The organism is Marinobacter sp. C1S70 (genome assembly GCF_000475355.1).
Lineage (GTDB): Bacteria > Pseudomonadota > Gammaproteobacteria > Pseudomonadales > Oleiphilaceae > Marinobacter > Marinobacter nauticus.
On sequence record NZ_AXBW01000011.1, the window covers coordinates 56,999 to 171,327 of the forward strand.

Here is a 114,329-nt window from a genome sequence, read left to right on the forward strand (position 1 = left end):
TACTTGCGATTGGGCACCAATGTGGGTTGTAGACTTCCCGATGTTCGAGGAGCTGCCGGATGGCAATCTGACCGCCATTCACCACCCGTTCACGGCGCCGTCCTGCAGCCCGGAAGATCTGGCAGCAGACCCGGCGAACGCCTTGTCCCGTGCCTATGACATGGTGCTCAATGGTACCGAGCTGGGCGGTGGATCTATCCGTATCCACGACGAGAAAATGCAGGAAACGGTGTTCCGTATCCTGGGTATCGGAGAGGAAGAGGCCCGCGCCAAGTTTGGCTTCCTGCTGGATGCCCTGAAGTTTGGTTGCCCGCCTCACGGTGGTCTGGCCTTTGGCCTGGATCGTCTGGTGATGCTGATGACCGGCTCTTCGTCGATCCGCGACGTCATCGCTTTCCCGAAAACCCAGAGCGCGACCTGTCTGATGACTCAGGCGCCGGGCGAGGTAGACGAGAAGCAGCTGAAGGAGCTGCATATTCGTCTGCGCCGTTCTGCTAAAGCCGTTGAAGGCAACAAGGCAGAAGATAAAGAGTAAAGGCACGATGCCGGAGGTGGCGCGCCATCTCCGGCACGGCCAGACTCTCTCACTTCCGAGGGCAGGCGGATGGCAATCATCCTGGGGGTAGACCCCGGCTCCCGCATCACCGGTTACGGTCTTATTCGTTCTGAAGGCCGGCTTCTTGAGTACCTCGACAGTGGCTGCATTCGCGTAGGTGAAAAGCCAATGGCGGAGAGGCTGCAGACTATTTTCCACAGTCTCGCCGTGCTGATTGGCGAATATCGCCCGGAGGAGTTCGCTATTGAGCAGGTGTTCATGGCGCGCAACCCGGACTCGGCCCTGAAGCTCGGTCAGGCAAGGGGAGCTGCAATCGTCAGTGCCGCCAACAGCGGCCTGGCAGTCCATGAGTATTCTGCCCGGCAGGTGAAGCAGGCGGTGGTGGGTACTGGTGGAGCGGATAAATCCCAGGTGCAGCACATGGTGCAGGCGCTTCTGGGGCTGTCCCGAAAGCCACAGGCGGATGCCGCCGATGCCCTGGCCATAGCCCTGTGCCATGCCCATATGAACCAGAGTGTATTACGTATGGCCAGGACCGGAGGTAAGGTCAGAAGCGGCCGCGTACGCCAACCATAAGCGGCGGTTTGCCGCGACAGGAGAGCCCGTTTGATTGGTCGAATCCGAGGAATGCTGATTGAAAAGTCTCCCGGGCAGGCGCTGGTGGAATGTTCCGGCCTGGGTTACGAAATTGACATTCCCTACACCACGTTTTTTCATCTGCCCGAGACCGGGCAGGAAGTGACCCTTCATACCCATTTCGCCGTTCGTGAAGACGCCCAGAGCCTTTATGGTTTTGCCTCCCGTCTGGATCGAAATCTGTTCCGGCTGCTGATCAAGGTTAACGGTGTTGGCCCCAAACTTGCGGTGGGCATTCTGTCGGGCCTGGATGCACAGCAATTCATCCGCTGTGTCGAGGCTCGGGACGCGAATTCGCTGGTGAAACTGCCCGGTGTCGGCAAAAAAACGGCCGAGAGGCTGTTGATTGAAATGGCCGACAGGATAGGGCAGCTGGAAGGGCAGTTTGTCCCGTCTCAGCTCGATGTGCCGACTGGAGCCGGGGCGGCTACCGCGAATCAGGCTGGGCCTGACCCTCGGGAGGAGGCTGAGGCCGCATTGATTGCCCTTGGCTACAAGCCCCAGGAGGCGGCCAAGGCGATCAGCAAGGTGGCCGGCCCGGATATGAACAGCGAAACGCTGATACGTCTGGCCCTGAAGAATATGATTCCCGCCGGGTAACAACCCGGCGTTTTTGTGTCGGCTATGGCCACAGAACCATGACACCAATGTGTATAGAGCGTAACGTGACTCACAAGCGCCCCTTTGTACAATTGGTGCAACCTGACTTACAGGGTGAGCCAGCGGGCATGTTGTTTATTCCCAGCAAGCGGATAATGCCATGATTGAATCGGACCGATTGATATCGGCCAAGGCCGGAGAATATGAGGAAGTGCATGATCGGGCCATCCGTCCGACGTTGCTTTCCGAGTATGTGGGCCAGCCTACGGTACGCGAACAGATGGAGATTTTTATCTCCGCTGCCCGGGGCCGCCAGGAAGCGCTGGATCATGTGCTGATTTTCGGCCCTCCCGGGCTTGGTAAAACCACTCTGGCCAACATCATTGCCAACGAGATGGGTGTCTCGATCAAGACGACCTCCGGCCCGGTACTGGAAAAGGCCGGAGATCTGGCTGCCATGCTCACCAACCTCGAGGAAGGTGACGTCCTGTTTATCGACGAGATCCATCGCCTGAGTGCGGCGGTGGAGGAAGTGCTCTATCCGGCCATGGAAGACTATCAGCTGGATATCATGATTGGTGAAGGGCCGGCTGCACGGTCTATCAAGCTGGATCTGCCGCCGTTTACGCTGGTGGGGGCAACCACCCGTGCCGGTCTGCTGACGTCGCCGCTGAGAGACCGGTTCGGCATTGTCCAGCGCCTGGAGTTCTACAATCACCAGGACCTCACCCATATTATTACCCGTTCGGCGCGGCTGTCGTCGGTGGAAATCGACGAGGCAGGAGCGTTCGAGATTGCCCGTCGGTCCCGGGGAACGCCAAGGATTGCCAACCGGTTGTTGCGGCGAGTCAGGGATTTTGCCGAAGTGCGCTCCAACGGCCATATCACTTCGGATATTGCTGACCAGGCACTCAACATGTTGAAAGTGGACAGCCAGGGGTTCGACCACATGGACCGTCGCCTGTTGCTGGCCATGATCGAGAAGTTTGATGGCGGCCCGGTAGGCGTGGAGAGTCTGGCGGCCGCAATCAGTGAGGAGCGGGGCACCATTGAGGATGTACTGGAGCCGTTCCTGATTCAGCAGGGGTACATGGTGCGGACACCAAGAGGGCGTATGGTGACATCGAACGCCTACCAGCATTTCGGGGTGGTGCCGCCAAAGTCCGGCCGGGAGGACGACCTTTTTGAGTGATCCCTCTGCCAGCTTTGAGTTGCCGGTTCGGGTCTACATAGAAGATACGGATGCCGGTGGCATTGTTTTTCATGCCAAATACCTGCACTACATGGAGCGTGCCAGAACGGAGTGGGTCCGTAGCCAGGGTGTCGGGCTTCGTGCGGGGCTGGAGCACAACATCAGTTACGTGGTGCAAAAGATGAATCTGCACTTCCGGATGCCCGCGAAGCTGGATGATCAGTTGCTGGTTACGGCTGAGCTGAAAGCGGCATCCCGGGTCTGGATGGGCTTTCGGCAATGCGTGTATCGGGCGGATGATCGGCAGTTACTGTGTGATGCAGACGTCCGTGTGGCCTGTGTTGCACTGGATACCGGCAAACCCCGGCGTCTTCCGGAAAATATGCAGGAAATTCTTAAGAATTTCGTATAATTTGTTGAAAGATTTACAAAACTACTTGGGAGTGAACAGTGGAAACGGAACTGTCAGTCTGGCATCTGATTGCGAATGCAGGGATTTTGGTGCAGTTGGTCATGCTGTTGCTGATGCTGGCATCGGTCGTCTCCTGGGCACTGATTTTCCAGCGCCTGCAGGTCTTCCGGAAAGCCCGTCAGGCTCAGCTGGAATTTGAGGACCGGTTCTGGTCCGGCATGGATCTGGGCCAGCTTTACAAAGAAGTGAGTGCAGAGCCAACGCCGTTTTCCGGTATGGAGTCTGTGTTCCGGGCAGGGTTCAAGGAGTTCTCCCGCCTTCGTCAGCAGAGCAGGGATGCCGACGCCGTGATGGAAGGTACCCAAAGGGCCATGCGCGTGGCTTTTTCCCGGGAGCAGGAGCGCCTGGAAACCCATCTGCCGTTCCTGGCGACGGTCGGTTCCACCAGTCCCTACGTTGGCCTGTTCGGTACCGTGTGGGGCATCATGAACTCCTTCCGCGGGCTGGCCCAGGTGCAGCAAGCCACGCTGGCCACGGTGGCGCCGGGTATCTCTGAGGCGTTGATTGCCACGGCGATGGGCCTGTTCGCGGCCATCCCTGCGGTCATTGCCTATAACCGGTTCTCGGCCATGTCAGACGCCTTGCTCAAGAACTACGAAACCTTTGCGGAAGAGTTTTCCAGCATTCTGCATCGCCGGGTCCACAACAGCGATCAGGCCGCAGCATAAGGTGCCATCTGGCGGTAACAGGAGTGTAGCGAGATGAAAGGTATGGGAATGATGCCTCAGCAACGGCGCAAGCCGATGTCTGAGATCAACGTAGTCCCCTACATCGATGTGATGCTGGTGCTTCTGGTGATCTTCATGGTGACGGCACCGATGCTCACCCAGGGCGTGAAGGTGGATCTGCCGGAGACAACCTCCGACCCGATTCAGCAGGACAAAGACGTGGAGTCCATCACCGTGTCTGTCGATAGCAATGGCGCCTACTACCTGGAAGTGGGTGACGACGCCAGCGAGCCGATGGCGCTGGACGAGGTGCGCAACCAGGTGGCAAAGATTCTGTCCCAACGGAGCAACGGTGAAGTGCTCGTCCGGGGCGATGAGTACGTGGACTACGGTGTGGTGGTGCGCCTGATGGCTGAGCTTCAGGCTGCCGGGGCCACCGGGATTGGCCTGATTACCGACGCGCCCAATGATAATCAGTAATTGGATGATGGTGACATTTTGAAGGGCCACAAGCGGGACATCGTCAGTACCGGAAAAGCACCTCTGAAATCGCCGGTGGCGGTCTCGGTAGGGCTGCACCTGCTGTTGTTCGGTATTGCTCTGGCCGGGTGGTCGTGGAATACGCCACCAGAACCGGAGCCCAGGAGTATTTCGGCCCGGCTGATCAGTCCTGAACCAAGGCCGACACCGGTGGTGGAAGAGCAGGACGAGGCGGATAAAGAGCAGGAGCGCAAGCAGGCACAGGCGCGCGAGCGGGAAGAAGCCGAACGCCAGCGCCAGGCTGAAGAAAAAGCCCGGCAGGAGGCGGAACGGAAGGCTCAGGAAGAGGCTCGCAGGCGCGAAGAAGAGCGTCTTCAGCAAGAGGCGCAGGCTAAGGAGCTGGCAGAGAAGCAAGCCAGAGAGCGTGAAGCGGCGCGCCAGAAAGCGGAAGCCGAAGCCAAAGAGCGGGAACGGCAGAAAGCTGAGGAAGAGCGCAAGCGGCAAGAAGAAGCTAAACGTCGGGCCGAGGAAGAAAAGCGCCGCCAGGAAGAGCAGCGAAAGAAAGAAGAGGCTGAACGCCAGCGCCGCGAAGAGGAAGCTCGCAAAGAGGCAGAGCGGAAACGTCTTGAGGCTGAGAGGCGCCTGCGCGAACAGCAGCTGGAAGCGCTGGCGGATCAGGCCAGGCAAGAGCGTGAAGCGGAAGCCCGCCGCCAGCAGGAAGCCGCGGCAGCACGTGCCAGAGAAGCACAGATGCTGAGCGAGAGTGAGAAATACCAGGCGTTGATTCGCGAGCGGTTAAGCCAGGCGTGGTACCCGCCGTCCTCAGCGACTGAAAACATGACGGCGAGGTTGCAGATCACACTGTTGCCCACCGGTGAACTGGCCAGTGTGAAGTTGGTCGGTAGCAGTGGCAACACTGCGTTTGATAACTCGGCCCTGAGTGCGGTCCGATCATTGAACCGCTATCCCATTCCGGATAATCGTGACACGTTTGAGCGTTATTTCCGCCAGTTCACGATTGAATTCAACCCGCAAAGACTGCGGTGAGGTTGATAATGTTTATGAAAAGCAGATCCCGTTGCTCTGGTAGCTTTCTGAAGACACCGGTTATTGCCTGCCTGGTGCTGTTTTTGACGGCATCCCTGGGCGCCCGGGCGGAACTGTTGATCCGCATTACCGAAGGTGCGGGATCGGCCATTCCGATTGCCGTTGTACCGTTCGCAGAGAGTGGCAGTATGCCCGCCGGGGACAAGGTGGGCAGTATCGTGCAGGCAGATCTGACCATGAGTGGTGAGTTTCGTCCGCTAGAACCATCAAAAATGCTGAGCCTTCCCTCTGAGCGCTCCGAGGTGTATTTCCGGGACTGGCGCATGCTGGGGCAGCGCTATGTGCTGGTTGGGCAGCTGACCCGCAATGGTGATCGGATTCAGGCCCGCTACGAGTTGTTTGATGTTAACCAGGAGAAGCGGATTCTTGGTGAAACGGCGGCAGTTCCTGCCTCTAACCTTCGATCGCTGGGCCACCACATCAGTGACCGGGTGTATGAGGCTATTACCGGAGCTCCCGGTGTATTCTCCACCAAGCTGGCTTACATCACCGTGTCTGGTGAGGGCGAGCAGACCCGTTACCGGCTTCAGGTCAGCGATGTGGATGGTAAGCGCTCCAAAGTCCGGTTGGAAAGCCGGGAGCCGATTCTGTCACCGGCCTGGTCGCCGGATGGAAAGAAACTGGCCTATGTTTCCTTTGAGACGGGCAAGCCGGTTATTTTTGTCCACGAACTGGCTACCGGTGAGCGCCAGAAGGTCGCAGACTTCCCGGGGCTGAACTCGGCACCGGCCTGGTCGGCCGATGGCCGTTCCCTGTTGATGACGCTTTCCCGTGACGGTAACGCCGAGATATACCGAATGGACCTTGCCAGCCGCAATCTGACGCGTTTGACCGACCATTGGGCGATTGATACCGAAGCCGCATGGGACCATGCCGACCGGGGTATCTACTTTACCTCTGATCGCTCCGGTGGTCCGCAGCTCTATCACATGGAACGCCCGGGGGCTGAGCCGCGTCGAATTACCTTTGGCAGTCGCTACAACGCAAGGCCGCGACCGAGCCCCACGGGTGACTATGTCTATTACGTTCATCAGCGCGACAGTGCCTTCCATATTGCCAGAACGAACCTGGAGACCGGCGAAGAGACGGTTATTACCCGCACCGGCTCCGATGAATCACCCAGTGTGGCTCCCAATGGCAGGTTGCTGATCTACGCAACCCGTCAGAACGGGGAAGGCGTACTGACCGTGGTATCCGCAGACGGAGGTGCGGCGTATAGCCTGCCGGCCTCCGAGGGCGAAGTGCGGGAGCCGGCCTGGGGGCCGGTTACCCGCTGAAAATGTACTGAACTGAATTAATTCAACGAAGACCTGAAAAGAGGAAATAACGTGATGAAGATGTCTTTCTCTACAAAAGCGTTTGCCATGCTCCTGTCCGCCGGCCTGGTTGCTGGTTGTAGCTCCACCGGTGAGAACATGGAAGAGGGTGCTTACGGTTCTGACGTGGCCGCGATTGATCAGGATGGCGGTTCTACCGTTTACGGTGGTGCGGATGGCTCCGGCGTTTCCGCCTCCGAGCTGACTGATGACGAGCGCCGGGCCGCTCAGGAGCAAGCCGAGCAGGAAGCCCTGCGTGACATCACCACCTTCTACTTCGATTTCGATACGTCCGAAATCAAGCCGGACGCCCGTGACGTACTGGTTGCCCACGCCCGCTACCTGGCGGACAACCCGCGTCAGCAGGTACGCCTGGAAGGTCATGCGGATGAGCGTGGCACCAAGGAATACAACCTGGCTCTGGGTGAGCGCCGCGCGAATGCCGTACAGCGCTTCCTGATCGTAAACGGCGCTTCCCGTGGCCAGATTGAAACCGTAAGCTATGGTGAAGAAAAGCCGGCCGTGCGTGGTTCCACTGAAAGTGCCTGGGCACAGAACCGTCGCGTAGAGCTGGTATTCCAGTAAAACCGACCTAGACGGACGTATCCATGAGAAAACAGCTCATGGCGGCCGTGCTGATCCCGCTGGGCCTTGGCCTGGCGGGAGTCGCCCATGCACAGTCGTCCACACCCGCATTCCAGAACAACAGCTCCGAGGCCCAGCGTAAGGCTGGCAACAACCAGGCCACGGCAGAGCTGTTCTACATGATTCAGCAACTGCAGCGCGAAGTGCGAGACCTGCGTGGCCAGGTTGAAGAACAGCAGCACCAGATTGGTCGCCTGCAACAGCAGGGCAGGGACCGCTATGTGGATCTGGATCAGCGGATACTGGAGCTGTCCAAGGCCGTCGAGTCCGGGGCCAGTGCTGCACAGCAGCCGGCTGCAGCGGGAGCTTCAGCAGACAGTGGAAGACTGAAGCCGACCCGGGTGTATCGTTCGCCGGAACCGGAAGAGCAGAAAACCTATAACGACATTATCGACCTTATCCGCAACAAGAAAGACTACGACACGGCGATAACCCGCCTGTACGAGTTTGTGGATACCTATCCCGAGGGCGACCTCACCGTTAATGCCTATTACTGGCTTGGTGAAGTCTATCTGGCGAAACCCCAGTTGGAGCAGGCCCGTCAGGCTTTTACCATCGTTGCGACGCGCTATAGTGATCATCGCAAGGCGCCGGACGCTGTGTACAAGCTGGGGGTGACTCTGGATCGCCTGGGCGAAAAAGACGAGGCACGGCGTCGGATGACCTCCGTTGTCGAACAGTACCCCGATTCAGGGGCGGCAGAGTTGGCGAAGAAGTATCTTGATTCCGCCCAGGGTTGATCGGTATCTGGTCAACTTGCACGGATCTTGATCGGTCATTGAAAAAAGTTGGTCGACCATGAAAAAAAGGGGTTGATCACCAAAAAAATATCAGTAATATGTGCGCCTCGTTTGGGTCGTTAGCTCAGTTGGTAGAGCAGTTGGCTTTTAACCAATTGGTCGAAGGTTCGAATCCTTCACGACCCACCAAATTCAGAGTGCGAGGTTTTGGCCGCGCGTTCGCTGGATGAAAAGCCAGCACAGCCAGTTAGGGGTCGTTAGCTCAGTTGGTAGAGCAGTTGGCTTTTAACCAATTGGTCGAAGGTTCGAATCCTTCACGACCCACCAACAAGGCAAGCCGTCACCACGGGGTTTGCGGAAAAAAGAGCCGAAAGGCTCTTTTTTTTTGCCCGCAAGAACCCACCTATACCCACAGGACGGACGCTATCCTGCAACCTGGCATACCCACATTGCAGGATCATGAAACCAAAGGCAGAAGTGATATACTCTGGCCGTTAACGTCAATCAGAGAATAAGTGATGACTAAAGCGCAAGACCGCATTCTGGTTCAGGAACATCTCGCCCATCAGGCGGAGCCCAAGCCCCTGAGCGCCTCAGAGAAAGCTGATCTCGAGGCCAGGATCAAGGTGGCTCTGAAGGAGAAGGATGCCGTTCTGGTAGCGCATTATTACACCGACCCGGACATCCAGCGGCTGGCAGAAGAGACCGGTGGTTGTGTGGCGGATTCCCTGGAAATGGCGCGCTTCGGTAACCAACACCCGGCCTCCACCGTTGTCGTTGCCGGCGTTCGTTTCATGGGAGAGACGGCAAAGATTCTGAATCCGGAGAAAAAGGTTCTGATGCCGACTTTGGAGGCAACTTGCTCGCTTGATGTTGGTTGCCCGGCAGACGAGTTCTCCGAGTTCTGTGATCAGCACCCGGATCGCACCGTCGTGGTTTATGCCAACACCTCGGCTGCGGTGAAAGCCCGGGCCGATTGGGTGGTCACCTCCAGTTGCGCCCAGGCCATTGTTGAGCATCTGGACGCCAAAGGTGAAAAAATCCTGTGGGCGCCAGACAAACACCTGGGCGGCTATGTACAGAAAACCACAGGCGCAGACGTTCTGCTGTGGGACGGCTCCTGCATCGTGCACGAGGAATTCAAGTACCGTGGCCTGGAAGACCTCAAGGCTCTGTACCCGGATGCAGCAATCCTGGTGCACCCGGAGTCACCCGATGCGGTGGTACAGATGGCGGATGTGGTCGGTTCAACCTCGCAACTGATTCATGCGGTGCAAACGCTTCCGAACGAAGAGTTTATCGTTGCAACCGACAACGGCATTTTCTACAAGATGCAACAGCTGGCGCCCAACAAAACGTTGATTGAAGCGCCCACCGCGGGCAACGGCGCAACCTGCCGAAGCTGTGCCCATTGTCCCTGGATGGCCATGAACGGTCTGGAGAATCTGCTGCACGTGCTTGAGCATGGCGACCAGGAAGTGCATGTGGATGACGAGCTGCGAGAAGACGCGCTGCGCCCGCTGCGCCGGATGCTGGACTTCACCGCCAACATGAACCTCAAGGCTGCCGGCAACGCCTGAAGGCTTCGGGGTTATTCCTAACCGGCTTCGCGCGCCTGAAGCCGGTTAGTCAGCTCACCAAGGCGCTCACTCACCACCTGGCGTTCGGCGGAGCCGGCCGGCAGTTTCTCCTGGGCTTGGCGCAATTGCCGCTGTGCTGATTTCAGATCGCCCATCAGTACATCGTATTCCGCTCTCGCCCGGTGTACGCCGACAATATTTCGCGCCATACCTTCGGCTTCGGCCAGTCTCAGCCACAGTTGCTCCTGGCTGGGCAGGCGGCGAGTCAGCTCCCTCAGGTAGTCGGCAGCGGCGGCGCCGTTACCATCGGCAATCTCGATGGCCGCCAGCGTGGATGTTATTGGATAGTTGCCGGGATTGCGCGCCAGGGCCTCCTGCATAAGCGCTCTGGCGTCGGCAAAACGTTTCTGGCTGAGCAGAACTTCCGCCAGTGATACCTGGAACGTGATGCGCCCGGGGTTGGCTTTCAATAATTCCCGCATTAGCTGCTCCGCCTTCTCATAGCGCCGGCTTTCCTGATAAGCCACCGCCAGGCCGTAGCGAATGGCATCGTTGCGCTGGGCGTCTTCCCGGGCCAGGTAAGCCTCGAACGTTTCTATCGCCGTTTCCGGGGATTCGCTGTAATGCACCTGCAGGCGGCTGCGAACCAGGTGATATTCCTGTCCGTCCTGCACCCGGGTATCAGGGTATTGTTCGGCCCGGTTGCGGGTGTCGGCAACCCGGTTCTGGGTCAGCGGGTGAGTGGAAAGGTATTCCGGCAGGCGATTTCCCTGCAGGCGGTTCTGTCTCATCATGATTTCGAACATCTCGGGCATACCTCTCGGGTCCATGCCGGCACTGGCCAGGATGTCCATGCCAACCCGGTCGGCTTCCTGTTCGTGGGAGCGGCTGTAGGCCAGCATGTTCTGCACAGCCATGGCCTGGGTGCCGGCGATGGCGGCAATGCCAATGTCTGACTGGGTAACCGCAGAAAGCACGATACCGGCGATCATGCCGGCCAGGGTTAACGGAGCGCTGGTTTCCTGTTGCTGCATTCGGCGAGCAAAATGGCGCTGGCTGAGGTGGGCCAGTTCGTGGGCCAGGACCGAGGCAAACTGTTGTTCGGTGGCGGCGTTCAGAAACAGGCCCCCATTTACGCCTACCACGCCGCCGGGCACGGCGAAAGCGTTGATGGCCGGGCTGTCAATCAGCACCAGTTTCAGGTCGCGATTATCCAGCGGTGCGGACGGCACCAGACGATAAATGATCGCGCTCAGGTAGTCGTAGACCAGTGGGTCCTGAAGTTGCGGGGCTGAACGGCGAATGGAGGCCATAACCTGTTGGCCAATATCGGCTTCCATCTGTCCGGAAATCAGGCCACCGCTACCGCCGATGCTTGGCAGGTCTGACGACTGCGCGCGTGTGGCCGGGCTGGTGACCGCCATGGTGAGGGCCAGAAAAACGATCAGGGCCCAGGGTGAGCGGTGTTGGCCTTCGTTCTGGTACTTCATATGTCTGAGGATGCCTCGAATTCGTGTTGCCCGTTTGACAAGGCGGCAGCCGGCAAGTTCTCCGGAGTATTACCAACTCTTGTGATGCAATAGAGTAACACCAGCGGCATAATGCCTGCCTGATTACTGTATGAAACGTAATGGTAAATGCTGATTATGGCTGACAGAACCCTGGATGCCAGCGGCCTGCGTTGTCCCATGCCGCTGCTGAAAACCAAGCTGGAACTCAACTCCATGACGCCCGGGGAGGAATTGGTGGTTCTCGCCACGGATACCGGCTCACTGAGGGACATACCCGCCTGGCTTGCGTTGTCGGCCCATACCCTTGTCAGCCAATCGGAGAGTAATGGGGAATACCGTTTCGTGATAAAGTGCGGCGGTTAATTTCCGGAGTCATTCATGGTCAGAATTCTACGCGGTCTAGCCCACAAATATTTTTCAGACGAAGAAGCCGTCATCCTGTTTTTGCTGCTGGTGACTGGCACCGTCTTTATTATCTGGTTCGGGGCCATGCTGGCGCCGGCCATCGCTTCCCTGATTGTCGCGTTCATTCTGCAGGGCCTGGTGTCGAAACTGAACCGGATGGGTGTGCCTGAGCTGATCGCCGTGATAGGTGTGTTTGTGGTGTTCCTGGGCGTGCTGGTGGGTTTTATCTTCGGCCTGTTGCCTTTGATCTGGACTCAGCTGAGTACCCTTGCCGGCGAAGCGCCCCGGATTATCAGGGAGCTCCAGTCCTATCTTGAAGTCCTGCCCGAGCAATACCCCCATCTGGTCTCAGTCGAATCTGTGAACACCATGTATCAGCAGATATCGGCGGAAGTAGGGCACCTGACTCAATGGCTGGTGTCCTTCTCACTGTCCAGCATTCCGGACCTTGTGGCCTTGCTGATCTACATGGTTCTGGTGCCTATCCTTGTGTTTTTCTTCCTGAAAGACCGCCGGGTTCTGGTGAACTCTTTCGCCCGTCTGCTGCCTCCGCAGCGGCCGATGATGGTTCGCATCTGGCATGAAGTAAACCTGCAGTGCGCCAATTATGTCCGCGGCAAGGCGGTGGAAATTCTGATTGTCGGTGGCGTCACCTATGTCGCCTTCAAGTTTCTCGGTATGCCCTATGCGGCATTGCTTTCCCTGTTGGTGGGGCTGAGCGTGGTGATTCCCTACATTGGCGCTGCGGTGGTCACCATTCCAGTGGCAGTGATCGGCCTGTTTGCGTTCGGCTGGGGCAGCCATTTTATCTGGGTCATGGTCATCTACGGCATTATTCAGGCGCTTGATGGCAATGTCCTGGTGCCGATTTTGTTCTCGGAAGTGAACAACTTGCACCCGGTGGCGATTATTGTTGCCGTGTTGTTCTTTGGCGGAATCTGGGGCTTGTGGGGCGTGTTTTTTGCGATTCCACTGGCGACGATGCTGAAAGCGGTTTTCGCGGCCTGGCCGGTGAAGGAGTCGCCTCCGCCACCAGCCATTGCGGAATAGGGCGTTAAAGGGCCTTGACGGCTTCCAGCACCTCGTCGGCGTGCCCTTTTACCTTGACGCCGCGCCATTCCCTGCGCAGCACGCCTTCCTTGTCGATCAGAAAGGTGCTGCGTTCAATGCCAAGGTGCTCCTTGCCATAAAGCTTCTTGAGCTTGATGACGTCGAACAGCTTGCACAGGGATTCGTCCTTGTCGGAAATCAGGTGGAACGGAAAGCTGTATTTCGCCCGGAAGTTATCATGGGCTTTCAGGCCATCCCGCGAGACGCCGAAAATCTCGGTGTCCTCGGCAGCAAAGGCTTCCATTCTGTCCCGGAAGTCCTGGCCCTCGGTGGTGCAGCCCGGTGTATTGTCTTTCGGATAGAAATAAATAACGATGTTCCGGCCTTTCAGGTCGCTCAGGCGAACGGTCTGGTCGCCAGTGGCCTCAGCCTGAAATTCTGGCACGGGTTGATTCAATGCTACGGATGACATGACATCTCCTTTAATTCCCTTGTGTCAGTTCGAGCCCAACATTACCATATCGGTTTTATTCGGACGGAGCTTTTATGATTACGGGTAGCCTTGTCGCACTGGTCACGCCCATGTATCCAAACGGTGATATTCACTGGGAGGATCTGGACAAGCTGGTGGACTTTCATATCGAAAACGGCACCCATGGCATTGTTGCTGTGGGCACCACTGGCGAATCCGCAACCCTGGATCCGGAGGAACACATCCGGACGATCGGGCACATCATAAAACGTGTAAACGGCCGGATTCCCGTTATTGCCGGTACCGGTGGTAACAGTACGCGCGAAGCCATTGAATTGACCACCGAAGCCCACAAACTCGGTGCCGATGCCTGTCTGCTCGTGGTGCCTTACTACAATAAGCCGACCCAGGAAGGCCTGTATCAGCACTTCAAGGCCATCGCGGAAGCGGTACCGGGCATGAACCAGATTCTCTACAACGTACCGGGCCGCACTGCCTGCGATATGTTGAACGAGACGGTGGTTCGCCTGGCCGATATCCCCAATATCGTTGGTATCAAGGACGCGACCGGGAACATTCCCCGTGGCGCCGAGCTGATCGAAGCCCTGGGTGGCCGCCTTGCGGTGTATTCCGGTGACGACGCCACAGCGGCGGATCTGATGCTGGCGGGCGCGAAAGGTAATGTTTCGGTAACGGCCAACGTTGCTCCGAAAGCCATGGCTGAGCTCTGTGAAGCGGCCATTGCGGGCAACGAAGACGAAACCCGCCGCTTGAATGAGCTTTTGATGCCGCTTAATCGCAAGCTGTTCCTGGAAGCCAACCCGATTCCGGTAAAATGGGCGCTGTACCGCATGGGCATGATCGGTGAGGGCATCCGTCTGCCACTGACGCCGCTCAGTGAAAAGTTCCACGGCGAGGTGGAAGACGCGCTCAAGGCCTCAGGTGTTCTCTGAGGCCACCGTTACCGTTAACCGGAGTAACCCGATGCAGGTTCCTGCAAGAGCCCGTAAGAAAACCGTTTTGTTCGTTAGACCTGTTTCGGCGCTGGTACTTGCCAGTGCCCTGGCCGGTTGCAGTTTCATAAATGATCGTTCCGAAGGCTATGTCAACGCGCCGGAAGGCGAGCCGATTCAGGTGCCTGAAGGTCTCGACAGCTCCCGACTGAGCGAGACCATGCCGATACGGTCGATCAACACGGCCGATTCCCGCAATCTTTACCCGTCGTCGATTCCCCGTCCGCCAGATATGACATCCGAGATTCTGGATGAAAACTATGTGATTGAAGAGCTGGACGGCCGTATCTGGTTGCTGGTCAATGAGGTGCCGGGCCGACTCTGGCCCGTGGTTAGTGCCTGGATGAATGAAAGCGGCCTGGGCATTGCCCATGACAGCCCGCAACTGGGGATTCTCCAGAGTGAACTGGCAAACTTCAGCAAGCGCAGCCGAACGCTGCTGGGGCTCGCCGATAATCCGACCGCAACAGAACCCAAGGTGGTGATGCAGGCCCGCCTGGCCCCTGGCATCCGGCGTAAAACCACCGAAATCCGCGTCCGTATTCTGGAGCTGGAGCAAGCTCCGGAAGAGCTTCTGCCCTGGGACAGTGGCACCGGTGCCGATGCAACCTCCGAGCAACACCAGCGGGTACTGCTGGCCGAGCTGGGGGATTTCCTCAAACAGCGTGAGGACAACAAATCCTTCTCGCGGGCGGCCTCGGGCATGGTCTCCAAGCCATTGGTACGCTTGCAGTCTGAACAGGAAGAAGCGGTTGCCATTCGGGTAGAGCTGGACTTCGGCCGCACCTGGGCAGAGGTCAATCGTTCCCTGGAGGAAATGGGGCTGCCGGTACTGGATCTGAACCGGAGCGAAGGCTGGTTGCAGGTGGATTTCCGCACGGAAGACGAACGCAGCCCGGGCTGGTTCTCGTGGTTCAGTGATGCTGAAAAGCCGGTCCACACCCACACAATCCGGATTCAGCAGGGTGCCGACGCCATGAGCGTTACTGCCGAGCAGCACGCCAGCTACGAGGGTGAGCGCAGTTCAGCAGATCTGCTCACCCAACTTTTTGAACATCTGTATTGATTAACGGGGTGGCCGTGGCCACCGGCCGTTTGGAGAAAGTAATGGAAAAGCGCGAAGAGCTTTATGCCGGCAAGGCAAAATCGGTTTACCGCACGGACGATCCTGAGCGGTTTGTTCTGGTGTTCCGGGACGATACCTCTGCTTTTGACGGAGAGAAAAAAGAACAGCTGAACCGCAAGGGCATGGTGAACAACAAGTTCAATGCTTTCATCATGGAAAAGCTGGAAGCGGCCGGAGTGCCTACCCATTTCGAAGGATTGCTGTCTGATACCGAGTCCCTGGTCAAGAAGCTTGAGATGATCCCGGTTGAGTGTGTGGTGCGCAACGTGTCTGCGGGCAGCCTGTGCCGTCGCCTTGGCGTGGAAGAGGGTCTGGAGCTGAACCCGCCCACCTTTGAGCTCTTTCTGAAAAACGACGCGCTGCACGATCCGATGGTGAACGAATCCCTGGCGGTCAGCTTCGGCTGGGCCAAGGCCGATGAGCTGGCCCGGATGAAAGAGCTGACCTATAAGGTCAACGACGTACTGAAAAAACTGTTTGACGACGCCGGCATGCTGCTGGTGGACTATAAGCTGGAATTTGGCCGCAGTGGTGGCCAGATCGTTCTGGGTGACGAATTCAGTCCCGATGGCTGTCGTATCTGGGACAAGGAAACCCGCAAGAAGATGGACAAGGATCGCTTCCGCCAGGGCCTTGGCGAAGTGATCGAAACCTATGAAGAAGTCGGTCGTCGTCTCGGCATAAAGTTTGACTGACCGGGCAATACAACCACAAAAAACGGGTGCGTTATGCGTAAACTGATGATTGTTGTAGGTGGCTCACTGGCTTTGGCCGCGCCGCTGGCCAATGCTGATGTACTGGGCGTTGGCGCCAACGTTAGCTACTGGGACTCCGATTTCTCCGGCGAAGTGGTCAACAAGGACTCGGCCGTTGATATCGAAAAGGATCTCAACCTCGACAGCGACAGCAACGCGAACTTCACGGCGTTTTTCGAGCATCCGATCCCGGTGCTGCCGAACGTACGGTTGAATTACACCAGTATTTCCCAGAGTGGGCGTGGTGAGATTGGGCCGGAAGAATTCGACGGTATTGTTAACACGGATGTTAAATCTGATCTCGATATTGATCAGTTCGATGTCACCCTGTACTACGAAGTGCTTGATAACTGGGTGAATCTCGATCTGGGCCTGACCGCCAGAAATTTTGATGGTGAGCTGGTTCTGCGGGACGTGAATGATATTGCCAATGTCAGTAAAACCTCCGTCGACGCCGTCGTCCCTATGGGCTACCTCGCCGCCCGTTTTGACCTGCCGTTAACTGGCGTGTCCGTAGGTGCCGAGGGCAATTTCATCAGCTACAGCGGCGACTCCCTGCACGACTTCAATGCTTATGGCCAGTACGAATTTGCCATGCTGCAGCTGCGGGCCGGCTACCGCCAGATGGCCATAGACTATGAAGACGATGATGACAAACTGGATGTGGAAATGTCCGGACCCTTCGCCAGTGTCGGCGTGGCGTTCTGACCAGGACTGCTAAAAGGCGCCTTCGGGCGCCATTTTTCATGGAGAACAGATCTTGAAAATCCTCGTTACGGGAACCGCCGGCTTTATCGGCTCACATCTTGCCCACCGTTTGCTCGATCGTGGCGATGAAGTGATCGGCGTGGACAACGTCAACGACTATTACGACGTCAACCTCAAGGAAGCGCGCCTGGCCCGGCTGCTGAACAAGCCCGGTTTCACCGAAGTACGCCAGGACGTGGCCGACCGCGAGGCCATGGAAGCGGTTTTCCGTGAGCATAAGCCCGAACGGGTAGTGCACCTGGCAGCCCAGGCCGGAGTCCGGTATTCCCTGGAAAACCCTCATGCCTATGTGGATGCCAATCTGGTCGGGTTCATGAACATCCTTGAGGGTTGCCGTCATAACGAGGTCAAGCACCTGGTGTATGCCTCCAGCAGCTCCGTGTATGGGGCTAATGAGACCATGCCATTCTCCGTGCATGATAACGTGGATCACCCGCTGAGCCTGTACGCGGCGTCCAAGAAAGCCAACGAGCTGATGGCCCATACTTACAGTCATCTGTACAACCTGCCCACCACTGGGCTGCGCTTCTTTACCGTTTACGGCCCCTGGGGCCGGCCGGATATGGCGCTGTTTATCTTTACCAAAAAGATCCTGGCCGGTGAGCCCATCGACGTGTTCAATCACGGCCATCACAAGCGGGACTTCACCTACATCGACGACATCGTCGAAGGCGTTATCCGCACTCTGGACAACGTAGCCCAGCCGAACCAGGACTGGAGCGGTGCCCAGCCGGATCCGGGCACCAGCAAGGGGCCTTACCGCATCTACAACATAGGCAGCAATAACCCGGTGGAGCTGTCCCGTTTTATCGAGATTATTGAGGAGCGGGTGGGCAAAAAAGCTGAGAAGAATCTGCTGCCGTTGCAGCCGGGCGATGTGCCGGCAACCTACGCTAATGTCGATGACCTGATCAACGATGTGGGGTACAAGCCGTCTACCACGGTGGAAGAGGGCATTGCCAACTTCGTGGACTGGTATCGGGATTTTTACAACGTCTGAGCGTCCATCATCGCTTGGAAAAAGGCCAGCCGTGACGCTGGCCTTTCTTGTTTATGGCAGCTGTTCCGGAAGTCTGAATACCTGGGGTTTACGGGTGAGGGGGCACTGGAAGGCCAGCTCAACAGCGGTAAGCTGCAGGCCGGCCGGATTGGCCGTGCCATATAGCCGATCCCCGACAATCGGGTGACCAATGCCGGCCAGGTGCCGTCGGATCTGATGTTTACGGCCGGTTTCGATTCGTACCTGCACGTCCGTTGTGTCTGATTCCTCATCCCGGCTCAGTGTCGTCACGCGGCTGATTGAGTCCTTGCCATCCAGTGGCGTGTCGAGGCGAAGATCATCCGCCATCAGGTTGCCGGCGACCCGCGCCCGGTAGATCTTGGTCATGGCGCGCCCGGCAAACAATTCTGAAAGGGCCGCCGCAGCCTTGCCGTCATGGGCAATCAGCATCAGACCTGCAGCGTCGGCGTCCAGGCGGTGTACCAGAAAGCAGGGTGTGTTCAGTTCGATTTCCGCCAGGCGCAGCAGGCTGCAGTGGTCGCCCCATTGAGACCCTTGTGATAACAGCCCGTGGGGCTTAAACCAGACACTGTAACGTCCTTTGTTCTCCAGCAGCGTCGGTGTTTCCGGCTTGCGCGCCAACACCTGATCATCGTAGAACAGCTGAATACGGGTGCCGGGTTTCAGTTCCCGTTTGGCCTTGCGTAAACGTACCTGCTTTCCCTTCTGTGTCCACCAGCACGCGCCCTTGGCCATGGCATCCTTGATGCGCTGCTTGGGCAGGCCCGAGGCGCCTGCAAGCGCATCCACAGCCGTCATGCTCTGGTCTACGGTGACATCAAACTGTTTGCGCATCGGCGTTTTTATCCGGAAGGAGAAGATCCAAGATGATTGCCGGCAATGATACGGAGCGGGGAAAGTATCGACAAGGCGCTTGTACCTCAAGGCACATTGATGACAGTGAGCGCTGAGGGTGTACACTGATGAAAAGCCACCTCAAGGAGATATCAACATGCCAATGATTGGCTGGCTGTTTATACTCGCCGCATTCGCGATGATTGTGGGAAGCCTGCTGCTACTCAGAGATGGGGCGAATATGAAAATCCCCAAAGAAAAGCTTGAGAAGATTCGTCAGCGCAAAGCAGAACAGGACGCGAAAGATAAAAAAGAGGGTGATAGCTGGTAGCGCCAGAACCATGAACCAGTCCACGACTTTTGAGTCTGCCCCCGCCTGAACCTTTCGCGACCTAACGATATGTCGCATGATTAGACATCACTGCCCGGATATGGACTAGACGACACCGGATGTCGCCGCTACGAGTGCGCAATTCCTGCAAGAGTTATCCCGTCTTTTTCATCAATGCCGCAACCAGAAGCGCACAGACTGTATCGCCTCGGGAATGGCAGTGATCGCGCCTGAAGAATAAGCCTGAAATCATAAGAAAAAAGGAAAGAACATGATCCAGTTGAGCCGTATTGGATGGGGGCCCGTGTTGCCCATGGTGCTTTTATTATCTGCCTGAGGTGCAGACTGGACCTCAGTTGAGCTACGACAACAAGAACTTTGCCCAAAAATCCGTATCGATAACCAGCGATAGCGGTACCGAAGGGCTGATAAGCCTCCGTGACGATCTTGCGTTGGGGTGGTCAATTATTGGTGAGTACACGTCGGCAATTCAAGAGATGTCGATCTTGGATCAGGGCGCCTACCCATGCGCGGGTGGTGGTAACCTGGAAATCCGCTGGACAGAAACCGAGAACTCCCTGGAGGAGACCACTCGATTCTACAGATGCGTACTGGATACCCCGACCCATGGCCCTGTTGTAATCAGTGGCAGCACCTTCTACGAAAGCGCCCTGATCGATGAAACCGAAACAGCTGCCAGTTGGAAGAGTTCCTACAGGGACGATCTGTCCGGAACAATCCAGCGCACAGGTGAGTCGCTTCGTTTCAGTGGCGCACTTCGTTTGAGCGATTATCTGAATGAAAATGGTGGAGTCACGAGCTGGCGCTACGTTCGGGATATCAAACGATATGAGATGATGCTGGGTAACCGGTACGTCGCCATTGCCGACGCTCAGAATCGGGACTCGGGAACGGACGTAGACTCAGAATACGCGGTTCGCGCCACCATTGTCGGCTCGGCGATTGGTGGTTACATGAAGCTGGAGACTCCGGATCCGGTGGAGTTTTCCTCCAACCTGGAGTGCCCGGTGTCCGGAATCGTAAAACTGTCCAGCAACGGTGAGGCCGAGGTTCGCTTTGGTAGCAGCGCCGGAGGTACCGCAAAGGCAGTTGCGGTCTGGGTTGATGGTGCAGTTGTCGAGAGTTATGAGGACTGTATAAAGGTGGGTCTTGTTTTGTATTTCTAAGGTAGGTTAACTATTTGGTCAACGTATTTGCTGGCGCTAACTGTTTATTAAATTAAGTGTGTAGAGAGTTCGGCGTGATAGCCTCAACGCATAGCCACACAAGATTATGCGTCAATAATATTTACAGGTTTGATTCGGTAGCAAGGATAATATTTTCTATCATTATATTTTTGAAATAGATGACTGGAAATGGCTTGATTTATGCTTTCAGTAGTGTCGATTAATGGATGTCTTGAGTGGTTTATAGCCTAAATTAGTGTATCGATTCTCAGAACATGCATACAATACGGAGGTTTTAGTGAAGACGGGCCGTTTATATCAGTTAGATGCGCTTCGAGGGATAGCGGCCGTGATGGTCGTGCTGTTCCACTTCCTCTACAACTACGAAGCGAAATACGGCCACACCTTTGCGATACCGGAATGGCTGCACCTGGGAGAAACCGGCGTGCATCTATTTTTCATCATTTCCGGGTTTGTTATTTTCTGGACACTTACCCGATCCGAGCGCCCGATGGATTTCGTGTTCAGTCGATTTTCCCGGCTATACCCGCCGTTCTGGGTGGCCATGATTGCAACCTTCGCGTTTGTGTCCCTGGCCGGACCGGCAGACCGAGCGGTGTCCTGGGAGACGCTTCTGGTCAATGCCACCATGTTTCATGAGTTCGTCGGGTATGCTCACGTGGATGGCGTCTACTGGACGTTGAGCATCGAACTGGCGTTCTACATTCTGGCGTTCGCGGCGATGGTGTGCGGCCTGCTGAGATTCACGGACTATATCTGCATTGGATGGCTGGCAGCGTCCTACGCGCACGCGCTGACTGGTGTTGATGTGGGAATTCTGGAGCAGGCGCTGTTGCTGCAGTACAACCTGCTGTTCGTGGCCGGGATTTCCTTCTATCGGTTCTGGTCTGGTCAGGCGCGGATATTCCCGGTTGTGTGCGTAGCGGCTGCCGTGATCCTTGCGTATCTCCGCTTTCCGGTGGATACCGCTGTCGCCATCACTATCTGGATCGGCCTGTTCGCCCTGGTGATCGTTGGTCGCTTGCAATGGCTGAACCAGCGGGCCCTGGTCTGGCTGGGCTCGATCAGTTACTCGCTGTACCTGATTCACCAGAACATCGGGTATGGAATCATTGAATGGGGCTATGCCATTGGCTTGTCGCCGCTGTTCAGCATTGGCCTGGCGTTGGCTGTCAGCTTTGCCGGAGCTCAGGCCATCACTTCGTTTGTCGAGAAACCTGCACTGTCCACACTGCGAGGATGGTACAAGGCTCGCAAGGCACGTAATGACTTCACTCCCGCACCTGAGTTAGAACGGAGTTGACAGATTTCCGATTAGGCGATATCTTTCAAGCTAATACGTAGAAATTCCCCCAGAGAAACCGCCCTCGCAAGAGTTGGCGGTTTTTTTGTGCCTGCTCATCTCATCTGCCAGTCCGTAAGTGCAGACAGAGTTACGGCCCCGTTCAGCGCGGCCAGTCCGAATATCCCCGGGAACAGAACAGAGAGTGCTTGATCAATCTGGCCAACAAGGGGTTCGGGCCGGCAATCATTGATGAGACCCTCGTTTTCTACAACGGTCGTAGAGTAGAAGGGTTCCAGTTCACTGAAATCGAGGACGCTATCCGATGCGCCTTTTCAGATGAAATCGACCATGTGCACGAGGCGGCGGAGGCAGGGGTAGGCCATGCGATTGGCGTGAATGAAGAAGTCACTCTGGTTGGGTTCACGATAAAGAACGAAGTGACGGATGCGAACGTGGAAGACTTTGGTGCCAGGCTGCAAACGCTTTCTTTCAGGCTCAAGTACCGCGATATCTACCAACGCAGTTGGCAGTTCTACGTGCACAATTCGATTGGCCGCACATTACGAGTGAACAGCCCTAGCTTTATTCTTGCTCTAATCACGAAATGGAAGTTCCCGAGGCGGTGAACGGACTACTGTATAAGCGCTTCGTTTCGGGAAAATATTGGGAAAGTTTCGGGAAATAAAAAAAGCCAGTTCTCACGAGGCCCGTAAGTAACTGACTTTCTTGGCAGGATTGGTAGGACCACGCGGATTCGAACCGCGGACCTCTACCATGTCAAGGTAGCGCTCTAACCAACTGAGCTATGGTCCTGTCCTGCAACGGGGTGGAAATATACGGATTTCGGGTGCCCTGGTCAACCTCTTTGCGGGGGATTTTTCGCTTTCATCAGGGCCTTGATGGCGCGGCTCAGGGCGTTCCAGCGATTGACCAGAAGCGCGGCAAAAATCAGCGCGCAGCCGGCTATTTGCAGCAGGGTCATGGTTTCGCCGAACCAGGCAACCGCGAAGACAGCAACCCACACCGGTTCCAGTACCAGTATCACTACACCGTGGCTGTTCACCGACAGGCTCTGGGCATAGGTCTGCAACAGGAAACGTCCCGCTGTGGCAATCAAGGCACTGGCCAGTACCCAGACATAGAGCATGGGTTCGGGGTTGGTCAGGGTGTGAGTCCAACGCTCACTGATAGCGGACTCCGCTAACGTCACAGTCCCCACGGTGAGCAGGGCGATGGCGGTCAGGGGCAGTGCCGGCACTTTCTTTTTCTCCACCGTTTTGCCTCGCTTGTCGACCACGATGCGTTGGTTGGCGGCGCGGGTATTGAGGGTGAAGTAAAGGGCAAAGATAGTGGCAGCGAGTACGAAATAGAGCTGGCCTGGATCCGGTCTGAAACCGTTTTCGAGGGACAAAAGCGCCAGACCGGCCACCGCAATCGGTATCGCCAGCCAGGTGCTCAAAGGTTGCTGTTCGCCAAATACTGTACGGGCAATGATCGGGACAATCACCACGCCCAGGCTGGTCAGAAACGCGCCTTCGCCCATGCTGTCGGTGTGATACAGCCCCATGATCCAGCAGGTCATGGCAATGCCGAACACAAAGCCCACCCCCAGGCTTCGGAGTATCTGGTCCCGGGTAAGCCTTAACAGTGAGGGCAGGGCCAGCAGAGCGAGAAAGGCGCCGGCAATCAGAAAGCGAGCCGCCATGAACATCAGGGGCGGCATCATTAAAACCGCCTCTTTAGACAGCATCCAGCCAATCGCCGCCAGCAGGGTAACGAGTACCAGGTAAAGATCGGATTTGTGGGCGTCAGACATGATTGAACCGGCATCAATAAAAATCAGAGGGCTCAATCTATAGTTTGCGAATTAAAAAAGATAGCAGCGAAAACCGAGGGAGTGGCTCATCCCTGAGCCTTTGCAACAACGATCGATCAGTTGTTGAGTGTGGTGTATACAAGATTGGACAGACTGGTCTGGCTGGAGTTTGGCACTTCAATGTACTGGTCGCCAGAGCCCCAGAACTGCCACCACGCACGCTGATTGTAGGTGCGGCTGGCAAAGTCCACACGCAGGCCGTTCAGAGTGGTGTTGTTCACCACGGGGACAGTGGTGTTGCCGGTCTGGGTATTGATCACGTCGCCATGGTTGGCGCCCTCGCTCATCAGCACCGGGTAGTGGTTGTAATACAACCCGGACGGGCCGTTCTGTCCGCTGACTTTACCGGCCAGGCTGATGCTGTTGGAGCAGGAATCAATACCGCTGGCACTGGTTGCTCCGCAGGCTGAATGGGTGGGAACAACGCCATCGTCGGTGCCATCAATAAAGGGTTTGGTGATACCTCCGTAGGATGAGCCACCGCCAACGAACCGCAGGCGCGGAATGCTGTTGGGGCTGACGGCCAGGTTGCGGGCAACGTTGGTCTGCAAGTCGTTGACCACACCCAGATTATCCGGCTCCGGGTCAATGCCGGTAAAGGCTTTGACCGCCTGTTTCACCGGCCAGTTGTACCAGCTGTCGTTGTAGGCAATGCTCACGGCCAGGTCGGCCAGTTCCGTGCCACCACCGGCACCGGCCATGTCCAGTACTGCCAGGATTTTCAGCGGTTGCAGGCCTTCCGATTGCAGCCAGCGCGCCTGGTTTTCCAGCAGATGGCGGGTTACCAGATCGCCGGTGGAATGGGTAACAACAACGCAGTAGTCATTACACAGCCCTTGCTGACTGATCTGCCGCAGTTGCTGAAAAGCCTGCTGGGCGATCTGGCCTTCTACCCGGCCATTGCTGGCCCAGTCGATACGGGCTTCGGCCCGGTTCAGCCAGTATTCCCGCCAGTTATCTTCGCCGGCCTGCTGGACTTCCTGGAAGTTGGCCGGTGGATTGGAAAGATCATCCATCATGAAGCCGTGAACCAGAATCACATTGTGGCCGGCCAACTGCGCACTTGCGCCAGTGGCAAACAGGCCGCCAGCCAGCGCTGTCGCGAGGGCGGTTTTCGTCAGGCATCCTCTTCTTTTCATTGTCATTGGTTGCTCCGTTTCTTTCCGATTTATTGTTGTGGTGTTATCAGAACTTGTCCGCCAGCTGCCGTAGCAGGGCAGCCCGTTGTTCTGATTCGGGATTCATCGCCGGCTGGTTTTGGAGGCCGTCCAGATCCGGCGGTGAAAATTCATAGCCTTCCTCGGGACCGAAGGCGTAGTCGGTGCGGTCGCCCGGGGCGGCGGGTAACCGGCGTATCTGCAAATGCCTAAGTTGCAGGGTGCCCTGAATGTCGCGATTGGCTAACACGCTGCCATGGGCTTTCAGGCGAATGACGGCCGAGCTGCTGCCCAGAGACGTTTCCTGTTGCAATTGGGCCAGCGGGGTTTCGCCGCTGTAGAGCTGTGCAGAGAGGGCGTAATAGCCAGACTGTTCCGGGTCGAAGCGCACAGGGATGACGAGGTCGTTCCCAGACACATAGGCGGTTTCCAGACCCTCGAAGCTGCCCAGATCGGGTTCGATGGTCAGTGAAGACACATGTCGAACGGGCTTGCCGTCTACCCGGGCCTCCACAATCAACCGGTACTCGCCGGGGGGATGATCGGAACTGACGGTGCCCTGGTAATAACCGGGGTCTGCATTCTCCAGCTCGGCAGAGGCTACCCGGCCCCGCTCTCCGGCCGTCTCCAGGGTGGCGGACAGAGACTGGCCGAACACCTGACGACCATTCAGTGACGCCACCACCAGAATCGGCTCACCCTGGCTGAAGCGGAATTTGTCCAGCGTCACCACAAAGCGGCCATCACCCTCGAGCGGGAGCACGACCGGGTGGTAGCGGTTGCCCTGGTAAGCCTCTGCCTGAGCTTTGGTCAGCGGCACCGAATAATCCGGGTACCGAATGGTCTGTTGGTATTCCTCTGCAACACTTGCCAGCATGAAGCCCAGCGCATTTTCAGAGGGTGGCTCGGGAACAGGCCCGGCAGGTGTGGCCGGAGCCACGGTGTCCTGGTTAGTAACCATTTGGGGCGCGGAAGTGTTGGTGTCTTGCAGCAGGCCCCGGAAACTGCCCTCGTTCTCGGCAGAGAGCAGCCACACGGTGCCGGCCACACCGGCGGTGATGGCCAGGCTTAGGCTTAACGCCCGGTACGGCATTGTCAGACCCCGTTATTGTTATTGATGGTTTGGTTAACTTTTAACCATAGGGTCGAATTGTCCTAAACGGCAAAAATTTAGGCCGGAATAGCGGAGGTTTTGTGTCGTTTTGAGAGGCGGTTCTCAAAGTCAGAACCAGCCACTGTCTTTGATGGCCTCAAAGCCGAAGCGCAGCCGCACCTCATCTCCCACCAGCCCGTTTTCCAGGCCGTAGGTCATGCCCCAATCGCTGCGGTTGATGACAGCCTCCGCGCTTATGCCCAGGGTGTAGTCTTCATGGCCGATGGGATACTCCGCGGCTTTGTTCAGGGTGACATTCACATCGACCGGCCGGGTCTGCCCCAGCAAGGTCAGGTCGCCGGTCACTACGCCAGTATTGTCACCGGTTTTTTCAAAATCACTCACCACAAAGGTAATCTCCGGGTATTTGCTGGCGTCCAGAAAATCGGGCTTGCGGAGGTGATCGTCCCGTTTATCGTGGTTGGTAAAGACACTGCTGGCTTTGAAAACCAGCTTCCCGGAATTCAGTTCTCCGGTTTCTTCGTTGTATTCAAACTGGCCTTCAATATCCCGGAACATGCCCATCACCGGGGCATAACCGATATGCATGATTTCAAAGCTCATGGAAAAGTGCTCTTCGTCCACTTCGAACTTAGCCGGCTCTGCAGATACACTGGTAGCGGTGGCCAGCAGGATTGAGGTTGTCAGAGCTTCAGGAAATGACAGTTTCATGATTTTGTCTCCTTTGGTAGAGCCAGCGCACGTCCAGATAAAAGGACCAGGCAAGCAATGCCAGAGCGAGCCCGAGCGTCAGGCTGGCGAACAATGCAGGGGTAATGGGCACAACGGCGACCATCAGTGTGACCACCTGCCAGACACAGATGGTCTTCCGTCGGAAGCTGTCTGGCAGCGGGTTATTCAGCCAGGGCAGCGGCCAACTGGCCAACATGAACAGATAGCGCATCAGGCCCAGGGCAAGTACCCAGCTACCGGCTTTCTCCAGGGCCAGTGTGGCAACGCACAGCCCGAGGATAAAGAGCGCGTCCAGCTCCATATCGAAACGGGCGCCGAAGGCGCTATGGCTTCCTGTTGCCCGGGCGATTTTTCCGTCGACACCGTCCAACAACAGGGCGATCAGGCTGATAACCGCATAACTCCAGAGCGCGGGTGAGGCTGCTGAAGAGGAGTGGTCACCGAGGAACGGAGCCCAGCCAACCAGTGCCAGCACCAGAACCGAGCGCAGCAGCGTGGCGCGGTTGGCCCAGCCGAAGTCGGCTCTCCAACGCCAGTGCCGGAGGACAAGGACACTTTGCCCGAGATAGAACGCAAAGGTGATTAGCCAGAAGCCGGTTGGCAGATCAAAGGCTTTGGCCAGAAAAAACGAAACGCCAGCCAGGCCCAGCATTCCCAGGATCAGATCACTGATGGGGCTGAAACTTCCTTTCATTGAGGTGCTGGTGGAATCCATACGCCATTGCGTCCGTATAGCCTGTGAGTGGCGTTAGCAAGCTCCCATTCTATGACTATAGTTTGGAGAGACTGCTTTTGCGTACGCGGCCATTCATCAAATGGACTATTCATGGACGTTGAGAACAACACTGCCTTTTGGATTACCGGGTATCAGGAGGCCAGGTTAGGGCCAGTGCCCGAGCCGACATTTCCCGCTTCTGAAACACCGTATGTGATCGTTCGTTCCCGCTATTCCGGCATCAGCCGGGGGACGGAATCCCTCGTCTACAACAACCAGGTTCCTGAAAACGAATACCAGAGAATGCGGGCACCGTTTCAGGAAGGCGAATTTCCGTTTCCGGTGAAATACGGCTATGCCAGTGTAGGAGAGGTTGTGGACGGGCCGGAAGCCCTCCTGGGGCGGAACGTATTCTGCCTCTATCCTCACCAGCAGCGATACGCGGTGCCAGCATCCGCGGTGCTGCCTTTGCCAGCCAAGGTTCCAGCCGAGCGAGCAGTGCTGGCGGCCAACATGGAGACCGCCGTTAATGGAGTCTGGGATGGGCAGCCTGCGGTTGGTGACCGGATTGCGGTGATTGGTCTTGGCGTGGTGGGCTTGTTGGTGGCCTGGCTGGTCAATCGCATTCCCGGCGTGGAATTGATCGGGGTTGATACCAATGAAGGGCGACGATCGGTGGCTCAAGCCCTTGGGGTGCGGTTCACTACCGAGCCGGACATCCAGAACTGTGACCTGGTATTTCATGCCTCCGGGCACCCCTCGGGGCTGGCCAAAGCCTTGTCGCTGGCGGGGACGGATGCCCGGGTGATTGAACTGAGCTGGTATGGAGACACGCCTGTTTCCGTGCCGCTGGGACACGCCTTTCACCCGAACCGGCTGACTCTGAAATCAAGCCAGGTGGGCCAGCTATCGCCGGAGCACAGACCGCGCTGGAATCATCGCCGCCGCCTGGAACTGGCGCTTTCCATGCTGTCAGAGCCGGCTCTGGATGCGTTGATCAGCGGAGAGTCACGCTTTGAACAGCTTCCGCAAGTCGCCAGAAATATTCTGATGCCGGGCGCCGATGCGCTCTGCCACCGAATTGTTTACTAACCAGGGAGAGACTATGTTCAGCCTGACCGTTCGTGATCACATGATGATCGCCCACAGCTTTAACAGTGAGATCTTCGGGCCTGCACAGGGCGTTCACGGCGCAACCTATGTGGTGGATGTTACTTTCGAACGCCACGTACTCGACAACAACGACCTGATTGTCGACATTGGGCAGGCTTCGGCGCTGCTCAAGGACGTGTTGTCGGAATTCAACATGAAGAACCTGGATGATATTCCCCAGTTTGCGGGACGAAACACCACCACAGAGTTCATGGCCAAGGTGGTGTTCGACCGCATGGCGGCGGCCATTCACGCCGGCCGGCTGGGTGAGGACGGTAAAGGCGTGGTCAGCTTGAAAGTGACCCTCAGCGAGTCGCACATCGCGTGGGCCAGCTACCATGCCGGCATCTGAACTCTGGTTCGTGGTGCCGGGAGACCCCGGCCAGAACACCGGCGGTTACCGTTATGTTCGGCGCCTGGTCGAGGCGTTGGTCAAGGCGGGCATTCCGGTAAAGCTGGCCGGGCTGGAGGGAACGTTTCCCAAACCGGATGACTTTGCCCGGCAGTCGCTGGATCGGTTCCTTGCGGGCTTGCCGGACGGAACCCGGGTCGTGCTGGATGGACTGGCGATGAGCGGCCTGCCTGAGGTTTTACAGCGGCACCAGAGCCGGTTGAACCTGATGGCGCTGGTACATCACCCGCTGGCGGATGAGAACGGCCTGAGTGAGCAGGAACAGGCGTGGTTCAAGCATTCGGAAACGACGGCATTGGCCTGTGTCGGCGCCGTTTTTACCACCAGTCACTACACGGCGGAACGGCTGCAGGCATTCGGAGTGACGCCGGCGCGGGTGACCACTGCCTTGCCCGCTGTCGACTACGCTTTTTTTCAGCAGTCGCCCCGGAACAACCGGCGTGATGCCACCAGGGCGATTCACCTGTTGTGTGTCGGTCATCTGTCGCCACGAAAAGCGCAACACCAGTTGATTCAGGCGCTTGCTCAACTCACACATCTGGACTGGCGCCTGAGACTGGTTGGCAGTGCCGGGCGAGCCACGGATTATGCCTCGGGGGTTCGTGCCCTGGTCCGTGAATCCGGGCTGGAAAGCCGTGTTGAGTTTGCTGGTGAGTTGGGAGAAGCAGATGTGCTGAAGGCTTATCAGCAAGCCGATCTGTTTGTGTTTCCCTCGCTCTACGAGGGCTATGGCATGGTCATCGATGAGGCCCTCGCCGCCGGTCTGCCGGTGTTGAGTTCCGACGGTGGCGCGCTGGCTTCGACTGGCGCCAAACCAGGGGTTGAGTTGTATGAGGCAGGCAATGTAGCGGCTCTGGCCACCAGATTGACCCGGCTGATTGCCGAACCGGATGCCGTTGAATCGCTGGTCGCTGGCGCTATGCAGGCCCGGTGCGAGATCCGTCGCTGGTCTGAAACCGCGCAAGATTTCATTGCCGGGTTGGAAAAGGGCAGGCCGCGTAACCCGGTTCAATTTCCCGCGGATTGGCTGGAAGCAAGGGAGCCCGCCGATCACCAGGCCCGTGATGAGGGGCTGACGGCCCGACTCACCGAATGGCTTACCGAACGATATGACTGTCGGGCGTCGGGTAGCAAACCGGGGGCGCCCCTTCATCTTGTGGATCTCGGTACCGGTCGGGGCTCCAATCCTGTCTACCTTTGCCCGAGACTACCGGTACCCCAGCGTTGGACGCTGGTTGAGCCGGACCAAACCCTGGCCGGGGTCGCCCTTCAGCGGGTTGAAAAGCTGGATGCACCGGCTGTGCTGGAAACAATAGTCTTGACGAAGGATAACCTCAGTACGGCGTTGCCCGAAAACGCGGACCTGGTGACGTCTTCGGCCTTGATCGACCTGGTTTCCGAACCCTGGTTGAGCGCCTTGTCTGCAGCGGTGGCCAAACGTCAGGCGGCATTGTTGGTCGTCATCACTTACAGCGGCTTTTTTACTCTGGAACCTGCTCATCCCTTCGATGACACACTGCGCGCTCTGGTCAATGCCCATCAACATCGGGAGAAGGGCAGTGGCGCTGCGCTCGGCCCGGACGCCACGGCCTGTTTGAGCCGTCTGATGTCTGACAAGGGCTATCACATCCAAACGGCAGATAGTCCCTGGGTATTGACGGGTGAGCAGGCCAGCCTCGCCGCTATGTTGCTTGAGGGCTGGGCGGAGGCTGCCACAGAACAGCAGCCGGAACAGGCGAACGATATCCAATCCTGGCTCGAAACCCGTCGGCAACAGCTGGATACCGGCGCCCTCGCCATTACCGTGAGCCATACGGATCTGCTGGCATGGCCGAAGCAGGTCTGAACCCGGAGAGGCCGGTCCCCGGCTTTGGGCGAGGGGTGTTTCGCTGGTGCGTCACCTTGCTGCTCCTGGGGATTGTTTTTGTATTCGTCGACATCGATAGGCTAGCCCAGAGGCTGGCGATGGTTCCGCCAACGATCGTCCTTGCGGTATTGGTGGTCTCGCTGATTCAGATCGCACTGTCGGCCTGGCGCTGGCGGTATACCGCGAACCGGCTCGGTGTAGCCATGGGTTTTGGCTTTGCCTTTCGGGAGTATTACCTGGCCGGGTTTCTGAATCAGGTGCTTCCCGGGGGCGTGATGGGGGACGTAAATCGAGCCTGGCGCCACAGCCGTTCGGCGAAGCGTTTGCAGCAACTGGCGATTGTCCATGCGGTTGTGCTGGAGCGCCTGTCAGGCCAATTGGTGCTGGTACCGGTTGTACTGATTGCGGTGTCCGGGCTTTGGTGGACCGGGCAGTTAAATAGCCAGTTCAGTGACGCAGGCGTATCCCTGAACCTGGTGGGCTATTGGCTGATTCTGCCCGCGTTGGCCGTGCTCGGGGTTTTGCTGGTCTCTATGACGGGGTTCGGGGCCCGGTTCAGGCGTTATGTCCGACGATTACGCGGGGATGTGCGTCGGGCTTTTCTGGGTTGGCGGAATGCCCTGGTGCAGGTTGGTACCTCGGTTCTGGTTTTCCTGACCTATATGGCGGTGTTCATGTTGATGGCCACGGGCATGGACTTGTTTGCCGACGGCACACCCTGGCTGTTGGTCGTGGCCCTGTGCCCGCTACTGTTACTGGCCATGGTGGTCCCGTTAACGGTGTCTGGTTGGGGCGTCAGAGAGGGCGTGGCGGCTATTCTGTGGCCATTGGTAGGGCTGCCGGCAGAGCAGGGCGTGGCGCTGAGTGTTGGCTATGGTGCGGCGGTGTTTCTGGTGAGTCTGCCGGGTGCCCTGGCGCTGTTGTTCCGCCGGTAATCAGGGTTTGGCGGTGTCGAATGCCAGATCAAAAAGCATATCGCTACCAAGATTCACCAACTGGGCTTTTGGGCGAAGCGCCTCATCCAGCTGGTCAATCTCCGGCAGGGAGAACGCAGGCCGGCCGCTGCCGATGATCATGGGGGCAACCATCACGTGTAAGCGGTCCAGTAATCCCGCCTTCAGGAAGGACGAGACGGTAACGCCACCGCCCTCGATAAAAATCTTGCGAAGTCCAAAATCCTGTAACACCTGCAGGATACGTTCGGGAGAAACAGGGGCTTTGTTTTCAACAGAGCCCAGGCAGGGCACGGTGGTAACCCCGGCCGGATCCAGCGATTTGCGGCCTGGCTGATAGTCACCTGCAATCAGATGCAGGGTAGGGGCTTCTCCGTCGGTGAACAGATGGTGGCTGGCCGGCACCCGCTGCCGACGGTCGATCACGACGCGCACCGGGTTGCGGCCAGAGGTTCTGCGCACGGTCAGGCGCGGATTGTCGGTGCTGGCCGTTCCGGCACCGACCACCACGGCGTCACACAGGGCACGGATTCGGTGCAGGTGGGTAATGCCGTCGTCACCGTTGATAAACCGGGAGCAGCCGGTAACCGTGGCGATCCGGCCATCCAGGCTCTGGCCAAGCTGGCCGATCACCCGGCTGTTCCTGCTGACGGGCTGACACAAGGGCAGAAACAGCGACAACAGGTTTCGTGCCTGCTCGGTGGCTGGCTGAATGAGTTCCCAGCTTTTGCCGTTGATCTTCACCGCGGGTTGATCAGAACCGGGCACGGGCAGGGTGATATTGCTCCGGTTGATCGCGCTGAGTACCAGATCCCAGGCGTTATCGGTGTCCAGTGCGTCATTTGCCATGTGGTACCTGCTCGTTCGTTGTTCGTTTCAGTATAGGCAGATTGTGTCCAAAGCTATATGTACGATACATTTCCGGTTTGATTCACTTTTTCGGCCAACTTTTCAGGGGCACGGAGCCATGCGGTACCTGCAATCTTTTAACCGTCGTCTGCGTCGTATTCGGGAGCAGGGCCAGTTGTCCCTGGGGGATGTGGCCGAAATGTGTGGCGTGGACGAGGCCCGTGTCCGCAGCTGGGAGGCGACGGACGCACGCCAGAGAGGGTACCCTGGGGTTAGTGAATTGCTGGATTTTTGCCTGAAAACCGAAACACCGCTGGAACGTCTGCTGGATATGGACGATGACGGTGAAGATGGGCAACTGGAACTGCCGGGGCTGGCGTTCAGCAACAGTGATGATCTGTCAGTGGCGCTGAAAGAGCTTGAGCAGGAGATCAATCGAATCCAGCTCAGTGATGACGAAACCGAGCTGCTGCGCCGGTTCCGCAAGGCAAGTGCAGATAACCAGCGCATGGTGTTGCAGCTATTGGGGCGCTAAAGGGCCCGGGTCGCCTCTATTTTCCCTTCTTGTAGATGTTCTCGTACACGAAGTTGGTGGCCTCCACGAAACCGTCAATGCTGCCGCAGTCAAAACGCTGACCTTTGAACTGGTAGGCCAGCACGCAACCATTCTTCGCCTGCTCCAGCAGGGCATCGGTAATCTGAACCTCACCATTCTTACCCGGCGGTGTACGCTCGATAATGTCGAAGATGTCCGGGGTCAGAATGTAGCGCCCGATAATCGCCAGGTTGCTGGGCGCGTCTTCCGGTGCCGGTTTCTCCACCATGTCGGTAATACGGTAAAGGCCATCCTTCATGGATTCACCCGCAATCACACCGTACTTGTGGGTTTCGTCTTCCGGTACTTCTTCGATGGCCACAATGGAGCAGCGGAACTGGTTATACAGTTTGACCATCTGGGTCAGAACGCCGTCACCATCTTCCGGGCCCACGCAGAAGTCATCCGCGAGCACAACCGCGAACGGGTTGTCGCCTACCAGGTTGCGGCCAGTCAGGATGGCGTGGCCCAGTCCCTTCATTTCATTCTGACGGGTGAAGGCAAAAGAGTTGTTGTTGATCAGATCCCGGATAGAGGTAAGCAGGCCTTCCTTGCCGGTACCGGCAATCTGGTGCTCGAGTTCGTAACTGATATCAAAATGATCTTCGATGGCGCGTTTGCCGCGGCCGGTGACAAAGCCGAATTCATGAATGCCGGCATCTGCGGCTTCCTCCACCCCGTACTGCACCAGTGGCTTGTTAACGATCGGCAGAATTTCCTTGGGCATGGCCTTGGTGGCCGGAAGGAAACGGGTGCCGTATCCGGCAACCGGGAAGAGGCACTTTTTGATCATGATTGTTCGTCCTTAATCAGGTGGTTTACCGCTTTGTTTACCCACAAAGCGTGCCAAGTGTAACCAAGTTGTATGCCGAGTTGGAGGGTTTCATTTCCGAGTGTTGATTTCTGGTAATTCTGTCGACTGGTTCCGATCTGTCCGGGGTGACTGAAATGCCTAGAAAATTGTTTCACTCCCGCTTTTAACTACATGATTTTACGTAACATTAAATTTGTAAATTTATGATGATAATGGTGGCCTGAGAGCGGCCTATCTTTTAAAGTTGCACCGAATTAATGGGTTTACATGAAATTGACATTGCTTCGGGTTTTCCAGAGTGCCGCCATTGATCTTCAAACTGCCTGTTCGTCACTTCTCATTGTCTGCACTGTTTTTGTGCGCGACAGCGAGCTGGTGTCTGCCAGCCTACGGTTCAGAGACGGCGCTCGATGGTGATACCCCGGAAACCAGCCGGCAGGCGTTGCTTCCCGAGAACAGTCTGAAGCTGACCCGTGAACACTGGCTGCGCTCCAAGATGAAGTTTTCCGGGCGCACCAACCGGGACACCGATCATCGGGATGGGGCGCTGAACGTGGGCCTGAATGGTCTTTTCTGGGCGAATCATCGTGCCGGCGTCCGCTACAGTGACGCCAAGACCTATCGGGTGGGCAATGAGCGCCGAGTACTCGGCTTCAGTTATGGCCTTCCGGTAGGGCGTAACCATCTGGATATTGAACTCCGGAATACCGCTTATGAAGAGGTGTCCAGGGCAGACGGTTCCCGTTTTCAGAAAGAAGGGCGCACCCGGGATCTCACTATCACCGGCAGGCGGGCCCTGTTCTCTACGTTCGGCTATCAGTTCCTCGGCCGTGCCGGATACTCTTCCGTAAACCAGTACTGGACCCGAAGAACGGATGAAGTGCATCGTTCCAGTTACCAGTTATCGACTGTGGGGTTTGAGGCGAACGGACATCACAATCTGTACGGTGGTTTTGACCTGAGCAGCGGACTGCGCGCGGTCACGGGTATTGAGGCCGAGATAGAGCGTGCGACCGATTCGGAACAGGGGCGGCGTGAAGAGCAGTTTGGGCGCATGGTTCTCAGTGCATCGCTTGACCGAGAGTTACTGGCCTGGCACTGGGGACTGGACGGGGAATACCAGTTGGCGTCTGCCGATATTCCGGGTTCTCAGCACCTGAGGGTCGCCGGGTCTGGACTGGTGGCGGGTTTCAATGGCCAGTCACTTAGCGTAGCCGAAGGTGGGTGGCTGCGCCTGGGTAGCCGTAGCCCGGAATTCGATGTTCCGTTCTTTCCCCGGTTTTCGTCGAGTGTTCGTCTTTCTGTTCTGCGCGGCTGGATTCCCGATGAGTCATTTCAGCAGCATCAGGCGGGGCATGTGACGTCGGGAGAGCTCTCATGGGGGCTATCTGCGCGGCAGTTCAGCGCCGATGTCAGCCTGGGGCGGGTGCTGAACACAACCACAGATGCCATAACCGTACCTGATCAACCGGATGTCCGCTTTACCATGAGCTTGCAGATCTGAAGCTGCTCTGTCTCACGTCGTTTCATTTGATTTCGATTCGCTTACGAACTTGTCACTTGTAGCAGCCCTCGGGCGCGGTGCTACATTGAATGGACAAACCGTGAACCGAGGAAGGAAACGATGCACGCAGGGAAAGTAGGTCTGGTGGTTCTGGGATTGTTCTTGTTTGCTCCCCTTTATGCCCAGGCGTTCCAGTTTCAGGATGTTGTGGAAAAAGCGAAATCGAAGGCGAGTGCGGCGTACGAGCCGGTCCCTGGAATTCCCGACTTCATGGCAGGCCTGAGCTACGACGAATACCAGTCTATCCGCTTTGATCCTTCAAAAAGCCTCTGGCGAGAAGGGAATTCCCGTTTCCAGGTAATGCTCATTCCCGCTGGTAAATTTTACACCCGTCCAGTAAGCATCCACGTAGTGGACAGCGAGGGCGTCCATCCACTGTCGTTCGATAAGAGTCTGTTCAATGTCGACGACGAGGCGCTCAGAAAACGGGTGCCGGCCGATCTCGGGTACGCCGGGCTCAAGTTGACGTTCCCTTTTGATGGTCCCGACGTAGCCAATCAGTTCCTGGTGTTCGCGGGCGCAAGCTATTTTCGCGGCGTCAGTAAGGAAACCTCCTTCGGGCTATCTGCGCGGGGTATCGCTGTAGACACGGGTTTGCCGACCGGTGAGGAGTTTCCTGATTTCACGGAGTTCTGGTTGGAGCGCCCCGCTCCCGACAGCGACCATGTTCGTGTCTACGCATTGTTGGATGGTCCAAGCCTGACCGGGGCCTATGAGTTCACGGTCTACCCCGGGGAGCAGACCCGGGTAGATGTGAAAGCCCGCCTGTTTATGCGGGAAGACATCGAGTTGCTGGGGCTCGCACCACTCACTTCGATGTTCTATTACGGGGAACATACTCCCAGGCCGCTTGGTGAGTGGCGCCCCCAGGTGCACGATTCGGACGGATTGTTAATCCATGATGATGCTACCGGCGAGTGGCTATGGCGCCCCCTGATGAACCCGGATCGACTTGCCGCAAGTTTCCACAGTGTCCGTCGTGTTGGCGGCTTTGGTCTGATTCAGCGTGATCGGGAGTTTCGTCACTACGAAGATCTGGAGGCCCGATATGAGCGCAGGCCCAGCGCCTGGGTGAGCGCCGAGGGGGACTGGGGGAAAGGAAATGTGGTTCTGGTGGAGATACCTACGGACGACGAGACCAATGACAATATTGTTGCGTTCTGGAGTCCGGGAGGTGAAGTGTCTGCAGGCACGTCACGGGATCTGAACTACTCGATTCAGTTCGGCGGTCCCGGCGTGGCGCCACATCCTGGCGGAAAAGTGGTAAACACCTTCGTCGGCGCAGGGGATCGTATAGGCGGCGGTGATCAGGCCGGTGCCTATCGGATCCTGGTGGATTTTGCTGGCGGTCCCTTGTCGGAGCTCAACGCGGAGTCTCCCGTAGTCAGCAAAGTGACCGGGGGCGAGGGTGTTGAGGTGCTTGAACACTTTGTCGAGTGGGTAGCGCCAGAGAATCATTGGCGATTGTCGATCCTGGCCAAGCCCGCGCCGGATCAGATACTTCAGCTGCGGGGTTTTCTGATGGTGGATGATGAGGTCGCCACGGAGACGTGGAGCTATTCCTTGCCGCCCGGGACAGGCCTGCGGGCAGAACCCTGATCCTGGAGGATCGTATGGACGCGCAAACCTCTTACCAGTTGCTGGGAAAGCTGTTGGTGTACCTTGAATTGAGTGGCGCCAGTAACGACCGAAAAACGTTCAATGGCGCACTGGCCTTACTCGCGGACGGCGTCGCTGGAAACGAACACAGCGTTCGGTTTGAGGACCTTTTGGCCCGCATTCCTGACTACTTCGAGTTGGATGAGCCAAGTCTTCCGCCGGTAGCACCGCCGATTCGCCGCAGCAGTATCGGGTATTTCACCGATGACTGAGTCAGCGACTGTGTCCCGCCCCTGGCACCTGCAGGCGACGATCCGACGCCTGGTGCTGACTGCGTTTGTGGCTGGCCAGACGGGGCTGGCATCCTGGTTTCTGCTCCAGGTGCTGCCTTATCACGGCGGCAACGTGGTGGAGTGGCTGATCGTTGCTGTTTTCGCGGTACTTTACCTTTGGATTGCCTTTGGCTTCTGGATCGCGGTATACGGTTTCCTGCTGCGCTTGCTGGGCGGAGATCGGGCATCGTTACTGAAGCGCCATACTCAGAATGAGCTGGCGGCAACGCCGCTGTCGAAAACCGCAATTGTCATGCCGTTGTATCACGAGCCGGTAAGCTGGACGCTGAAGGGGCTCAAAGCCATTTACCTCGATCTGGCGCGATCAGGCCGCCTGGATGATTTTGATTTTTATATTCTCTCAGACAGTCAGGATCCTGATGTCTGGCTGCAAGAACAGCAGGTCTGGTTGAAACTGGTGGAAGAGCTCGGCGCTCAGGGTCGACTCTTCTATCGCCGGCGTCGGGTTAATCTCAACTACAAAAGCGGCAACGTGGCTGATTTCTTGAGGCGCTGGGGAAGTCAGTATCAGTATATGGTCGTTCTGGATGCCGATAGCCTCCTCGCCGGTGAGACTATTCGGACCATGGTGCAGGTGATGAACCGGGAACCGCAGGTTGGTATCCTTCAGACTGCTCCTACCATTATTAACGCCCGCTCTGCGTTTGCTCGTATCCAACAGTTTGCCAATCGGCTTTACTCGCCGCTTTTCGCCACGGGCCTGGCTGCCATCCAGATGGGGGATGCTGCATTCTGGGGCCACAACGCTGTGATACGCGTTGCTCCATTTATGGCGCATTGTGGTTTGCCAAAGCTCAAAGGCGCTGGTATCTGGCAAGGGCCGATCATGAGCCATGATTTCGTAGAGGCGGCGTTTCTGGGGAGAGCAGGGTATGAAGTCTGGCTGGAACCGGCTTTGGGGGCCAGTTATGAAGAATCTCCGCCCACGCTTGATGACGAACTTGCCCGAGATCAGCGCTGGTCGAAAGGGAATCTGCAGCACGCAGCGCTGATGCTATTCTCGCCTCGATTGCGCCTGGCACATCGTTTTGCTTTTTTGAATGGCATCATGGCGTACGCGTCGTCACCGTTGTGGTTGTTGTTCCTGGTCCTGACAACGATTGCTGCTGTGCAACTGACCATCGCGCCTATCGATTATTTTCCGGACGGGCGTGAGAGCCCCTTTCCTTTATGGCCAGAATGGCGGCCGACATGGGCCATTACCCTGGTCGTCAGCACCATGGCGCTATTGTTTTTGCCGAAGTTTCTGGCAATTGTTGACGTCGTCGTCCATCGTGCTCTGAGTGGATTTGGCGGCTTTTTCAGGTTGTTGTCGAGCGTGTTGCTTGAAATCGTCGTCTCAGTGTTGCTTGCCCCCATCCGGATGCTTGCCCACAGTCATTCCGTTGTTTCGGCCCTGTTAAACGTTCGGCTGAGTTGGGCAGGCCAGAATCGTACCGAGGAGACCGGTTGGCGGGAGGCTGCTGTGCGACATCTGCCCGGACTTATCATCGGTAGTGCCTGGTCGGCCTTTGCCTGGACCCTGGACCCGATGTTCTTTTTATGGTCATTACCCGTGTCTGTCCCTCTGGCACTGGCAGCGCCAACAACGGTTTGGTTGAGCCGGTCAAGCAGCGGTGAGTCCCTGAGTCGCAGGGGCTTATTGTTAACACCTGAGGAGCGAACCCGTATGCCGATGCTTGATGATGCACGGGGCTTTCGAGAGGAGGCAGAGAGTGAGGTTGCTCTCACACCGGTGGAACAGGCGGTACTGATCCCTGCGGTCAATCGGCTGCACCGCCACCTTGCCGGGCGCAGCGCCAAGGGCCTGAAGAAAGAAGTCATTGAGGGTGAGCTGGATGTCTGTGTCAGCCGAGGCTACCGGGGAATCGAAAAGGGCCGGCTTTCGCTTTTGCTGGAAGACCCGCAGGCACTGATAGTCCTGCATCGGCGAGCCTGGAGTGCGCCCCCGAACACATTCTGGGGGCGACGTGTTCGCAATCTCGTACTGCACGCGCAAGGTTTGCAGGATCTGTAAACAATCATACTTAAGCCTAACTCACAATTGTTGACAATCAGGGGATGCAGGCGTAGTTTCACGATAAATATCCTCTGGATTGTTAACAAAGCATGATTCAGGCACAGCTGCAAACCCAAACCCGCGCCGATGAGGCCTTTGATTGTCTGCAAACGGCGATTGTTAAGGGCGATCTGGCGCCGGGCGAAAAAATCGGCGAAGTCGAGCTCTGTTCCCGCTTTAACCTTACCCGAGGCCCGCTGCGTGAAGCGTTGGGCCGCCTTGAATCCCGTGGATTATTGGTCAGGCGCCCTCACGCCGGCGTGAAGGTGGTTTCCGTTAGTGCCGCAGAGCTTCTGGAGTTGTACCGAATCCGTGAAGTCATGGAGGGGCTGGCAGCCCGGCAGGCAGCTGAACGCATGCCCGATGAAGAAATCCGTGATCTCCTGGCCACGCTCGATAGTCACGAAAAAATGATTGAGGAAGCTCAGGGCCAGGCCTACTACCAGGCCGAGGGTGACTACGATTTCCACCACCGAATTGCCACCGGCAGTCGCAATACCAAACTGGCCCAGATGCTCCTGGGCGATCTTTACTACATGGTGCGGATGTACCGTTACCGGTTAAGCACCTCGGCCGGGCGCCCCCATCTGGCGCTGGGTGAACACCGCCGTATCGTCGAGGCCATTGCCCAGCGCGATGGCGAACTCGCCGAATTCCTGATGAAACGACACATTAATGCAGCACGCCAGAACATCGAGAAGAAAATCGAAGAAGGCGTTCTCACCATCTGATAAGAGAGGAAATTCCCATGGCTAACAAACTCTCCCCGGGCGCCCGTTTTCGTAAGGCCCTGAAAGAAAACCAGCCACTGCAGATTGTTGGTACCATCAACGCCTACGCGGCCATGATGGCCGAGCGGGTAGGGCACCAGGCCATTTATCTGTCTGGTGGTGGTGTAGCGAACGCCTCCTATGGCCTGCCGGATCTGGGCATGACCACCATGAATGACGTGGTGGAAGACGTGCGCCGGATTACCGCCGCGGTTGATGTTCCGCTGCTGGTCGATATCGATACTGGTTGGGGCGGGGCGTTTAACATTGCCCGTACCATTCGGGAGATGGAGCGTGCCGGCGCCGCTGCCGTACACATTGAAGACCAGGTCGCCCAGAAGCGCTGCGGCCACCGCCCGAACAAGGAAATCGTTTCCAAAGAGGAAATGGTAGACCGCATTAAAGCCGCAGCCGATGCTCGTGAAGACAAAGACTTCTTCATCATGGCCCGTACCGATGCGTTTCAGAAGGAAGGTCTGGACGCGGCGATTGACCGTGCCAAAGCCTGTATCGAAGCCGGTGCCGATGGCATCTTTGCGGAAGCCGTGCACGAACTGAGCGATTACAAGGCGTTCGCCGAGGCGATCGATGCGCCGATTCTGGCCAACATTACGGAATTCGGGGCCACGCCGCTGTACAACCGTAAAGAACTGGCAGACGCTGGCGCCGCGATGGTGCTGTACCCGTTGAGCGCCTTCCGTGCCATGAACAAGGCAGCGTTGACGGTATACCAGAACATTCTGGAAAAAGGTGACCAGAAAGACGTGGTTGACCTGATGCAGACCCGTATGGAGCTGTACGATTTCCTCAACTACCACGATTTCGAGCAGAAGCTGGACCAGCTGTTCGCTCAGAAAAAAGACTGATTGCGTTAAACTGAACAAAATATAAACAGAGAATCTGGGAGACCAACATGGCTGAAGCAAAGAAACTCGGTGGCGCTGGCCTGCGTGGCCAGGTAGCTGGTGAAACCGCCCTGTGCACCGTTGGCAAAACCGGTACCGGCCTGACCTACCGCGGATACGACATTACTGATCTGGCTGACAACGCCCAGTTCGAAGAAGTGGCTTACCTGCTGCTGCGAGGCAAACTGCCGAACCAGGCTGAGCTGGATGCCTACAAAACCAAGCTCAAGAGCCTGCGCAGCCTGCCGGAAGCCCTGAAGCTGGTGCTGGAGCAGATCCCCAAGGACGCGCATCCGATGGATGTGATGCGTACCGGTTGCTCCATGCTCGGTAACCTGGAAACCGAACAGGATTTCAGCGAGCAGGACGACAAGATCGACCGCATGCTGGCGGTGTTCCCGGCCATCATCACTTACTGGTACCGCTTTGCCCACGAAGGCATTCGCATTGATACCGCCAATACCGAATGCGATTCCATTGGTGGCGTGTTCCTGGAGCTCCTGCATGGCAAGAAGCCCAGCGAGCTGCATGAGCGGGTGATGAACGTCTCCCTGATTCTGTACGCGGAGCACGAGTTCAACGCCTCCACCTTCACGGCCCGTGTATGCGCCTCCACGTTGTCTGACATCCACAGCTGCGTGACCGGTGCTATCGGCTCCCTGCGCGGCCCGCTGCACGGCGGCGCCAACGAAGCGGCGATGGAACTGATTCAGAAGTTCAAGACCCCGGAAGAGGCCGAAGCCGGCCTGATGGGCATGCTGGAACGAAAAGAGAAGATCATGGGCTTCGGACACGCCATCTACAGCGAATCCGACCCGCGCAATGCCATTATCAAAAAGTGGTCTGAAAAGCTGGCCAAAGAAGTCGGTGATACCGTGCTGTACCCGGTTTCCGTCCGCTGTGAAGAAGTCATGTGGCGCGAGAAGAAGCTGTTCTGTAACGCCGACTTCTTCCACGCCTCGGCCTATCACTTCATGGGCATTCCGACCGAGTTGTTCACGCCCATCTTCGTGATGTCCCGGGTATCCGGCTGGACCGCCCACGTGAAAGAGCAACGCGCCAACAACCGAATTATCCGCCCGAGCGCTGAGTACACAGGCCCTGAACACCAGGACTGGTTGCCCATCGACAAGCGGAGCTGAGAGAGACTATGAATACCCAATACCGTAAAGCCCTGCCGGGCACGGAACTGAAATACTACGATACGCGCCAGGCGGTGGAAGACATCCAGCCGGGCGCTTACGCCAAGCTGCCTTATACCTCCAAGATTCTGGCGGAGCAGCTGGTGCGCCGTTGTGATGCGGAATCGCTGACCGATTCCCTCAAGCAGCTGATTGAGCGTCGCCGCGACCTGGATTTCCCCTGGTACCCGGCGCGGGTGGTTTGCCATGACATCCTGGGCCAGACCGCCCTGGTGGACCTGGCCGGCCTGCGCGATGCTATTGCCGAGAAGGGCGGTGATCCCTCCAAGGTCAACCCGGTGGTTCAGACCCAGTTGATTGTTGACCATTCCCTGGCCGTGGAAGCCCCGGGTTTTGACCCGGATGCCTTCGAGAAGAACCGCGCCATTGAAGACCGTCGTAACGAAGACCGTTTTCACTTCATTAACTGGACCCGCACCGCGTTCAAGAATGTGGACGTGATTCCGGCTGGTAACGGCATCATGCACCAGATCAATCTGGAAAAGATGTCGCCAGTGATTCAGAACCGCCCGGATGAAGACGGTCACCCGATTGCCTTCCCGGATACCTGTGTGGGTACCGACAGCCATACGCCGCACATTGATGCGTTGGGTGTTATCGCCGTAGGCGTGGGTGGTCTGGAAGCGGAAACTGTGATGCTGGGCCGCCCGTCCATGATGCGTCTGCCGGATATCGTGGGTGTGAAGCTGACTGGCAAGCGCCAGCCGGGCATCACCGCCACCGATATTGTTCTGGCGATTACCGAGTTCCTGCGTAAGGAGCGTGTGGTCGGTGCCTACCTGGAATTCTTCGGCGAAGGTGCGTCGAGCCTGACCATCGGCGACCGGGCCACCATTTCCAACATGACCCCGGAATACGGTGCTACGGCCGCGATGTTCTACATCGACGAGCAGACCATTGATTACCTGAAGCTGACCGGCCGTGAGCCAGAGCAGGTAGACCTTGTTGAGAAGTACGCCAGGGAAACCGGCCTGTGGGCCAGCGAGATGACCGAGGCCCAGTACGAGCGCGTGCTGGAGTTCGATCTGTCTACCGTGGTTCGTAATGTGGCCGGCCCGTCCAACCCGCACCGCCGTGTCGCTACGTCCGATCTGCACGATCGTGGCATTGCCGTGAATCTGGACAAGGCACTGGAAGAAGAGAAAAAGGGCCTGATGCCCGATGGCGCGGTGATTATTGCTGCCATCACCTCCTGCACCAACACCTCGAACCCTCGCAACGTGGTGGCGGCTGGCCTGTTGGCCAAGAAAGCCAACGAGCTGGGGCTGGTGCGTAAGCCGTGGGTGAAATCTTCCTTTGCGCCGGGCTCCAAGGTTGCGCGCCTGTACCTGGAAGAAGCCGGCCTGCTGCCGGAACTGGAAAAGCTGGGCTTCGGTATCGTGGCCTATGCCTGCACCACCTGTAACGGCATGTCTGGCGCCCTGGACCCGAAAATCCAGCAGGAAATCATCGACCGGGACCTGTATTCCACCGCCGTTCTCTCCGGTAACCGGAACTTCGACGGCCGGATTCATCCGTACGCGAAACAGGCCTTCCTGGCGTCACCTCCGCTGGTCGTCGCCTATGCCATCGCCGGTACCGTTCGGTTCGATATCGAACAGGACGCCCTGGGTTACGACAAGGATGGCAATCCGGTCACCCTGAAAGACCTGTGGCCGTCCGATGAAGAAATCGACCGCATTGTCGGGGAATACGTGAAGCCGGAGCAGTTCAAGCAGGTGTACATCCCGATGTTCAACCTGGATGAAGCCGAGCAGGCCAAGAGCCCGCTGTACGAGTGGCGCCCGCAGTCCACATATATCCGTCGCCCGCCATACTGGGAAGGCACCATGGCCGCCGAGCGCGCGCTCAAGGGTATGCGCCCGCTGGCGATTCTGCCGGACAACATCACCACAGACCACCTGTCGCCGTCCAACGCCATCATGATGGACTCCGCAGCCGGTGAATACCTGCACAAGATGGGCCTGCCGGAGGAAGACTTCAACTCCTACGCCACCCACCGTGGCGACCACCTGACCGCCCAGCGCGCGACCCTCGCCAACCCGAAACTGTTTAACGAAATGGTTCGGGATGAAAACGGTGAAGTGGTGCAGGGTTCCCTGGCCCGGGTGGAGCCGGAAGGCAAAACCATGCGTATGTGGGAAGCCATTGAAACCTATATGGAGCGCAAGCAGCCGCTGATCATCATTGCCGGTGCAGACTACGGGCAGGGTTCTTCCCGTGACTGGGCTGCCAAGGGTGTTGCCCTTGCGGGTGTAGAGACCATCGTCGCTGAAGGCTTCGAGCGGATTCACCGCACCAACCTGATTGGTATGGGTGTGATGCCGCTGCAGTTTGAGGAAGGCACCACGCGCCACACACTTCAGCTGGACGGTACCGAAACCTACGACGTGGAAGGCAAACCCGCGCCGGGCGCCAAGCTCGAGCTGGTGATTCACCGCAAAACCGGTGAAGTAGACCGGGTGCCGGTGATCTGCCGCCTGGATACCGCGGAAGAAGTCACTGTGTACTCTGCCGGTGGCGTACTGCAGCGTTTCGCTCAGGATTTCCTGGCGTCTGAAAGCGCAGCCTGATCGCCTTGGCAAGGTCAGGCGGGAGCTGTTCCCGGCTCCCGCCTGAAACATTCATTCAAGTGAGGCTCGCTCAATGAGTTTTGCTCCCCAAGTTCGTATTCCTGCTACCTACATGCGTGGCGGTACCAGTAAAGGTGTGTTCTTCCGGCTGCAAGATCTGCCTGAAGCCTGCCAGGTACCCGGTGAGGCGCGAGACAAGCTTTTGCTGCGCGTAATTGGTAGCCCCGATCCCTACGAAAAGCAGATCGATGGCCTGGGCAATGCCACCTCCAGCACCAGTAAATCGGTGATCCTGGCAGCGCCCACGCAACCGGACCACGACGTCGATTATCTGTTTGGCCAGGTGTCCATCGACAAACCCTTTGTCGACTGGAGTGGCAACTGCGGCAATCTCACCGCCGCCGTAGGCGCGTTTGCCATCAACGGCGGCTTTGTTGCCAAAGAGCGTATTCCTGAAAACGGCATCTGTACCGTTCGTATCTGGCAGGCCAACATCCGCAAAACCATCGTGGCCCACGTGCCTATCACCAACGGTGAAGTGCAGGAAACCGGTGATTTTGAACTGGATGGCGTAACTTTCCCGGCTGCGGAAGTGCAGATCGAGTTTATGGACCCGGCCGATGGTGAAGGGGCCATGTTCCCCACCGGAAACCTGGTGGATGAGCTTGAAGTGCCGGGTGTCGGCACCCTGAAAGCCACCATGATCAATGCCGGTATCCCGACCATTTTCATCAATGCCGAAGACATCGGCTACAAGGGCACCGAGCTGCAGAACGACATCAACAGCGACCCCAAAGCCCTGGCCATGTTTGAAACCATTCGCGCCCATGGCGCGGTGAAAATGGGCCTGATCTCTGATATCGCGGAAGCTGCCAATCGCCAGCACACGCCGAAAGTGGCGTTTGTGGCCAAACCTTCGGATTATGTGTCTTCCAGCGGTAAGCAGATCAATGCGGCCGATATTGATGTACTGGTTCGGGCGCTGTCCATGGGCAAGCTGCACCACGCCATGATGGGTACGGCTGCGGTGGCTATTGCAACGGCCTCTGCTATTCCCGGCACGCTGGTTAATCTGGCGGCCGGCGGCGGCGATCGTACCCATGTAACCTTTGGTCATCCGTCCGGAACCCTTCGGGTAGGCGCCGAAGCGAAGGAAGTAAATGGTCAATGGACAGCCACCAAGGCCATCATGAGCCGCAGTGCGCGGATTATCATGGAAGGTTGGGTGAGGGTACCTGGCGACAGCTTCTGATGGCTCCTATAGTTGGGACAGGAGGGCCGGTATATGTCTGCCACTTACGATCTCAACGAACGCCCGGACTATGACGACGTACTGCAAAAAATCGCTGACTTTGCCCTGAATTACCGCATAGAAAGCGAAGAAGCCTGGGAAACGGCCCGTTATTGCCTGATGGACACCCTGGGCTGCGGTTTGCTGGCGTTGCGTTTTCCGGAATGCACCAAACACCTGGGCCCGCTGGTGGAAGGTACGATCGTTCCCCACGGTGCCCGGGTGCCTGGAACCCCATACCGCCTGGATCCGGTGAAAGCCGCCTGGGACATTGGCTGTATCGTCCGCTGGCTGGATTACAACGATACCTGGCTGGCGGCCGAATGGGGCCACCCCTCCGATAATCTCGGCGCCATTCTTGCGGTTGCCGACCATCTTTCGCAAAAACGCGTCGCCAACGGCCAGGCGCCACTGGCCATGAAAGCCGTTCTCGAGGCCATGATCCTGGCCCACGAAATTCAGGGTGTGCTTGCCCTTGAGAACTCCTTTAACCGGGTAGGGCTGGACCACGTTGTGCTGGTGAAGGTTGCGTCGACCGCCGTCAGTGCCAAACTGATGGGCGCCAACCGGGAACAGATGCTCTCCGCGCTGTCTCATGCCTGGGTCGATGGCCAGGCCCTGCGAACCTATCGCCACGCGCCAAACGCCGGTTCCCGCAAATCCTGGGCGGCAGGCGATGCCACTTCGCGGGGTGTTCGCCTGGCAGGCATTGCCATGCGCGGGGAAATGGGTATTCCCGGGGTGCTGACGGCGCCGCAATGGGGCTTCTACGACGTCCTGTTCAGCAAGACCAATCGCGATCAGGCCCTGAAACCTGAATCATCACGCCGTTTCACCTTGCCACAGCCTTTCGGCTCCTACGTGATGGAAAACATCCTGTTCAAGATCTCGTTCCCGGCAGAGTTTCATGCCCAGACCGCCGCCGAGGCCGCAGTAACACTGCACCCACAAGTGAAGGGCCGGCTGGAAGACATTGATCGCATAGAGATTACCACCCACGAGTCGGCTATTCGCATTATTTCCAAGCAGGGCAAACTCGCCAATCCGGCAGACCGGGATCACTGCCTGCAGTACATGACGGCGGTGCCACTGATCTTTGGCAACCTGACGGCAGAGCATTACGAAGACAGCTTTCACCAGGCCCATCCAGAAATCGACCGCCTGAGAGAAAAAATGCAGGTCATCGAGGATGAACGATATACCCGCGAATACCTCGAGGCCGATAAACGATCAATCGCCAATGCGATACAGGTTTTCTTCAAGGATGGCTCCAGTACCGACAAGATTGCAGTGGAATACCCGATAGGGCACCGACGCCGGCGCAAGGAAGGTATGCCGCTGCTGGTGGAGAAATTCCGGGCCAATCTTCAGACACGCTTTCCTGCCCAGCAATGCGACGCCATTATGGACAGTTGTGGTAGTCTGGGGCGGCTTGAGGTGATGCCGGTGCACGAGTTTGTGTCGCAACTATAAAATATTTGTAAAATTGAACGAAATGGGCGAGTGGCCCACATTGCAGTTTCAATGAATTGCCGTACAATCCCGTAACGGTTTGTTACAGTGTGTAGCAAAGGATGCTTGCAGTACAGGCAGTGTGAACCGCACAAGGAGTCGACGTGGCCCACGTCAGGTTGTTCAGACACTATATACACTTACCTTTTGTTATTCTCGGCCTGATCGATCTGATCGTCATGGGCCTTGCGTTCGCACTGGCGGTGTTTTTCCGCTTCTTCGGCGAGCTCGAATTCTTCCTCGATAATCTTGTTTTTGTCCTCCCTTCCATCACGATCTTTGCGTTGTTCAATCTGATCGTCATGATCGCGCTGGGCGTGCACCAGTCCCGTGTGGAAGAAGGCATGTCCGGCATGATGCTACGCACCATCATGGCCATGATTCTCGCCATACCGCTGCACGGCTTTGCCTATTTCGTGGCTGATGACTGGCTCTGGTATCTGGGCAGCTTCGGGTTACTGACATCGGCGACTGTGCTGGCGATATTTTCGCTGGGCATTGCCAGAGTGGTGTTCTTTGCTGTGGTCGGCAAGGACCGCTTCAAGCGCCGGGTTCTGGTGCTGGGTGCCGGCCGCCGGGCAAAACAGATGTTCGAGGACCTGACCACTCCCTTCAACCGCAAAGGTTTTTCACTGGACGGCTTCGTTCCCATGCCGGATGACACGGTGGAAGTGGATGAGCAGTACCTCATTAATCTTCCAACCTCCTTGCATGACTACGTACTTCGACACCCGGTGAGGGAGATCGTGGTTGCGGTGGACGACCGCCGTCGGGGCTTGCCGATGTAAGACCTTCTGGAATGCAAAATGGAAGGTGTGCACATTATCGACGGTGCCAACTTCTATGAGCGTGAATCCCGTAAGGTGGCTCTGGAAATGATCACCCGCGGCTGGCTGGTGTTCTCTGACGGATTCACGGTTTCTTCGGTGTATGGTGTTGGCAAGCGGGCGCTGGACGTTCTGGCCTCCGGTACGCTCCTGCTGGCCACGTTCCCGATCATGATTCTCACCGCCATCGCCATCAAACTGGAAGACGGACTGAAAGCACCGGTGATTTACAGCCAGGAACGGGTAGGCCTGAACAACCAGGTGTTCAAGGTGCACAAGTTCCGTTCCATGATTACCGACGCGGAAAAGAACGGCGCGGTCTGGGCCCGGAAGAACGATACCCGGGTGACACGCGTTGGCGAATTTATCCGTAAGGTGCGGATTGATGAACTGCCACAGATCTTTAATGTACTGAATGGCACCATGGCCTTTGTCGGGCCGAGGCCAGAACGGCCGGTGTTCGTTGAGCAGCTGTCTGAAAAGATTCCGTTTTATGCAGAAAGGCACCGGGTAAAGCCCGGGCTGACCGGTTGGGCTCAATTGTGTTTCGCCTATGCGGACAACGAAGAGGACACCCGGGAAAAGCTGCGCTACGACCTCTACTACATCAAGAACCAGAGTCTACTTCTTGATCTGTTGATTATAATTCAGACAGTAGAAGTGGTATTGTTCAAAAAAGGATCAAGGTAGTTTCGGGAGTCAGCTGTTCCCGGAACATGGAATAGAGCACGGACCTCACAAGAGAGGAATAAAGATGTCACGGAAGTATCTCATCCAAGGGCTTATTGTGTCCCTCATGGCGGTAGTTTTGGCAACGGGTTGTGCCGGCCCTTCCGCTTCCTCTTCAGAACAGATCCAGCGTGCATTGGCCGTTGATACCCGGGATAGCGTGGATCAGTACATACTGGGCGCAACCGATGTCGTACGGGTTTCTGTGTGGCGCAACGAGGATCTCAGTATCTCCGTTCCGGTTCGGCCTGACGGCAAGATCTCCGTACCGCTGGTAGGCGACGTACAGGCCAGTGGCCGCACGCCCGAAGAGTTGGCCAGCTCCATTCGTACTTCCCTGACTGAGTACATTCGTGAGCCACAGGTGAGTGTGGTTGTGACCTCCATGGGCAGCCATGAATTCACAGACCGGGTGCGGGTAACCGGTGCGGTTCGCCAGCCCATTTCAGTGCCTCACCAGAGCGGCATGACGGTTCTGGATATCTTCCTGAATGCCGGTGGTGCGAACGAGTTTGCCGCGCTGAACAACGCCATGCTGTATCGGAAGCTTGAGAGCGAGGTGGTTGCCATTCCCGTAAAACTGGACGACATCCTTAACAAAGGCCGGGTTGAAACCAACTACGGCATGCGGCCGGGTGACATTCTTACCATTCCAGAGCGCAGTTTCTGAGTGGTTGTAGAGCTAAAAGGTCTGAAGGCGGGTTAGGTTATGGCATTACCGTTATCCCAGTTACCGCAGGAGATCATTCGCGAGGTCCGGGGCCGGAAGGGCCTCGCGTTCCTTGCGTTTGTGATTGTCCGTTTTGCTGTGCTTGGAGCAGGCTTTGTATGGCCCTATAAGTATCAGTCTGAGACCATCATCTTCGTAGACGACCGCAACATCATTGCGCCTTTGATGGAAGGGCGCGCCGTGGCCACGGAGATTAACGACCGTACCTCGGCTGCAAAAGAATTGCTGATGAGCCGGAGCCTGATCGAGAAAGTGGCTTTGGATCCTGAAATCTATCCGGATGCGCCCTCTGACCCGGCGGCACTTGAGTACCGGATTGCGAACATTCGCTCGGGTTTGTCGGTCAGGCCCCGGGGCGACAGTTATTTCAGTATTGGCTTCTCGTCCACTTCCCAGATGGAAGCATTCCGCGTTGCCCAGAAACTGGGTCAGGTCTTTATAGAAGAAACCAAAGACCGTAAGCGGGCCGAAAGCCGCAACGCCTACGATTTCATCGACAAACAGGTCAAAAGCTACGAGCAGCAACTGGCCCAGGCTGAGAACCGGCTCAAGGAGTTCCTCTCTGAAAACACCGATGGAACGGAGCAGGAGGCTAATGCCCGCATGGCGCAGCTTCGTAATCAGCTGGAACTGGCCGAACTCGAGAAAAAAGAACTTGAAACCCGTGCGGCTTCGCTTCAGAGCCAGCTCGGAGGCATCCGGCCCACGATCACGCAAGGCCGAACTGAGGATGCCTACAGAGAGCGGATCCGGATCCTGGAAGAGCGCCTGGATAGTCTGCGGCTGCAATACCACGATACCTACCCGGATATCGTGATACTCCGGGAACAGCTGGCGGAACTGCGCAAACAACGAGATCAGGCGGCAGAACGGCCGACGGACGTGAGTTCACTTGAGGGCGAAGAAGCTGTTAACCCGCTCTACCAGGAACTGCGGGCAAACCTCTCTACCACGCGGGCGGATATGGCCACCGTGGATACAAGAATTACTTCGCTCTCCCGTCTTCTGGAACAGCAAGCAAAGCGCATGGAACGCATCCAGGCCAACAAGGCCCAGTACTCTGAGCTCACCCGCGACATGGAAGTGAATCGTGAGATTTACGATGACCTGCTCAAACGTCGGGAAAAAGCTCGGGTCTCCATGCATCTCGACATTGAAGGGCAGGGGCTCAACTACCGCATTAATGAAACCGCTCAATTCCCGCGTACGCCCTCTGGCCCCCAGTTCTCCATGTTTGCTGCGGCTGGATTGTTCCTGGGGCTGGCAGCACCCTTTGGAGCGGTTGCGGGTCTATTACAGGTAGATCCCCGGATTCGTGCCAGGAAGCAGCTGGAAGAAGACATTGGTTTGCCGGTTCTTGTTGAGATTCCGGAGGTACGAACACCCTACGAAAAGCGACGGGATCGAAAGGTTACGTTACTGATCGGGATTTTCGCGGTGCTCACGGTAACAGTGTATGTGACCATCGTTGTGCTAGCTCAAATGGGAGTGATCTGATGCCAGAACAACGAAATGATCGGTCCGGATTTGATCCCGAGGAATCCCAGGATTCTGGCAATGAGACAACCGGCAGCAGCCCGGCGGGCAGTGAAGAGCATTCCTTTTGGCTGAAGCGCAAGGAGCGTTTGAAACAAGAGCTGGATTTCCGGGATGACGAAGACTCCCGTATGCTGGTGCCAAGCTCTCTGGAACTGGGGCCCGGCGCGGTTGATAAATACGTTATCAGTAAGCAGATCGTGCGTATGCAGGAGCCCAGAAGGCTCACGCACGACGACCTCGACGAGCGTCGGATTATCTATCCCGAGTCCCGCAACCGCGCGCTGGTCAACCGTTTCCGGGATCTGAGAACCAAGCTGCTGGAGGTTTCCGGAGGCAATAACTTCACTCTGGTCGTGAGCGGTGCCAGCTCTGGCGCCGGTTCCTCGTTTGTAGCCCTGAATCTTGCCGCAGCCTTTGCCTTTGATCAGGCCAAGACCGCTTTGATCATCGACTGCAACCTGCGCGAACCGTCTTTGCACTCCACACTGGATGTGATGCCCGAGACAGGCCTGACCGACTTTCTGGATGACCCGGACTACGACATTTCCAGGATTCTCTATCCGACCGGTATTCCCAGGCTGAGGCTGATTCCGGCGGGTAGTCGCCGTGAAACACCGGCCGAGTTTTTTACCTCCTTCCGGATGAAGCAATTCCTGCAGGCAATCCGTCGTCGCTATCCGGACCGTTTCATCGTGCTGGACACGGCGCCGATATCCGAATCTCCGGATGCCCGCATTCTGACCGAACTCTGCGATTACGCCATGCTGGTGGTACCTCACGGCAAGATCACTGCGGCGACGGCCGAACAAGCTGCGACGGCTTTCAATCCGGACAAGTTTGTAGGAGCGGTGATCAATGGCTGATCAGCAGAGGGTAGGGACACCCGTTGCAGTAAAGGCAATACCAGTAATGTTACTGGCTGGTGCCTGCTCGTTCCCCGTGTTTGCGCAAAGTGAGGTCACGTTCGGGCTGGACAGCCGCTTCACCGACAATGCCCGCAAAGCAGATACGAATGAAGACAGCGATTTCGAGACCCGTGCCTACCTTACCGCCGGTTACCAGACAGATCCCGGACGCTGCAACGCTGATTTCCTGGGCACTCTGGGGTATTCCTGGTGGCAGGACGATAGCTTTGACAGCGAGAGCTTCGCGGAAATGGACTTCCAGGGCGATTGCGAGCTCGCCAACCAGCTTTACTGGGAAGTGGACAACAACCTTAGGGAAGTGAACCAGGACACTCGCCAGAGTGACACACCGGACAACCGAACCCGAAAAAACGTGTTCAGCACTGGCCCCAGATACCTCTGGCGTCTGAATGACACCAACTGGCTCAATCTTTCTGCCCGCTACGCCAACACCGAGTACGACGAACCGGAGGAAACGGACAGTGAGCGCTATACCGGTTCTATCGCCTGGAACCACCTGTTCAGTTCAACATTCACCGGGGGACTGAGCGTTTCCCACAGTCAAACCGAGTTCGACTATGGCGCAGAAGTGGATGTGAATAGTGCCCAGGTTACCTTCGAGAACCGTTGGGCGACCACGTCTCTTTCCGGTTCTGTTGGCGTGAGTGAAATCGAAACGGATTACGCCAATACCAACCAGTCGAGCGATGGGCTGGTAGGCCAGATAAACCTTACCCGGCAAATCAATCCGAGTACCGAATGGTACCTGAATGCCTCAAGGGAGCTGACAGACCCGGAGGATGGTTTGCGGATATGATCCACGAGGTTCGACATTTTACGGACCGCATGATCGGTGGTGGCAATCATGTCGTCGATAAAGGCTGGGTTGTTGCGATGTTTGGGCGCATTCTTGACCAGTAGAGACAATTGGGCGATCAGTGTTTTCAGATCATGCACCATGAACGCGCTGGCCTTGCTGACGGCTTCAAACTGCATGGCCCGTGAGAGCCGGTTCTGGGCATCGTTCTGGGCGATGAGGTTGCAGGTCTGGCGGGCTACCACCTTGATCAGGTCGAAGTTCTCCCAGTTAAGCTCCACCCTGGCGTAGGGAGCGCCGACCATGGCAATGCCGTAGAGTTCGTTATCGAGATACAGAGGGATGACCAGCCAGGCTTCCGCGGTCTTGGTGATGGAGTCCGGTATTTCCAGCAGGTTGTAGCTCACCGGGTCTTCCCGGTATTCACTCAGATCAATGATCCACTCACGATCTTTAAAGAACTTCACCATATCCGAGTCTTCGTCAATGATGGTGTACTTCGGAGTCGCGATATTGACGCTTGCTTTCAGGTGGAAATCTTTCTGCTCGCCCTTTATCCAGAGTGCGCCGGCATTGCTTTCCACCAGTCCGGCCAGAATGCGCACTACTCGCTCGGGCAGGGGTGGTTCGTTGCTCAGGTTGGCAAGTTCCTTGGTGAGCTTGAGCCATTCATCGCGATAGTCGTACTTGTAGTCGAAGAAGTTCTGGCTGATGAAGACCATCAGGCGGCCGCGAATACGCCGCGACAGCAGAAGTGTGACCAGAAACGCCAGGGAAACGGTGATGAACAGAACCTGCAGGGCTTCGCCCCACTCACCACCCAGGGCGCGTACGTAGTAACCGCCGATGGCCAGCAGTAACAGGTATCCGCCCGCGAAGATGAGTGTGCCAGCGTGAAATACGGCCGAACGGGACAGCTGGAAGTCCACAGGTTGTTTGCGTGTGTTCACCACATTGATGGCAAAAAGGGGCATGAGTGCGGCGTTCACAAAACCGCGCGCATTCCAGAACGAATCCGCGACTTGCCCGAACAGCAGCGCATCGGCATACATGAAGAAATCAAAGGCGAAGATGGTGGCAACGCCAATGCACAGGTATTTCATGCTGGAGCGGCCGAAGACAGTAGAGTTTCGCCAGATTTGCTCGACCAGCGACAGGCCCAGAAGTGACAGGGCGATCTGGCCGATCACCTTGGTTTTACCGCTGACAAGATCGATGTGGAGGGCGAACTCAAGTGTGCCAAGGGCCAGCAAGGTGATGATCAGTATCGCCGTCGCGGCACCCAATACCTTCTTTATTTGACTGGTGAACCGGCCTTGGCGAAAGCCGTCGCGAAGCATGGCGAACAGCAGGAGTAACCAGGCTGTGTCTCTGAGCAGTTCCAGCAGGTAGCGGGTGAAGAATCCGGGCGATCCCCAGAGGCTTTGGGTAACCAGGACGGAGGCCCACAGGGCGGTAACAATGGCGGCAAGGAACAGAGCACGATCAATGTCGCGGCGAAGATAACGGGTTGCCACAAGAACGGCCAGAACCGCAAAGACAGCGGCTGCCGCACCGTGACTGATCACGCTGAGATCCCTGAACATTAGCTCTTTCCTTGAACACCGGGAATCCCGGGCCTGCCGGTGCCCGGGTACTGTATTTAATATGTACAGGGTAGCGCCGAAAAGGGCCGTTCGTCTATTTGAATACTCAAATTACCGATGAGTTTCACACCGGTTTTTTGTTATCGCGATAATACCGGAAAATCTCTTTCAATGGCCGTTTGGGCTCGAAACCGAATTCCCGGGCGAATGCGCGACCGTCAATCACCACCGGATATTTGAAGAATGCCATAAGGTAGGGAGGGAAGCTGCGCAGGTTCAGAACCCGGGCAATGGCCTTCGGCACGCTCGGTGGAATGGAGGGAATGGGTATGGTTTTGCAACCGCAGAGCTTCAGGGCGTGCTGGTAGGCGACCCAGTCTTGCGGCGCGACATTGAACACGCCTTTTACGGGCTTTGCCCAGGCGGCGACAATGGCGTCTGCCATATCGTCGATATGGATGAACTGCATCATCGGCGAAAAGCCAGCCAATACGGGGGCCCGCTCACTGCTGAGCAGGGTGCTCATGGTATTGCGAACACCGGGGCCCACGATGTTGCAGGGCCGAAGAATAGTTATGTTGAGTTCCGGGTAGCGCCAAAGATAGATGTTGGCGAGGTTCTCAAGCTCCACTGAATCCACCAGGTCGGCACTCAGGCCTGCGCTTTTGAGGGGGGCGGACTCGTCTATCAGCGCCGGGTTATAGGCCACGGCACCATAGACGTGGTAGGTGGAGAGCACAATCACCCGGCGTATGCCGTATTTGTGGGACAGGTCCAGTAGCTTCTGGGTGCCCAGTACATTGGCGTTATAGCGGCGCATGCGGGTCAGTTGGCTGGAAAGGATGCGGCCGAGATGTATCACGCCATCAAACTCGTAGCGTCGGAACAGGTCTTCAAAGACCCGCTTGTTGAAGTCAATGCAGTAGCTGGGAATGTCGTCGCCCAGATAAACCTGTTCCCGGAAATCGACGGCCACCAGGTCGCAGCTTTCTCGCAGGCGGCGGATCACCTGCTGGGCCAGCGCACCGGCAGCACCTGTGATCAGAATGCGGGGTCTTTGGTGCTTGCTCATCAGAACAGCCTTTTCCTTTCGCTCAGTCCCTTGTCAATCAGTCGGCTGATCTCGGCTTTCACAGCCTCTACCCGTTCGGTGACCTGCTCTTCAGGGATTTCGGTATCATCAAAATACATGGGTTCCCCGAAATTCAGGTGTACCTTGGCGGGGAGCACCACGGGCAGGGCGACAGGAACGTAGGGTACGCCCAGGGCATTGGCCAGTGGCTTGATGTTGGCAATGGCCGGGATGGTCTCTTCGCAGCCCACTACGCCCACAGGCACAATGGGCGCCTTGTACTTCATGGCCAGATGCATAAAACCGTTGCCGAAACGTTTCAGTTGATACCTGTCCCGGTAGAGCTTGCCGGAGCCTCTTACGCCCTCCGGAAACACAATCACTGCTTCATTGTTGGCGAGCATCTTCGCGCAGTTGACCGGGTCTCCGAGCACGGCGCCGATTTCGTTCAGGAGGTTGCCAAGCCACGGCACCGTCGGAAAGAAACGCTCGATCATGGCGCGGGGAATTCGAGGATTTTTTTCCCGTGAGGCGAGGGCATAACCAATGAGCAGGCCGTCGATGGGTAACTGGCCGGAGTGGTTGGCAATAATCAGCACCGGGCCCTCTGCCGGCACATTGTCAACGCCGGAGGCGCTGACCCGAAAGTATTTCTCGTAGATTTGTCGGGCAACGGAAAAACCGTACTTCACCGCTTCGTTGTTATAACCCCATGGATCGTAGCCCAGTGTGCCGATGGGTTTGCGAATGCGGTTTACCTGTTCGTCCAGTTCCGCTGGTATCAGTTTCGATCTCAGATACGATGCCAGGCCCATGCCCGCTCCCTGTGTCAAAGAAGTTGCCGCTCAGGCGCGGCCGATGAATACGCCCAGTGTGTGGCTCTGGCCTTCATTTAATACCCGATAATCCGATGCTGCATTGGCTGTTTCGACGCACAGCATTTTCTGCCAGGCAGAGTCCGGAAAATCTGAAAGGCGCTGCGCTTTTCCTGGGCCAGGATTCCATACCACGGTTGAATCACTACCCACAGACGTAAGCTTACGTTTGCCTGAAGGTGTTACTACGGTCAGTGCTTCGCCGGTCTCGTATATCCGGTCCACTTCACCTTCGAAATACACTGGCCCTTCCTGTGAGACGTAGTCCCAGTCTTTCAGCGTGTCGATGTACTGACTGTTTCCCAGGCCCAGCACGCGGGTTCGCTGAATGTCGTCCGTGGGCAGGTAAGTGTGAAGGGCCTGGCTGAACGCCAGCGGTGCTTTCGAAAGATTGGTGGTTGTCAGTGCGATCTGGCAACCGCGAATGGAAAAACTGAAGGTGATCAGGGTCAGGGCGTGGCCGTCCCAGTGTTCCTGGAAATCGTCGTTGGCGCTGAGGGACAGGCTGACTTCTACCTCGTGGGCGCTTTCCCGAACATCTTCCAGCCGCCATAAAGCGGTGCGGGCAAAGCCATGGGCTGAGGATGACGCTATGCGCTTGCGGATTTCCGGCGGGTTCCGGAGTGGGTCTCCAAACCAGGGCCAGCACACGGGAATGCCACCGCGAATTGCTCGGCCAGGTTGAAAACGGGCGAGTTCACTGAGCCAGAGCCAGTTGCGTTCATCCTTTGGCGCGAAATGGGTGAGGTGTGCCCCCTGTAGAAACAACGTGGCCTGGAACAATGGGTGATGAACTTCAAGTGCCTCCAGTTGCCCGATGGTACTCCAGCGCGTAAATGACCAGTTGCCCGGGCCTCCGGTTGCTGGCGGCTTGCTACTGCTGTCCGACATATTCAGAAACGGCTTCCTTTAGGTAAAACTCCGTAGCTTCAGAGTAATTTAAAACCGTGCGCGCGGCGAGTTTCCGAATACAATACGTCAAAATTCTGAGGGTCTGAACATGGAATCAGAAAATCCGGTAGCGTCGGTCTTGCCGATGCCGGAGCCGCTTCTCGAGCAGTCCGCGGGCCAGTTGGACAAGGTGGCTGGAGACATTATCGGGGCAGCTGGCCGCTGTGATTCTTTGTTGGTCTCCGATGGCTGGTTGGACGAACTTGCCGATAGTCTGAGCGAGAAAGCCTGGATTGAGCTGGATCTGCTCGGTCATTTGCCCGTTGGCCTGATCGCTGCGCTTCGAAACGAGGTAGAGATACTGGACCGCACCGAAGCCATGGGGCGAGCAGGGATTGGGCGCGGTGCCGATCTGACCCGTGATCGCAGCGTCCGCCGGGATAAAATCGCCTGGCTTGATGGCTATACCGCTGCCCAGTCGGAGCTGTTCCGGTTCTTTGATGCCCTGCGGGTTGGTCTGAACCAGCGCCTGTTTCTTGGGCTGAAGCGCTATGAAGCGCATTATGCCACCTACCAGCCTGGCGATTTCTACAAGCGCCACCTGGACAGTTTCCGGGGCAGGGCATCCCGAGTGGTCAGCCTGGTGCTGTATCTGAATGAAGGATGGCAGCTGCAAGACGGGGGAGAGTTGCGGGTGTTCAGCCCCAACAACGAAGATCAGATGGTTGGTCTGGTGCGGCCGGAAGCAGGGCGTGCGGCTCTGTTTTTGAGTGAGGATGTGCCCCACGAGGTATTACCCGCCAATCGCACCCGGTACAGCATTGCCTGTTGGTTCCGGCAGGACGAAGTCCCTTTGCCGTTGTAGTCCTTATACCCTTCTGTTAATATGCGCGCCGCTTTCGAGGGAAATGCCCCGAAACGCCGTTATGGTGGCCCCATTGGTGCCTCCGCAACATGAAACCGTGAACCCGGTCAGGCCCGGAAGGGAGCAGCCGAAGCGGTGGATGTGTGTGCCGGGGGATCGCTGGTGGGGTCACCCCCATATCCAGCCTCTTGTTTTGCCTGTTTCCTCTCCCGTTTGTTGCGCAAGCGCATGCTTCTTCTCATTGCCTGTCCATGCTAGAGTTGTTCCCATTTTTCAGAGCAGTTGATGGATCATGAGCTATCAGGTTTTAGCCCGGAAATGGCGCCCCCGTACCTTTGAAGACATGGTGGGGCAGGAACATGTGTTACAGGCGCTTATTCACGCCCTGGAACACCAGCGCCTGCACCATGCCTATCTGTTTACCGGCACCCGGGGCGTGGGCAAAACCACCATTGGCCGCCTGCTGGCCCGCTGTCTGAACTGTGAGACCGGCATAACGCCGAATCCCTGCGGTGAATGCGACAGCTGCAAGGAGATCCTGGAGAACCGTTTTGTTGATCTGATCGAAATCGATGCTGCCTCCCGCACCGGTGTAGATGACATGCGGGAACTGACCGACAACGTGCAGTACGCTCCCACGCGCGGCCGCTACAAGGTGTACCTCATCGATGAGGTGCACATGCTCACCAACCAGTCCTTCAACGCCTTTCTGAAAACCCTGGAAGAGCCTCCTGAACACGTCAAGTTCCTGTTGGCCACCACTGATCCCCAGAAGCTGCCGGTGACGGTGCTTTCCCGGTGTCTGCAGTTCAATCTCAAGCGGATGACGCCGGAGCACATTGTTGGCCACCTGAAGCACGTTCTGACCGAAGAACAGATCCCGTTTGAAGACCCGGCCCTGTGGCTGTTGGCGAGGGCGGCCGATGGCAGTATGAGGGATGCCCTCAGCCTGACCGACCAGGCGATTGCATTCGGCAACGAGAACCTGGCTGCCAGTGATGTCAGCAATATGCTGGGCACCATCGATCAGCGCGATATCCAGCGCATTGTTAACGCATTGGTTGAGCGTGATGGCCCCGGCCTGCTGTCTGAAATTAACCGGATCTCGGATTTTGCCCCGGATTATGGAGTCATTCTGTCCGATATGCTGTCCCTGTTTCATCGCGTCACCATGGAGCAGGTGGTACCGGGCAGTGCCGACAACGCCATGGGCGATGCTGCCCAGGTGCAGGAACTGGCCCGTCGTCTGAGTGCCGAAGATGCCCAGTTGTTTTACCAGACCGCGTTGATTGGCCGGAAAGATCTGTCGGTGACACCGGATGCCCGTATGGGCTTTGAAATGACCTTGCTGCGCATGCTGGCGTTTCGACCGGGTACCGATCGCCGGGAACCGCCGGCGCTGGCCTCTGGCAACAGCAACAATGGCCCGGCGGATTCAGAACCTGAGCCTGGCCCGGTTTCGCAATCCGCGCCCACCCAGGCTGTCGCCGCGGCACCGCAACCCGAGCCCGCGCCTCAGCCGGTTCCCAGTCCGGAGCCGGTAGCTGAACTTGAACCACAGCCACCCATGGTGGATGACCCGCCACCCTGGGAGCCAGAAGACTACGGCGTTCAGGCTGAATCACCCGAGTGGCAAGAGCTGGTGCCGCAATCGGATTCCAGTATTGAGCGTGACGCAAGCGCGACATCCGCGCCAGAGTCAGCGCCGGAACCAGTTTCGGCCCCTGATCCGGTGCAGTCAGAGCAAAATGCAGGCCAGACCATGGTGAACGAACCTGAGCCTGCACCTGCCGAGCCCGAGCAACCGGTCTCCGCCGACGGGTTTGTCTGGGAACGTGATTTCCGCTCGCTGGGTATTACCGGCATGCCTGGAAACCTGGCCAGCTATTCGTCCATGAGAATGGAAGGGCAGGCGGTTGTGCTGACTCTGGATGAGGGGCATGCGCGGCTGCTCAATGCTCGCCACGAAGAAAAAATACTGGCGGCCTTGAGATCACGCTTCGGCGACGCCACACAGTTGAAGATAGAGCAGGGTGTGCCGGGGTTGCATACGCCCGCCGCTTTTGAGGAGCGCCAGCGAGCTGCGCGCCAGAAAGCCGCGGAAGAGTCCATCCGGCAGGATCCTCTGGTCAAGAGTATTGTGGAACGATTTGAAGGGCGGGTCGTCGAAGAAAGTATCCGCCCCGCAGAAACAGCCAGGAGATAAGCAGATGATGAATAATATGGGCGACCTGATGAAAAAGGCCCAGCAGATGCAGGAGCAGATGCAGAAGGCTCAGGAAGAGATCGCCAAAGCGGAAGTTACCGGTGAATCCGGCGCAGGGTTGGTGAAAGTCACCATGAACGGCCGGCACGATGTCCGCAAGGTGGATATCGATCCGTCTCTGCTGTCTGAAGACAAGGAAATTCTGGAAGACCTGCTGGCTGCCGCCGTGAACGATGCGGTTCGCCGGGTAGAAGCAAACCAGAAAGACAAAATGTCCGGCATGATGTCTGGCATGGGGATGCCGCCCGGTTTCAAGATGCCGTTCTGAGCCGGCCTGCCATCGATTTTTTGAGGAGTAGTCATGGCCTTCAGCCCCCTGGTTGATGAATTGGTGGAATCCCTGAGATGCCTGCCGGGTGTTGGCCAGAAAACGGCCCAGCGCATGGCCTTTCATCTGCTGGAGCGGGGCCGCTCTGGCGGAACCCGGCTGGCAGCGGCGTTGAATCATGCGATGGACGGCGTGCGCCGTTGCGACAGCTGCCAGAATTTTTCGGATACCGAAATCTGCCAGATCTGCGAAAAACCCGAGCGCCGCAATGGCACCCTGTGTGTTGTTGAAAGCCCTTCAGACCTGCTTGCCATTGAGCAGGCCGGCGATTACAAAGGCAGTTACTTCGTATTGATGGGGCACCTGTCGCCCATCGATGGCGTTGGCCCGGAGGAGATCGGGATCGAGCGCCTGCTGGATCGGGTGCGCCGTGAAGGCGTAACAGAATTGATCCTGGCCACCAATCCCACGGTGGAAGGAGAAGCCACCGCCCACTACATTGCTGACCGCCTTGATGGCCAGAATATCCTGATTACACGCCTGGCCCATGGCATTCCCGTTGGCGGTGAGCTGGGCTATGTTGACGGCTTTACACTCACCCATGCATTCCGGGGTCGCAAACCCCTGTCTGAATAAACTCCCAGGTTCTGTTTATGACCCAAACCGACCCGGCCGTAACCATTCCCCCGGCCCCGGATACCGTTCGCTGGCTGGAGACACCCGAGCAGCTGGATCAGTGGCTCGACAGCCTTGAACCTGGTATGCCGGTCGCTCTGGACACTGAGTTCGAGCGAGTGTCCACCTTCTATCCGATTCCTGGCCTGGTGCAGTTGGGCGCTGGCGGACAGTTCTGGCTGGTGGATCCGGAGGTGGCTGAGGCTTCGGAATCGTTCCGGGCGATGCTGGCCGATGAAAGCCGGCCAAAACTGCTGTATGCCATGAGTGAGGATCTGGAGTTATTCCGCCACTGGCTGAATGTGGAGCCAGCCGGCGTGCTGGATTTGCAGATCGGTGCCGCACTGGCCGGTGCCGGATTCTCCGTTGGTTATGCCCGCCTGGTTGAGACGCTGTTCGGTGAAGCACTCGATAAATCCGCCACCCGTTCGGACTGGGTGTCACGGCCACTGACGCCGGCCCAGGAGCGCTACGCCCTGGACGACATCCGTTTTCTGGAGCCACTTTATGGCTGGGTGTTGAATAACCTGAGGCAAAGAAACCTGGAACAGGCTCTGGCGGATGAATCCAGCCGGTTTGCCAGTGAGGCCGCTACCCAGGAAGACCCGGAGCAGCATTATCTGAAACTCCGGGGCGGCTGGACCCTGAACCAGGAACAGCAAGCGGTGCTCCGGGCACTGGTTGCGTGGCGTGAGCAGGAGTGTCGTCGCCAGGACCGACCCCGTAACAGGATCCTGAACGATGGATTGCTGATCGCCGTTGCTGAGCGGTTGCCGTCATCAGCTGCGGTGATCAGGGATGTTCAGGGCGTACCCGGGGGGGTCGTTAAACGTTATGGCGAGCAGTTGGTTGAGCTTGTGCAGGCCGCCCGTGCTACCGATAATTCCGGGCTTGAGCTCATCCCCAGACCGCTGAGCCGGGATCAGCAAGCGCTTTACAAGAAGGTTAAGCGTTACTTTAGCAATGCAGCTGAACGCTTTGATATTCCAATGGAAATATTGGCGCCACGTAAACGTATTGAGAAACTGATCCAGGATGGCACCCTGGCGGGCCAGACGTTTTTTGAGGGCTGGCGCGCGCAGATTATCGCGCCGGTAAAGCAAGATATTGAGGAACTGCTCAGCCAATGACTGAACGTGAATTTGTATCGGTGTTTCGCAGCAGCAAGAAAGGCGACACCTATCTCTTTGTTCGCCGCGGGCAAAAGTGGGACGATTTACCGGAGGCGCTGAGAGGTATCTTCGGTTCGCCCATCCACTCGATGGATCTGCTGCTAACGCCAGACAAAAAGCTTGCGCGCACAACCGGGAAGGAAGTGTTGGCAGCAATCGACGAAAAGGACTTTTTCCTGCAGATGCCGGAAGAGCAGGACACCTACATCGTCGACTTCAAGCGCAAGATTGAGCAGCACCGGAAATGATTGCGCAGATTCCCTTCTGGCAGCGTAAACGACTGGCGGATATGACGCAGCCGGAATGGGAGTCCCTGTGTGATGGCTGCGGTAAGTGCTGTTTACAAAAGCTGGAGGATGAGGATACGGGGGAGGTGTATCACACCGATCTTGTATGCCGTTACATGGACCTGGATACCTGTGGCTGCACGGTCTATGAGCAGCGATTGAAAAAGGTACCCGGGTGCACGGTACTGACCGCCGATACGGTTCTCAGCTACCACTGGTTGCCGTACACCTGTGCGTACCGAACCCTCGCCGAGGGAAGGCCTCTGCCGGACTGGCACCCGCTTCGTAGCGGAGACCCTGAAACCGTTCATCAAGCCCGTGTTTCGGTGCGGGGTAACGTGGTGTCGGAGGATTCTGTGCCGGAAGAGGATTGGGAAGAGCATATCATTCACTGGATTCTGTAATGATGGATACGGACGCTTCACTGGCTTATGGAGTTTTTTGGGCGGCCAATGCAGTCGCTTTCGTCGTGTTTTTCTACATGATGAAATCACTGTTCCGGGTTTTGCCTTTTTACGGTCTGCGAACACTGCTGTTGTCGGCGCTCGTGGTGCTGGTACTGACCCCCGTTGAATCGCCAGACGTCGCCGGCTGGTGGATACCGGCCTGGCTGTTTGCGGGCTATGAGCTGATTCTTGGCGACACCGATGCCGCCGGTCGCGCGCTGTTCAATTTCAGCATCGCCGCGATTGTTATGCTACTGGTATGGATACTTGATCTGGTTCGGTACCGACTGGTTCGCAAATAGACGATTTCTGAGAACTACAAAAGATAAGGGCGCAGTTCAATGAAGGGGTTCAAACGCATTTGGGTGGCTGCAGCTTTGCTGCTGATGTCTTGGCAAGCAGGTGCGCAGGACCCGGCACTGTCTCTGCCCGGCAACGCGGATGTGCGTATTGTGGTGGATATCTCCGGCTCCATGAAGGAAACCGATCCACAGAATCTCCGCCGCCCAGCGGTTCGTCTGCTGGCCCGGACCCTGCCGGAAGGGGCCAGTGCCGGTCTCTGGACTTTCGGGCAGTACGTCAACATGCTGGTGCCCTACGGTGTGGTTGATCAGTCCTGGCGCGACGCTGCTATTGAGCGTTCCGAGCAGATCAATTCGGTAGCGCTGCATACGAATCTCGGTTTGGCGATGGAGAAAGCCGCCAACGACTGGTTGTCTGGAGGTACCCTCGAGAACACCCATCTTATTGTCCTCAGCGATGGCAAGGTCGACGTGCCAGGTGGTGACGACGCAAGTCAGGCTGAGGAAAAACGCATAGTCGATTCCTTGTTGCCAGCGCTGAAAGACAAGGGCGCCACAATTCATACGGTTGGTCTGTCTGAGAAAGCGGACATCCGGTTTCTTCGTAACCTGGCCCGGGAAACCGGTGGCAGCTTCCAGCTGGCGCAATCTGCCGAGGCGTTGAATCTGGCGTTTGCCAATGCGCTGAATACCGCAGTGCCGCAGGAACAGGTTCCCATTGAGGGCGATGGCTTTGCCGTTGATGATGGCATCAGCGAGTTTACGGCACTGATCTTCTCCGGTCAGGATGCTTCTGGCGAAGAGCCGTTGGCGCTTGCTCAGCCTGGTGGTGAGCCGTTCACTCGGGAGAGCGCTCCGGATAATGTCCGTTGGGCATCTGAGCCGGGCTATGATCTGATCACGGTTACTGAACCGGTCTCGGGCCGCTGGCGTATCATTGGCGATCTTGGCCAGGGGAGCCGCGTGACGGTGGTCAGTGATCTGCGCATGGCCGTGAATCCGATTCCCGCTGAGTTTACCGAAGAGCAGCCTCTGGCCATTGAAGTGGCTTTTTATGAGGAAACCGAAAAGATTACCGGGTCCGATTTTCTCTCGGTCATGGACGTTAGCCTGTCGATAACCGCGAGTGATGGTCGGCAAGGTACCAAGGTTTTGTCTCCCGATACCCCGCCGGAAGACGGCGTATATCGGGACACCGTACCCAGATTGCCTGCACCTGGCCGCTATCAGGTTGATGTGGTGGCGGATGGCGGAACTTTCTCCCGCAAATTCAGCGCCATGACGACGTTTACCGTGCCAGGGGAAGAGCCACCTCTGGAGGTGGTGACCGAACCCATGGTGCCAGACCTGTCTGAACAGGCGGAGCCGCTGCCGGATTTTGATGGCGGAGCCAACTCTTCAGAACCGGAGCCGCCAGTGGAAGCTGAGCCGCCCGTAGAAGCGCCGATGCAGGAAACTGAGCCGGAACCAGAACCAGCGCAGGTCGTTGAGCCGGAGCCTGAAGCGCCGGTCGAACAGCCGATTGCTGAACAGGAGCCGGAGAAGGGGACGCTTCTGGGTATCCCGGTGTGGGCCTGGGGTGCCGGCGCAGCCTTGCTGGTTGCTATTGTGGGCCTTGGTTTGTTTGCATGGCGTCAGAAAAAGGCGAGGGCAGAACAGGAGCAGGCGGCAGCGGCTGAGCGTGAAACCCTGGAAGACCTGGCTGAAGAATCTGAGGAGCCACCAGTGGTTGAGCCGGAGCCTCCGGCAGCGTCAGAGTCGGTGGAAGCGGAGGCTGAACCTGAACCTGTCCCGGAAAAAGAGCCAGAGCTGGCGTCTGCCGAAGAGCCGGAACCTGAAGACATTCCGGAACTCTCGCAAGCTGACAGCGAACCGGACGAGATTCCGGATGAGGCCGTACCCGAAGTAACGGAAGAGCTGGCATCGGCTGAACTGGAACCGGAAGAGGATGACATCCCCTTGGCAGACGATACGGTTGGCGCCGAGGCGGAGCCAGATCCTTCTGAAGCTGATGAGATCAGCGAGTCGGAGTTCGACATTGATGAGGACGAGTTTGGTCTGGAAGACTTCGACCTCTCCGAATTCGACGATTTGCCCGATTATGATGAAGAGTCTCCGGAGGACGAAAAATCCAAACCGGCGGACAAGAAAGAGAATCCGAAAAAGTAACCAACAGGAATCAGACACATGAAGTTTACCGGCACCGATAAATACGTAGCCACCGATGACCTGCAAATGGCAGTCAATGCAGCGATCGCGCTGCAGCGTCCGTTGTTGATCAAGGGTGAACCCGGCACCGGTAAAACCCTGCTGGCGGAGGAAATGGCCGCGGCGCTGGGAATGACTCTGATTCCCTGGCACATCAAGTCGACCACCAAGGCCCAGCAAGGCCTGTACGAATATGATGCGGTGTCCCGCCTTCGGGATTCCCAACTCGGGGACGAGAAGGTCAAAGACATTCGCAACTACATTGTGAAGGGCAAGCTCTGGGAAGCCTTTGAGGCGGACGAGCAGGTGGTGCTGCTGATCGACGAAATTGACAAGGCGGATATCGAGTTCCCGAACGACCTGTTGCTGGAACTGGATCGAATGGAGTTTTTCGTTTACGAAACCCAGGAGTTTGTGAAAGCGAAGAAACGCCCGATTGTGGTCATCACCAGTAACAACGAGAAAGAGCTGCCAGATGCCTTCCTGCGCCGCTGCTTCTTCCACTACATCAGCTTCCCGGATCACGACACCATGAAGAACATCGTGGATGTTCACTTCCCGGGAATTCAGCAGCAGGTGGTGCGGGATGCGCTGGAAGTGTTTTTTGACGTTCGCAAGGTGCCGGGGCTCAAGAAGAAGCCGTCGACATCCGAGCTGATCGACTGGCTCAAGTTGCTGATGGCGGATGAGCTCTCTGCCAAAGCCCTGCAGGAGAAAGACTCCAGCTCGGCTCTGCCACCGCTCTATGGTGCCCTGGTGAAGAATGAGCAGGACGTTCATTTGCTGCAGAAGCTGGCTTTCATGGCGCGTCGCCGAAACTGATCACCGACAAGAGCCTTGCTTTATGTTGATTGATTTTTTCCTCGAAGTACGGCGGGCCAAGGTGCCGGCCAGTCTGCGGGAATTCCTGGACCTGCTGGAGGCCATTCAGCAGCGCCTGGCATTCGCAGACATGGAGGAGTTCTATTACCTGGCCAGGGTGTGCCTGGTTAAGGATGAGCGGCACTTTGACAAGTTTGATCGCGCCTTCCAGGCCTATTTTGAAGGCATCGAGAATCTCGATGATCTGCTCGAGGCGCTGATTCCGGACGATTGGCTGCGCGCCGAATTCGAGAAACATCTGACCGATGAAGAGAAAGCCAAGATCGAGTCTCTCGGCGGGCTGGAAGAGTTGATCGAAACCTTCAAAAAGCGCATGGAAGAGCAGAAGGAGCGTCACGCCGGCGGTAACAAATGGATTGGTACCGGCGGAACCTCACCGTTTGGTGCCAACGGTTACAACCCGGAAGGTTTCCGCATCGGCCAGAACAAGGGTCGCCACGGCCGGGCGGTTAAAGTCTGGGAAAAGCGTGAGTTCCGTGATCTGGACGACAGCATCACCCTCGGCATCCGCAACATCAAGGTCGCCTTGCGCCGGCTGCGTAAATTTGCCCGACAGGGCGCGGCAGACCAGCTCGACATGGATGACACCATCCGCTCAACGGCCCGCAATGCAGGATACCTGGACCTGAAAATGGTTCCGGAGCGGCACAACGCCGTGAAGGTTCTGATCTTTTTTGATGTGGGCGGTTCAATGGATCCTCACGTTCGCGTGTGTGAAGAGCTGTTCTCCGCGGCACGTCTTGAGTTCAAGCACATGGAGTATTTCTACTTCCACAATTTCATTTATGAAAGCGTGTGGAAGAATAACATCCGGCGCATGAACGAGACGCTCAGCACCTGGGACATCCTGCATAAATATACGCCGGACTATAAGGTGATTTTTGTCGGGGATGCCACCATGGCGCCTTATGAGATCACGCATCCCGGTGGCTCGATCGAACACTGGAATGAGGAAGCAGGCGCCACCTGGTTCCAGCGTGTGACCGAGCATTTCCGAAAGGTGGTGTGGCTCAACCCGTTACCAGAAAGCTACTGGGGATCGGGTGGTTCACTGGGCATTACCCAGCAATTGGTCAATAATCATATGTACCCTTTGACCATTGAGGGGCTCGAATCGGCCATGAGGCAGTTGAGTAAATAAAAAAAAAGCCGATGCGGTTGAGGGCATCGGCAAAGCTCGGCATATTCAAGCGGGGGTTGCCCGAAAGGCGCTCCCGCCATCTCTGGTAGAGCAATTCCGGGGCCATGCCCCTGTATCTGTTTTTAGTATCAATAAGTTGCCTCGTCATAGGGCCGTCCGGTCCTTTGTGATCCGCCTCCCTTTTCTTTGTTTCTGTCAAATTAGTCGACGCTTTTCGTTGCCGATACCCGGCCAAATGCTCATTTGGTGAAATGGATACCGTTCTTGGTTGTTAGCGGGTGTTACTCTTTATTTCGAAATGTTACCTGAGCCGCGCACCAGCGCGGCCCGGCAAGGCAGGAAAGTGATGTTCGGCAGACAAAAACCACAAAAGTGCCGGATTGCCCCAGGGATCAGGGGGGGTTGTATATCCGGAATGATCATTGCCGCGATGGCGGCAACCTCCCACGCATCGTCGCTCGATGAGCAGATCGAGCGTCTGAACGCTGACATTACCCGGCATACCGCAAGTGTGCATGCCCTCGAGCAGAAACTGCTGCACCCGGTGAATACCCGGGTGGCGGTCTTTCTGTCGTTGGCGAACAGGCAAGCCCTTGAGCTGGATTCGGTAGAACTGTTCGTCAATGAGCAGCCGGTTACCGCTCATCTGTACACAGAAAACGAACGGAGCTCACTGGGCCAGGGCGGTGTACATCAACTGTTTATCGGCAACCTCGCGGACGGAAGACATACTCTCAAGGCAGTGATCAACGCCCGGGCGGCCAACAATCGTTTCGTGCGCCGGGAGATTGTCCACGATTTCCGGAAACAGCCCGGCACTTTGCGCCTGCAGATGACGCTGAACGCCAAGGCACCGGACTATGAACCGGAAGTCTCATTTGTTGAGTGGAAATAACCGGCCATGAATGGGCGCATGTCTCTGTTCCTCCGAAACAGTATTGGTGTCATGGCAGCGATGCTGGCAGGTGTGGCAACGCCGGTAGCAAATGCCATGGATAACTCGTTGGCATCTGGTGTGGTTCGCTTTGCGCTGGATACCGGTGAGGCTTCCTCGGTTGTCGGGTTGGCAATGAAGCTTGAAGGCGAATCGGCCGATTACCTTCAGGCCCGGCTTATGCTGGCCTCGGGGCAGCATGACGAGGCCAGGGCTGGGTTTGAGGGTGTATTTAACGGTGCGTCTCACCGTGGCGAAGCGGCATTGGCTCTGGCTGAAATGGCACAGGAAGATGGCGATCTCACCGGTGCGGAAAACTGGTACCAACAGGCGCGCCGAACCGGCTATGGCGAAGTGGCTCAAAAAGCGCTTCTTGGTCTGGCGGAGCTGGCCAGAATACAAGGGAAGACCGACGCGGCCGGTCAATACCTTGCGCGTATGGAACATGGCTACTGGGCGGCCGTGGGCTATATGAACCTGGCGGCGGATTTCGCCCGCGATGATCTCGATTCGTCACGGGCCCTGGTTTCGCTCCGGGTTGCCATGGCCATGGCTGCCAAGGATACCGACACCAGCCGGAGCCGGGCACTGCTAGATCAGCTCAATCTCCGGGCCGGCTATCTTGCATTGGGTAGCGAAGATTACGACAAAGCGATTGATTTCCTGGAGAAGGTCTCTCTGGAAAGCTATCACACACCTCAGGCTCTCTACCTTCATGGACTGGCGCTGTCGCGCAAAGGTAACCACCGTGCCGCCATGCAGAGCTGGCACCGTGCCAAGAAATTTCCGCTGGCGTTTCCCGGTGTTTCAGATGCGTGGATTGGTATGGGCCGTGGTTACGATCTTTCCGGGTACCCGGGCCAGGCGGGAGAATCCTGGTTGGCAGCCAACGCGGCCTATGAGGGAGAACGGGTTACCCTTGGCAAGTTGTCCGAAAGGATCACGGCTGAAGGAGCCTACAAAGCTCTGGTTCAGGATGCCCGTAGTGACGACATTCAATGGTTTTTGGCCGATAACCGAACGTTAACCCAGCCACGAATGGCGTATCTTCTGCGCTTCATGGAAGAACCCGGGGCCCAGGTGGCGGTGCGGAGGGTGGCGCGCCTTGATGAGATGGTCGCAACACTGGATGCGAGCAAGTACAACCTGGAGGTTTTCATCCAGGCCCTTGAAGGCTTTATGGCCTCGGCCGGTTCAGGGGGGGCGGCGCCACAAACCGCTGGGCTTGAGCAACAGCAGAGTGATCTGGAATCCAGGTTGAATGGGTTGGTGGAGCAGGCGGCAACGCCTGCCCAGGTCACAGAGTTGCGTCAGCTAAAACAGTCCCTGGCAGGAGCCGGCCGCCGCATGGGCGCGTTGAATGAGCAGATCCTCCAAAGACCTGAGCGCCTGGAGACGGTTCTGGACGAAGCTCGTGCATTGAGCGACGCCACCAAGGATTTACGTTACAAGACCCTCAGTCTCCGGGAGCAGGCTGCGCGAGAACTGGATGCACTGGCACTGGCGTTTGTTAAAACGCAGACCCAGCGCATGACTCACGCGCTGGACAAAACCGAGCAGCAAATCGCCCATCTCTACGAGTATCTCGCTCTGGAAAATCTCGGGGAGGGTGCACAGTGAATCTACCTTTTGCTCCGAAGTCCTTCGCGGCACTCCTTGTAATGGCTATGACGTTGGCCCATGCGCCGGTTTTTGCGCAGGAATCGTTCCGCGTGGAGTTGGGGCGGGATGGTGAAACCCTGGGGGATATGCGCCCGGTGTTTCTGAAATTTGAGAGCCGGCCACTGCCGGCGATTTCGCCTCTGGAAGTGGCTCGCCGTTATCAGAAGCTGTTTGAGTCCTCGGATGAGCCTGAAGTGCGGATAGACGCCCTGAACCGGCTCAACAACATCCGTGATAGGTCGGGAGAGGACGTCGGGTTCTCCGAAGAGCGGGAAGCGGCCATCTATGAGGAAGTGCTCGAGAGCTACGAAAGCATTCTGGCAAAAGGGTCCTTTTCCGGGCGTCTCGACGAGTTGCTGTACCAGATGGCCAAGGCCCACGCGCTGACCGGGCAACCGGAGCAGTCCATCGCAAGACTGAAACAGCTTGTTGGGCTTTACCCGAACTCGGGACTGGTACCTGAGGCCCGCTTCCGCATTGCGGAAGCGGCTTTCTCGGCCGGGCGCTACGCGGAGGCAGAGGCCGGTTACCGACAGTTGCTGGAGCATGACAGCCATCAGGAACTCGCCGCCAAAGCTCGCTACATGCTCGGCTGGAGTCAGTTCAAACAGGGTAATCCCGCTTGGGCCCGTGCGTCAGCCAGCTTCATGGCGGTACTGGACCAGCAGTTACCAGACCACTCCGCCCTGGCCAACCCGCCGGCGCAGTCCATGGATATGCTGGAGGACACCTTCCGGGTGCTGGCCTTGATGGCATCCCGCCAGAGTGATGCCCGGACCCTTGCCGACTGGCTGGATGGTCGTGAGTCATCAGCATGGCAGCATCTGTTATACGACCGGCTTGCGGATCTGCATGCGGTGGAACGCCGTTATGAACGGGCGGTGTCGGTCAACAACGCCTTTGTGTCCGAGTTTGCGGGCCATACAGCGAGCCCGGATTTCCTGGCCCAGAGTGTTTCCTACTGGCAACTGGCCGGTAATACCCCACAAGCTCTGGCGGCGCGGGATGATTACGTCCAGCGTTTGGGGGCAGAGGCCCGATTCCAGACGATGACTCCTGAGCAAAAGGGGCTTTGGGCGCAATACAGCCGCTTCCTCGCTGATCACTACTACGCCACCGGTACAGACCTCAGTAGCCGGAACCAAACGGCTGCCGCCAGTGAAGCCCGGGCCAAAGCCGCCCACTATTACGAGCGGCTTGCACCTCGCTCGGAACAAGCCGGGGAATTGCTCCATCTCGCAGGCGATGCCCGGTTACTGGCTGGCGATCGGACTGAAGCCGTCAGGAATTTCCGGGCCGCAGCCTACGACCATCGCCATGGGGATTCCCGGGATTCGGCCTGGGCCGCTATCCGAATTGTTCGTGAGGATCTTGAGCTGGCATCAGGAGAGAGCAGAACCGCGGCGCTTCTCGTACTGAGCAACGAAGAGCAGCGATATGCAGAGGCGTTTGGCCCGGATGAACGTCTGTCGGGGCTCCGTGCCGACCTTGCCAACCGTTGGTACGACCTGGGCGAATTCGAGCGTGCCCTGCAATACGCCAGTTCTACACTGACCTGGGAGCGGGCTGGGGTTACCGAGCGTTACGCCGCGTGGTTGGTGACCGCGCGTATTCGACAGAAAAACAACGAATTTGGGCTAGCTGAACGTGCGTGGCGCCAGGCTTTGCCATTGGCTGACGAAGCCAGCCCGGATGCAGAAAGCCAGAGACGCAGTCTTCTGGAGCAACTTGCGACCGCTATCTATCAGCAGGGCGAAAAGGCTGCTCGTGCCGGCGACGCAACTTTGGCCGTGGCGCATTTCCAGAGGGTTGAGGGCGTTATGCCGGGCTCTGAAATTGCGATCAAGGCTCGCTATGATGCCGCGAATACTTTGCTTCGGGCATCCGACTGGCTGGCTGCCATCAATGAACTCCAACGCTTCCGGATGGATTATCCGAGTCATGAGCTTACGCCTGAAACCAGTGAGAAGCTGGTTCTTGCCTATCAGGAATCTGGCCAGGGATTAAAAGCCGCGGAGGAGCTGCTGAGTCGCTCAGAAACGCTTGTGGACCCGTGGCCCACCAGACTGCGTGCTGCGGCCATTTTCCACGCAGAGGGTGACAGCGCTTCCCGAAACCAGCTCTACAAAAACTGGCTGGCGGTTGCACCCGCGCCCGATTCCGCCGACGAGCATGTTCAACAGCAGACCATGCGCCAACGGCTGATCGAATCGGGAGACTCGGTGATTGCCGTACGTGAACAACTGCTGGCTCGGGAACGAGCCAGCCATTGGCATTCCGAGGATACCCTGAAATGGGCTGCCGATGCTGCACTGTTCTTTGGTGCCCAGACGGCAGAGCGTTTTGCCGGCATTGCACTGGTTCACCCGCTGGAGCAGTCACTTGCACGAAAGCAGGCGGCCATGCAGCAGGCTCAGGAGTATCTCCAGGAGGCAGAGTCCTTTGCCGGCGATGGAGTACGTTCGGAGGTTTTATATCGCCGTGCTGAACTCTATCGAACATTGGCGTCTGACCTCATGTCCTCTGAAGTACCTGCGGAACTGAACGAAATGGAAGCCATGCAGTATCAGATGCTCCTGGAAGAGGAAGCGTTTCCGCTTGAGGAAGAGGCCATGGCGCTGCACGCCCGCAACCACGAACGTATCCCCACGGAGGGTTTCGATGAGTGGATTCAGCGCAGCCTGGAGGCCCTGGCCACCATGCACCCCGGGCGCTACGACCGACAGCTTCGCTGGATGAGTTGGACGACGGACACCAATCAGGGAGGCTCATGATGAGGTTGAGAGGGATACCCCAGGTTTTCCGGTTTTTACTTCTTCTGGTTCTTGCGGGGTTGGCTGGCTGCGCTTCCAAAGCGCCGGCACCTGAAAAAGTGGCGCCGGTGTATCAGCCGGAACAGTCAAAAGAGTGGGAGCGGCAGGGCCGGCAGGCCTACGAAGCCGGTGACCGGAAGACGGCGCTGGAGGCCTGGCACCAGGCGGTTGCGGCGGATCCTGCCAACGTGAGGGTCCGCAACAATCTGGCACTGCTTCTTAAAGAGCAGGAGCGCTTTGAGGAAGCCGCCGAGATGCTGGAAGCGGGGTTGAAGGTGACGCCGAAGGTGGCGGAACTGCATTACAACCTGGCGGTGATATCGGAGCTCTACCTGCTGGACCTCGACAAGGCGCTGGAACATTACCAGCAATATCAGTCCCTGGTGGGGGAGGAAGGCTCGCAGGTTGCCGGCTGGATTGCAGATCTTGAACGGAGGCTGGAATGATGCTGTCCAGGTTAACGTGCTGCGGTTTCCCCCTGTTTGTTCTGTTACTTTGGCCGGCCATCGGCTATTCCGCAGAAGGGATCAGTGAGGCGGGGCAGAGCCAACAGAACGTTCTGCAGGTACGGGGGCTCTCCGCTGGCACCGGCGAAGACGATCCGAGAATTCTGTACATATTGCCCTGGCAAACGCCGAGCCTGCCCCGGCGCCCGAGAACCGAACTCAATCAACAGGCACCGGAACTTTTGCATCCGGTACCTCAACCGGTTCTGGAGAACCACCGCCAGTTCCGCGAAACCCTGAACCCCCTTGTGCTGACACCAACGCTTTCTGCAGGGCAGGGCGCCGCACCAGTCGAGTCGCAACCGTAACGTCGCAGTAGATGGAGAACTACACCATGCTTGATACCGTTATCCGCTTTTTCCAGGAGGGTGGTCCCTTCATGTACCCGATTGCCATTGTGCTTGCACTGGGGCTGGCGATCACTCTGGAACGTTTCCTGTATCTCGGAGCGGTTCGCCGTCGAAACCGGGTGGCATTTGAGCGCGGCATTCTGCCCGCACTGCAAAAACGTGATTACCAGCGCGCCATGAAGGCGGCGTCCAGCTCAGACAGCGCAATTGCCTCAGTGCTTGGCGCTGGCATTGCCCGGTTGATCAATAACTGCCGGCGTGAAGACATCGAATACGCGATGGAAGAGGGGCTGATGGAAGTGCTGCCCCGATTGGAAAAGCGCACGCAGTATCTCGCCACCCTGGCCAACATTGCGACGCTGCTGGGCTTGCTTGGCACCATCATTGGCTTGATTGCGGCATTCACCGCGGTTGCTGCCGCAGACCCCGCGCAGAAGGCATCGCTGTTATCGGAAAGTATTTCCGTGGCCATGAATACCACTGCTTTTGGCCTGATGTCGGCCATTCCGCTGCTCCTGTTCCATGCGGTACTGCAGACCCGCACCAACGAGATTGTCGACAGTTTTGAAATGGCGGGGGTCAAGCTCCTTAATATGGTGTCTGAGCCCGCAAACCGGCCGGCGGCGGCCGCCTGATTGTGCCGGCATTCCAGGATCTGATCAGGAGTAGCCGAACATGAGACGTCGACATCGCAGGCTGACGGCCTCGGCAGACCTCGACATTACCGCCTTTCTCAATTTGATGATTGTGCTGGTACCGGTGTTGCTGCTGGGCATGGTGTTCAGCCAGATCCGGATGATCGAGCTGAACTTTCCGGGCATGGAAGCCGGCCAGGCGCCGGATGCCGAATCGTTCCGGCTGGTGGTCACGGTGCTACCGGAGGGTATTGAGGTAGCGGACAGTGACCGCGGCCTGATCGATGTGATGCCGGTTAGTGGGCAGGGCCAGGACTATTCACGACTGAGTGAACTGTTGCAGCAGATCAAGTCCCGGATGCCCGACAAGACGGACGTGATTCTGGAAGTCGGACCAGATGTGGACTACCAGACTCTGGTGTCGGTTATGGATACCGTGCGCTCTTACCAGGCGGTGGTGGCAGCGAGCGTTGTGGAAGCAGAACTCTTTCCGGATGTGTCTCTGATGGATGCCAGTGAGGATCGCAATCTGGCCGCTCGTCCGGTGGAAGGCAAAGGAGAAGGCGCGTGAAGTTGTCGAGACGAGCCCGGCTGCGCCAGCGTCACTATGGTCGGATGCACAAGGCTGGTGGCCTGAATCTGGTGTCGCTGATGGATATCTTTACCATCCTGGTGTTCTTCCTGATGGTGAATTCCTCAGATGTGAAGGTCATGCAGAACACCGCGGATGTTCCGCTGCCCAGTTCGACTGCCAAACAGGAAGCGGTGGAGAACCTGACCGTACAGGTGGTCGGCCAGTCCATTCTGGTTCAGGGCCGGGAAGTGGCGCGTCTGGACGGCATCGAAGCCACGGATACCCGCATTGCCGGCTTGTCCGAAGAGTTGGCGTACCGAAGGAACCGTTGGGCTGAGGTACCGGAAAACGGTCTTGAAGTTACGATTATGGCAGCGAAAGATACCGATTACCGGTTGCTGAGAAAGATCATGCAGACCTGTGTCGATGAGCAGTTCCGGCAGGTACGTCTGGCGGTGGAGTCGGAGGTTCGTAATGGTTGATCGCAGGGAGCTGTCGCAACCTTCCCGGCTGCCCTGGTCCAGGGACAGAGCAGAGTCAGGCCGCTTCGGCCTGATAACCGGGCTGATGCTGGCGCTGTTTCTGATTCCTGCCCTCATTATTCCGGGCCTGCAGGTACCGGAACCTGAGCGTGAACAGGCGGAGCAATTGCCGCCTCGGCTGGCGAAGCTGGTACAGCCACCCAAGCCGGTTGAGCCACCCGAGCCGGTTGTGGAGCCAGAGCCTGAGCAATCCAAGCCAGAGCCGGAACCGAAGCGGGTTGAGGCGCCGCAGCAGATCCCTCCTGAACCGACGGTAGCGAAATCGAAGCCTGAGCCTGCGCCTGCGCCGCAGACGACCGAGCAGGCTCGTGAAACCGCCTCACGTTCCGGCCTGTTTGCCATGAAAGACCGGCTCAGTGCTCTGACGTCTTTGGACACTCCGGCACCTGAGGTGCGGCGTGTCGCGAATGTTAATAACAGTCAGGCGGTTGGCCTGGCACCGGAAACGCCGAATGATTCGGTACTGCAAGGCAGCGGCGGTGTTGAAACCCGCGAAGGGCCAGTTCGGGAAGTCGAACTGGCAAAGCATGAAACCAGTGACGTAGCCGCTCCCCGGGAAACCGCGCCTCAGGTGGCAAGCCAGCCGGAACCCGCCCGGCCGTCAGTGGGCGAGCGTGCCATGAGCAATATCCGGCAGGTATTTGATGCCCAGAAGAGCGTGCTCTATTCCCTGTACCAGCGGGAGTTACGGCAGGATCCAACCCTTGAGGGTAAGGTTACCCTGGAACTGGTGATTGAGCCGGATGGCAGTGTCTCAGCCTGTGACGTGGTGGGCTCGGAGCTGGACCACCCGATGCTGGAGAAGCGCATTGCTTTGCGCGTACAGATGTTCAATTTCGGGGCAGCCAATGTGGAAACCCGGAAGGTACGATTCCCCATCGATTTCCTTCCGGGGTAATGCCGGCCGAAACTCAGTTTTCGATGGTGATTTTCGGCAAGCGGGGTTTTTGCAACGACATCTTTTCGGTGGGGGCAATCACCTTGGCCTCGCCGGTAACCACTTGATCACCGTTCTGATTGCGCACATCGCAGCCAAAAGAGACACGGTTTTTAGGTTCCTTGCGAAGCACCGACAAGGTGACGGTCAGTGTGTCGTCCAGCTTGACCGGTCGTTTGAAGGACAGGCTCTGTTCCAGGTAGATGGTGCCGGGGCCGGGCATTACTGTGGCCAGGGCGGCAGAAATCAGTGAGCCACTCCACATACCATGAGCGATGCGCTCCCGGAACATGGATTCTGCGGCAAACTCGGAATCCAGGTGTACCGGGTTTACGTCTCCGGATACCGCAGCAAACAGCACCAGCTCATCTTCGGTGAGGGTGCGTGTGAAGGTGGCTGAATCGCCCTCGTTCAGTTCGTCGTAGGTAATGTTTTCCAGCGTATCCAGGGTGTCGCTCATCACAGGCTCCGGTGATTCAGTGTTCGAGTACGGTTGTACCGTTTGCTGATCTGAAAACTACCTCATCGTTAACAAAACTGCTATTCTCTCCCCACTTTTTTGAGGCTGATACTTTAGTCGGGTTGATTTTCCCGAGCGATCGGCCTTGGCAAAACATTACAATCAGGGGGCTTCTGAACCCATCCGGTAATACCCCACAGCGCCAATCAGACAGGAGATGGTGATGGATTTTGAGCAGTTCTATCAAGACAAATACCCAGCTGGCATCCCTCGGGAAATCGATCTCAATAAATACAAGAACATGGTGGATGTTTTTGAGCAGGCGGTACAGAAGTTTGCAGACAAGCCTGCGTTTACAGCAGTTGGCGTTACCCTGACCTATCGGGATCTTGATACTCAGAGCCGTAACTTCGCGGCCTGGCTGCAGAACAAAACCGACCTGAAACCGGGCGACCGCATTGCGGTGCAGATGCCGAACGTTACCCAGTATCCGGTGGTTGTGTTCGGGGCCATGCGCGCTGGTCTGATTGTGGTGAACACCAACCCCCTGTACACCACTCGCGAGATGGAGCACCAGTTTAACGATTCTGGCGCAAAGGCTCTGGTTGTTCTGGCCAATATGGCCGACAACGCGGAGAAGGTGTTGCCCCATACCGGCATCGAGCACGTGATCGTGACCGAGATTGCCGATATGCATTCCCCCATCAAGCGTACCCTGATGAATGCCGCGGTGAAGCACCTCAAGAAGATGGTTCCGGCGTTCAACATTCCGGGTGCTCATAAGCTGCCGGCGGTACTCAGCGCCGGTGCCCGTGAAAAGTTTACCCCGGTCGACATCAAGCTGGATGATCTGGCCGTGCTGCAGTACACCGGCGGCACCACTGGTGTTGCCAAGGGTGCCATGCTGACTCATGCCAACCTGGTGGCCAACCTGACACAAGTCCGGCCAATGCTGGAAGATCAGGTGGAAGAGGGCAAGGAAGTGGTGATTGCACCGCTGCCGCTGTACCACATTTACTCCTTCACCCTGAACTGCGGCATTATGCTGGAAGCAGGTGCCCATAACGTTCTGATTCCGAACCCGCGTGATATCCCCGGCTTTGTTAAAGAGCTGCAGAAGCAGAAGTTCTCTGCCTTTATTGGCCTGAATACCTTGTTTGTGGCCCTGTGCAACAACGAGGACTTCCAGGATCTGGACTTCTCTGGCCTCAAGCTGACTGCCTCTGGTGGTATGGCCCTGACCAGTGATACCGCGAAAATGTGGCAGCGTGTGACCGGTTGCGAAATCAGCGAAGGCTACGGTATGACCGAGACCTCGCCGGTGGTTACCTTCAACCCCCGCAGCGCCATCCAGATTGGAACCATCGGTCTGCCGATTCCGTCCACTGTGGTCAAAACCATTGACGACGACGGCAACGAAACACCGGTCGGCGAGCCGGGGGAACTGTGTGTAAGAGGCCCGCAGGTGATGCGCGGTTACTGGCAGCGTCCGGATGATACACAGAAGTCGTTCACCGATGACGGTTTCCTGAAGACCGGCGATGTGGCCCTGATCCAGGAAGACGGCTACATCCGCATTGTGGATCGTAAAAAGGACATGATCATCGTGTCCGGTTTCAACGTGTTCCCGAACGAAATCGAAGATGTTGTGACTACACACCCGAAAGTGGTGGAGTGTGCCGCCGTGGGGATCCCCGATGCCAAGAGCGGCGAAGCGGTGAAGGTTTATGTCGTGCCCACCAAAGAAGGTGTAACCGCTAACGAAATCAAGGAGTTCTGTCGGGAGCGTCTGACCGCCTACAAGGTACCCAAGCACTTTGAGTTCCGTGATGAACTGCCAAAGAGCAACGTGGGCAAGATCCTGCGTCGTGAGCTGCGGGACGAGGCCAACGCCAAGTAACAGGCGAGGCCCGCATACCAACCAAAGACCCTGCTTCGGCGGGGTCTTTGTGTTTCTTGGCTCCGGATTTCGTTAGACTGTTTCGCCCTGACGTTCCACCTATCCATTGATGAGCCTGCAGCTGTTAATGACTGACAACACTCGTTCCGAAACTCCCGTTGATTCCCGGGCCGCTGTCAAAGCGATGATGAACCAGCTGGACGCCTGTAACCAGCAGGAGGCCGCCCGCATCATTCGTCGTGTAAGCCGTTGCAAGGGTAACCCTGGTAACAAGGACCTGGAAAAGATGGCGCAATGGCTGGATCAGGGGCTGGACAAGGTGCGTAAGCGTCAGGAACTGCACAAGCCGGCGACCTTTCCCGCCGGGTTGCCGGTTAGCGATCGGGTCGAGGATATCAGTGACGCCGTCAATAACCATCAGGTGGTCATCATTGCCGGTGAAACCGGCTCCGGTAAAACCACACAGATTCCGAAGATTTGCCTGAATCTGGGGCGGGGTATCCGCGGCCTGATTGGCCATACCCAGCCCCGGCGGATTGCCGCGCGCAGTGTTTCCAGCCGGATTGCCGAAGAGCTGGGTGAGACGGTAGGCCAGCAGGTCGGGTACCAGGTGCGGTTTACCGACAACACCTCGGAATCGTCCCGGGTCAAGGTAATGACCGACGGTATCCTGCTGGCGGAAGTGCAGCACGACCGTTTTCTGGATCGCTATGACACGCTGATTATCGATGAGGCCCACGAGCGCAGCCTGAATATCGATTTTCTGCTCGGCTACCTCAAGCAACTGTTGCCGAAGCGCCCGGATCTGAAAGTCATCATCACCTCGGCCACGATTGAGGTGGAACGCTTCAGCGAGTTTTTCAACGAAGCGCCCGTAATCGAAGTCAGCGGTCGCACCTTCCCGGTGGATATTCGATATCGCCCCCTGGTTGGAGACGAGGACGACAGGGATCAGGGCTGGACCGACGGTGTTCTCTCGGCATTGGACGAGATTGAACAGCATGAACGGCAGGAAAAGCAGCCTCCGGGGGATGTACTGGTTTTTCTGCCAGGCGAGCGGGAGATCCGGGCCGTGAGCAAGGTGCTGCGCCACGCCGACCTGCGTCATACCGAAGTGTTGCCGTTGTATTCCCGCCTGAGTAACCAGGAACAGAACCGGGTGTTTCAGGGCCACAAGGGACGGCGGATTGTGTTGTCCACCAACGTGGCTGAGACCTCGCTGACCGTGCCCGGTATTCGCTACGTGATTGATACCGGCGTTGCGCGCATCAGCCGGTACAGTGTGCGCTCGAAAATACAGCGGCTGCCAATTGAACCGATTTCCCAGGCCAGTGCCAACCAGCGGGCAGGCCGGTGTGGCCGTGTGGCGCCGGGGATCTGTTTCCGTCTGTACGACGAAACGGACTTTTTGAACCGCCCGGAATACACCGATCCCGAAATCCTGAGAACTAACCTGGCCTCCGTTATCCTGCAAATGGCGACATCCGGGCTGGGTGAGATCCGGCATTTTCCGTTTCTTGAGGCGCCGGACCGTCGCCAGGTCAACGATGGATACAAACTGTTGGAAGAACTCAGCGCCGTCGACGACAAACGGCGTGTCACCAGGCTCGGGCGCACCATGGCCCGATTGCCACTGGATCCCCGGTTAGCCCGTATGCTGGTGACCTCAGCAGAGCAGGGCAGTCTGGCGGAAGTGTTGATTGTGATTGCCGGCCTGAGCGTTCAGGACCCCAGGGAACGCCCACAGGACAAGCAGCAGGCGGCCGACCAGGCTCACGCACCGTTCAACGATAAGGAATCGGATTTCGCTACCCTGCTGAATATCTGGAACTGGTTCGAAGAGCAGCGCCAGGAATTGTCCCAGAACCAGCTCAAGAAACTGTGCCAGAAAACTTTCCTGAGCTGGATGCGAATGCGTGAGTGGCGGGACATTCACCGCCAGCTCACCCTGATCTGCCGGGAACAGAAGCTGACAGTGAATAACCAGCCGGCCAACTACGACGCAGTGCATAAAGCCATTCTGGCCGGCTTGCTTGGCCAGGTGGCGGTGAAAGTGGAAAAGCGGGAGTATCTGGCCACCCGAAACCGGAAGGTGATGATTTTCCCGGGCTCCAAAGTCGGCAAGACGGCACCCAAGTGGATTGTGGCGGCCGAGATCGTCGAAACCAGCAAGGTGTTTGCCCGAATGGTGGCGGCCATTCAGCCCGAATGGGTGGAGCCGCTGGCAGGCCACGTGGTAAAGCACCACTATTTTGAACCCCACTGGGAGCAGAAGCGTGCCCAGGTGATGGGGTACGAGAAGGTCACACTGTATGGCCTGGATGTGGTCCCCAAGCGCCGCATTCCTTACGCCAAGGTCGACCCCGTGGAGTGCCGCAATCTGTTTATTCGCCGCGCCCTGGTTGAGGGGGACTTCCAGTCCAGGGCGCCCTTTATTGCCCGTAACCGCGAAATGCTGGATACCGTCGAGAATCTGGAGAAGAAAACCCGGAGGCGGGATCTTCTGGTGGATGATGAAGTGCTGGTGGCGTTTTACGACCAGAGACTTCCAGCGGATATTGTCAGTGGCCGGCATTTTGAGTCCTGGTGGAAAGGATTATCTGCTGAGGAATTGAAGCAGTTGGAGCTGACCGAGGCCGACGTTCTGCAAAGGCCTCTGGATGAGTCCTCGGCCCAGCAGTATCCCGATTACCTGGAATGGGAGGGGGTGAAGTACCCTCTGAGTTACGAATTTGAGCCAACCAGTGAGCGCGATGGCGTAACGCTGAATGTGCCCCTGATGGCTCTGCGACAGATCCCCGCCCGACGTCTGGAATGGCTGGTGCCGGGGCTGCTTCGGGAAAAATGCATTGCCCTGGTCAAGGGATTGCCGAAAGCGTTGCGCCGGAATTTTGTGCCGGTACCGGACTTTGTCGACGCGGCTCTGGCCAACCTGCAGCCGGACAACGAGCCTCTGGCGATCAAACTGGGTGAACAGCTGCGACGAATGACCGGGGTCCAGATTGATCCGGATGCCTGGCCGGAAGAGGAGCTTCCCCGCCACCTGAGGATGAACCTGCGGGTGACTGGCGATAAAGGCAAGGTCATCGCCGAAAGTCGTGATACTGGTGAACTCCAGGCCAGACTGGAGGGTCGGGCCGAAGAAGCGCTGGCATCGGCGACCAGGGATGAACCCGGGCAAAAACAGGCGGGTGAATACACCGACTGGCAATTCGGCACCTTCCCGGAGCAGGTTCAAACAGAAAAGGGCGGTATGCAGGTCACGGTTTACCCGGCTCTGGAAGATCTGGGTAATAAGGTTCGTGCCACTCGGTGTCTGGACAAACTCACGGCCGAGGATACTCATCGTCGCGGCGTTGCGCGGCTGATTGTGAACCGGTTCGGCAATACCCTGGCGGATCTTGAGCGAAAGCTGCCCCGGTTCAAGCAGTCTGCGTTGATGTTTGCACCGATCGGCCAGGCAAAGGGACTGCTGGATGATCTGGTGTTGTCGACGGTTATGCAGCATTTTCTGGCGGACCAACTGCCCAGAACCGAACAGGCGTTCGCAGAGCTGTTCGACCGCCACCGGGGGGACTTCATTCCTGCTCTGGAAGCTGCTGACGAGCGTCTGTTTCAGGCTATGAACGGCTACCAGAAAGTCGCGAAACAGCTCAAGGGCAAGATCAATCTGGCGCTGGCGGCAAGCATGGCCGACCTCAAATTCCAGTTGCAACATCTGGTGTACCCGGGATTCCTGGTCAATACCCCTGCTCAGTGGCTGGAACGGTTCGGCACCTACTTTGAAGCGGCGGACATCCGGTTGGAAAAAATGGCGCGGGAAATGGGGCGTGAGCGGGAATTTCTTCACACCATTGAGCCATTATGGGCGCGGTATGCCGCGAAACTGGAGCAACAGAAGCGCCAGGGCGTGCGAGACCCGGAGCTGGAAACCTACCGCTGGATGATGGAGGAGTTCCGGGTGTCGTTTTTTGCCCAACAACTGGGCACGGTAATGACGGTTTCGGCGAAGCGGTTGGATAAACAATGGGAAAAGACCCGTATATAACGTTTTCGGATGCACTATAACGGGGCCACTGGACGATAGTCCCACGGGCAATTCTGCCGGACTGTGTTAGTATTTCTGACATCGTGATGTCAGAAACCGTTTTTATAATTGTGACGTGGGGTTATTGTGATTAAAGCCGTCATCAGCGGAACCGGCCTGTATACGCCGCCCGCCATTATCGAGAATGATGAACTGGTTGAAGCGTTCAATCAGTACGTGGAGCTGTTCAACAACGAGCATGCCGACGAAATTGCCCGTGGTGAGGTCGCTGCCCTGCAACCCTCGTCTTCTGCCTTTATTGAAAAAGCCTCCGGTATCAAGCGCCGGCATGTTATTGATCGGGATGGTATTCTTGATCCCCACCGGATGACCCCCTACATTCCGGAGCGCAGCAACGATGAACCGTCGGTACAGTGCGATATGGCTGTGGCCGCGAGCAAGGAAGCCCTGGCCCAGGCGGGTAAAACGGCGGCCGATGTCGATGCCGTCATTGTTGCCTGTTCCAACCTGCAAAGGCCGTATCCGGCCATCGCCATTGAAGTTCAGGAAGCCCTGGGTATTGAAGGCTTTGCCTATGACATGAACGTGGCGTGCAGTTCTGCCACTTTCGGCCTGCAGGCGGCAGTCAACTCGGTCGAAAATGGTGCAGCACGTTCGGTGCTGGTGGTCAGCCCGGAAATCTGCTCCGGCCACTTGAATTTCAGGGATCGGGACAGCCACTTTATCTTCGGTGATGCCTGCACGGCGATACTGGTTGAGCGTGAGGAAGACACCAAAGCCGGCCAGGGTTTTGAAATTCTGGGTACTCGTCTGAAAACCAAGTTTTCCAATAACATCCGGAACAACTTCGGCTTCCTCAATCGTGCCGATGAATCCGGCATTGGCAAGCCAGACAAACTGTTTGTCCAGCAGGGGCGGAAGGTGTTCAAGGAAGTCTCACCCCTGGTGGCCGAGACCATTCAGGGCCATCTGGAATCCCTTTCCCTTAGCCCGGGTAATCTCACCCGGATGTGGCTGCATCAGGCCAATCTGAACATGAATCAGCTGATCGCGCGCAAGGTGCTGGGCCGTGATGCCACTGTGGAAGAGGCTCCGGTGATTCTGGACGAATACGCCAACACCAGTTCCGCAGGGTCCATCATCGCGTTCCACAAATACAAGGACGATCTGAAAGCCGGCGATCTGGGCGTGATCTGCTCATTCGGCGCCGGCTATTCCATTGGCAGCGTTGTGGTCCGCCACCGCTGAGCAGGTTTATCTCGCTGCCAGCGCCCGCAAGGTGTCTGGCAGCGGGGTGGATTTGCGTGTCGCCCGGTCCGTCCAGACGATTTTCGCATAGCCTTCCGCGTAGATATCTCCGGTATCCTTGTCTTTCAACAGGTGGTAAGTGTCCAGGCTGGTATTTCCGGCTTTGTCCGCGTAAGTTTCCACCACCACATTGGCGGGGTGAGTCAGCTCCTTCAGGAATGTGGCGCTGGTCTTTATAATGACCGGCCCGGTGGCATCTTCGGCACCACCGAGTTCCAGTGAGGCAAGCCAGACAATCCGGGCTTCTTCAAAGAAACGAAAGTAAACTGTGTTATTGGCGTGGCCGTATGCATCCATATCACCCCATCGCAGTGCCATGGTGAGGGAGCTGACGGGATTTCCCGGTACTGACATCGGATTTCCTCCGGAAGGTTGAAAAATAATAATAAAGCGCCGGTATTGTTGACGAAACTGAACAGGTTAAACAACCCAAGAGAGCGACATGAAAGAGCGTAAGTCCCGGCGCTGGTCATCCTGGATGGTCATCGCAGTTTTCCCGGCCCTGGCGGTCTTTAATCCGGCCACGGCCCAGAATCTCCAGGAGCCCCCGGGTGAACAGACTATGCCGGTTGAAACCGGCGATCCCTATGAAAACTGGAACCGAAAGGTCTTCGCCTTTAATGATGCTATTGACCGGTGGTTTCTCCGGCCGGTAGCCAAGGGCTATCGCACCGTCACACCAGATCTGGTGGACCGGGGGATTACCAATTTTTTCAATAACCTGACCGAAATCCGTAACTTCACCAACAGCCTTCTGCAGCTGAAGGGTGAGTCTGCGGTTGTGGCGGTTGGCCGTTTTACCTACAACACGGTTTTCGGCCTTGGTGGTTTCTTTGATGTTGCCAACGCCTTCGAGCTGCCCGAGCGGCCGGAGGATTTCGGCCAGACCCTGGCAACCTGGGGAGTGGATTCCGGTCCTTACCTGATGCTGCCGTTGCTTGGGCCGTCCACGCCCCGGTATTTCACGGGTATGGCGGCGGACGGGTTCATGCTGCCTTCGGCGTGGGACTCGGTCGAGAATCCCGAATGGTATTACCTGCGAATGCTCCAGATTGTGGATAAGCGGGCAGACCTGATCCCGGCGGAGAATTTCATTTCCGGGGATCGGTACACGTTTATGCGCAATGCCTTCCTGCAGCGTCGTGAATTCCTGATTAACGATGGTAAGATCACCGAAGATCCTTTCGCGAGTGATGATGACGATCTGATGCTCGACGATTTCTGAGTGTACAAGCCGGGAGGCGACAGGTGATCAAGGACCCGAGAATAACCCGTTTCCGAAAAATGCTGGCGCAGGCCACGAATTATGAACAGTGGAAAGCGGCCGCACTGGAGCTGGATTTTCTTGAGGGCAATGCCGAATGGAAAGAGGATTTTGCCTCCGATCTTTACCATTACGAGCTGATCTATGATCGCCTGTCCAATCTCAAGCAGTATCGCCAACAGAATGATTTCGAGCGCCTGAAGCGCGCGCTCAGGGAAGGGTTGCATCACGACCTTGGCAACATGGGGAATCCGGCGCTGTACACCCGCTCCCGCGTCGGTACCAAACACCTAATTGAAGAATACATCACTCAGGTCTGTGAGTCGCTGGATTACCTGTGTGACCACCCGGTCCCTGGTTTCCCGGTGTATGACAAACTGCAGTTTTTCCGCGACACCCTGACAAGCTACGGGCGGCCCACCTTGCTGTTGAGTGGGGGCGCCAGCCTGGGCATGTTCCATTTCGGGGTTATCAAGGCGCTGTGGGAGAAAGGCCTGTTGCCGCAGGTGATTGCCGGCTCCAGCATCGGCGCCATTATCGCCGGCATTCTGGGGGTTCATACCGATGCTGAAATTCCTGAAATGCTGGTGCCTGAAAGCCATAACCTGAAAGCATGGAAATGGCGGGGGTTGTTAAGCGCCATGCGCGGAACCGGTCTGATGGACCAGGACACATTGCGCCGATGCCTGCGGGAGAATATTGGCGACTATACCTTTGAGGAAGCCTACCAGCGCACGGGGCGCAGTATTAATGTCAGTGTGTCTCCGGTGCAGGCGCATCAGAAAGCCCGCTTGCTGTGCGGTTACACGTCACCGTACCTGTTGGTGTGGAGTGCCGCCCTGGCCAGTGCCGCTGTACCGGGTATTTTCCCGCCAGTAACGCTGATGAAAAAAGATCTTAACGGTAATTCGCTGCCCTACATGCCGCGGCTCAAGTTTGTAGACGGCTCTGTTGTGAGCGATCTGCCTATTGAACGACTGATGCACCTTTATGATGTGAATTTCACCATTGTCAGCCAGACCAACCCTCACGTGGTGCCGTTTCTGACGGATCGTGGCCAGGATGAAAAACTGTCGCTGACCAATCTGCCGTCCCACTTGCTGAAATCCGAGATACAGTTCCACGGGCAAGGCGTATTCGATTACCTTCGAAAACGTGTTCGGCCAGAGATCCTGCGGCAGCTTTCCGGCCAGATGTATACCATTATGGCTCAGCGATACTCCGGCGATGTGACCATCGCACCAAACTATTCCCTGCGACATTTTCGGCGTATGCTTGCCAACCCGAGCCCTGAGTATGTTCGTGAGATGATTCTGGAAGGTGAGCGGGCGACCTGGCCCAAGATATCCATGATCCGCTCCCACGCACGGATCTCGAAAACCCTGGAGCGTTGCGTTCGCCGCCTGAAACAGCAAAACCGGCGCGCAGCGGAACTCAAACTGGTAAGCGGTGATACCCCGGCCAGGCCCTGAGGAACCATGTACTACGATTTCTTCGGCTTTCGTGAGCCGCCATTTTCAATCGCTCCCGACCCCCGATATCTCTACCTCAGCGATCGCCACAAGGAAGCACTGGCGCACCTGATGTACGGTGTGCAGGGGCAGGGCGGTTTCATTGTGATCACTGGCGAGGTGGGCACTGGTAAAACCACGGTTTGTCGCTGCTTCATAGAAAACGCGCCGGCACATGTGGATATTGCGTTGGTCCTGAATCCGCGCCTGTCCGCCAGGGAACTGTTGTCGTCCGTTTGTGATGAGCTGGAAATAGCGCATCAACCTGATGCCAGTATCAAAACCCTGGTCGACAGCATCAACCAGGATTTGTTGAAAGCCCACGCTGCGGGCCGGCACAAGGTTTTGATTATTGACGAGGCCCAGAACCTCTCCGCTGAGGTGCTCGAACAGCTGCGCTTGCTGACCAACCTGGAAACCTCGGAAAAGAAACTGCTGCAGATTGTTCTGCTTGGCCAGCCGGAATTGCAGGAGATCCTGGCTCTGCCGGAACTTCGCCAGCTTAATCAAAGGGTCACGGCACGCTACCACCTGGATGCAATAGACCGGCAGGAATTGCCTGCCTATCTGCAGTACCGGCTTAATGTTGCCGGTATGCGGGGTGATATTTTTACCCCCGGGGCGGTCCGTAGATTGTATCGGGAAAGTCAGGGCGTACCCCGGCTTATCAATCTGATCAGCGACCGGGCACTGCTCGGCGCCTATGCGGAGGGAGATCATCTGATCTCCGTCACCCACATTCGCAAAGCGGCAAAAGAGGTCAATGGCGGGCTGGCGATGGCCCCGGCCGGCGGGACGTTCCGAAGCCGGGGCAGTCATGTATGGTTGGTTGTCGCCTCGGTCATACTGGCCATCATTGGCACCTTGTGGCTGCTTGAATTTCCTGGCTCACCGACCCCGGCACTCGCCGAGCCCAAGGCAGAACGGTCCGTTGAAGGTGTGATTGAACGGGAGGCAGAGCCTGAGCCGAAAACGGTATCAGATTCTGACCAGCCGGTAATCGTGGCGCCGGAGCCAACAGCGCCGGGGTTCGTGTTTAACCAGCACACCCAGTCGTTGGCTGAGGCCTTCGGCGCTTTGTTTGATCTGTGGGGCAAGAATTATGAACCGTCGGCCAACCCGATCGCCTGTGATTACGCCGCAACGGTGGGGCTGGCCTGCCTGGAACGCCAGGGGAGTCGACGAAGCCTGGAGTTCATCAATCGGCCGGCCATCCTTCAGTTAAGGGATGAAAGCGGCCGCACTCGCCAGGTGGTTGTGGAACGACTGGATGGCGATCTGGCCGTGATTGCGACGCCCCGGGGCAGCCAGCAAGTGCCATTCCGGGAGATTGAAGACTACTGGTACGGTGATTTCAGGGTACTTTGGCGAATTCCTGAATTCATGACCGGCGATGGATTCTACGGCGATGACTCTGGCCAGCAGTTATGGATCGGTGCACGGATGATGGAGCTTGCAGAGCGTCTGAGCAGCGGTGGGCAGGAGGCGGCCCGGGTCAAGCGTATGGAGATGACCGACCAGGTGCGCTGGTATCAGGAAAAGCGTGGGCTCACTGTGGATGGTATTGCAGGCGCCATGACCATTATCCAGATGAACAACGATCTGGCCGAGAATATTCCACGTCTGGTTTCGTCGGTGATGGTCAGGAGCGGGTAGCGTATGTCGTATATTCTCGATGCGCTCCGAAAATCCGAAGCGGAGCGCCGGCAGGGCAAAGCGCCTGATCTCGGACAACCGGTACAGATGGTATACCGCCCCAGACGTAAGCCGGTATCGGCCGTGGTGTGGGTTGCACTGGCCTTGTTAGTGAACGCGGGTGTGCTTGCCTGGTTGTTCTGGCCGGAGCGAGACGCAAAGATCGTGACGGTGCAGGGGGCTCCTGCTGTAGCCCAGGAACAGTCCGAACCGGTACCCGATGTGCCGGCGGCTGAGCCTGAGCCTGATCCTGAGCCGCTTGCAGAGACTGAAATAGCGGATCCGGTCCGGGTTTCCGGAGGGCAGGACCTGTCTCAGGCAACAGGTACAGGCGTGGTCACTGAGGCAGGTGATGATGCCATGTCAGATGAGTCCGGCGTCAACCAGCAGTCCTGGGACGAACCTGTCGTCATTGTTCCAAGTCGGTCCGAAAGTGAGCCGTCGCCACAATCTGCCTTGACGGAACGGGTGCCGCAGGGCAGGGTGCCTCACCTTGTGGAACTACCCCTTTCTTTTCAGAAGAGTGTCCCTGATTTGACCTTTAACAGTCACATATTTGCATCTGACCCCTCCGCCAGTCGTGTCATGATCAATGGCCATTACCTGAAGCCGGGAGACGGCTTTGGGTCGCTGTTGGTAGAACGTATTACCGAAGACGGCGTGGTGCTCAGCAAGAACGGTCAGTTTTTCCGTGTCGGTACTGTGCGTGACTGGGTGAGCCCGAGATAATGGCGCTGACAGAGGACGTTAAACAGCAAATTCAGCAAGCCTATCGGGATGTGCTGGCGGGCAAGGATATCCGTGCCCGTTATGGCCAGCGCTTGATGATTGCGGAGATTGCCCGGTACATGGGGGAAATCACCGACAACGATGGCCAGCGCACTTCCCCGCCGGCTACCTGCGTGGTGGAGGCTGGTACCGGGACAGGTAAAACGCTGGCCTACCTCATCGCCGCCATTCCGGTGGCGAAAGCCCTTGGCAAGACTCTGGTGATTTCCACCGCCACGGTGGCGCTTCAGGATCAGATTGTTCTGAAAGATCTGCCGGACCTGCGTAAACACAGCAAGCTGGATTTCAGCTGGACTCTTGCCAAAGGCCGTGGTCGTTACCTGTGTATGTCTCGACTGGAAGCGAGGCTGCACGATGAAGGCCATGGTGACAGCGATACCATGCCCTTGTTTCTGTTGGATCAGCCGGTAGACGACGAGGCCCGTAGCCGGGCTACCTTCGAGAACATGCTTGCCAGTTATGGTTCCCGGGACTGGGACGGCGACCGGGATCACTGGCCCGAACAGATTCCCGATGAAATCTGGCGTCAGGTGACGACTGATCATCGCCAGTGCACCAACCGGCACTGCGCCTACTTTGACAGTTGTGCGTTCTTTGATGCCCGCAAGGATCTGGACGATGCCGATGTGGTGGTGGCCAATCACGACCTGGTGCTGGCGGATCTGGCCCTGGGCGGTGGCGCCATTCTTCCGGAGCCGGAGAACGCGCTGTTCATCTTCGATGAAGCCCATCATCTGCCCGACAAGGCCCTGAACCATTTCGCCGCGTCGGTGCCGTTGAACTCCACCCGGCAATGGCTGAAACAGCTTTCCCAGGCGCTGGTCAAGATGCAGCCCTGGCTTCCAGCGGGCTCCCAGGCCGCCAAAGCGGTTGAAAAGATCAGTGCCGCGGGTCGGGATCTGGATCTGGCACTCACTCGCGTGTACGAAGAGGTTGAGCAGAATACCGGCTGGGAATTTAACGAAGAGCGCCGCAGTGCCCAGTGGCGGTATCCGGATGGTGCCTTGCCCGAGAAGCTGGCCGAACTGGCTGGGGAAACACGAATCGCCACGGCAGGGCTTTGTCGGCACCTCGGAACATTGGTCGATGAACTCCAGAGCGCATTCGATGAGCGCAAGGATCCGGAGCTGGACCGGGACACAGCAGATTCCTGGTACCCGGTAGTAGGTTCCTTTCATGCCAGGGCCGAGGATCAGTTGCGGTTATGGATCGCCTGGAGCGAAGGCGTCGCCACCGTCAGCGATGAACAGGAGCCTGTGGTCGAAGCCCCCGCCCGTAAAGGCCCGCCTGCGGCACGATGGGCGGTGCGCCAGCGCTGGGACCATGCTGAGGACATCACTCTGTTCAGCTCGCCGGTACTGGCCGATAACCTGCTGTATTCGAGATTGTGGTCGAGGGCTTATGGGGCGGTGCTGACCAGTGCCACTCTGACGGCGCTCGGACGCTTTGATCGCCTGCGTTCGCGGGCCGGATTGCCTGAAGCCAGCCGCTATCTGGTAGTACCCAGTTCGTTCCGGTATGCCGAAATGGCGACGGTGGAAGTTCCGGCCATGGTCGCGATGCCTACCGACGATGGGTTTGCCGATGCCCTGGTGAAGCGTTTACCGGAGCTCTGGGCCGGAGAAAAGGCGACACTGGTTCTGTTTACGTCGCGCCGTCAGATGCAGCAGGTTCGTGATGCCCTGGCGCCTGAGTATCCGGAACTGATCCTGACCCAGGACGATATGGCCAAGAATGAGGTGCTCAGGGTGCATTGCAGCCGGGTTGACGAAGGTAAGCCCAGTGTACTGTTTGGTGTGGCCAGTTTCGCGGAGGGGATTGATCTGCCGGGGCGCTATCTGCACCACGTAGTCATCACCCGATTACCCTTTTCGGTACCGGATGACCCCATTGAAGCCAGCCTGGCAGAGTGGGTGACCCAGCGCGGAGGCAATCCATTCATGGAAATCACGGTGCCGGATGCTTCTGTCAAACTGGTGCAGGCCGTTGGCCGCCTGCTGCGAACAGAACAGGACACGGGGCGGGTGACCATTCTGGACCGCAGGATTGTGGCTCGACGCTACGGGCAGTTGCTATTGGATGCACTCCCGCCGTTTCGCCGCATCATTGAACACTAGATTTCTCTCATGCCTGTAAATTGACCCATAAAAAAAGAGCCAGCCCGCAAGGGGTGGCTCTCATGGAAGGGGTTCTTAACGAACCCGGGCGTCGAAACAACGCGGAACAAGAAGTCTGAAGGCCTGAATTTCAGATTTCGAGGTAAGGCGTTAACCTCACCATGGTTAAATGATAGGGCTTAAAGGGGCGTAAACGGATCGTCCAAAGGGCGTAGTGACCAGGCTTAATTGGTATCAAATGTGATGTTCATCACGTTTTTGCGACATCCTCCAGCAACCCCACCTCCCTTGCTTTCGCCAGCGCCTCGGTGCGCCGGCTCACTCCGAGCTTGCCGTACAGATTCCTGATGTGCGCCTTCACGGTTGCCGGGGCAACGGACATGCGTTCAGCGATTTCTTTGTTGGACAGTCCCTGATGGATCAGCACAAGCACTTCTTGCTCACGCTGGCTCAACGGTTCCGCCAGAACATTTGCAGCCTCACCCCCCGAACGGGCAGTCTCGTTGGTACGACTGGTTTCCTGGGCGCCATTGGAAGACGGTTCGCCAGGCTGCTCTGCAGCAAGTTCCCGAAGCATTGCGAGCAACTCCCGGTTCCACCGGCCCGGGGTGCGTAGTCTGGGAAAATCCAGAAGCATGTCCCGCAGGGCAGTGCTCTCTTCCGCGAACAGGCGCAGAAAACCCGCGTTTTCGGCCCGGTCCAATGCCTTCTCCAGCATGGCATCGGACTCGTCGGCACGGCCCTCGTGGGCAAGCGCCTCGGCGTACACCAGAAGAATCTCCACCAGATGCCGGTTGTGGGCGTTGCGTTCCGCCGTTGGAATCAGAGCGGACAGGGTGTCCTGGGCTTGCTGATATTCGCCCAGTGCATTCTGCACCCGGGCCAGGGCAATCTGGTTCTGCTCCCGGTTTAGCGGGTTGGTGGCTGGTTGATCCAGGGTGGGCTGCAAACAGGCGCGAGCCTTGTCGGCATGGCCGGAACTCAGGTAGCACCTTGCCAGCAACGCGGAAGCGGCCGGGGGCTCGAATACAATGTGTTCCCTCCGGCGCCGGCCGGTGGTCACGGCATCTTCCAGTGCCTCAACCGCCGTTTCCAGGTCACCCCGGGTAAAGGCGAGGTGTCCCCGTACATACTGGATCACCACATGCTGGCCCGGTTCGGTACCCTTTCGTACATGATCGAGCAGGGGGGCCAGGTATCCGTCGGCGGTGCTGATCTGGTTTCGCTCGCGATAGATTTCTGTCAATGCACTGTTTTGCCAGCAGGAGATCAGTCTCGGCTGGCTGGGGTCCGAATAGTGTTCGTCCACCCATTGTCGGACTCGCCCCGTCGTCTCAAGAGCAAGATCGGTATCGCCACGGTGGTATTGAATCCAGGCGAGCAGGCCGCCGGATGACAGAACGGTACTTGCTTTGCGCTCTACCTGGCCATAATGAACGGCAGACTCCAGAGCCTCCTCGGCGTCATTCAGTTCGCCCTTGCCGAAATAATCCAGGCCCAGGCCGTAATAGGTGACGGACTTCAGGGGAATGCTGATCTGATCAATGTCCTTCAGCACCTGCCGGGTAAGATCCGAGGCGTTTTTTTCGTCGTTGCGGGTGCGGGCCAGGTAGGATCTCACCAGGGAAATCTCGCTGTGCAACGCCAGGGCGCCTTCAGCATCCGGGTGGGAATCGGCAACGCGGCGGTCCAGCAGATCCTCAACTTCCAGCAGAAGCGGGTCCAGGCTTTCCACCCGGTTTGCGAAAAACAGCCCCCAGATCCTGAGCATCTGCAGTTGTGGGCTGTCCTGAATCTTGTGGGCAGGGATCGCATCCAGCCATTCCAGTACCGGAAGGTGATAGCCGCCATGAATCAGATTGTTGCCGTGTTCCGCCAGAACCGCCGCCAGATGGTCCGTATCGTTGCGCCGGACAATCTGGGCAATCCCTTCCTGCACATGGCCATGGCGCAGTAGCCAGTCAATGGCACGGGACTGAAGTTCCGAGGCATGGGAGGGGGCGGCACTCTGGATTCGCTGTAACAGGGCTTCCCGAAACAGGTCGTGGTAACGGAACCACTCGTTGCTGTTGTCCAGCGGGATCAGAAAGAGATTCTGGGACAAAAGGCTGGACAGCTTTTCCTGACTGTCCTGGCGTTGCCTGACGGCATTGCACAAAGGGGCGCATAAGCGCGGACAACACGCGGTTTCCAGCAGGAAGTCCTTCAGATCTTCGGGAAGCTGCTCAAGCACTTCTGTAAGGACATAATCGGAAATCAGTCGGCTGTCCGGTGAGCCCAGGGCCTGACCGGGCAGGACGGCTTCTTTCTTGCCGGCCAATGCTGAAAGCTGCATGGCGGCGACCCAGCCTTCGGTTTTACGGCATATCGACCGAATGTCGTCCTCTGACAGCTCCATGGCCATCGTACTGCGGAAGAATTCCTGACATTCCTCTTCGGAAAACGCCAGCAGACCGGGGTGGATGTCCTGAACCTGGCGGTGGACGCGCCAGCGGGCCAGGGGCAGCGGTGGCTCTGTTCGTGACGCCAGGGTCACCAGAATTCCGGGTGGCAGATAGTCCAGAAACCAAGCGAGCTGGCGATGGAGGGTGTCGTTACTGATAACGTGGTAGTCATCCACCACCAGAGACCAGGCATTGCCATCGGCCGCGAGAACATTCAAAAGGCCGGTAATGGCGGGTGTAAGTTCGTCGGCGTCCTGCCTGGCCAACAGTTTCTTGCAGTCCTCCAGTCCGATTAGCCCGGCATGCTCGAAGGCGCCAATCACGTACTGCCAGAACTGCCTTGGCTTGTCGTCGTGCTCGTCCAGTGAGAGCCAGGCGGTGGGCATGCTGTTGCCGGCGCACCATTGGCTGGCCAGGGTGGTCTTGCCGTAACCCGCCGGTGCAATAACCAGATTCAGTCGTTTGCCGGATTCCGGTTGCAGCAGGGTGTCCAGCCGTTGACGTTGAACGGCTCTGGAATCGGGTGTTGGCCGGAGGAATTTGGTTGTCAGCAGCATGGCTTCCCGGGATCTGGGCACGTTTGATTAGCGATTGTGTGCTTTGTCACACACAAGTCAAGGGCTGTGTTGACGCAAGGTGTTGTCGGGCCAGCGAAACCAGAGATTTGGTCTACACTGAATACAGATTGCCTTGTATACCAAAAAAGAATGAAAAATTGATCCTTTATGCGTATTATCCGGTTATGAATCCACCAGCGTTCACGAGTTGAGCCTGAGGCACTGACTCAGGGCCGGAAATCCAGGGAGCGACAAGATTAATGAAATTACAGCAGCTGCGTTATATCTGGGAAGTTGCGCACCACGACCTGAATGTGTCCGCCACCGCCCAGAGCCTGTTCACCTCACAACCGGGCATTTCCAAACAGATTCGTTTGCTCGAGGACGAGCTGGGGCTTGAGGTGTTTGCCCGCAGCGGCAAGCACCTGACCCGCATTACCCCCGGCGGCGAGATCATCATCCGGGAGGCAGGGGAGATCCTGCGTCGGGTCGAGGGCATCAAGAAAATTGCCCAGGAGTTCAGTAACCAGCGTAAAGGCGACCTGAGCATCGCGACCACCCACACCCAGGCGCGTTATGCGCTGCCGCCGGTCATCCGGGGCTTTATTGAGGAGTATCCGGATGTGTCCTTGCACATGCACCAGGGCACACCCATGCAGATTTCAGAGATGGCCGCCAACGGGGCGGTGGATTTTGCCATTGCCACTGAAGGCATGGACCTGTTCAACGATCTGATCATGATGCCCTGCTATAAATGGAACCGCTGCGTGATCGTTCCCAAGGATCACCCTCTGGCAAAAGGTCAGGAACTGACGCTTGAAGAACTGGCAGAGTACTCCCTGGTTACCTACGTGTTCGGGTTCACCGGGCGATCCAAGCTGGACGAGGCATTCCAGTCACGGGGGCTGACCCCGAAAGTGGTGTTTACCGCAGCGGATGCCGACGTTATCAAAACTTATGTGCGACTGGGTCTGGGCGTCGGCATTATCGCCAGTATGGCGTTCGATCCCAAGGTGGATACTGATCTCGTGGCGCTGGATGCCAGCAAGCTGTTCAGGGCATCGGTCACCCGTATTGGTTTTCGCAAAGGAACCTTCCTGCGGGGCTACATGTACGACTTCATGGAACGGTTCGCGCCCCATCTCACCAAGGAAAAGGTGGATGAAGCCGTGGCCCATCAGGGAAGCCGTTCCGAAATCCAGGAGCTATTCAAGGATATCGAGCTGCCTACCTACTGAGGTTGGGGCCAATGAAAAGCCCGCGGGCCGTTAAGGCGACGCGGGCTTTTTTGTGGGCACAGCTTCGGGCAGTTCAGCCAGACTTGCCGATCAGGTTGCCGGCATGCAGACCGCATTCCTTGTGGGTGGCTTCTTCCCACCACCAGCGTCCTTCGCGCTCGTGCTGACCAGGTAGCACCGGGCGGGTGCAGGGCTGGCATCCAATACTGACAAAGCCCTGCTCGTGTAACCGGTTATAGGGCGCCTCAGACATGCGGATGTAATCCCAGACTTCTTTGGAGCTCCAGTTTGCCAGCGGGTTAAATTTTACCAATGGCTTATCGTCGGTTGAGAAGGCGGTATCCAGCTGGACCACCGGCACCTCATTCCGGGTACCAGGGCTCTGATCCCGACGCTGGCCCGTGACCCAGGCATCCAGCGTGGCGAGCTTCCGGCGCAACGGGTTAACCTTGCGGATACCGCAGCACTCAGAATGACCATCTTCGTAAAAACTGAACAGGCCTTTGCGGTTGACCATGTCCTGAACTTCTTTGGCATCCGGGAACAGGACTTCAATATCGATGCCGTAGTGTTTGCGCACCCGATCGACAAACTCGTAGGTTTCCGGGTGCAGTCGGCCGGTATCCAGGGTAAACACCCGGAGGTTGTCGGTCAGTTTGTGAGCCATTTCGATCAGTACGACATCCTCGGCGCCACTGAAAGAAATGGCAATGTTGCCATAGTGGGCGAGGGCGGCTTTCAGGATCGCCCTGGGGCTCTGGCCGTCCAGTTCTGCCCGGAGAGAATCGATGTCAGTCATAATCATCCAGTCTGTATCAATAGCTTGTGCGGCTAGCTTAGCAGCAAACCTTTAATATCCTGAAGGAATGAGGATCTATATCTTTATGCCTTCAGGTCGAGGCAAAAACCGGATACACGATGCATTTGGCCGCGCTTTTTCATATCATACGCCCACCAACCGGGGCGCAGCTGCCCCGCCTTTTTACTTATCGTTCAGGAGACCGTTGTGGAACTCGCATGTCTTGACCTTGAGGGCGTACTCATCCCGGAAATCTGGATCGCCTTTGCAGAAAAAACCGGCATTGAAGAACTCAAGGCAACCACCCGGGATATTCCTGATTACGATGTCTTGATGAAGCAGCGCCTGGGCATTCTGGATCAGCACGGCTATGGCTTGCCGGAGATTCAGGAAGTGATTGGCACTCTGGACCCGCTTCCGGGCGCCCGGGAATTCCTCGACTGGCTGCGTGAGCGCTTCCAGGTGGTGATTCTCTCTGACACCTTTTACGAGTTCGCCATGCCGCTGATGAAGAAACTCGGCTACCCGGCGTTGCTGTGTCATAAACTGGAAGTGGCGGAGAGCGGCCAGATCACCAACTATCTGCTGCGTCAGCGGGATCCGAAACGCCAGTCCGTACGCGCATTCCAGTTGTTGAACTACCGGGTGATTGCCGCTGGCGATTCCTACAACGATACCACCATGCTGGGCCAGGCAGAGGCGGGCATTCTGTTCCACGCGCCCCAGAACGTTATCGATGAGTTCCCGCAGTTCCCGGCGGTGCACAATTTTGACGATCTGAAACAGGAATTTTTGAAGGCGAGCGCGATTCACAGCGCCTGATCGTTCGAATCGCTGATCTGCGCCGCGGCTTTGCGACAGTGGTGCAGATCAGAGTTCCAGCTTTTCCAGAAAATTCATCAGCGGTTTGACCTTGGTAAGTGTCTCCTGATACTCGGCCTCCGGGTCCGAATCCGCCACAATGCCTCCGCCCCCCCAACAACGAATCGTACCGTTGGACTCGCACAGCAGGGTTCGTATCGCGATGTTGCTGTCCAGCCGACCATCAAGTCCGTAATAGAAGACAGACCCGCAATAGGGCCCGCGCCAGTGTGGCTCCAGTTCCCGAATGATTTCCATCGCCCGGATTTTCGGAGCACCCGTGATGGAACCGCCAGGAAAGGCATCGAACAACACCTGAAGTGGGCTGATACCCGGTTTTAACCTGGCCTTGATATGGCTGACCAGGTGGTGGACGTTGGCGTAGGACTCCAGGGCAAACAGCTGTTCAACCTCTACGCTACCGGCCTCGGCGTGAACGCTGAGATCGTTCCGTAACAGATCCACAATCATCAGGTTCTCGGCGCGGTCTTTCTCGGATGCCTGAAGTTCATTCGCCAAATTGATATCGGATTCCGGCGACGAGCCCCGGGGGCGTGTACCTTTGATGGGGCTGGTCTCGACTACGCCCTGATCTATTTTCAGAAACCGCTCTGGCGATATGGAAAGAACCGAGGTGTCACCGACGCTCAGGAAGGCGCTATAGGGCGTCGGGTTGGCGGCAGTGAGCTTCTCGAAGGCCAGCCAGGGATGGCCGCAGAATCTGCCAGAGAATGCCTGGGATAGGTTGGCCTGATAGCAATCGCCATCCTCTATGTAGCGTTTAATCGCTTCGACACCTGATTTGAATTGGTCTGGCGTTTGCGCCGGCGCGAATGGGGCTTCCATGTGCCAGTGCATCTGGAGGTTTTCCGGGGCCGACAGCCATTGTTCAACCTGATCGCGAATCGGAGCAGGGCATGACGGGTGAATCCAGAGCCAGAAACGACTGCTATTTCGGTCAAAACTCGCGGTCCAGAGATAGAGCCCAGCATGCATTAACGGAACGGTGGAGGCGTGGCGCAGTTGAGCCAGCCGCCGTTCCCGGGCGTAGCCAAGTTCGTAACCCAGATAGCCGATCCAGCCGCCAGGGAGATGATTCGGGTCGGTAACATGCTCGACTTGAAAAGGCGCAGCAAGCTCTTCCATTTCCCGGGCGAGCCTAGCGGTATCAATGGGGGCCGAACTATCACCAGCTATTTCCTGCGAGCGCACGGCCATGGCAGAGAAGCCACATAAGGTGCCTCGGCCAGGGCTATCGGCTGTGCTACCAAGAAAGACGAAATCGGACGCCCGGCAGGCATGCATCAGAAGCTGGTGGTAGGTCGCTCGGGTAAGTTCCCGCGTTGTTGCCCGGCCCAAGGGTCCTCCGGAATCTTGCTGAAATGATAAACAGGCCACAAAAACAGCGTTGTAGCGTTTGCGGCGGCACTGATCTAATGAAATAGCGTCCTGTTCGGACGGAGAGAAAAAGCCGGTGGCTATTCTAACCGAGATAGCAGGGCACCCCCAGCATAAAAACAATGTGAAAGCCGCGCGCTCCTGTTGCGCGAGCTTTTTGAGGAAAGTGGAGTAGGTATGACACAGTTAAAATCCCGTTTGATGACCTTCCTGATGTTTCTGGTTCCCCTGCTCATGGCACCCGGATACGCCAATGCCCAGCAGCCGTCTGAAACTGAAATCAAGGAGATGATTCAGGAGCAGTTTGTGCGGATGTACCAGAAGGGGGTCGATGACCTTGAAAACCGGATCGTGGTGACTGGCGGGGTAAAACCGTTTGCCGTGGTAACCGACACTGGAGACAAGACCAAAACGATTCGGATCAAGCAGATTGAGGAAATGCCGGCAGATTTGGCAATTGAAGTGCTACGGCGCTCGCTGATTGCCCTGGTGAAGAAAGGCAAGATTGGTGCGACGGCGGTATTTTACACGGCGGCAAACCCCAACAAAGAGTCTGAAGCTGATCGGGTTTTGGTGGTTGAAATGGAACATATTTTCGGTCCAACGCTGGCTCAGCTTGTACCTTTTAACGTCACCGATGGAAAAGCTCGTTTTGGCGAGCAGGTTGTTGTTGAGATGGAGAAAAAGATTTTTAACATCAATGTCGGGGAAGAGTCTGAGGAATAGATGTCAGGTGTCCGACAATCCAGGTATCGATTACGTGAAGGTGGTCACGGAACATTCAGTTACTCCTGCAGTACTCTGTAGCCGTGCAGATACAAAAGTACAGCAAACAGTCTGCACGAGATGGAAATAACAACAAACTGTTCCAATTAGGAGAACGTTATGAAAGGCCTGAAAAAAATCGCACTGGCAACGGCCGTTGCTGCAGCTCCTTTTGCCGCTCAAGCTGATCTGAAAGCGCTTGACGACACCACCATGGGTAACGTGACCGGTCAGGCCGGTGTGACCATCGAACTGGAAACCGAAGTTTCCATCGGTGAGTTCCGCTACACTGACGAAGGTTACCTGGCAGTTAACGACATCTCCATCGGTGGCGGCTCCGTTGAGCGTGATGCCAACGGCGCGGTAACTGGCGTATCCGGCATGCTGGACGACCTGCTGATTGACATCGATGTTGAAGCAGACGGCGATGCCGTGATTGATGTTCACAGCATCTCTGGCGCTCCGATCGACTTCGCCGTGGCTGTTGGCTCTGTCTCTCTGAACGCCACTGACGGCAGCGGCGACTCCACTCTGCTGGCCAGCAACATCGGTATCGAGGGTAACATCGGCCTGCTGAACATCCGTGTGGATACCGCCACTGACGACCTGATCATGAACGTTGGCTTCAACGTGACTGATATGGATATGGACGTGGACTTCCGGGGTGTTAACGTGCGTGACCTGACCGTAATGGGCGCGCAGTTCTATGAGGGAGGCACTGGTGCTCCGGCGATGTTTGCATTTGCCACTGTTACGGTTGGCAAGGGCACTTCTGCTGCCACTGGTGGCGACGCTCTGGAAATCAGCATTCCTTCCTTCGTAGCTGACATCGGTGTAGGCGCGGTTGAGATCGGCGGTGAGTCCATCGGTTCCTTCCGAGTGGACAACCTGGCTGTGACCAACACCACCATGAAGGTATACGGTCACCAGTAAGTTGACCTGACACCGTAAAATGGTGATAACGCCCCGCGCTGCGGGGCGTTTTTTTTGCGCTGATTCAGTCAGACAAAAAAACGGCGACCGCTCTGGTCGCCGTTTTTCATTCCAGGGGCTGGATCAATTACTGATCGGGTACCTGAATGGAAAGGTCAAACCCACCGCCCGGGCGCGGCGTCAGGGTAATTGGGCCTTCGTTAATCGCTTCCGGGATCTGGATTTGGTCAATGCCCGGCGGATTGCCGATACTGAAATTCAGATTCTGGCCATCGAAGCCAATGCCCAACTGATCGTTCAGGAAAGTCTGGGTGAAGGGGTCGTCCGGAATTTCCGGTTGCTGACCAAAGATAATGGGAAGTGTTCTCGGGGTGAAGTCGGCAGGTGGCTGTGCTCTGGCCAGTTCGTCGACCGGGAGCAGCAGGGCTCTGCGCAGAAACTCCTCCTCGGCATCGGACAGCGCATCTTTCTTGCCCTCATCAAGATAGCGCTGAAGGGCTTCCCGATACGCTTCCTCTTCCGCTTCGCTCAGAACGGGCTCGCCCGGCGAGATGGTGAGGGCGCGGATGATCTTTTCCCGATCCGCTTCGGACTTCTGTTGCTGGCGTGGGACAATAATAACGGCGGAATCCTCCACGTAGGTTTCTACCATCTCGTCGGAGGTCATGGTTTGTACGCCGGCCCAGGCCGGTGTGAATGTGGTGGCCGTGATCGCGGCTGCAAGCAGTGTGCGACGCATTTGGGATTGCCTCATGCTGAATCGGTTCAAAAGAGGCGCTGCTGAGTGTACTGCTTCAGTCAATACGCTTCATAATATCACTTTTCAGTATTCGGTTTGTCCGACAGTTTTTCAACCGTAAAGTGCCTGGTGTGTGATCAGAATCCGGTGCTCGAGGGTAAATAGTTAAGGAACCATTATGTTTATGGTTTTATGTCCGGATTACTTGCAACCACATTCCATGAACTTTTGGGCCTGAACCCAGTCGCAGGAGCATGATGCGAAACTCTTTAAACGCCCGTTGGCGACGATGGATCAATCGCCGAATCCCGAGAGCAGACAGCCAGACCCTCAGCCAGAAGAACATCTTCATTCTGCCCACCGCGGCCGGCGTGGTGTACGGCTTGTTGCTGCTGGTCATGCTGATTACCGGAATCAATTACCAGAACAGCCTTATCTATCTGCTTACGTTTATTCTCGGCGCCTTGTTTGTGGGAGCCATGCACCAGACCCACAGAAATCTGTCCGGTCTTTCTGTTGCCCTGGTCCGTCCCGGTGAAGGTCGGGCGGGTGATGACATTCCGTTTGTGCTGCGGGTGACTGCAGGGAAGGATTCAGGCCTTGGCCTGAGCCTGTCGGTTGAGGATTCATCGGTTGAGAGCGTGCATGTGTCGCCGGGTGAATCCCGGGACGTGGTGCTGCCAGTGCCGTCTGCCCATCGCGGCTATCTTCGTCCGGATCGGATCCGTATCGAAACCCGTTTTCCGTTCGGGCTGTTAAAGGCCTGGTCCTGGTTGCGTCCTTTGTCTGCCGGAGTGGCCTTTCCCAGGCCTTTAGCGGCACCCGATGCTGCCGGAACCGTGCAGGATAGTAGCGAAGCCGCGTCGTCTGCGCCTGTGGCCGGCCAGGACAATGCCGACCTTCGTCCCTGGCGTGAAGGCGATATGAGTCAGCGGGTCATGTGGAAGCGCTTTGCCCGTACAGGCCAGATGATTGTGGCCGACTGGCAGGGCGAGCAGGGCAGCCCGCACTGGCTGGATTTCCAGGCTTTTCCCGGCGTTGATGCCGAGTTGCGGCTGAGTTATCTGGCCTGGATGGTGGCAGATCGGGTTCAGAAAAACGCAAGGTTCGGTCTCAGTTTGCCCGGCGATACCATTGAGCCGGACACTGGTTCACTGCATGGAGAGCGTTGTCTGCGCGCGCTAGCGGTGTGGGGCGAGCAACCGCCGAGGGATCCTGACGGTCAGCCTTTTGGTACCCGTCAGGCCGAGAATGCGAAAGCGGGAGTGTCGGCATGAGCACGATCATGGCCAGAGTTTTCTCCGCAAAACCGGCAGAACAGGCACCGATCGAAGCCATCCCCGGTAACGCGCTATTGTGGTTGATTGCCAGTTTTGCGCTGCTTCTGGTTCCCCAGTGGGACCGGCTGCCCTGGTGGCTCATTGCAGCCTGTGCCGTGCTGGCGTGTTGGCGCTGGTTGGCGCAAAAGGGACGGGTAAAACTGCCGGGGCGGCTGCTGCGCACCGGAATCATGGTGGCTCTGATTGGCGTCTACGTGGCCACCGTGCAGGGGCGCTTCACAGTGGATACCGCCGCCTCGTTCTTCGTGTTGGCCGTTGGGCTGAAATGGCTCGAAACCCGGTCCGCCAGGGATTTCTATGTGCTGTTTTTTATTCAGGTTTATCTTGCGGCCGTGAACTTCCTGTTCAAACAGGACATTGCCTGGGCATTGCTGACGTTCGCCGCCATTGGGTGCCTGATGGTGGGCCTTCAGATTCTCAATGCACCGGATCTACCCGGCAGCCTGAGGGCTGGCTGGAAGCGGCTGGGTGTGCTGCTACTGAAAACCCTGCCAGTGGTTGTCCTGCTGTTTGTCTTTTTCCCACGGATGGCGCCGCTCTGGAGTGTTCCGTTGGTGTCCGGTCAGGCCCGCAGCGGGATTTCCGATACCATGCGACCAGGCGACATTTCCAATCTGGCCCAGAGTAGTGAAAGGGCGTTCCGGGTAACCTTCGGGGGCGAGTCGCCACCATATCGGGAACGTTACTGGCGGGGTCTGATTCTCGATTATCTGGATGATGAGACCTGGCGCCAGAGCGACCCCGACGGTTTCCGACGGCCAGCCAGGGTAGACAACGACGGTGGTGTCGGGCCGTTGCGAAGTAATGAATACGATATCCTGCTGGAGCCAACAGACCAGCGGTGGGCGTTTGCTCTGGAGAACTCGGTAGCCGTCTCGGGCAACGTGGTAAGTACGCCGGAGGATTTGTTCCGCTTTCAGCGCCCCGCCGACAGCCCGGTGCGTTATCGCCTGGCCCGGGTTTCCGCTGTGCCAGCGCCGGCTGAAGCCCTTTCCCCGGCAGAAACTCGGCGCTATCTCCAGCTTCCTCCATCCGGCAACCCCCGGGCCCGGGAGCTGGCACGAGAACTGTCCGAAGATCTGTCCCATTGGGAAGTCGTCAACACGTTGCTCCGGCGTTTTCGGGAGCAAGCCTATTTCTATACGTTGCGCCCGCCCACCATGCCAGACGACGGTATTGATGCGCTGTTGTTTGATGAAAAACGGGGCTTTTGTGCTCACTATGCCGGTGCGGCGACCTTTGTCTTCCGGGCCGCCGGGATTCCTGCCCGAATTGTGGTCGGCTATCAGGGCGGCGACGCCGGGGCGGGTGGAGATTACCTCATTGTCCGTCAGTACGATGCCCACGCCTGGGTGGAGGTGTGGCTGGAAGGCCAGGGCTGGGTGAGGGTAGACCCGACAGCTGCCATTGCGCCAAGCAGGATTGAATCCGGATTGCGGGATGCGGTGGCCGATGAGGGCTCGTTCCTGGAAAATGATTTGACCTCGCCGCAGCGCTACGGTGATGTCGCGATCCTGCAATGGGCGTCGCTCCAGCTCGATCGCATCAATTATCACTGGCAGCGATGGGTGGTAGGTTACCAGGGGCAGAGTCAGATGGATCTGATGTCCCGGTTGCCGGGCAATTTCGGGCTCAAGGAACTTGGCTACCTGACGGCCGGAGTGGTTGGCTTCACCCTGCTGATCGCAGGGGTTGTCTCGGCTCTTTCGATTCGCCGCGGCGCCCGCAAGGATGCATTCGGTCGGGTGGTGTTGGCCTGGCATCGGCTGTGCGAACAGGTTGGCGTGCCGGTCCGTACCGGTGAAACCCCTGCGACGCTGGCAGAACGCCTGGCTAATGCGCGCCCGGAGGTTGAATCTTCGGTCCGCCTCTTTGCCCGGGCGGTAAACAGCCATTACTATACGGCCTCAACACAGGAAGCTTCCGCGCACGAAGCGCGCAGGCTTACCCGGCTATTGAAAACGATGAAACGACAGCTCCGTCGTAAACCTGAACCCGCTTCACGGACGTTCCGACATGACTGATATCGCGAAGGACATGCCCTGGCTCGGCCGCGCCTGGAGCACGGTGCAGCAACGTCTGGCCCAGGATCGGTTGCCTCACGCGCTGCTGGTCGTTGGTGAGCAGGGCGTCGGGAAAAGGGCGTGGGCAGAAGCCGTCGCTGGGCTGCTGTTGTGCGACCAGCAGGTCGGCCTCGACGACGGAGCACCGATTGCGTGCGGTCAGTGTCGTCAGTGTCAGTTGATCGCGGCGAACAGCCATCCTGATGTCCGGGTGTATTCACCGGAAAAGTCCCGGATGGTGAAAGTGGATCAGATCCGCGCGCTCTCGACGTTTGCCGTGGCCTCGCCACAGGTTGCACACCGCAAGGTGGCCATAGTCGACCGGGCGGATCAGCTCAACATCAACGCCGCCAACGCATTGCTGAAAACCCTGGAAGAGCCTTTGCCGGATGTGACCCTGTTGCTGCTCCAGGAATCCGGGCGGCCGGTACTTCCCACCATACGATCCCGCTGCCAGGCCCTGACCATACCGTTACCTGATGCCGAGGATGCCGGGCGATGGCTGTCTGCCCGGGTATCCGAGTTGGAGGAATCCATCCGCCCGTCGCCGGACACTCTGGCCAAAAGCCTGATGCTGGCGGGTAATGCTCCCAGGCTGGCGCTGGAGTATGCCACTGGCGAGTTTCTTGCGCAGAGGGATGAGGCCTTCGAGGCATTTCGACAGTTCATGAAAGGCCAGATGACGGTAGGGGACGCCGCCCGCCGCTTCAAAACGCTGGGACTGGACGATACATTATGGCTGTTTGAAAGCTGGGCCGCGGACCTGGCCCGGTGCAGTGCCGGGGGCGAAGTTCAGGACCCGGAGGCAGCAGACATGTTGGGCTATCTGGCCAGAGCCAACCCGCCGTGGCGCGCTCATCAATTGATGGAGCGGGTTCGGGAAAGCCGGAGTGCGGGCATATATAACGCAAGCCCGGAGCTTGAGGCCACTCAGCTTCTACTGGCCTGGCGGGAGTTGATGCCCCGGAAGCGGCAGACAACGTGAGCGTTGTTCAGGATCAACTGCTATCATTGCGAAATATCAGTAAATTTGCGTAAAAGGTATTTGATATGGGGCCCGGATTCGGAGCACGCAGCGGTATTCTAACCCTGACGATCAAGGACAAGGCGGTTCTCTATGCGGCGTACATGCCCTATATCCGCCAGGGAGGCCTGTTTATTCCTACCCAGAAGCAATATCAGCTGGGCGATGAGGTGTTTCTGCTGCTCAACCTGATGGATGAGCCGGAGAAAATCCCGGTGGCTGGCAAGGTGATCTGGATTACCCCCAAGGGTGCTCAGGGAAACCGGGCCGCAGGCATTGGCGTGCAGTTCAATGGCGATGACGAAACTGCCCGCACCAAGATTGAATCCTACCTGGCCGGCTCGCTGAGTTCCGATCGTCCCACCCACACCATGTAAGGCCGCTACCGAATGACGGAGACCTCGTTGCCCGGTAGCGTTCCAGAACCACAGGCCGGCTGCCATGAAATGCACTGGCCCCTGGATAACATAACTCTTTCGGGTCTGACCTGGCCGAGCTCCAGCGAGGAAAGCTCACGACCACCGGCTATCCTTCTGCACGGCTGGCTCGACAATGCCATGTCTTTTGCCCGACTGGCGCCGTTGTTGGCCGAGAGCACCACGATACATGCGGTGGATATGGCAGGGCACGGACACTCGGGCCATCGGCCACCGGGTTACAGCTATTGGCTGATGGACTACGTCGGGGATCTATCCGAACTGGTGGAACGGCATTTTCCTGAAAGCGAACGTTACCCTCTGGATCTTGTGGGGCATTCTCTGGGCGGGATCGTCTGCGCACTCTACGCCGCCGCCTTCCCGGAACGGGTGCGTCGATTGGTGATGATTGACAGTCTGGGCGCTCTCAGTCGGCCAGCCCGTGAGACCATTCCCCAGTTGCGGCGGGCATTACAGAAACGCAGGGCCGGTTCTGCTGCCCCGGCGGTCTATCCGGATGTTCAGAGCGCGGCCCGAATCCGGGAGGGCGGGCTAAGTCCTCTGAGCCCCGAGGCGGCAAAAACGCTGGTGCCCAGAAACATGCGCGCGGAGCCTGGTGGATTCATATGGCGCACGGATGCCCGTTTACGACATCCGACACCGCTGATGATGACCGAAGAACAAGTCAGGGCCTCTTTGGCTGCCATCCAGACTCCCGCTTTATTCGTAAGGGCAGAAGAAGGATTGCTGGTTTCGCGCACCGGGCTCGATAGCCGTGCCGATCTGGTTCCCAACCTTGAAACAGTCGATGTGCCCGGTGGGCATCATTGTCATCTTGACGGCGAGGTCACTCCCGTTGCCGAAGCGATTAACAGGTTCCTCTTACATGGCTGATCGTGGCTTTTCTTCGACGGTCGGTGCGCTGGCCGGCCTTATATTGTTAGGTTTCACCAATCCTGCAATGGCTGCCTGGCCGGAAGAGGCGCCAGCCCCGTTCCCGCAGTCAACGCTTGAATCCACGGTCGAAATTCAGTCTGCTGGCCATCTGGTGCTTTTTAGTCCGGTTCGGGAAATTCGTGATGAAATCCGCTCCGAGACCATGGCTCGTCTGCCGGTGCAGGGGCAGGGCCAGCTGTTTGAAATCTCCAAGGATGCAAATCGTCAGGCTGCGAGGGCCCATTACTTCCAGCAATTGTCTGCTGGTGGCGCAAAGATTCTGTTTGAGTGTGCAGGCATCGCCTGTGGCCGCAGTAATGTCTGGGCCAACCAGATTTTCCAGCAATCCCGACTGCTGGGACGGGACGCCACCCAGGATTACCTGGTTGCGGCGACAACCGCTGAGGACGGACAGCAATGGCTGACCCTTGTCTACACCGTGACAAGAGGTAACCTGAGGGAGTATGTCTGGGTTGAGCATCTGAATGTTGGTTTCGGTGCGGCCATTCCCGGGTATACCATTGGAGTTGGCCCGATTCAGGGGCCTTTGGTGATCCCCTGGTCCGGCGGAGTGACGTTTCGTTTTGAGTGGTCAGCGGATGATCGGCGAACCCTGAATGACTGGGCTGGCGATGATGCGGAAGTGGTGCTGGCCTCGTTCACCGATCTCGAGCAGGATGAGCCGCTCGAAGCGGCTTTGGAGCGTTCCCGCGCTGCGGCCGAAAGCCTGGCCGCGCTGCTGGGCAAGACGGGTATTTCGCTGAGTCAGATACGCATTGTTCCGGTTGGGCCGGCCGTCCCGATGAATGACCCGACTCGGCAGGGTAACCGGGTTGAGGTGCTGGTTATCAAGAGGTAAGGAAATGGCAGAAAAGGATAGCCCGGAAAAGGAAGCGTCCGGCAGAACCGCAGCCGCGCAGGACGGCGTCACGTCGGTAGTGACCAGTTCTGGTATTTCTGCGGCGTCAGCGCCGGCCAGTACCGAGCGCATGGAGCCATTGCCTGGTAAGGGCAAAACCGTTGCACTCACCCTTGGTAGCGGCGGCGCCCGTGGCTATGCCCACATCGGTGCGATTGAAGTCCTTCAGGAGCGTGGTTACGAGATCGTTGCCATCTCCGGCTGCTCCATGGGCGCCCTGATCGGTGGCATGTACGGTGCCGGTAAGATGAAAGACTACAAGGACTGGGTGACCGGGCTCGGCCAGTTTGATGTCTTGCGATTGCTGGATGTGACCTTCACTTCTGTCGGCGCTATTCGTGGAGAAAAAGTCTTTTCTGTGGTTCGGGATATTCTGGGCGATACGCGTATTGAGGATCTGCCCATTGCTTACACCGCCGTAGCAACAGATCTTCTGGCCCATAAGGAAATCTGGTTTCAGGAAGGCCCGCTGGACCAGGCTATCCGCGCCTCCATTGCCATACCCAGCGTGGTGACGCCTCTGGTGCTCAACGGCCGGGTACTGGTGGATGGCGCACTGCTCAATCCATTGCCTATTATTCCCACCATCTCAGCCCATGCAGATCTGGTGATGGCCGTTAACCTGAGCGGTGAGGATGATCAACAAAGGCGCATTCCAGACGCTGCGTTTGCTCCGGAAGAAACCAGTAGCGATATGGAGGAATGGGTCGATGCCATTCGCGAAAAGGCGTCCCGCTGGTTTGATTGGGATACCCTGAAAACGCTGGGTTCCCGAAAACCGGAAAGTGGTGAGTCGCCGGAACAGAAAATAAGCCGGGAAATGGCAAAAAAGACGGCGCCCGAGAAAAAGCGTGAAGACGAATCGGGGCGGTCCAGACATCGTGACGAGCACGAGACCATCGACTGGGACAAGCTGGGCATTGGCAAATTCGATGTAATGAACCTGACCATCGAGACCATGCAAAGCGCGTTAGTGCAGTACAAGATTGCCGGCTACCCACCGGATCTGTTGGTTAACATTCCCAAGAATGCCTGCAGAAGCTACGACTATCACAAGGCCCCGGAGCTGATACAACTGGGCCGGGAGCGGATGTTGGCCGCCCTGGACCGGTTTGAACAAAGCCGCAGCAGCTCCGGCCCGCTGGCTCTCTGAGCCACAAGAGCTGCAGCCCGCGCCGCAATGCGCGTATAATGCCGCGCACCATTAGCCAGACCAGGAAGCTAAGTTTTGACCAGTCCCGTTGACGACCTGCACTCCATCCGTGACCTGCTTCGGTTCACGGTTTCCCGTTTTGCGGCTTCGCCAATCTACTTTGGCCATGGCACTGATAACGTCTGGGATGAGGCCGTTCAGCTGGTATTGCGCAGCCTGCATCTGCCGCTGGAAAACAACAATCTGTTTCTGGATGCGCGACTGACCCGTTCAGAGCGGGAACTGATTCTCGAGCGCGTAGAGCGTCGGGTCAACGAGCGTATTCCGATTGCTTACCTGCTTGGCGAAGCCTGGTTTATGGGGATGCCGTTCAACGTTGATGAGCGCGTTCTGGTTCCCCGTTCGCCGATTGGCGAACTGCTGGAGAACGGTCTTCAGCCCTGGTTAGGCGCGACGCAGGTTCAACGAATTCTGGATTTGTGTACTGGCAGCGGCTGTATCGGTATTGGCGCGGCGACGGTTTTTGACGAGGCGGAAGTGGATCTGTCTGATATTTCGGCGGATGCCCTCGCCGTAGCTGAGTCCAATATTGAACTTCATGGACTGGAGGGTCGCGTACGCGCGATTCAGTCGGATGTTTTCGACAACATTGAAGGTCGCTACGACGTGATCGTCAGTAATCCGCCTTATGTGGATGCGGAAGACCTTGCAGACATGCCGGCCGAGTATCACCATGAGCCCGAACTGGGCCTGGCCGCCGGAGACGATGGGCTGGACATTGCCCACCGCATAGTTGCCCAGGCTGCCGATTACCTCACCGACGACGGACTCCTGATTGTGGAGGTTGGCAACTCCTGGGGTGCCATGGATGATGCCTACCCGGATTTGCCGTTAACCTGGCTGGAATTCGAGAACGGCGGCGATGGCGTATTCCTGGTCACTGCCCGGGATCTGCGTGAATGGCAGGCCCGAAAAAGCTAAGATCGTAAATTACAAAACCTGTATAAAGTGCTGAATTATGTCGGGAAATACATTCGGAAAGCTGTTCACCGTCACCACCTTTGGTGAGAGTCACGGCGCGGCCCTGGGCTGCATTATCGACGGTTGCCCTCCGGGCCTGGAGCTGTCAGAAGAAGATATGCAGCGGGACCTGGATCGCCGCAAACCCGGTACTTCCCGGCATACGACCCAGCGTCGTGAGGCGGACGAGGTTCGGATTCTGTCTGGTGTGTTTGAGGGCAAAACCACGGGCACACCGATTGGTCTGATTATCGAGAACACGGATCAGCGCTCCAAGGACTATTCCAAGATTGCTGCCCAGTTCCGTCCGGCCCACGCTGACTACACTTACCACCATAAGTATGGTGTCCGGGATTACCGGGGCGGTGGCCGCTCATCCGCGCGAGAAACCGCCATGCGGGTTGCTGCCGGTGCGGTCGCACGGAAGTTTCTTGAGCAGCGTCTCGGGATCAAAGTGCGGGGTTATCTTTCCCAGTTAGGACCGATCAAGGCAGATAAGCTGGATTGGGATCAGGTTCACCAGAATCCCTTCTTTTGTCCGGATGCAGACAAGGTCTCCGAGATGGAAGCCTACATGGATGCTTTGCGTAAAGAAGGGGATTCGATTGGCGCCCGCATCAATGTGGTTGCGGAGGGGGTCCCTCCAGGTCTTGGTGAGCCGATTTTTGATCGTCTGGATGCCGATCTTGCTCACGCCCTGATGAGCATCAACGCGGTCAAAGGTGTGGAGATCGGTGCCGGTTTTGATTGCATCGAGCAGAAAGGGACAGAGCACCGGGATGAGATGACGCCGGAAGGCTTCCTTTCCAACAATGCCGGTGGTGTTTTGGGCGGCATTTCCTCCGGCCAGCCGATTGTTGCCAGTATTGCCCTTAAGCCAACATCAAGCTTGCGGTTGCCCGGCAAGGGCATTGATGTAGACGGCAATCCGGTGGAGGTGATCACCACTGGTCGGCACGACCCCTGTGTCGGTATCCGCGCGACGCCCATCGCCGAGGCCATGATGGCGATCGTCCTGATGGACCATTACCTGCGTCATCGCGGCCAGAACGGCGATGTAGAAGTCACCACGCCGGTCCTCGGCCAGCTCTGATTCAGGGGAGGCGCTACCATCTACTGGCGGCTGTCGAACCTCTATTTCTGGTTTTTCGCCCTCCTTGGAGGGCTTTTGCCCTATTGGTCCCTCTATCTTGAGGGGCAGGGCTACTCCTATCTCCAGATTGCCACATTGATGGCGACCATCCAGCTAACCAAGATCGTCGCACCCAGCGTTTGGGGTTACATCGGTGACCGGACCGGCCAGCGGGTCCGCCTGGTACGATTTGGTGATATTTTCGGCTCGCTGTTTTTCGCCGGCGTGTTTCTGGAACCCGGATTCTACGGTCTGTTGCTGGTCATGCTGGTGTTCACTTTCTTCTGGAACGCCATCCTGCCGCTTTATGAAGTCATTACCTTGCGGGTGCTCGGCAAACACCGTGACAAGTATGGCAAGGTGCGTCTTTGGGGCTCCGTCGGATTCATCGGAGCCGTGGCTCTGGTAGGCGGGCTGCTGGAACTAGTAGAGATTCAGTATTTGCCCTGGCTTTTGTTGCCCGTGTTTGCGGGGATCGCCGTGTCGGCATTCCTGGTGCCTTCCGAGCGTGGCGAGCGCAAGCAGCAATCTGCACCTGTCGGCAGCCTCAAAGCAATTGTCACTCATCCGGCTGTGATCGCTTTTTTCGCGATGAATTTTCTGCTTCAGGTATCACATGGTGCCTACTACACCTTCTTCAGTATCCACCTGGAACAGCATGGATACGGCAAGCTGGCCATCGGGTTGCTGTGGTCACTCGGAGTCATCGCAGAGATAGGCTTGTTTCTGATTATGCACAGGCTATCCCGGCGTTTTAGTGTACGGCAGGTGGTGCTGGGGGCGCTGGTGCTGACGATGATCCGCTGGGGCCTGATTGCCGAGCTTACGTCGGTATTGCCGGTACTGATCTTTGCCCAACTGCTGCATGCGGCTTCTTACGGCGCGTTGCATGCAGTATCCGTCCAATACATTCAGGGCTTTTTCGGTAAGCACCATCATGGCCAGGGTCAGGCTCTATACAGTGGCCTGACCTTCGGCGCCGGCGGGGCGCTCGGTGCATGGTTATCCGGTTTCCTGGTGGATGGTTTCAGTACCTCCGCGGCGTTCTGGGGTGGTGCCGCCGCAATGGCCCTTGCGATTATCGTGACCTGGCGGGGCTTGCAGCTGCCGCCGGAACCCCAGCTAGCTCATTGACCGGACTCTGGTCGCGTTTCTTCCTGTTCCACTATCTGCAGCAATGCCTGTGCGGCACTGCCCAGTTGTCGTCGGGACAGTGCCACGGCACCCAGAACCCGGGTAACAGGGTGGGGCACTTCAAGCACTTTCAGGCTGTTATCGAGCATGCTAACCGGCAAAATGCTCCACCCAAGGCCAACGCTTACCATCATTTTGATGGTTTCCAGGTAGTTGGTTGGCATCAGGGGTCTCAGGGTGAGGTTGGCTTCCAGAAACAGACGGCTGACCACCCGGTAGGTGGCGGTGCTGGTGTCCGGTAGCAACGCCGGGTGTGGCGCGAGGTCAGAAAGTTCAGGACTCGCCAGTGCTGCGAGAGGGTGTTCTTTCCCAACCACGAAGGCCATTGGGTCTGGCCACTGGGCGAGGATGGAGAACTCCGGATTCATGCTGTCGCTGAGGGTCACAAAGGCCAGTTCAGCATTGCGTTTATTCATCTGGTCGTAGGCGGCATCGGACTCCATGAATTGCAGATGCAGATCTACTTGAGGGTATTCCCGGCGGTAGCGGCGCAGCCAGTTGGGCAGGTGGTGCAGGCCGATGTGGTGGCTGGCGATGGCGTGGAGTTCGCCTCCGATGCTGTCGGCGCTGGTGGTCAGGGCCATGCGGGCGTTGTGGATTTCATCGAGGATTTTGCGGGCATGGGGGAGGAGTCTTGTGCCGGCTTCGGTCAGGCGGATTTCCCGGTTGCTGCGGTCGATCAGTCGGGTGTCCAGTTGGGTTTCCAGGGCGGCCAGGCGTTTGCTGATGGCTGGCTGTGTCAGGTGCAGGGTTTCAGCGGCTTCTGAGAAGGAGCCCTGGTCGACGATTGTCAGGAATGCTTTCAGGGAGTTTGCGTCCATAGTTGCTGCTCCAATTGATGGGTGGATTCCAAGTTGGTGCAGGGATCAGATTCAGAAACCCCCTCCCAAAAACCGCTACAAGCACGTCCGTGTGCGCTTCTCTCCGGCCATCCATGGCCTCCGACATTTTTGGGAGGGGGTTCCTGAATCTGCTCCTCATACTTGGGTGCAGGTTTCAGGACTTCCCGACTCATGTTGGGGGAGCGAACGGGCG

106 protein-coding genes, 3 tRNA genes, 1 other RNA gene and 1 pseudogene (1 of these 111 cut by a window edge) are annotated in these 114,329 nt (G+C 57.4%); 89 read left to right on the top strand and 22 right to left on the bottom strand.

What is annotated here, in order from left to right:
• The 14 genes from aspS to nadA all read left to right on the top strand — a co-directional run.
• Positions 1–535, top strand: partial view of an aspartate--tRNA ligase gene (aspS, locus tag Q669_RS02340; RefSeq protein ID WP_022991081.1) — the 3' end only. It extends 1,265 nt beyond the left edge of the window; the window shows 535 of its 1,800 coding nt (coding positions 1,266–1,800); the start codon falls outside the window, past its left edge; the stop codon is at positions 533–535.
• A gap of 69 nt (positions 536–604) precedes the next feature.
• The gene (gene ruvC / locus Q669_RS02345; RefSeq protein WP_011785189.1) at positions 605–1,132 is read left to right on the top strand and encodes a crossover junction endodeoxyribonuclease RuvC; all 528 of its coding nucleotides are present in this window, start codon (positions 605–607) and stop codon (positions 1,130–1,132) included.
• Positions 1,133–1,162: 30 nt separating this feature from the next.
• Positions 1,163–1,792 (top strand): Holliday junction branch migration protein RuvA, encoded by a 630-nt coding sequence (ruvA, locus tag Q669_RS02350; protein ID WP_031210510.1) that lies wholly within the window; start codon positions 1,163–1,165, stop codon positions 1,790–1,792.
• 160 nt (positions 1,793–1,952) lie between these two features.
• Positions 1,953–2,984, top strand: a complete 1,032-nt coding sequence (gene ruvB / locus Q669_RS02355; protein ID WP_022991083.1) for a Holliday junction branch migration DNA helicase RuvB — start codon at positions 1,953–1,955, stop codon at positions 2,982–2,984.
• On the top strand, positions 2,977–3,396 hold the full coding sequence (ybgC, locus tag Q669_RS02360) for a tol-pal system-associated acyl-CoA thioesterase (protein WP_011785186.1): 420 nt from the start codon (positions 2,977–2,979) through the stop codon (positions 3,394–3,396). The genes ruvB and ybgC overlap by 8 nt, the downstream gene beginning before the upstream one ends.
• Before the next feature lie 38 nt (positions 3,397–3,434).
• Entirely contained in the window at positions 3,435–4,124 is a 690-nt protein-coding gene (gene tolQ, locus Q669_RS02365; RefSeq protein WP_011785185.1) for a protein TolQ, read from the top strand.
• A gap of 33 nt (positions 4,125–4,157) precedes the next feature.
• Positions 4,158–4,604, top strand: coding sequence for a protein TolR (gene tolR / locus Q669_RS02370; protein WP_011785184.1), 447 nt, complete (start codon positions 4,158–4,160; stop codon positions 4,602–4,604).
• 18 nt (positions 4,605–4,622) lie between these two features.
• On the top strand, positions 4,623–5,651 hold the full coding sequence (tolA, locus tag Q669_RS02375; protein ID WP_227501043.1) for a cell envelope integrity protein TolA: 1,029 nt from the start codon (positions 4,623–4,625) through the stop codon (positions 5,649–5,651).
• A 14-nt stretch (positions 5,652–5,665) separates the two neighbouring features.
• A complete protein-coding gene (gene tolB, locus Q669_RS02380) occupies positions 5,666–6,988 on the top strand; it encodes a Tol-Pal system beta propeller repeat protein TolB (RefSeq protein ID WP_031210512.1) in 1,323 nt (440 codons plus the stop codon).
• A 54-nt stretch (positions 6,989–7,042) separates the two neighbouring features.
• A complete protein-coding gene (gene pal / locus Q669_RS02385) occupies positions 7,043–7,612 on the top strand; it encodes a peptidoglycan-associated lipoprotein Pal (RefSeq protein ID WP_011785181.1) in 570 nt (189 codons plus the stop codon).
• Between the two features lie 23 nt (positions 7,613–7,635).
• Positions 7,636–8,412, top strand: coding sequence for a tol-pal system protein YbgF (gene ybgF, locus Q669_RS02390; protein ID WP_022991086.1), 777 nt, complete (start codon positions 7,636–7,638; stop codon positions 8,410–8,412).
• A gap of 113 nt (positions 8,413–8,525) precedes the next feature.
• A tRNA-Lys gene (locus Q669_RS02395) sits at positions 8,526–8,601 on the top strand.
• Positions 8,602–8,663: 62 nt separating this feature from the next.
• A tRNA-Lys gene (locus Q669_RS02400) sits at positions 8,664–8,739 on the top strand.
• Positions 8,740–8,930: 191 nt separating this feature from the next.
• Positions 8,931–9,992 carry a quinolinate synthase NadA gene (gene nadA / locus Q669_RS02405; protein ID WP_011785179.1) on the top strand — a complete coding sequence of 354 codons (1,062 nt, stop codon included), beginning with the start codon at positions 8,931–8,933 and terminating at the stop codon, positions 9,990–9,992.
• Positions 9,993–10,009: 17 nt separating this feature from the next.
• Here the strand turns inward: nadA and Q669_RS02410 are convergent, their stop codons facing one another.
• Entirely contained in the window at positions 10,010–11,482 is a 1,473-nt protein-coding gene (locus tag Q669_RS02410) for a M48 family metalloprotease (protein WP_022991087.1), read from the bottom strand.
• A 156-nt stretch (positions 11,483–11,638) separates the two neighbouring features.
• Here Q669_RS02410 and Q669_RS02415 point away from each other — a divergent pair, with 156 nt between their 5' ends.
• A complete protein-coding gene (locus Q669_RS02415; protein WP_036148574.1) occupies positions 11,639–11,866 on the top strand; it encodes a sulfurtransferase TusA family protein in 228 nt (75 codons plus the stop codon).
• Between the two features lie 15 nt (positions 11,867–11,881).
• The gene (locus Q669_RS02420) at positions 11,882–12,958 is read left to right on the top strand and encodes an AI-2E family transporter (protein WP_022991089.1); all 1,077 of its coding nucleotides are present in this window, start codon (positions 11,882–11,884) and stop codon (positions 12,956–12,958) included.
• Between the two features lie 4 nt (positions 12,959–12,962).
• Here Q669_RS02420 and Q669_RS02425 read toward each other — a convergent pair whose 3' ends face one another.
• Positions 12,963–13,430 carry a peroxiredoxin gene (locus tag Q669_RS02425; RefSeq protein ID WP_022991090.1) on the bottom strand — a complete coding sequence of 156 codons (468 nt, stop codon included), beginning with the start codon at positions 13,428–13,430 and terminating at the stop codon, positions 12,963–12,965.
• 74 nt (positions 13,431–13,504) lie between these two features.
• On the opposite strand from Q669_RS02425, the gene dapA reads away from it, so the two are divergent.
• The 5 genes from dapA (at position 13,505) to Q669_RS02450 (ending at position 18,092) form a co-directional block, all read left to right on the top strand.
• Positions 13,505–14,383: a 4-hydroxy-tetrahydrodipicolinate synthase gene (gene dapA, locus Q669_RS02430; protein WP_022991091.1), complete on the top strand. Its 879-nt coding sequence runs from the start codon at positions 13,505–13,507 to the stop codon at positions 14,381–14,383.
• A 67-nt stretch (positions 14,384–14,450) separates the two neighbouring features.
• Positions 14,451–15,509, top strand: a complete 1,059-nt coding sequence (gene bamC / locus Q669_RS02435) for an outer membrane protein assembly factor BamC (RefSeq protein WP_227501044.1) — start codon at positions 14,451–14,453, stop codon at positions 15,507–15,509.
• Between the two features lie 41 nt (positions 15,510–15,550).
• Entirely contained in the window at positions 15,551–16,264 is a 714-nt protein-coding gene (gene purC / locus Q669_RS02440) for a phosphoribosylaminoimidazolesuccinocarboxamide synthase (protein WP_011785172.1), read from the top strand.
• A gap of 33 nt (positions 16,265–16,297) precedes the next feature.
• On the top strand, positions 16,298–17,032 hold the full coding sequence (locus tag Q669_RS02445) for a TIGR04219 family outer membrane beta-barrel protein (RefSeq protein WP_022991094.1): 735 nt from the start codon (positions 16,298–16,300) through the stop codon (positions 17,030–17,032).
• A gap of 52 nt (positions 17,033–17,084) precedes the next feature.
• On the top strand, positions 17,085–18,092 hold the full coding sequence (locus tag Q669_RS02450) for an NAD-dependent epimerase (RefSeq protein ID WP_022991095.1): 1,008 nt from the start codon (positions 17,085–17,087) through the stop codon (positions 18,090–18,092).
• A gap of 51 nt (positions 18,093–18,143) precedes the next feature.
• On the opposite strand, the gene Q669_RS02455 is transcribed toward Q669_RS02450, so the two are convergent.
• Positions 18,144–18,947, bottom strand: a complete 804-nt coding sequence (locus Q669_RS02455; RefSeq protein WP_022991096.1) for an RluA family pseudouridine synthase — start codon at positions 18,945–18,947, stop codon at positions 18,144–18,146.
• 157 nt (positions 18,948–19,104) lie between these two features.
• Here Q669_RS02455 and Q669_RS19205 point away from each other — a divergent pair, with 157 nt between their 5' ends.
• The 4 genes from Q669_RS19205 (at position 19,105) to Q669_RS02470 (ending at position 22,397) form a co-directional block, all read left to right on the top strand.
• Positions 19,105–19,278: a DUF2897 family protein gene (locus Q669_RS19205; protein WP_011785168.1), complete on the top strand. Its 174-nt coding sequence runs from the start codon at positions 19,105–19,107 to the stop codon at positions 19,276–19,278.
• Positions 19,279–19,775: 497 nt separating this feature from the next.
• Positions 19,776–20,465: a hypothetical protein gene (locus Q669_RS02460; protein WP_227501045.1), complete on the top strand. Its 690-nt coding sequence runs from the start codon at positions 19,776–19,778 to the stop codon at positions 20,463–20,465.
• A 298-nt stretch (positions 20,466–20,763) separates the two neighbouring features.
• Entirely contained in the window at positions 20,764–21,789 is a 1,026-nt protein-coding gene (locus Q669_RS02465) for an acyltransferase family protein (RefSeq protein WP_152525032.1), read from the top strand.
• A gap of 188 nt (positions 21,790–21,977) precedes the next feature.
• The gene (locus Q669_RS02470; RefSeq protein WP_022991099.1) at positions 21,978–22,397 is read left to right on the top strand and encodes a hypothetical protein; all 420 of its coding nucleotides are present in this window, start codon (positions 21,978–21,980) and stop codon (positions 22,395–22,397) included.
• A gap of 110 nt (positions 22,398–22,507) precedes the next feature.
• Here Q669_RS02470 and Q669_RS02475 read toward each other — a convergent pair.
• From Q669_RS02475 to Q669_RS02500, 6 genes are all read right to left on the bottom strand, one after another.
• Positions 22,508–22,584 (bottom strand) — tRNA-Val (locus Q669_RS02475).
• Between the two features lie 43 nt (positions 22,585–22,627).
• A complete protein-coding gene (locus tag Q669_RS02480) occupies positions 22,628–23,587 on the bottom strand; it encodes a DMT family transporter (protein ID WP_022991100.1) in 960 nt (319 codons plus the stop codon).
• A gap of 116 nt (positions 23,588–23,703) precedes the next feature.
• On the bottom strand, positions 23,704–24,792 hold the full coding sequence (locus tag Q669_RS02485; RefSeq protein ID WP_022991101.1) for a hypothetical protein: 1,089 nt from the start codon (positions 24,790–24,792) through the stop codon (positions 23,704–23,706).
• 40 nt (positions 24,793–24,832) lie between these two features.
• Complete coding sequence (locus tag Q669_RS02490; RefSeq protein WP_022991102.1) at positions 24,833–25,897, bottom strand: hypothetical protein; 1,065 nt, start codon at positions 25,895–25,897, stop codon at positions 24,833–24,835.
• Between the two features lie 129 nt (positions 25,898–26,026).
• The gene (locus Q669_RS02495) at positions 26,027–26,629 is read right to left on the bottom strand and encodes a YceI family protein (RefSeq protein ID WP_011785163.1); all 603 of its coding nucleotides are present in this window, start codon (positions 26,627–26,629) and stop codon (positions 26,027–26,029) included.
• Complete coding sequence (locus tag Q669_RS02500) at positions 26,610–27,365, bottom strand: CDP-alcohol phosphatidyltransferase family protein (protein ID WP_022991103.1); 756 nt, start codon at positions 27,363–27,365, stop codon at positions 26,610–26,612. Before Q669_RS02500 ends, Q669_RS02495 begins: the two co-directional genes overlap by 20 nt.
• Positions 27,366–27,476: 111 nt before the next feature.
• On the opposite strand from Q669_RS02500, the gene Q669_RS02505 reads away from it, so the two are divergent.
• From Q669_RS02505 to Q669_RS02520, 4 genes are read left to right on the top strand one after another with little or no spacing between them, the layout of a single operon-like run.
• A complete protein-coding gene (locus Q669_RS02505; protein WP_022991104.1) occupies positions 27,477–28,457 on the top strand; it encodes a zinc-dependent alcohol dehydrogenase in 981 nt (326 codons plus the stop codon).
• Positions 28,458–28,470: 13 nt separating this feature from the next.
• A complete protein-coding gene (locus Q669_RS02510; RefSeq protein ID WP_022991105.1) occupies positions 28,471–28,869 on the top strand; it encodes a 6-pyruvoyl trahydropterin synthase family protein in 399 nt (132 codons plus the stop codon).
• On the top strand, positions 28,856–30,775 hold the full coding sequence (locus Q669_RS02515) for a glycosyltransferase family 4 protein (protein ID WP_022991106.1): 1,920 nt from the start codon (positions 28,856–28,858) through the stop codon (positions 30,773–30,775). The genes Q669_RS02510 and Q669_RS02515 overlap by 14 nt, the downstream gene beginning before the upstream one ends.
• Positions 30,757–31,731 (top strand): lysylphosphatidylglycerol synthase transmembrane domain-containing protein, encoded by a 975-nt coding sequence (locus Q669_RS02520; protein ID WP_022991107.1) that lies wholly within the window; start codon positions 30,757–30,759, stop codon positions 31,729–31,731. Before Q669_RS02515 ends, Q669_RS02520 begins: the two co-directional genes overlap by 19 nt.
• On the opposite strand, the gene Q669_RS02525 is transcribed toward Q669_RS02520, so the two are convergent.
• On the bottom strand, positions 31,732–32,598 hold the full coding sequence (locus Q669_RS02525; RefSeq protein WP_022991108.1) for a RibD family protein: 867 nt from the start codon (positions 32,596–32,598) through the stop codon (positions 31,732–31,734). It lies immediately after the preceding gene.
• Between the two features lie 118 nt (positions 32,599–32,716).
• Between Q669_RS02525 and Q669_RS02530 the strand changes: the two genes are divergently transcribed.
• Entirely contained in the window at positions 32,717–33,133 is a 417-nt protein-coding gene (locus Q669_RS02530) for a helix-turn-helix domain-containing protein (RefSeq protein ID WP_022991109.1), read from the top strand.
• A 16-nt stretch (positions 33,134–33,149) separates the two neighbouring features.
• Here the strand turns inward: Q669_RS02530 and galU are convergent, their stop codons facing one another.
• A complete protein-coding gene (gene galU / locus Q669_RS02535; RefSeq protein WP_011785155.1) occupies positions 33,150–33,986 on the bottom strand; it encodes a UTP--glucose-1-phosphate uridylyltransferase GalU in 837 nt (278 codons plus the stop codon).
• A 319-nt stretch (positions 33,987–34,305) separates the two neighbouring features.
• Here galU and Q669_RS02540 point away from each other — a divergent pair, with 319 nt between their 5' ends.
• The 16 genes from Q669_RS02540 to Q669_RS19995 all read left to right on the top strand — a co-directional run bounded on the left by Q669_RS02540 (position 34,306) and on the right by Q669_RS19995 (position 53,382).
• Entirely contained in the window at positions 34,306–35,511 is a 1,206-nt protein-coding gene (locus tag Q669_RS02540) for a ShlB/FhaC/HecB family hemolysin secretion/activation protein (RefSeq protein ID WP_036148485.1), read from the top strand.
• Between the two features lie 120 nt (positions 35,512–35,631).
• Positions 35,632–37,170 (top strand): glucan biosynthesis protein G, encoded by a 1,539-nt coding sequence (locus tag Q669_RS02545; protein WP_022991111.1) that lies wholly within the window; start codon positions 35,632–35,634, stop codon positions 37,168–37,170.
• Between the two features lie 14 nt (positions 37,171–37,184).
• A complete protein-coding gene (locus tag Q669_RS02550; RefSeq protein ID WP_022991112.1) occupies positions 37,185–37,442 on the top strand; it encodes a hypothetical protein in 258 nt (85 codons plus the stop codon).
• Positions 37,435–39,540: a glucans biosynthesis glucosyltransferase MdoH gene (gene mdoH, locus Q669_RS02555; protein WP_036148488.1), complete on the top strand. Its 2,106-nt coding sequence runs from the start codon at positions 37,435–37,437 to the stop codon at positions 39,538–39,540. Before Q669_RS02550 ends, mdoH begins: the two co-directional genes overlap by 8 nt.
• 92 nt (positions 39,541–39,632) lie before the next feature.
• Entirely contained in the window at positions 39,633–40,313 is a 681-nt protein-coding gene (locus tag Q669_RS02560; RefSeq protein WP_022991114.1) for a GntR family transcriptional regulator, read from the top strand.
• A gap of 17 nt (positions 40,314–40,330) precedes the next feature.
• The gene (gene prpB, locus Q669_RS02565; protein ID WP_011785149.1) at positions 40,331–41,218 is read left to right on the top strand and encodes a methylisocitrate lyase; all 888 of its coding nucleotides are present in this window, start codon (positions 40,331–40,333) and stop codon (positions 41,216–41,218) included.
• 47 nt (positions 41,219–41,265) lie between these two features.
• Positions 41,266–42,399, top strand: a complete 1,134-nt coding sequence (gene prpC, locus Q669_RS02570; RefSeq protein ID WP_022991115.1) for a 2-methylcitrate synthase — start codon at positions 41,266–41,268, stop codon at positions 42,397–42,399.
• 8 nt (positions 42,400–42,407) lie between these two features.
• Complete coding sequence (acnD, locus tag Q669_RS02575; protein WP_022991116.1) at positions 42,408–45,032, top strand: Fe/S-dependent 2-methylisocitrate dehydratase AcnD; 2,625 nt, start codon at positions 42,408–42,410, stop codon at positions 45,030–45,032.
• Between the two features lie 73 nt (positions 45,033–45,105).
• Complete coding sequence (gene prpF / locus Q669_RS02580; RefSeq protein ID WP_036148497.1) at positions 45,106–46,284, top strand: 2-methylaconitate cis-trans isomerase PrpF; 1,179 nt, start codon at positions 45,106–45,108, stop codon at positions 46,282–46,284.
• Positions 46,285–46,317: 33 nt separating this feature from the next.
• Positions 46,318–47,796: a 2-methylcitrate dehydratase gene (gene prpD, locus Q669_RS02585; RefSeq protein ID WP_022991118.1), complete on the top strand. Its 1,479-nt coding sequence runs from the start codon at positions 46,318–46,320 to the stop codon at positions 47,794–47,796.
• A gap of 143 nt (positions 47,797–47,939) precedes the next feature.
• Complete coding sequence (locus tag Q669_RS19805; RefSeq protein ID WP_022991119.1) at positions 47,940–48,623, top strand: nucleoside-diphosphate sugar epimerase/dehydratase; 684 nt, start codon at positions 47,940–47,942, stop codon at positions 48,621–48,623.
• A gap of 6 nt (positions 48,624–48,629) precedes the next feature.
• The gene (locus Q669_RS19810) at positions 48,630–49,352 is read left to right on the top strand and encodes a TIGR03013 family XrtA/PEP-CTERM system glycosyltransferase (protein WP_264673056.1); all 723 of its coding nucleotides are present in this window, start codon (positions 48,630–48,632) and stop codon (positions 49,350–49,352) included.
• A gap of 106 nt (positions 49,353–49,458) precedes the next feature.
• Positions 49,459–50,061: an XrtA/PEP-CTERM system exopolysaccharide export protein gene (locus Q669_RS02595; RefSeq protein ID WP_022991121.1), complete on the top strand. Its 603-nt coding sequence runs from the start codon at positions 49,459–49,461 to the stop codon at positions 50,059–50,061.
• Between the two features lie 39 nt (positions 50,062–50,100).
• A complete protein-coding gene (locus Q669_RS02600) occupies positions 50,101–51,618 on the top strand; it encodes an XrtA system polysaccharide chain length determinant (RefSeq protein ID WP_022991122.1) in 1,518 nt (505 codons plus the stop codon).
• A complete protein-coding gene (locus tag Q669_RS02605) occupies positions 51,618–52,523 on the top strand; it encodes a polysaccharide biosynthesis protein (RefSeq protein ID WP_022991123.1) in 906 nt (301 codons plus the stop codon). Before Q669_RS02600 ends, Q669_RS02605 begins: the two co-directional genes overlap by 1 nt.
• Complete coding sequence (locus tag Q669_RS19995; protein ID WP_264673055.1) at positions 52,516–53,382, top strand: hypothetical protein; 867 nt, start codon at positions 52,516–52,518, stop codon at positions 53,380–53,382. Before Q669_RS02605 ends, Q669_RS19995 begins: the two co-directional genes overlap by 8 nt.
• On the opposite strand, the pseudogene prsK reads toward Q669_RS19995, so the two are convergent.
• The 4 genes and pseudogenes from prsK to Q669_RS02630 all read right to left on the bottom strand — a co-directional run.
• Positions 53,355–54,968 (bottom strand): annotated as a pseudogene (prsK, locus tag Q669_RS02615) (XrtA/PEP-CTERM system histidine kinase PrsK); the annotation flags it as partial. The gene Q669_RS19995 and the pseudogene prsK sit on opposite strands and share 28 nt — an antisense overlap.
• Positions 54,969–55,092: 124 nt before the next feature.
• Positions 55,093–56,040, bottom strand: a complete 948-nt coding sequence (locus Q669_RS02620; RefSeq protein ID WP_011785102.1) for an SDR family oxidoreductase — start codon at positions 56,038–56,040, stop codon at positions 55,093–55,095.
• A complete protein-coding gene (locus tag Q669_RS02625) occupies positions 56,040–56,855 on the bottom strand; it encodes a lysophospholipid acyltransferase family protein (protein ID WP_022991126.1) in 816 nt (271 codons plus the stop codon). The genes Q669_RS02620 and Q669_RS02625 overlap by 1 nt, the downstream gene beginning before the upstream one ends.
• A 30-nt stretch (positions 56,856–56,885) precedes the next feature.
• Positions 56,886–57,806, bottom strand: a complete 921-nt coding sequence (locus Q669_RS02630) for a D-hexose-6-phosphate mutarotase (RefSeq protein WP_022991127.1) — start codon at positions 57,804–57,806, stop codon at positions 56,886–56,888.
• A 109-nt stretch (positions 57,807–57,915) separates the two neighbouring features.
• Here Q669_RS02630 and Q669_RS02635 point away from each other — a divergent pair, with 109 nt between their 5' ends.
• The 21 genes from Q669_RS02635 (at position 57,916) to Q669_RS02730 (ending at position 77,232) form a co-directional block, all read left to right on the top strand.
• On the top strand, positions 57,916–58,671 hold the full coding sequence (locus Q669_RS02635) for a 2OG-Fe(II) oxygenase (protein ID WP_036148504.1): 756 nt from the start codon (positions 57,916–57,918) through the stop codon (positions 58,669–58,671).
• A 71-nt stretch (positions 58,672–58,742) separates the two neighbouring features.
• Positions 58,743–58,839, top strand: an RNA gene (ffs, locus tag Q669_RS19210) — signal recognition particle sRNA small type.
• A 124-nt stretch (positions 58,840–58,963) separates the two neighbouring features.
• Complete coding sequence (dnaX, locus tag Q669_RS02640; RefSeq protein ID WP_022991129.1) at positions 58,964–60,877, top strand: DNA polymerase III subunit gamma/tau; 1,914 nt, start codon at positions 58,964–58,966, stop codon at positions 60,875–60,877.
• 4 nt (positions 60,878–60,881) lie between these two features.
• Entirely contained in the window at positions 60,882–61,205 is a 324-nt protein-coding gene (locus tag Q669_RS02645; protein WP_011785097.1) for a YbaB/EbfC family nucleoid-associated protein, read from the top strand.
• 33 nt (positions 61,206–61,238) lie between these two features.
• Positions 61,239–61,841 carry a recombination mediator RecR gene (gene recR / locus Q669_RS02650; RefSeq protein WP_011785096.1) on the top strand — a complete coding sequence of 201 codons (603 nt, stop codon included), beginning with the start codon at positions 61,239–61,241 and terminating at the stop codon, positions 61,839–61,841.
• A 17-nt stretch (positions 61,842–61,858) separates the two neighbouring features.
• A complete protein-coding gene (locus tag Q669_RS02655) occupies positions 61,859–63,010 on the top strand; it encodes a ribonuclease D (protein WP_022991130.1) in 1,152 nt (383 codons plus the stop codon).
• A complete protein-coding gene (locus Q669_RS02660; protein ID WP_022991131.1) occupies positions 63,007–63,300 on the top strand; it encodes a YcgL domain-containing protein in 294 nt (97 codons plus the stop codon). Before Q669_RS02655 ends, Q669_RS02660 begins: the two co-directional genes overlap by 4 nt.
• A complete protein-coding gene (locus tag Q669_RS02665; RefSeq protein WP_022991132.1) occupies positions 63,297–63,743 on the top strand; it encodes a YcgN family cysteine cluster protein in 447 nt (148 codons plus the stop codon). Before Q669_RS02660 ends, Q669_RS02665 begins: the two co-directional genes overlap by 4 nt.
• The gene (locus Q669_RS02670) at positions 63,743–64,087 is read left to right on the top strand and encodes a hypothetical protein (RefSeq protein ID WP_022991133.1); all 345 of its coding nucleotides are present in this window, start codon (positions 63,743–63,745) and stop codon (positions 64,085–64,087) included. Before Q669_RS02665 ends, Q669_RS02670 begins: the two co-directional genes overlap by 1 nt.
• An 84-nt stretch (positions 64,088–64,171) precedes the next feature.
• The gene (locus Q669_RS02675; protein WP_227501046.1) at positions 64,172–66,256 is read left to right on the top strand and encodes a vWA domain-containing protein; all 2,085 of its coding nucleotides are present in this window, start codon (positions 64,172–64,174) and stop codon (positions 66,254–66,256) included.
• 18 nt (positions 66,257–66,274) lie between these two features.
• Positions 66,275–67,117 carry an AAA family ATPase gene (locus tag Q669_RS02680; RefSeq protein ID WP_011785090.1) on the top strand — a complete coding sequence of 281 codons (843 nt, stop codon included), beginning with the start codon at positions 66,275–66,277 and terminating at the stop codon, positions 67,115–67,117.
• A 22-nt stretch (positions 67,118–67,139) separates the two neighbouring features.
• A complete protein-coding gene (locus Q669_RS02685) occupies positions 67,140–68,318 on the top strand; it encodes a vWA domain-containing protein (protein ID WP_011785089.1) in 1,179 nt (392 codons plus the stop codon).
• 415 nt (positions 68,319–68,733) lie between these two features.
• Entirely contained in the window at positions 68,734–69,213 is a 480-nt protein-coding gene (locus tag Q669_RS02690; protein WP_022991135.1) for a hypothetical protein, read from the top strand.
• A gap of 18 nt (positions 69,214–69,231) precedes the next feature.
• Positions 69,232–70,872, top strand: a complete 1,641-nt coding sequence (locus Q669_RS02695; RefSeq protein WP_022991136.1) for a tetratricopeptide repeat protein — start codon at positions 69,232–69,234, stop codon at positions 70,870–70,872.
• A gap of 41 nt (positions 70,873–70,913) precedes the next feature.
• Complete coding sequence (gene bamD / locus Q669_RS02700) at positions 70,914–73,688, top strand: outer membrane protein assembly factor BamD (protein WP_022991137.1); 2,775 nt, start codon at positions 70,914–70,916, stop codon at positions 73,686–73,688.
• Complete coding sequence (locus tag Q669_RS02705; protein ID WP_036148514.1) at positions 73,685–74,173, top strand: tetratricopeptide repeat protein; 489 nt, start codon at positions 73,685–73,687, stop codon at positions 74,171–74,173. The genes bamD and Q669_RS02705 overlap by 4 nt, the downstream gene beginning before the upstream one ends.
• On the top strand, positions 74,170–74,541 hold the full coding sequence (locus tag Q669_RS02710; RefSeq protein ID WP_022991139.1) for a hypothetical protein: 372 nt from the start codon (positions 74,170–74,172) through the stop codon (positions 74,539–74,541). The genes Q669_RS02705 and Q669_RS02710 overlap by 4 nt, the downstream gene beginning before the upstream one ends.
• Before the next feature lie 26 nt (positions 74,542–74,567).
• Positions 74,568–75,218: a MotA/TolQ/ExbB proton channel family protein gene (locus Q669_RS02715; protein ID WP_022991140.1), complete on the top strand. Its 651-nt coding sequence runs from the start codon at positions 74,568–74,570 to the stop codon at positions 75,216–75,218.
• A gap of 40 nt (positions 75,219–75,258) precedes the next feature.
• A complete protein-coding gene (locus Q669_RS02720) occupies positions 75,259–75,789 on the top strand; it encodes an ExbD/TolR family protein (RefSeq protein ID WP_022991141.1) in 531 nt (176 codons plus the stop codon).
• A complete protein-coding gene (locus tag Q669_RS02725; protein ID WP_022991142.1) occupies positions 75,786–76,274 on the top strand; it encodes an ExbD/TolR family protein in 489 nt (162 codons plus the stop codon). The genes Q669_RS02720 and Q669_RS02725 overlap by 4 nt, the downstream gene beginning before the upstream one ends.
• A complete protein-coding gene (locus Q669_RS02730; protein ID WP_022991143.1) occupies positions 76,267–77,232 on the top strand; it encodes an AgmX/PglI C-terminal domain-containing protein in 966 nt (321 codons plus the stop codon). Before Q669_RS02725 ends, Q669_RS02730 begins: the two co-directional genes overlap by 8 nt.
• Before the next feature lie 13 nt (positions 77,233–77,245).
• Here the strand turns inward: Q669_RS02730 and Q669_RS02735 are convergent, their stop codons facing one another.
• The gene (locus Q669_RS02735; protein WP_022991144.1) at positions 77,246–77,731 is read right to left on the bottom strand and encodes a MaoC/PaaZ C-terminal domain-containing protein; all 486 of its coding nucleotides are present in this window, start codon (positions 77,729–77,731) and stop codon (positions 77,246–77,248) included.
• A gap of 223 nt (positions 77,732–77,954) precedes the next feature.
• Here Q669_RS02735 and Q669_RS02740 point away from each other — a divergent pair, with 223 nt between their 5' ends.
• The 3 genes from Q669_RS02740 to Q669_RS02750 all read left to right on the top strand — a co-directional run bounded on the left by Q669_RS02740 (position 77,955) and on the right by Q669_RS02750 (position 84,927).
• The gene (locus tag Q669_RS02740; RefSeq protein WP_022991145.1) at positions 77,955–79,631 is read left to right on the top strand and encodes a long-chain fatty acid--CoA ligase; all 1,677 of its coding nucleotides are present in this window, start codon (positions 77,955–77,957) and stop codon (positions 79,629–79,631) included.
• Positions 79,632–79,758: 127 nt separating this feature from the next.
• Positions 79,759–83,679, top strand: a complete 3,921-nt coding sequence (gene hrpA / locus Q669_RS02745) for an ATP-dependent RNA helicase HrpA (protein WP_200861784.1) — start codon at positions 79,759–79,761, stop codon at positions 83,677–83,679.
• Positions 83,680–83,805: 126 nt separating this feature from the next.
• Positions 83,806–84,927, top strand: a complete 1,122-nt coding sequence (locus Q669_RS02750) for a beta-ketoacyl-ACP synthase III (protein WP_022991147.1) — start codon at positions 83,806–83,808, stop codon at positions 84,925–84,927.
• A gap of 6 nt (positions 84,928–84,933) precedes the next feature.
• Here the strand turns inward: Q669_RS02750 and Q669_RS02755 are convergent, their stop codons facing one another.
• Entirely contained in the window at positions 84,934–85,341 is a 408-nt protein-coding gene (locus tag Q669_RS02755) for an acyl-CoA thioesterase (RefSeq protein WP_014421347.1), read from the bottom strand.
• Between the two features lie 88 nt (positions 85,342–85,429).
• Here Q669_RS02755 and Q669_RS02760 point away from each other — a divergent pair, with 88 nt between their 5' ends.
• From Q669_RS02760 to dinG, 5 genes are read left to right on the top strand one after another with little or no spacing between them, the layout of a single operon-like run.
• Complete coding sequence (locus Q669_RS02760) at positions 85,430–86,212, top strand: VacJ family lipoprotein (protein ID WP_022991148.1); 783 nt, start codon at positions 85,430–85,432, stop codon at positions 86,210–86,212.
• 23 nt (positions 86,213–86,235) lie between these two features.
• The gene (locus tag Q669_RS02765) at positions 86,236–87,723 is read left to right on the top strand and encodes a DUF3336 domain-containing protein (protein ID WP_031210938.1); all 1,488 of its coding nucleotides are present in this window, start codon (positions 86,236–86,238) and stop codon (positions 87,721–87,723) included.
• Between the two features lie 6 nt (positions 87,724–87,729).
• Positions 87,730–89,418, top strand: a complete 1,689-nt coding sequence (locus Q669_RS02770) for an ExeA family protein (RefSeq protein ID WP_022991150.1) — start codon at positions 87,730–87,732, stop codon at positions 89,416–89,418.
• Positions 89,419–89,421: 3 nt separating this feature from the next.
• A complete protein-coding gene (locus Q669_RS02775; RefSeq protein ID WP_022991151.1) occupies positions 89,422–90,186 on the top strand; it encodes a general secretion pathway protein GspB in 765 nt (254 codons plus the stop codon).
• Positions 90,186–92,363, top strand: coding sequence for an ATP-dependent DNA helicase DinG (gene dinG / locus Q669_RS02780; protein WP_022991152.1), 2,178 nt, complete (start codon positions 90,186–90,188; stop codon positions 92,361–92,363). Before Q669_RS02775 ends, dinG begins: the two co-directional genes overlap by 1 nt.
• A 250-nt stretch (positions 92,364–92,613) precedes the next feature.
• Here dinG and Q669_RS02785 read toward each other — a convergent pair whose 3' ends face one another.
• Entirely contained in the window at positions 92,614–95,364 is a 2,751-nt protein-coding gene (locus Q669_RS02785; protein ID WP_022991153.1) for a LuxR C-terminal-related transcriptional regulator, read from the bottom strand.
• Positions 95,365–95,624: 260 nt separating this feature from the next.
• Between Q669_RS02785 and cysB the strand changes: the two genes are divergently transcribed.
• Positions 95,625–96,602 (top strand): HTH-type transcriptional regulator CysB, encoded by a 978-nt coding sequence (cysB, locus tag Q669_RS02790; RefSeq protein WP_022991154.1) that lies wholly within the window; start codon positions 95,625–95,627, stop codon positions 96,600–96,602.
• Between the two features lie 73 nt (positions 96,603–96,675).
• Here cysB and Q669_RS02795 read toward each other — a convergent pair whose 3' ends face one another.
• A complete protein-coding gene (locus Q669_RS02795; RefSeq protein WP_022991155.1) occupies positions 96,676–97,401 on the bottom strand; it encodes a phosphoadenylyl-sulfate reductase in 726 nt (241 codons plus the stop codon).
• A 207-nt stretch (positions 97,402–97,608) separates the two neighbouring features.
• Between Q669_RS02795 and thrH the strand changes: the two genes are divergently transcribed.
• Complete coding sequence (gene thrH, locus Q669_RS02800) at positions 97,609–98,223, top strand: bifunctional phosphoserine phosphatase/homoserine phosphotransferase ThrH (protein ID WP_022991156.1); 615 nt, start codon at positions 97,609–97,611, stop codon at positions 98,221–98,223.
• 48 nt (positions 98,224–98,271) lie between these two features.
• Here thrH and pabB read toward each other — a convergent pair whose 3' ends face one another.
• A complete protein-coding gene (pabB, locus tag Q669_RS02805; protein WP_022991157.1) occupies positions 98,272–99,621 on the bottom strand; it encodes an aminodeoxychorismate synthase component I in 1,350 nt (449 codons plus the stop codon).
• Between the two features lie 183 nt (positions 99,622–99,804).
• Between pabB and Q669_RS02810 the strand changes: the two genes are divergently transcribed.
• Complete coding sequence (locus tag Q669_RS02810; protein WP_227501047.1) at positions 99,805–100,386, top strand: hypothetical protein; 582 nt, start codon at positions 99,805–99,807, stop codon at positions 100,384–100,386.
• A gap of 159 nt (positions 100,387–100,545) precedes the next feature.
• Positions 100,546–101,358: a DUF6160 family protein gene (locus Q669_RS02815; protein ID WP_022991159.1), complete on the top strand. Its 813-nt coding sequence runs from the start codon at positions 100,546–100,548 to the stop codon at positions 101,356–101,358.
• 127 nt (positions 101,359–101,485) lie between these two features.
• Here the strand turns inward: Q669_RS02815 and Q669_RS02820 are convergent, their stop codons facing one another.
• Complete coding sequence (locus Q669_RS02820) at positions 101,486–102,097, bottom strand: hypothetical protein (RefSeq protein ID WP_022991160.1); 612 nt, start codon at positions 102,095–102,097, stop codon at positions 101,486–101,488.
• A 254-nt stretch (positions 102,098–102,351) separates the two neighbouring features.
• Between Q669_RS02820 and Q669_RS02825 the strand changes: the two genes are divergently transcribed.
• The 10 genes from Q669_RS02825 to Q669_RS02870 all read left to right on the top strand — a co-directional run bounded on the left by Q669_RS02825 (position 102,352) and on the right by Q669_RS02870 (position 113,234).
• Positions 102,352–103,374, top strand: a complete 1,023-nt coding sequence (locus Q669_RS02825) for a DUF58 domain-containing protein (RefSeq protein ID WP_036148520.1) — start codon at positions 102,352–102,354, stop codon at positions 103,372–103,374.
• A complete protein-coding gene (locus Q669_RS02830; protein ID WP_022991162.1) occupies positions 103,371–105,461 on the top strand; it encodes a DUF3488 and DUF4129 domain-containing transglutaminase family protein in 2,091 nt (696 codons plus the stop codon). The genes Q669_RS02825 and Q669_RS02830 overlap by 4 nt, the downstream gene beginning before the upstream one ends.
• Complete coding sequence (gene holB / locus Q669_RS02835; protein ID WP_011785059.1) at positions 105,454–106,485, top strand: DNA polymerase III subunit delta'; 1,032 nt, start codon at positions 105,454–105,456, stop codon at positions 106,483–106,485. The genes Q669_RS02830 and holB overlap by 8 nt, the downstream gene beginning before the upstream one ends.
• A 65-nt stretch (positions 106,486–106,550) precedes the next feature.
• Positions 106,551–106,901 (top strand): PilZ domain-containing protein, encoded by a 351-nt coding sequence (locus Q669_RS02840; RefSeq protein WP_008171779.1) that lies wholly within the window; start codon positions 106,551–106,553, stop codon positions 106,899–106,901.
• Between the two features lie 12 nt (positions 106,902–106,913).
• Positions 106,914–107,834 carry an alpha/beta fold hydrolase gene (locus Q669_RS02845; RefSeq protein WP_036148523.1) on the top strand — a complete coding sequence of 307 codons (921 nt, stop codon included), beginning with the start codon at positions 106,914–106,916 and terminating at the stop codon, positions 107,832–107,834.
• On the top strand, positions 107,827–108,735 hold the full coding sequence (locus Q669_RS02850) for a DUF4892 domain-containing protein (protein WP_022991164.1): 909 nt from the start codon (positions 107,827–107,829) through the stop codon (positions 108,733–108,735). The genes Q669_RS02845 and Q669_RS02850 overlap by 8 nt, the downstream gene beginning before the upstream one ends.
• Before the next feature lie 4 nt (positions 108,736–108,739).
• The gene (locus Q669_RS02855; RefSeq protein ID WP_022991165.1) at positions 108,740–109,948 is read left to right on the top strand and encodes a patatin-like phospholipase family protein; all 1,209 of its coding nucleotides are present in this window, start codon (positions 108,740–108,742) and stop codon (positions 109,946–109,948) included.
• Between the two features lie 75 nt (positions 109,949–110,023).
• Positions 110,024–110,929 carry a 50S ribosomal protein L3 N(5)-glutamine methyltransferase gene (prmB, locus tag Q669_RS02860; protein ID WP_022991166.1) on the top strand — a complete coding sequence of 302 codons (906 nt, stop codon included), beginning with the start codon at positions 110,024–110,026 and terminating at the stop codon, positions 110,927–110,929.
• A 37-nt stretch (positions 110,930–110,966) separates the two neighbouring features.
• The gene (aroC, locus tag Q669_RS02865) at positions 110,967–112,061 is read left to right on the top strand and encodes a chorismate synthase (protein WP_022991167.1); all 1,095 of its coding nucleotides are present in this window, start codon (positions 110,967–110,969) and stop codon (positions 112,059–112,061) included.
• Between the two features lie 18 nt (positions 112,062–112,079).
• Positions 112,080–113,234 (top strand): MFS transporter, encoded by a 1,155-nt coding sequence (locus Q669_RS02870; RefSeq protein ID WP_036148527.1) that lies wholly within the window; start codon positions 112,080–112,082, stop codon positions 113,232–113,234.
• Here Q669_RS02870 and Q669_RS02875 read toward each other — a convergent pair.
• Entirely contained in the window at positions 113,228–114,115 is an 888-nt protein-coding gene (locus tag Q669_RS02875) for a LysR family transcriptional regulator (protein WP_022991169.1), read from the bottom strand. The genes Q669_RS02870 and Q669_RS02875 overlap by 7 nt on opposite strands.
• Positions 114,116–114,329 lie beyond the last annotated feature (214 nt).

What these genes read in the sequence shown, in the direction of transcription:
- tolB (WP_031210512.1), top strand. Translation starts at nt 5,666, where the DNA reads ATGAAAAGCAGATCCCGTTGCTCTGGTAGCTTTCTGAAGACACCGGTT.
- Q669_RS02740 (WP_022991145.1), top strand. Translation starts at nt 77,955, where the DNA reads ATGGATTTTGAGCAGTTCTATCAAGACAAATACCCAGCTGGCATCCCT.
- Q669_RS02455 (WP_022991096.1), bottom strand. Translation starts at nt 18,947, where the DNA reads ATGCGCAAACAGTTTGATGTCACCGTAGACCAGAGCATGACGGCTGTG.
- prpD (WP_022991118.1), top strand. Translation starts at nt 46,318, where the DNA reads ATGTCTGCCACTTACGATCTCAACGAACGCCCGGACTATGACGACGTA.
- Q669_RS02670 (WP_022991133.1), top strand. Translation starts at nt 63,743, where the DNA reads ATGATGGATACGGACGCTTCACTGGCTTATGGAGTTTTTTGGGCGGCC.
- Q669_RS02775 (WP_022991151.1), top strand. Translation starts at nt 89,422, where the DNA reads ATGTCGTATATTCTCGATGCGCTCCGAAAATCCGAAGCGGAGCGCCGG.
- bamD (WP_022991137.1), top strand. Translation starts at nt 70,914, where the DNA reads ATGGCTATGACGTTGGCCCATGCGCCGGTTTTTGCGCAGGAATCGTTC.
- Q669_RS02830 (WP_022991162.1), top strand. Translation starts at nt 103,371, where the DNA reads ATGAGCACGATCATGGCCAGAGTTTTCTCCGCAAAACCGGCAGAACAG.
- Q669_RS02845 (WP_036148523.1), top strand. Translation starts at nt 106,914, where the DNA reads ATGACGGAGACCTCGTTGCCCGGTAGCGTTCCAGAACCACAGGCCGGC.
- Q669_RS02690 (WP_022991135.1), top strand. Translation starts at nt 68,734, where the DNA reads ATGATCATTGCCGCGATGGCGGCAACCTCCCACGCATCGTCGCTCGAT.
- Q669_RS02665 (WP_022991132.1), top strand. Translation starts at nt 63,297, where the DNA reads ATGATTGCGCAGATTCCCTTCTGGCAGCGTAAACGACTGGCGGATATG.
- prpF (WP_036148497.1), top strand. Translation starts at nt 45,106, where the DNA reads ATGAGTTTTGCTCCCCAAGTTCGTATTCCTGCTACCTACATGCGTGGC.
- Q669_RS02420 (WP_022991089.1), top strand. Translation starts at nt 11,882, where the DNA reads ATGGTCAGAATTCTACGCGGTCTAGCCCACAAATATTTTTCAGACGAA.
- Q669_RS19995 (WP_264673055.1), top strand. Translation starts at nt 52,516, where the DNA reads ATGGCTGATCAGCAGAGGGTAGGGACACCCGTTGCAGTAAAGGCAATA.
- holB (WP_011785059.1), top strand. Translation starts at nt 105,454, where the DNA reads ATGACTGATATCGCGAAGGACATGCCCTGGCTCGGCCGCGCCTGGAGC.
- mdoH (WP_036148488.1), top strand. Translation starts at nt 37,435, where the DNA reads ATGACTGAGTCAGCGACTGTGTCCCGCCCCTGGCACCTGCAGGCGACG.
- Q669_RS02600 (WP_022991122.1), top strand. Translation starts at nt 50,101, where the DNA reads ATGGCATTACCGTTATCCCAGTTACCGCAGGAGATCATTCGCGAGGTC.
- Q669_RS02425 (WP_022991090.1), bottom strand. Translation starts at nt 13,430, where the DNA reads ATGTCATCCGTAGCATTGAATCAACCCGTGCCAGAATTTCAGGCTGAG.
- Q669_RS02495 (WP_011785163.1), bottom strand. Translation starts at nt 26,629, where the DNA reads ATGAAACTGTCATTTCCTGAAGCTCTGACAACCTCAATCCTGCTGGCC.
- Q669_RS02825 (WP_036148520.1), top strand. Translation starts at nt 102,352, where the DNA reads ATGATGCGAAACTCTTTAAACGCCCGTTGGCGACGATGGATCAATCGC.
- Q669_RS02460 (WP_227501045.1), top strand. Translation starts at nt 19,776, where the DNA reads ATGTCGATCTTGGATCAGGGCGCCTACCCATGCGCGGGTGGTGGTAAC.
- Q669_RS02655 (WP_022991130.1), top strand. Translation starts at nt 61,859, where the DNA reads ATGACCCAAACCGACCCGGCCGTAACCATTCCCCCGGCCCCGGATACC.
- Q669_RS02730 (WP_022991143.1), top strand. Translation starts at nt 76,267, where the DNA reads ATGGTTGATCGCAGGGAGCTGTCGCAACCTTCCCGGCTGCCCTGGTCC.
- recR (WP_011785096.1), top strand. Translation starts at nt 61,239, where the DNA reads ATGGCCTTCAGCCCCCTGGTTGATGAATTGGTGGAATCCCTGAGATGC.
- Q669_RS02485 (WP_022991101.1), bottom strand. Translation starts at nt 24,792, where the DNA reads ATGACAATGAAAAGAAGAGGATGCCTGACGAAAACCGCCCTCGCGACA.
- Q669_RS02820 (WP_022991160.1), bottom strand. Translation starts at nt 102,097, where the DNA reads ATGCGTCGCACACTGCTTGCAGCCGCGATCACGGCCACCACATTCACA.
- Q669_RS02685 (WP_011785089.1), top strand. Translation starts at nt 67,140, where the DNA reads ATGTTGATTGATTTTTTCCTCGAAGTACGGCGGGCCAAGGTGCCGGCC.
- Q669_RS02545 (WP_022991111.1), top strand. Translation starts at nt 35,632, where the DNA reads ATGCACGCAGGGAAAGTAGGTCTGGTGGTTCTGGGATTGTTCTTGTTT.
- Q669_RS02850 (WP_022991164.1), top strand. Translation starts at nt 107,827, where the DNA reads ATGGCTGATCGTGGCTTTTCTTCGACGGTCGGTGCGCTGGCCGGCCTT.
- Q669_RS02875 (WP_022991169.1), bottom strand. Translation starts at nt 114,115, where the DNA reads ATGGACGCAAACTCCCTGAAAGCATTCCTGACAATCGTCGACCAGGGC.
- dnaX (WP_022991129.1), top strand. Translation starts at nt 58,964, where the DNA reads ATGAGCTATCAGGTTTTAGCCCGGAAATGGCGCCCCCGTACCTTTGAA.
- Q669_RS02525 (WP_022991108.1), bottom strand. Translation starts at nt 32,598, where the DNA reads ATGGCAAATGACGCACTGGACACCGATAACGCCTGGGATCTGGTACTC.
- dapA (WP_022991091.1), top strand. Translation starts at nt 13,505, where the DNA reads ATGATTACGGGTAGCCTTGTCGCACTGGTCACGCCCATGTATCCAAAC.
- Q669_RS02715 (WP_022991140.1), top strand. Translation starts at nt 74,568, where the DNA reads ATGCTTGATACCGTTATCCGCTTTTTCCAGGAGGGTGGTCCCTTCATG.
- Q669_RS02645 (WP_011785097.1), top strand. Translation starts at nt 60,882, where the DNA reads ATGATGAATAATATGGGCGACCTGATGAAAAAGGCCCAGCAGATGCAG.
- purC (WP_011785172.1), top strand. Translation starts at nt 15,551, where the DNA reads ATGGAAAAGCGCGAAGAGCTTTATGCCGGCAAGGCAAAATCGGTTTAC.
- Q669_RS02505 (WP_022991104.1), top strand. Translation starts at nt 27,477, where the DNA reads ATGGACGTTGAGAACAACACTGCCTTTTGGATTACCGGGTATCAGGAG.
- Q669_RS02550 (WP_022991112.1), top strand. Translation starts at nt 37,185, where the DNA reads ATGGACGCGCAAACCTCTTACCAGTTGCTGGGAAAGCTGTTGGTGTAC.
- Q669_RS02770 (WP_022991150.1), top strand. Translation starts at nt 87,730, where the DNA reads ATGTACTACGATTTCTTCGGCTTTCGTGAGCCGCCATTTTCAATCGCT.
- ruvB (WP_022991083.1), top strand. Translation starts at nt 1,953, where the DNA reads ATGATTGAATCGGACCGATTGATATCGGCCAAGGCCGGAGAATATGAG.
- Q669_RS02815 (WP_022991159.1), top strand. Translation starts at nt 100,546, where the DNA reads ATGAAAGGCCTGAAAAAAATCGCACTGGCAACGGCCGTTGCTGCAGCT.
- Q669_RS02855 (WP_022991165.1), top strand. Translation starts at nt 108,740, where the DNA reads ATGGCAGAAAAGGATAGCCCGGAAAAGGAAGCGTCCGGCAGAACCGCA.
- tolR (WP_011785184.1), top strand. Translation starts at nt 4,158, where the DNA reads ATGAAAGGTATGGGAATGATGCCTCAGCAACGGCGCAAGCCGATGTCT.
- ruvC (WP_011785189.1), top strand. Translation starts at nt 605, where the DNA reads ATGGCAATCATCCTGGGGGTAGACCCCGGCTCCCGCATCACCGGTTAC.
- Q669_RS02785 (WP_022991153.1), bottom strand. Translation starts at nt 95,364, where the DNA reads ATGCTGCTGACAACCAAATTCCTCCGGCCAACACCCGATTCCAGAGCC.
- Q669_RS02635 (WP_036148504.1), top strand. Translation starts at nt 57,916, where the DNA reads ATGGAATCAGAAAATCCGGTAGCGTCGGTCTTGCCGATGCCGGAGCCG.
- Q669_RS02445 (WP_022991094.1), top strand. Translation starts at nt 16,298, where the DNA reads ATGCGTAAACTGATGATTGTTGTAGGTGGCTCACTGGCTTTGGCCGCG.
- Q669_RS02500 (WP_022991103.1), bottom strand. Translation starts at nt 27,365, where the DNA reads ATGGATTCCACCAGCACCTCAATGAAAGGAAGTTTCAGCCCCATCAGT.
- Q669_RS02660 (WP_022991131.1), top strand. Translation starts at nt 63,007, where the DNA reads ATGACTGAACGTGAATTTGTATCGGTGTTTCGCAGCAGCAAGAAAGGC.
- Q669_RS02410 (WP_022991087.1), bottom strand. Translation starts at nt 11,482, where the DNA reads ATGAAGTACCAGAACGAAGGCCAACACCGCTCACCCTGGGCCCTGATC.
- prpB (WP_011785149.1), top strand. Translation starts at nt 40,331, where the DNA reads ATGGCTAACAAACTCTCCCCGGGCGCCCGTTTTCGTAAGGCCCTGAAA.
- Q669_RS02695 (WP_022991136.1), top strand. Translation starts at nt 69,232, where the DNA reads ATGTCTCTGTTCCTCCGAAACAGTATTGGTGTCATGGCAGCGATGCTG.
- Q669_RS02720 (WP_022991141.1), top strand. Translation starts at nt 75,259, where the DNA reads ATGAGACGTCGACATCGCAGGCTGACGGCCTCGGCAGACCTCGACATT.
- hrpA (WP_200861784.1), top strand. Translation starts at nt 79,759, where the DNA reads ATGACTGACAACACTCGTTCCGAAACTCCCGTTGATTCCCGGGCCGCT.
- aroC (WP_022991167.1), top strand. Translation starts at nt 110,967, where the DNA reads ATGTCGGGAAATACATTCGGAAAGCTGTTCACCGTCACCACCTTTGGT.
- Q669_RS02705 (WP_036148514.1), top strand. Translation starts at nt 73,685, where the DNA reads ATGATGAGGTTGAGAGGGATACCCCAGGTTTTCCGGTTTTTACTTCTT.
- Q669_RS19205 (WP_011785168.1), top strand. Translation starts at nt 19,105, where the DNA reads ATGCCAATGATTGGCTGGCTGTTTATACTCGCCGCATTCGCGATGATT.
- Q669_RS02710 (WP_022991139.1), top strand. Translation starts at nt 74,170, where the DNA reads ATGATGCTGTCCAGGTTAACGTGCTGCGGTTTCCCCCTGTTTGTTCTG.
- Q669_RS02510 (WP_022991105.1), top strand. Translation starts at nt 28,471, where the DNA reads ATGTTCAGCCTGACCGTTCGTGATCACATGATGATCGCCCACAGCTTT.
- Q669_RS02515 (WP_022991106.1), top strand. Translation starts at nt 28,856, where the DNA reads ATGCCGGCATCTGAACTCTGGTTCGTGGTGCCGGGAGACCCCGGCCAG.
- cysB (WP_022991154.1), top strand. Translation starts at nt 95,625, where the DNA reads ATGAAATTACAGCAGCTGCGTTATATCTGGGAAGTTGCGCACCACGAC.
- Q669_RS02675 (WP_227501046.1), top strand. Translation starts at nt 64,172, where the DNA reads ATGTCTTGGCAAGCAGGTGCGCAGGACCCGGCACTGTCTCTGCCCGGC.
- Q669_RS02520 (WP_022991107.1), top strand. Translation starts at nt 30,757, where the DNA reads ATGGCCGAAGCAGGTCTGAACCCGGAGAGGCCGGTCCCCGGCTTTGGG.
- Q669_RS02840 (WP_008171779.1), top strand. Translation starts at nt 106,551, where the DNA reads ATGGGGCCCGGATTCGGAGCACGCAGCGGTATTCTAACCCTGACGATC.
- Q669_RS02680 (WP_011785090.1), top strand. Translation starts at nt 66,275, where the DNA reads ATGAAGTTTACCGGCACCGATAAATACGTAGCCACCGATGACCTGCAA.
- Q669_RS02620 (WP_011785102.1), bottom strand. Translation starts at nt 56,040, where the DNA reads ATGAGCAAGCACCAAAGACCCCGCATTCTGATCACAGGTGCTGCCGGT.
- nadA (WP_011785179.1), top strand. Translation starts at nt 8,931, where the DNA reads ATGACTAAAGCGCAAGACCGCATTCTGGTTCAGGAACATCTCGCCCAT.
- ybgF (WP_022991086.1), top strand. Translation starts at nt 7,636, where the DNA reads ATGAGAAAACAGCTCATGGCGGCCGTGCTGATCCCGCTGGGCCTTGGC.
- Q669_RS02625 (WP_022991126.1), bottom strand. Translation starts at nt 56,855, where the DNA reads ATGGGCCTGGCATCGTATCTGAGATCGAAACTGATACCAGCGGAACTG.
- dinG (WP_022991152.1), top strand. Translation starts at nt 90,186, where the DNA reads ATGGCGCTGACAGAGGACGTTAAACAGCAAATTCAGCAAGCCTATCGG.
- galU (WP_011785155.1), bottom strand. Translation starts at nt 33,986, where the DNA reads ATGATCAAAAAGTGCCTCTTCCCGGTTGCCGGATACGGCACCCGTTTC.
- prpC (WP_022991115.1), top strand. Translation starts at nt 41,266, where the DNA reads ATGGCTGAAGCAAAGAAACTCGGTGGCGCTGGCCTGCGTGGCCAGGTA.
- Q669_RS02760 (WP_022991148.1), top strand. Translation starts at nt 85,430, where the DNA reads ATGAAAGAGCGTAAGTCCCGGCGCTGGTCATCCTGGATGGTCATCGCA.
- Q669_RS02630 (WP_022991127.1), bottom strand. Translation starts at nt 57,806, where the DNA reads ATGTCGGACAGCAGTAGCAAGCCGCCAGCAACCGGAGGCCCGGGCAAC.
- Q669_RS02795 (WP_022991155.1), bottom strand. Translation starts at nt 97,401, where the DNA reads ATGACTGACATCGATTCTCTCCGGGCAGAACTGGACGGCCAGAGCCCC.
- Q669_RS02415 (WP_036148574.1), top strand. Translation starts at nt 11,639, where the DNA reads ATGGCTGACAGAACCCTGGATGCCAGCGGCCTGCGTTGTCCCATGCCG.
- Q669_RS02480 (WP_022991100.1), bottom strand. Translation starts at nt 23,587, where the DNA reads ATGTCTGACGCCCACAAATCCGATCTTTACCTGGTACTCGTTACCCTG.
- Q669_RS02605 (WP_022991123.1), top strand. Translation starts at nt 51,618, where the DNA reads ATGCCAGAACAACGAAATGATCGGTCCGGATTTGATCCCGAGGAATCC.
- Q669_RS02560 (WP_022991114.1), top strand. Translation starts at nt 39,633, where the DNA reads ATGATTCAGGCACAGCTGCAAACCCAAACCCGCGCCGATGAGGCCTTT.
- Q669_RS02595 (WP_022991121.1), top strand. Translation starts at nt 49,459, where the DNA reads ATGGCGGTAGTTTTGGCAACGGGTTGTGCCGGCCCTTCCGCTTCCTCT.
- pal (WP_011785181.1), top strand. Translation starts at nt 7,043, where the DNA reads ATGAAGATGTCTTTCTCTACAAAAGCGTTTGCCATGCTCCTGTCCGCC.
- Q669_RS02530 (WP_022991109.1), top strand. Translation starts at nt 32,717, where the DNA reads ATGCGGTACCTGCAATCTTTTAACCGTCGTCTGCGTCGTATTCGGGAG.
- Q669_RS02735 (WP_022991144.1), bottom strand. Translation starts at nt 77,731, where the DNA reads ATGAGCGACACCCTGGATACGCTGGAAAACATTACCTACGACGAACTG.
- acnD (WP_022991116.1), top strand. Translation starts at nt 42,408, where the DNA reads ATGAATACCCAATACCGTAAAGCCCTGCCGGGCACGGAACTGAAATAC.
- Q669_RS02490 (WP_022991102.1), bottom strand. Translation starts at nt 25,897, where the DNA reads ATGCCGTACCGGGCGTTAAGCCTAAGCCTGGCCATCACCGCCGGTGTG.
- Q669_RS02755 (WP_014421347.1), bottom strand. Translation starts at nt 85,341, where the DNA reads ATGTCAGTACCGGGAAATCCCGTCAGCTCCCTCACCATGGCACTGCGA.